This window comes from Actinomadura sp. 9N407, assembly GCF_044326315.1.
GTDB lineage: Bacteria > Actinomycetota > Actinomycetes > Streptosporangiales > Streptosporangiaceae > Spirillospora.
This window is the reverse complement of sequence record NZ_JBIRAW010000007.1, coordinates 171,785-287,127: the sequence shown is the minus strand read 5'-3', so window position 1 is coordinate 287,127 and position 115,343 is coordinate 171,785. Positions and strand designations below refer to the sequence as shown.

Genomic DNA, 115,343 nt, shown 5'->3' with positions numbered 1-115,343 from the left:
GACCGGCTGATCGGGTCCCCGCCCGGGTACGTGGGGCACGAGGCGGGCGGCGAGCTGACCAACGCGGTGCGCGAGGACCCGTTCCGGGTGATGCTGTTCGACGAGATCGAGAAGGCCCATCCGCGGATCCTGGACAAGTTCCTCCAGATCCTGGAGGACGGCCGGCTGACCGACGGCCGGGGCAACACCGTGCACTTCTCCGAGTCGATCCTGATCTTCACCTCGAACCTGGGGATGTACGTGCAGGGCCGCGACATCACGGCCCGTTCCGACGTGGCCTCGCCGCCCGCGCCGCGGATCCAGAACATCACGCCCGGGATGACGTACGAGGAGGTCGAGCACCGGATCAAGGGGGCGGTGGCCGGCCACTTCAACGAGGTGCTCAACCGGCCCGAGCTGCTCAACCGGTTCGGCGACAACATCGTGGTCTTCGACTTCATCGGCGCCGAGGCGGCCAACAAGATCTTCGATCTGCAGTTCGCCAACATCTGCCGCCGGGTCACCGAGGAGCACCGGCTCGGCCTGGCGGTCAAGGGCGAGGCCCTCGGCACGCTGCGTGAATGGTGCACGACCGAGCTGGACAAGGGCGGCCGGGGCATCGGGATGGCGCTGGAGTCGTGCTTCGTGAACCCGCTGGCCCGCGCGATGTTCGACCGCGAGCTCGTACCGGACGACCGGATCACCGTGACCGGCATCCGGCGCGAGGGCGGCATCGTTCATCTGGACCTGCAGTGACCGGGCTGCTGCTCGCCAAGGCCCACTATCCGGTGACCACTCTCGGCCCCGGGATCCGCGCGGGCATCTGGACACAGGGCTGCACGCTGGCCTGCGACGGCTGCCTGTCCCGCGACACCTGGGACGCGGATCCGGCCAAGGAGGTACCGGTCGAAACCGTGCTCGGATGGCTGGCCAGCCTGCCCGGGCCGGTGGAGGGCGTGACGATCTCCGGCGGCGAACCGTTCCAGCAGCCCGCGGCGCTGGCGGCGCTCGTCGGTGGTATCCGCAGGTGGCGGGACGAGTCACACCATGAGACGATTCCATTGGACATAATGGTCTACAGCGGATATGCCTATTCCCGGCTCTCGCGCTCCGCCGAGGCGCGCGAGATCCTGGAGTCGTGTGACGCCGTCATCACCGGGCCGTACGTCGATCGGCAGAACCCGGGGGGGCGACACGCCCAGAGTGGCTCTCTACTCTGGAGGGGGTCGGCCAACCAGCGCGTCGTACCGCTGTCCCCGCTGGGGGAAGCACGGTACGGAGCCCTGAACGGCGTCGGCCGGATCAACGAAGAACAGGATGCAGGGCCCCGAGTCCAGGTGTCCGTGGACGAAGGGCCGGAGGGAAGGCGGGTGTACTACATCGGGATCCCGCGGAGAGGTGACATGGATCACCTCAGGTCAACGCTGGAGCGCGCTGGGGTACGAGCGGGGGATGTGTCATGGCGACCTTGAATTGCCCGGTCTGTGATGAGCCTTTCCAGCAGGGCGATCTGCTCTGCCTGAGCTGTGGGGCCAATCTCGCGCGCGCCGGGGGCGGCCGCCGGCAGGGTCCGGCGTACGACGACCAGCAGCCCCCGCGGATTCCACCGCCTCCCGGCCCCCAGCAGGGGTACGGGCAGCAGCCCTATGGGCAGGACCCGTACGGCCAGGGCCAAGGCCAGGCGCCGGGTCAGGGCCAGGGGCAGGGGCAGGACCCCTACGGCCAGAGCCCGCAGCACCAGCCGCCGGCCCCTCACCAGCAGGGCCAGCACCAGCCGCAGGGCCAGCAGCAACCGCCTTATGGGGAGTCCCCGTACGGTGGCGGCGACGCCCAGTTCGGCAACTCCCCCTACCAGAAGGGCCAGCAGCAGGGCCAGCCGCAGCAGCAGAGCCCGCAGCAGCCTGGGCAGCCCGTTCCCGGTCCGCCGCAGCCTCAGCAGGGCGGCCAGCACGAGCAGTACGGCCCGCCCCAGCCGCAGTACGGCGAGCCTCAGCAGCAGGGCCCGCCCCCTGTCCCGAACGACCCGTGGGGCGCGCCCCAGCAGGGTCAGCAAGGACAGCAGCAGGGCCAGGGCCAGCCGCCTCAGGACCAGAACCAGTGGGGTGCTCCCCCGCCGCCGTCCCCCGACCAGTGGGGTCCGCCCCCGCAGCAGCAGGGACAGCAGGGCGGCCAGCACCAGGCGGCGCCCCAGCAGCATCAGGGCGGCCAGCACGGTCAGCCGCAACAGGACCAGTGGGGCGCTCCCCAGCCGCCTTCACCTGACCAGTGGGGCCCGCCCCAGCAGCAGGGCGGCCAGCATGCCCCGGCCGACCCGTACGCGCCGTCCCCGCAGCACCAGTCACCGCAGCACCAGGCCCCGCAGCACCAGTCACCTCAGCAAGGAGGCCTCCAGCCTCCGCCGCACGGGCGCGAGGCGACGCTGCTGCCGCAGGACCAGCAGCAGGGGCCGCCCCGTCCGGGCGGCGACACGGCGTTCATGTGCCCCTACTGCGAGGCGGTGCTGTCCAACCCGGGCGCCGCGCAGTGCGACTCCTGCCTGCGGCCCCTGCCGCAGCAGGGCACGCCCGTACTGCGGATGCAGTTCCCCTCGGGCGAGCTCAAGGTCTCGGTCGGCCAGCACCTGGTGCTGGGCCGCGACGCCGGCCAGTCGCCGGTGGCGGGCTCGTTCACGCAGTACGACAACGTGTCACGGCGCCACTCGACCGTGTGGCTGGACCCGTCCGGTACGGCCTGGGTCCGGGACGAGGGTTCCACCAACGGGACGTTCGTCAACGGCGAGCGCCTCCCGCGCGGTGTGGAGGCCCCCCTCCGCGACGGCGACCAGCTCCGCCTGGCCGCCGACGTGACCGGGACCATACAGCTGAAGTAGCGAATGAACGCGTGAGTGAACGACTGAGGGCCGCTCCGATCGGGGCGGCCCTCAGTCGTTCGTCCTCAGTCTTGCGCCATCAGGCATTCGTCACCAGGGCTCAAGAGCCCGGGAAGCCCCTTAGCCGGCTCGCTTGGCGCGGGCGCGGGTGCGCTCGCGCTCCTTGGAGTCCAGGACGACCTTGCGGAGCCGTACGGCGGTCGGGGTGACCTCGACGCACTCGTCCTCGCGGACGAACTCCAGGGCCTCCTCCAGCGTCAGCAGGCGCGGCGGGGTCAGCGTCTCGGTGGTCTCGGCCGTGGAGGAGCGGATGTTGGTCTTCTGCTTCTCCTTGCAGATGTTCACGTCCATGTCGTCGGCGCGGGAGTTCTCCCCGACGATCATGCCCTGGTACACCTGCGTGGTCGGGCCGACGAAGAAGGTGCCGCGCTCCTGCAGGTTGGTGATCGCGTACGCGGTGGCGGCGCCGGTGCGGTCGGCGACCAGGGAACCGGACGGCCGGGTGCGCAGCTCGCCGAACCAGGGCTCGTAGCTCTCGAAGACGTGGTGCGCCATGCCGGTGCCGCGGGTCTCGGTGAGGAACTCGGTACGGAACCCGATCAGCCCGCGGGCCGGGACCAGGAACTCCATCCGGATCCAGCCGGTGCCGTGGTTGGTCATGTGCTCCATCCGGCCCTTGCGGACCGCCATGAGCTGGGTGACCGCGCCGAGGTGCTCCTCGGGGATGTCGATGGTGAGGCGCTCGACGGGCTCGTGCTTCTTGCCGTCGATCTCGCGGGCGACGACCTGCGGCTTGCCGACGGTCAGCTCGTAGCCCTCGCGGCGCATGTTCTCGACCAGGATGGCGAGGGCGAGCTCGCCTCGGCCCTGCACCTCCCAGGTGTCGGGGCGCTCGGTGGGCAGCACGCGGATCGAGACGTTGCCGACCAGTTCGCGCTCCAGCCGGTCCTTGACCAGCCGGGCGGTGACCTTGGTGCCCTTCTCGCGGCCGGACAGCGGGCTGGTGTTGGTGCCCACGGTCATCGAGATGGCCGGCTCGTCCACGGTGATCAGCGGCAGCGGGCGCGGGTCGTCGGGGTCGGCGAGGGTCTCGCCGATGGTGATCTCCGGGATGCCGGCCAGCGCGATGATGTCGCCGGGGCCGGCCGCCTCCGCGGGCTTGCGGGTGAGCGCCTCGGTCATCATCAGCTCGCTGATGCGGACCCGCTCGATGGTGCCGTCCCGCTTGCACCAGGCGACCTGCTGGCCCTTCTTGATGATCCCCGAGTGCACCCGGCACAGCGCGATCCGGCCCAGGTAGCTGGAGGCGTCCAGGTTGGTGACGTGCGCCTGGAGCGGGGCGTCCGGGTCGTACGCGGGGGCCGGGATGGTGTTCTTGATCACCTCGAACAGCGGCTCGAGGTCCTCGCTGTCGGGCATCTCGCCGTTGCCGGGCTTGGCGAGCGAGGCGCGGCCGGCGCGGCCGGAGGCGTAGACGATCGGGAAGTCGATCTGCTCCTCTTCGGCCTCGAGGTCCATGAAGAGCTCGTACGTCTCGTCCACGACCTCGTCGATCCGGGCGTCCGGGCGGTCGGTCTTGTTGACGACCAGGATCACCGGCAGCCGGGCGGTCAGCGCTTTGCGCAGCACGAACCGGGTCTGCGGCAGCGGGCCCTCGCTGGCGTCCACCAGCAGGACGACGCCGTCGACCATGGACAGCCCGCGCTCGACCTCGCCACCGAAGTCGGCGTGGCCGGGGGTGTCGATGATGTTGATCGTCATCCCGGCGTGCCGGACGGCGGTGTTCTTGGCCAGGATCGTGATGCCCTTCTCACGCTCCAGATCGCCGGAGTCCATGACGCGGTCGTCCACGTCCTGGTTTTCGCGGAACGCCCCGGACTGCCAGAGCATGGCGTCGACGAGCGTCGTCTTCCCGTGGTCGACGTGGGCGACGATGGCGACGTTCCGGAGGTCGTCTCGCGTGGAGATGGGCATGCGGTCTCGCCTTGGGGTGAGAGTGTGGGGTTCGCCGCAGAGGTGCGACCGTCCTTATTCTACTTGGCCGAACGCCTCCCCCCGACGGGACGGCCGTCACAGCTGCCACAAATATGGCTATTTGGCCAACTTTGCCCGTTGTTTGTAGTCTCCCCACATCCGGTCGTTCGCAGTCCCGCCCCCCGGGACGACGTCCGGACACCGCCGAATCCCCCACGGGGAACCGGGGACCCAGGCCTCCTGGGGTGAATCGGCGCACATTCGGTGTGCGCCGTAGGGCGTCTCCTGGCCCGAACCCGTCAGCTAACCCGGTAGGCGGCTTAGGAGAGGAGTTCACCGGTTTGACACCGGCCACTGAACGGCGCGGCTTCGCCGTGCCCGCCCTCACCGCTGCCACGATCGTCGCCATCGGCGCCTTCGCCCCCATCGCCGCCCAGGCCGCCACACAGCCGGCCCACGCGCCCGCGTCCGGTACGGCCGTACGGGCCGCCGCGGCCAATCCCCCGAAGCCGACCGAGAGCGAGCTGCGCAAGCAGCTGGACGCCCTCAACACCGAGGCCGAGAAGCTGACCGAGGCGTATAACAAGACCCGGGTGGACATGCGCGCGGCCCAGAAGGCCGAGCGGACCGCCGCCCAGACCGCCGCCACGCTGGAGGCCCAGGTCGCTCCCGCCCGCGCTGAGCTGGGACGGCTCGCCGCCGCCAACTACATGGCCGGCGGCGACGACATGCTGTACGGGGCGGGCGACACCAACGGACTGTCCGCCTCGGCCTACCTGACCCAGAGCCGGGCCGCGACCGTGAACCGGCTCCAGGCGCAGATCGACCAGGCGAACCAGGCGCAGGTCGCCGCAAAGGCCAAGACCGCGCAGGTCCAGCGGGCCGCCACCCAGGCCGAGACCGCCCGCCAGGCGGCCAAGTCCAAGGTCGGCGAGGTCACCCGCCGGCTGGACAAGCTGACCACCACAAAGGTCAAGGACCCCAAGTCCGGGCTCACCGCGTCCGTGAAGGGTTCCGGCCTGCCCGCCAAGATGGCGCGCAAGGCGCTCACCAAGATCGGCAGCCCGTACGTGTGGGCCGCCGCGGGCCCCAGCAGCTTCGACTGCTCGGGACTGGTCGTCTGGGCGTACGACAAGGTCGGCAAGGGCGGGCTGCCCCACTACACCGGTGCCCTCTACGAGCAGGGCAGCAAGGTCGGAAAGGGCGCGCTGCGCTCCGGCGACCTCGTCTACTTCGGCGGCAGCCTGCACCACATGGGCATCTACCTGAGCGACGGCAAGTACCTGCACGCTCCGCAGACCGGCGATGTGGTGAAGATCTCAAAGATGTCCGACCGCTCCGACTACGCCGGCGCCAACCGGATCTCCTGAGCCGGCGGGCGCTCAGCCGCTCACATACGGCTGGACGGCCTCCACGATGGGCAGGTCACCGGGGAGCCACTCGACGTCGTACAGCTCCCCGGGGGCCAGCCAGCGCAGGGCGAGGTGCTCCAGCGCGCGCGCTTCGCCCTCGACGATCCGGGCGGTCCACACCCGCAGCACGCCGCCCAGGCTCAGCGGCCAGTCGCCGCCGATCCGCACGTCCAGCGCGATCTTGACGCCCAGCTCCTCGTGACACTCGCGGACCAGGGCGTCCTCGTCCGACTCGCCCGGATCGACCTTGCCGCCCGGGAACTCCCAGCCACCGGCCAGCGCGGGCGGCTCCGCCCGCTGCGCGGCCAGCAGCCGTCCCCCGGCGATGATCGCCGCGCCCACCACTACGTTGATCGTGACCAGCCCCTCTCTGCCCGGCATCATGCCGGAACGGCGCCGCCCGCGCTCAGGAGGCCGCGCTCCGTGCCGAGCCGTGAGCCGAGTCCTGAGGCGAGTCCTGAGGCGAGTCCTGAGGCGAGTCCTGAGGCCGGTCGCCGCCCTGGGCGGAACCGGCCGCGACGACCGTGACCGCGTCCTCGACGATCCGTTCCAGATGACCGCCGTGCGCGCCGCGCCAGTAGACCTGGCCGCAGTCGGCGCAGCGGCCGTACACGTCGTAGCTGCGGCGCGTCCCGTCCGCCAGCTCCCGCTCGACCTCCTCCTTGTCGACCGGGGCCAGCACGCCGTTGCAGGCGGTGCAGCGGGTCCACGGCCGCAGCTCGGGAACGAAGCGTTCCAGCAGGTCGCGCAGCTGATCGTCGGGACGGGACCCGCGCACGTACGCACCGAACCACAGCGCCCGGCGGCGCAGCAGGCCGCGGTCCTGCGTCAGCAGCACCCGGCCCTCCTCGTTCGCCTGGACGACGAGCGCGGGGTCGTCCATGTCGTTGTGGTAGGCGGTGTCCAGGCCGAGCAGGCGCATCCGGCGGGCCAGCGTGCCCAAGTGCACGTCGAGCAGGAACCGGGGCGCGAGCCGGCCGGGTTCGAGCGGTACGGACTGCGGCCGCGCCACGGCCTCCACCCGTACCTCCTCGCCCGCGGCGGGCTGGTGGCCCGGCTCGACCGGCGTCCCGTTCACCAGCAGCCGGCCGGCCTCGGGCAGCGGCACGCCCAGGGACTCCACGATGTGCCCCAGCGTCGACGTCCCGTCGTGGGCCACCTCCTGCCGCTCGCGCCTCCGCGCGACGGGCAGGAACATCAGCAGTTCTTCGGCGATCAGAATCGTTATCACGGGCTCCACGCGGCCAGCATGCCACGCTGGGCCGCACTGTCGATCGGATTAAGTGCGGCCGCGGACGCCCTGCCCGAGCTGCCGTCGATCACTGGCAGGCGCCCACGTCCGCTGGGTTGCGGTCTCAGGGGGCGGACTGGGGCTGGGCGGCCAGCTCGGCGACCTTGCGCTTCATGTCCGGACGGGCGAGCGGACGGGTCGTGCCGATCCAGTCCGAGCGCTTGTACGACTTGACCCCGATGTTCGGCGAGCAGGTCGAGCAGCTCGCCACGATCATCTTGCCCTTGCCGATGACCATGCCGACATGGCCGGGGTTGTTCGATGACGTCCCCGGGCCCGAGTTGAAGAAGACCAGGTCGCCGGGCTGCTCCTTGCCCTTGTCGATCTTCACGCCGTACGGCCACTGCTCGAAGGTGGTCCGCGGGATGCTGAGCCCGACCGTACGGTACGCGCCCTGCAGGAGGCTTGAGCAGTCCCAGGCGTCGGGGCCGTTGGCGCCGAAGACGTAGCGCTTGCCGCGCTGTGCCATGGCGAAGGCGATGATGCGCTGGACGAGCTCGTCGGCGTTGGCGGGCAGCTGGTTGTCGTCGCACTCGACGCCGTTGGACTGCACGACCGAGAAGTCGCCGCCCACATAGCGCTTGGCCCAGTCGAGGACGAGGTTCACGTAGTCCCACGAGTGGTTGTACATGAACAGGGCGGTGCGCATCCGGTCCGGAGCGCCGTTGTGCTTGAGGTAGCGGGCCGCGGACGGGATGGCGTCGTCGGGGTCGTAGCGGTCCTTGTCGCCGTCCTTGTCACCGTCGACGGCGAAGGACTTGAACGTGGCCTCCAGGAACTGCATCGGCCCGCCGGCGCCCGCGTAGTTCTCGCCGCTCTGCACGCCGGGAAGCCGGGACGTCCCGTGGCTGGTCTCGACCTTGCCGATCCCGGCCAGCACGTTCCAGGGGATGCCGTACTCCTTGCCCGCCTTCTTGTAGAGGGCCAGGTAGTCGGCGGGAATCGCACCGGCGTCCTGGGCCTCGGCGGGCTGCGCCCCGGCCTCCGAGGTGTCGACGCACGCCGAGCCCGCGCCTCCCCCACCGAACATGAACTGGCTGGCACCGAACAGCACCGGAACGAACATCAGCGCGACGAAGAGCATCGCGGCCGACCCCAGCGCCGCCGCGAGCAGCAGGCCGCGGCGGCTCATCCCGTATCACCGGCCTGACCGGCCTCGGCCGGCGCGAACGCGTACACCCGCAGCGATCCGCCGTCGCGCGCCACCGTGACCGCGTACTGCCGGCTGTCCTGCGCCTGCTTGCCCCCCTTGGTGATCTGCTGCTTACCGGTGACGAGGAAGATGACCGAGTTGTCCTCGATGTCGCGGACCCGGTCGAGCGTGGCCGTACCCGTCGCCACCGTCTGCTGCCGCCGGCGTTCCTCCAGCAGCCCCGGCGCCGCCGCGCCGCGCTCCAGTTCGCCGCGCAACTGCTCGGTGACCATTCCGGCCAGCCGGTCACCGTAGACCTTGGGGTCCTCGTCGAAGCGGTACGTCCCGTACGCGGCCGTGAACCGCTGGGCCAGATCGGCCGCCGTGGCGAACTCCTGCCGCGAGAAGGGCAGCAGGCGGTAGAGGTCGAAATCGCCGGCCGTGACCGTACCGGATATCCCCGGCGGCGGCGACGCGGGCCCCGTGGGACCCGCCGTCACGGTCGGCGGCGTGCTCCCGGCGCCGCCGTCGCCCTGGTCGTCGGGCGCGGCCACGGTCAGGTAGACGCCGACGACGGCCAGGACCACGACCAGGCCGGCGAACATGAGCTTGCGCTGGCGGTCGGTCAGGTTCATCTAGTCGTCCCGCTCCGCATCACCGTCGGCGGGACGCAGCCAGAACGGGATCGGGGGCTCGTGGCTCCCGTCGCGGCGGCCCCACAGCGGAGGAGGCTGCTGCCTCCCGCCCGCACCGGCGCCTCCGCTCGGAGCCGCACCGGACGCGCCCGTACGAGGCTTCGGCACGTTCGAGGCCGGATCGGACTTGCCGCCCCCGGCCGGAGCGCCACCGCCCCGTCCCCGGGACGGCGCCGAACCACCATTGCCGCCGCCGCTGTTGCCACTGCCGCCGCCGGCCCGGCCACGTCCACGGCCGGACGAGGAGGACGATCCACCGGACGACCGGCCACTCCCGCTCCCACCGAACCAGCCACCCCCGGACGAGCCGCCGCCCCCGGAGCCGTTGCCGCCCCCGGACGCGCCGCCGCCAGAGCCACTACCCCCGGAGCTGCTACCGCCTGAACCGCTACCGCCTGAACCGGCCGTACCGGACGAGCCGCCACCGTTCGCGACCCCGCCGCCGACAGGACGGGACGCCCACGACGTGGGACGTGCCGTCCCCCCGCCCGTACCGGCGGCCTTGCCACCGGTACCGGAGGACCCGCCACGGGCAGCCGCGCCTGCCAGCGCGCCGCCACCGCTCGTACCGCCGCCACCACCACCGGCCGCGCCGGGCCGGGCCGCCGCAGCCGCACCGCCATCGGCACGGGCGTCACCGAGCGCACCGGCGCGCGAAGGAAGGTTGAGCGGGGGCGCGCCGCGCCGCGACCGTTCCTGGGCCGCTGCCGCCAGGCCTCCACCACGTGGCTTGGCCGCGAGTACCGGAGCGGCATCCGGCGACGGGCCCTCGCCCGCCCCGGCGACACCGCTGCGCCGGTCGAGCGTCGTGCCGCCCGCCGTGACGCCGTCGCCGCCCGCGACCGCCGTGCCGGGCTCGCCCGTACCGTCGGACTTGCCGAAGCGCGCCAGCCGGTAGCCCGAGGCCCCCGGCACGACCGCGCCCGCGACCGCCGTGGTGTTCTTGCGCGCCTCCCTGACCGACTTGTCGAGCTGGGCCTCGCTCTTCTCGCGCGAGCCCACCGCCGAGTAGCCGACCGCCGAGAACAGATGCTGGAACGGCTTGCGATAGATGAACGCGGCACCCGTCACCAGCGCGATCAGCAGGATCTGCAGGCCCCACGGCAGCGTCTCGCCGAGGATGAGCCCGTACGCCCACAACAGCAGCGACAGCACGCCGATCAGCGCCGCCTGTTTCAGCAGCATCGACAGCAGCAGTTCAAGCCACCGGATGGCGATCACCCGGCCGATGCCGGGATGGATCCCGATGCCGAGGAAGATCGGCCCGGCCACCAGCAGCAGCAGGAAGGCGATCTTCACCACGATCAGCGCGATCGCGATCACCAGGATGAGCAGCCCCGCCACCAGCGCGGCGAACAGCCCGCCGAAGGCCACCGCCAGCCGGCTGGTCCAGTTCTTGCCCTGGAACAGCGGATAGACCCCGGCGTGCTCCTCCTTGACGTTGCCGGCCACCGCCTTGTACGCGTCGGCCTTCTTGGCCAGGTCCACCTTCTGGCCGCCGTGCGTCTCCGGCAGATCGACCGCCTGCGACCACAGCAGTTTGTCGGCGTTGTCCTTGACCACCTTGGCGTTCGGATCGGTCGTGCCGAACTGCCCCATCAGCCACGGCTTGCAGACCAGCGCCACCCACAGCCCGTTGGCGTTACGGGTGGTGGCGTCCACGTTCGCCGCGTTCACCGGATCGGCCCGGCCCTCCGGTGGAGGGATACAGGACGTCCCCTTCGAATCGCTCTGCGGCAGCGCGGCGTTGAACGCGGCGCTGGTCGCCTCCGACACCTTGGTGCCCAGCGTGGTGAAGTCGGCGGGCCGCGCCACCAGCCAGATCAGCGCCACCATCGCCGCGACCATCCAGATCACGCCCTCGGTGACCTTGCTGGCCCGCTTGCGCACCAGGCCCCACCAGGCCAGCCACATCGCGCCGAGGATGACCACCCACGACCAGTAGCGCGCGTTGAACGTCTTGCCGATATCGGTGATGACACCGTCGACGGTGTCCTTGAGCCAGCCCAGCAGCGACTCCGACGCGGCGGCCTGATAGACGCTGATCGTCGTCCGGTCGATCGCCCGTACCAGCGTGAACGTGGTGTTCGCGAGCGCGTTGCCCATCATGGCCATCGCGTCCGCGCAACCCATGTCGACCGCGTACCAGTGCTGCCCGGCCGTCCCGTACCGGTCGTAGTAGGTGAGCTGCTCGACCGGCGTCTTCTGCAGCTTCTCGCTCGGATAGTCGGGCGGCTTGATCATGCCGTCGGTGCCCGTCCCGTACGCCTCGGGCGCCGGACTGTCCGCGGGCCGGCAGGCGTCCCCCACGCTGGGCAGCGGGATCGAAGCGACCGCCGGGGACATCGGGCTGAGCAGGAACAGGGACATGAGGATCAGCAGGACCGCCGAACGGCGGGTCCTCGGCTTGGCGACGCGCATGCCTCTCCGGCGGGAGCGCCGCAGCACCTTGGGGTCGAGACCTTCTGCCGGGGAGCGCTGCAGACGGCGCGCGGTCGCGCGGCCCAGTGGACGATCCGGCATGCGGGGACGGCTCATCGACTGACCTCTCCTGTTCACCCAACTCCACCTTGCCCCTGAGTGGCTTCGGCCCCCGAGGTCGCGAGTTCGGCCGAGCCCGGGTGGGACCGGGTCGGGTTGGTGTCCAGCCAGCGCCGCAGCTCCTCGGAGATCAGGTCGACACCGATCCGGCCGGCCCGCCCGTCCAGATCGCGGAAGATGCACTCGCCGTTGCCGAGGTTGCGCAGGACGGCCTTGTGCTCGTCGGACGTCTCCACCCCCAGCAGGGACATCACGTTGCCGACCTCGACGCGTTCGGAGGAACGGAACGAGAACACCGACGACAGGCAGTTGGTCACCTGCTCGTTCAGGAGGTCCCCGGCGTTCTGCGACACCAGGATCAGCGCGGTGTTGCGGGAACGGCCCATCCTCGACACTTCCGGGATCAGCTTGGCGCCCTCCGGTGTCGACGTGATCGCCCACGCCTCGTCCAGGAAGATCGCCTTGGGCAGCCGCCGGTCGATGCCGTGCATCAGCCTCCGGGCGAACTGGGAGACCAGGTACATCAGCGCGACCGACAGGCGCTGCTCGTACGAGTAGTCCTCCCGGGAGATGGCCACGTCGGGCAGCGTCAGGCCGCCCAGCGTGAACACGGTCGTCCAGCCGGCGGTGTCGATGCGCTCGCCGCCGGACGGGTCGAAGCACAACCGCGCCAGCCGCATCTCCGACATCGAGCGGAGCACCGCGCCGAGGTTCTTGGACGCCGGGTCCTCGGAGGCCTCCAGATGGTCCACGACGCGGCCGAGCGAGGGGCGCTCGGCGTTGGCCACCGCGCCGACCGCCTGGATCATCGCGGACTCGCGCTCCTCCGACATCCGCGGCAGCAGCAGCCGCAGCGTCTCGGTGGCCATCGTCTTCTTGGCCGCCAGATCGTCGCCGAACGAGAACGGGTCGAGCAGGCCCGGCGCCGCCGAGCCCAGCGGCAGGATCCGCGCCTTCCTGCCGCGCCCGCGCAGCAGCTCGACCAGCGCCTCGGCGTCACCCTTGGGGTCGATCGCCGCGATCGTCACGCCGCGCAGCGCCATCTGATAGATCAGCAGCAGCGCGAGTGTGGTCTTGCCGCCGCCCGGCTCGCCGGTGATGGCCACCGCGGTCGGACGGTTGCGCGCGGCGGCGACCAGCGGGTCGAAGTGCACGATGGAACGGGCCCGGCCGAGCGTCTCGCCGATGTACGGGCCGATCCAGCCCTCGCCGTTGTCGTCGGTACGGTCACCGAGGTCCACGGTCGCCACCGGCATCCCGCCCGCGATCGTCCGCAGCGGCTGCCGCTGCGCGTACGCGTTGAGCCGGAGCCGGTCGCCGGGCAGCGTCTCCATGAACAGCGAGAACTGGTCACCGGTCGAGTTCACCACGTCGATGCCGATGTCGCGGTAGTGCTCGACCACCGCGTCCACCCGCTGGGCCAGCAGTTCCTCGGTGGGCGCCGACACGATCAGGCGGTGCCACCCGTACACGAACGGCAGGCGCTCCTTGGTGATGCCGTGCTCCAGCATCCGCGCGGCGTCGATCTGCTCGGCCAGCGCGATCGGTGCCTCCGCGCCGGCCTCCCGAATGTGCTGGTCCATGTCGCGCGCGTGCGCGAGCTTGCGCGAGACGTCCTTGGACGCCTTCGCCGGCGGGATCAGCTTCATCCGCGAGCTGATCTCGACGGGGAACGGCAGCGCGTCGGCGTAGTGGAACCAGGGCTCCCCGTCCGGGAACGGCATCATGTCCGGGAACCGGGCGAACGACAGGTACGCCACGTACGACTGCGCGGTCACCCCCGGCCCCACCCCGTTGAAGTTGGGCTGCTCGACCCGCAGGTAGGACCGGCCGTTGTGGATCGCGCCCTCGATCAGCGCCTCGATCTCACCCTTGCCCCAGGTACGGCGCGGCACCGCCGACGGCGGCGGATCCGCCAGCGACGCGGTCACCGCGTGCTGGAACATCCACGCCACCTCGGTGGACGCCGCGTGCCGCGCGTACAGGGCGGACCCGCCCAACGCCCGCCCGACGCGCTCGGCCTGATCGGTCCAGCGCGAGATCTCCTTCTTGTCGATGGCGTCGTCGTTGATGCCGAGGACCTGCTCGCTGCGCTTGTAGAAGCCGAGCCACTGCGCCAGCACCCCACCGGAGAACTGCGCGCCCACCCCGCGCGGCCCGAGCCGTACGCCGAGGTAGACCTCCTTGGTCCAGAAGTCCTTGGCCCACACATGGGCGTAGGTCTCCTCCAGGTACTCGCGCCAGCCCGAGCCGCCGTCGGAGGTCTTGTCCAGTGCCAGCGCCCAGTCGGCCGCCGGGTACGTCCGGTGCGCGATCCGCAGATGGATCTCCGCGTCCTGCATCCGGATCCCGGCCAGCGCGATCGTGATGTTGGTCGCCAGCGCCTCGCGTTCTTCGCCGGTGGTGAACTCGTACGACACCGTCGGCAACCGGAAGTACGCCCACGCCGCGTTGTCGGTGAGCAGCACCCGGTCGTCGAAGTACCGCACACCCAGCCGCGTCGCCCGCACCTTCGACGCCCTGCTCATTGCTTCGCTCCGCTCAGCGGCTCACGGCCGTCCATGCGCACCGGCTTCCCTCGTCGCTCTGGTCGCAAGCTCCCGCCGCTCACGGGGCTCATCGCGTGGCCTCCTGCTCCTGCTCCTGCTGAAGCTCCTGGTAACGCTCGGGCACTACGGCGAACCCGCCGGCGACCACGCCGGCGAGGGCGAGATAGGCGCGCCGTGTGGGGGCGCGCAGGGATCTGAGTTCGTTGCGCGGGGCGCGATCCATGCTCAAATGATCGTCCCACGGGATCCGTACCAGCGCCCGGCAACGGCCGCGAGCGACGGACTCGGCCTGCTCCACATCGTCCATGCTGCGGCGGCTCACCCCGTTGATGACGGTCACCGCGCGCGAGCGCAGCTCGCCGTAGCCGTGGCCGTCCAGCCACTCGAACGTCATCGCCACCGCGCGCGGTGCGTCCGCGCTGGCAGGTGCGACGAGCACGATCTGGTCGGCGTACGGAAGCACCCGCGCCACCACGGCCGCGGCCGCGTCCAGCAGCGTGACCGAGTAGAAGCGGTCGATCGTACGGATCGCCAGCGCGTAGTCACGGTCGTCCAGGGCCTGCAGCGGGTTCTTGCCGGCCGCGACGACCTCCAGGCCCGACTTGGCCTGCGAGGTGTAGCGGCGCATCGCCGTCAGGCTGTTGACCTGGTCGGCGCGCGTGATGAGACCGGTCAGCGTCTCGTTGGTCTCGCTGCGCGTGCGCCGCGCCAGCGCCCCCGGCCCGGGGTTGACGTCGACCGCGACGACCGGCTCCCCGTTGTGCTGGGCGAAAGTGTGCCCCAGCATCAGCGCGGTCACGGTCTGCCCCGCTCCCCCCGTGCAGCCGAGCACCACGATGTGCCGGGTGCCCTGGAACGGCTGCTGCAGGCGCTGCTGGTACTCGGCGTCGGCCTCGCCATGGCCGCCGCCGACGGCATGGATGAGCCTGCGCAGCCCGCCCCCGCCGGTCTCGTGCTCGGGGTCGGGCGGCGTGATCGCCGGCTCGGACGGCGGCGCCGCCGGAGGTGGCGGCAGCGGACGCGGCCGGATCGGCGACGCGGGCCCCGACCGTACCTCGCGCGCAGGGGCGGGAGGCGGCTCCTCCTGTACGGCCCCGCGGGGCGGCCCGGACATCGGCATCGTCCCCGCATGGCCCGCCGCAGGCCGTTCGGGCTCCGCGGGACGGGGCGGCTCCGGCGCGTCCGCCTCCGCCGACTGGTCGGAACGCGGCGCCGGCACGGCCGGCCAGACGAGCGCATCGGTGGTCGCGGAACGCAACGGCTTGGACAGCTCCTTCGACCACGGCTTGGGCGGCTCCCGCCTCGGCGGCTCCTCCGGCTCGGTACGGTCCTGCCCCGGCGCGGCCCCGAAGGCACCCGGAACCATCGGAATATCAGGCCTCGTCGGCGTCGCCGGACGGACCTCAGGCCGGGCGGCCCGCGGGATGTCAGGCCGCGGCACCGGCGCCGCCTGCCGCTGCGGGATATCCGGCCGGGTGGCAGAATCCGGCACGGCCTGCCCGCGCTCCTGGACCCCGGCTCCCGTCTCGCCTTCGGCAGCGGATTCCCGTTCGGGTGCGGCCTTCGCAACGGCACTCGACGGGGCTCCGGCGGAAGCAGCCGCAGGCTCGGCCTCGGAGGCTCGAACGGTCTGGGGCTGCGGCTCGATGGACGGCACCGTCTCAGGGCCGGCCGGTGTGGTGCTCGCATTGGCGCGTCCGGAGGCGGGCTCCGGAACGGCCTCGCGCGGCGATTCGCCGGTGGCGGGCGCGACTTCGGAAGCGGGGAAGGGGTCGGCGGCCGGGACGGGGTCGGCGGCCGGCTTGCGCGCGCCGTCCGGAGTCGGCACGGCCTCGGGACCGGCAGCCGGGGTGGCGGGTTCGACGGTGGAGTCGGGAACGCTCTCGGAGGGCGTTTCGGCAGCGGGTTCCGAGGCTGCGGGTTCCGAGGCGGCGGGCTCGGGGGTCTTCCAGAATTCGGGGGCGCTGCCGGGGCGGCGGATGCCGGAGGCGAAGGCGCGCTTGCCCGAGGTGCCGAGCTCGAGTCGAGGGGTGGCGGGAGGGTGTTCGAGGTCGGCCGTGGGCGGGAGGGCCTCTTCTTCGTGGCTGATGTCGCGGGTGGGGCGGCGCCAGGGCTTTGCGGGGGCCGCGGGCTCGGCGGGGGCTCCGGCGACGCGGACGTCGTCTTCGGTGCCCAGGGTCCCCCATGCGCGCGGGACGGCGTGCTCGGCGAGGGGACGGGGCGCGGACGCCGTGGCGGGGGTGGGTGCCAGCGCCGCGGTAGGGGTGAAGGCCGGAGTCGCGGCGGGGGTCTCTTCGACGTGCTGACTCTTGCGCGACCTGCGACGGGTCTTGAGGGCGGCGCGTTCGGGGGCGGCGACGGGCGCGGGGGCCTGGGGGCGGCGCCAGACGCGGGCCACGACGATGACCTCGCGGGGTTCGCGGATGGGGGTCAGGCGGCACCACGTACGAGGCTCGGAGAGGTAACGGCTCTGCGAGAGGAGCAGCTCGGTGAGGCGCTTGCCCTCGATCACGGGGCGGGTGGCCAGCCAGGTGAGGACGCCGGGCGGGACGATGTAGAGAACGTGCCAAGGGGACTCGAACGGGATGCCGACGATCTTCAGCAGCAGGATCCACGGGACGAACACGCCGGCGAACACGCCGATCTGGACCAGTGGCAGCGGCATCGGGAGCCGCAGGTCGTACAGCTTGTACAGCCTCTTCTCGATGCGCCAGATGTTCGTGTACGTGGGTAGATCCACGCCCCTGCTCCCCTAACTGTGCGCGCACAGTGACGCCGGTCCTCGGTGTTCGCCGAGGTCAGGTCAAGTCGACTCCCAGGGCCTTGGCGATCGCCTTGGCCGTGACCTCGATGATGTTGGGGACGTAGAAGACCACCCCGATTCCGACGGCGAGCAGGATGAACTGGACGAACCGCGTGATCTCGCGGGTGAAGAGAAAGAAAATCGCCACGATGGAGACGATCACGAGGAAGAGCGGGCCGAAGATCTGGCGCAGCCAGTCGGCGAGGTCGTCTGTCTTCAGCTCGTCGCCCGGCGCGGCCAGGACCTCGAACGGGATCGACGCCATCATCTCGTGCAGCATCGACTGATTACCTTCCTGGGTCGGCGGTTGGTCTGGGGGCCCGCGTGCGGTGACGCGCTGTGCCCGTCATGACGCACCCGGCTCGGTGGTACCGCGGATGTCCTTCACGAACCAGGTCGTGTCCTTCTTCACCATCGCCAGCTCGTAGGTCTGCTCCAGCTCTCCACCGGCGGCCAGGCCGGGGACCTGCCAGGCGACGGTCGCGGTGACCGTGCGCTCGCCCGCCTCGCCGGTGGGGGCGATGACCTCCCTGACCTGAACGAACGTGACGGAGTCGGACAGCCCCGTGATGGGTGCGCCGGTGGAGAACCGTGACAATGTGGCCTGCTCGTTGCGAGCGTACGCCTGGAAGAAGGTGCCGAGTACCGGCGCCAGCTCGCTCTCCAGCGCGGCGTCGCGCTCCTGGACGCCCTGCTGCGGAAGCGTCGCCTTGGCGGGCGGCGGGAGCAGGGCGGGGCGGGCGGAGATGACCAGGGCGCCCTTGTCCGCGTAGACGGGGACGGCGAGGCGGAACCATTTGTCCTGGCTGCGGGCCAGGACGGTGACGACGGCGTTGTTGGCGTCGCGGGCGTCGACTCCGGCGACCTGGACGGACTGCACCTGCGAGCGGCCGACGCCGTTCCAGCCGAACTGGCCGTCGGCGCCGTCGGGGATGAAGGTGCGCAGCTGTGCCTCGCGGGCGGCCGCGGTCTTCTGGTCGTAGTTCAGGTAGACGCTGGCGAACTGCAGCGCGTACGCGCCGGCGGCACTCGAGGGGAAGCCGGGGCCCTTCTGGGCGGTGGTGCCGCCGGTGGCCGGGGTCTCGTCCGCGGTGAAGCGCTGGAACGGGGCGCGGATGCCGTTGACGAGGATGACGATGACGAGGGCCCACAGGACGGCGCGGCCGAGCCAGACCCACCACCGGCCACCGGAACCGCCCCAGCGGCCGCCGCGCGGGCGGTCGCCGCCGGCGGGCCGGTCCGCGCCGTTCGCCCGCCACGGATCGGCGGCCGTCGGAGCGCGCTCCTCGACCACAGCGGTCTCACGGCCGTGTCCCACGGCCGACCTGCGAGCCATCCTGCCTCCGCTCGCGCCTCGCCCCCGGTCGGCGCGGTCATCTGTGCAACGGATCGTGTACGGGTGCGGCCTTGCGAACCCATCTCGGGCCCAGCGTAACCACGAGGGTCAATTGTTCCAGCGCATCGGGGCGAAACACAGCCCCGGCGCGCGGTTGTGGATAAGGCGATCCAGTTCGGTCGTGCCGGGCTGGATTGCCAAACGGTGACGATCCCCTATCCGAGACTCCGAACGACGTGCGAAAGCGGGTTCCGGACAAGCGCCCCGATTCAGGTGGGTACTTGGTCACCACATGGCGCGGCGGAGCGCAATCTCTTCCCATTGAATCCGACATCGTGTCGAATTCGCGACAAATCACCGTGCATCGGGTCGACCCGCGAGCCAGGAGAACGTGGCCCGCGCGCTGCCCATCAGTGTCAGGCGCTCACTGTCAGGCGCTCACTGTCAGGCGCCGTCCGTCAAACGGTCTGCCAGGCGCCTGACACTGAAGCCGTCCCGTCAGGCACCGTCCGTCAGGCACCGTCCGTCAGACGTTGAAGCGGAACTCCACCACGTCGCCGTCGCGCATGATGTACTCCTTGCCCTCCATGCGCACCTTGCCGGCGGTACGGGCGGCGGCCATCGTGCCCTCGGCGGTCAGGTCGTCGTACGAGACGATCTCGGCCTTGATGAAGCCGCGCTGGAAGTCGGTGTGGATGACCCCGGCGGCCTCGGGGGCGGTGGCGCCCTTGGGGATCGTCCAGGCGCGGGCCTCCTTGGGCCCGGCGGTGAGGTACGTCTGCAGCCCGAGGGTGTCGAAGCCGATCCGGACCAGCTGCGACAGCCCGGACTCGTCCTGGCCCATGCTCTGCAGCAGTTCCAGGGCCTCCCCGTCGGGGAGCTCGATCAGCTCGGCCTCGATCTTGGCGTCCAGGAAGATCGCCTCGGCGGGGGCGACCATGTCGCGCAGCCGGGACCGCAGGGCCTCGTCGGTGAGCTCTTCCTCGTCGAGGTTGAACACGTACAGGAACGGCTTGGCGGTCAGCAGGTGCAGCTCGCGCAGCCGGGCCAGGTCGATCCCGGCGCGGTCGGCGCCCGCGAACAGCGTGGTGCCGTCGTCCAGCAGCTTGCGCGCGGCGGTGACCGCGTCCAGGACCGCGAGCTGGTCCTTGTCCTTCTTGGTCCGGGTCTCCTTCTCCAGCCGCGGCAGCGCCTTGTCGATCGTCTGGAGGTCGGCCAGGATCAGCTCGGTGTTGATCGTCTCGATGTCGCGCAGCGGGTCGGTGTCGCCGTCGACATGGGTCACGTCGGGGTCGTGGAAGGCCCGGATGACCTGGCAGATCGCGTTGGTCTCGCGGATGTTGGCGAGGAACTTGTTGCCCAGTCCCTGCCCTTCCGAGGCGCCCTTGACGATCCCGGCGATGTCCAGGAACTCCATCGTGGCGGGAAGGATCTTCTGCGAATCGAAGATCTCCGCCAGCCGGTCCAGCCGCGGATCGGGGACGCCGACGACGCCGACGTTGGGCTCGATGGTCGCGAACGGGTAGTTCGCGGCCAGCGCGTCGTTCTTGGTCAGCGCGTTGAACAGCGTGGACTTGCCGACGTTGGGCAGACCGACGATTCCGATGGAGAGGCTCACGGCGCACAAGTTTATGGGCCCCGCGGACCTCCGCGGACGACGGCCGGGTGAACACCCGCCCCGGCGCTCAGGCTTCGGCGCCGCGCAGGAACTCGGCGATGTGCCGGAACGCCGCCTTTCCCTCCGGTACGTAGTCGGAGAAGACGGTGAACACGTGCATCATGCCGTCCCACTCCTGGTAGACCGCCTGGACGCCGGCGGCCCGCGCGCGTTCGGCCACGTCGCGGGTCTCGTCCCGGAGGATCTCCGACCCGCTGGCCACGAACAGCATCGGCGGCAGCCCGGTCAGGTCGCCGCGGCGGGGCGAGAGGAGCGGGTCGTTCTCGGTCAGGTCGGCGCAGAAGCGGCGGCCGAGCCAGGCGAGCTTGCGCGCCGGGATGACCGACTCGCTGCGCGCGTTGAGCCGGTGCGAGTCGGACTCGCAGCGGAGGTCGACCCACGGCGACAGGCAGACGGCGGCCGCGGGCAGGCCGGTGCCGCGCTCCTTGAGCGCCAGCAGCAGGGCCAGGGCGAGGTGCCCGCCCGCCGAGTCGCCGCCGACGACGATGTCGCCCGGCGCGTACCCGCTACGCAGGAGGAAGTCATACGCGCCCAGGGCGTCTTCCAGCGCGTCGGAGGGCGTGTGGTCGGGGACGAGCCGGTAGTCCAGGGCCAGTACGGGACGTCCCGTGGCCGCCGACAGCCGCCAGTTGGACGGGCGGTAGAGGCGCGCGCTGCCGAAGAAGTACCCGCCGCCGTGCAGGTAGAGGAAGACCTTGCGCTCGTCGGGGGCACCGGCCCGGACCCACTCGGCCGTGCACGTACCGAGGTCCTCCTGTGCGATGGAGACACCGCGCGGCACCGTCTGGACGCGGCTGAACAGGTCGTTGGCCCGCTGGAAGCGGCGCAGTCCGTCATCGGTGTCCGGCAGGGAGCCCCAGAAGGTCATCAGGACGCTCCGGACGATCTTGCCCGCGATCCGCGCCTGCGGGCTCGGCGGGCCGCCGGGTTCGAGGGCGAGCGCGTTCAGCACCCGCCGTTCCGCCGCCGTACGGGCCACGGGGCTGAGGGCGGGGGGCTCGGTCCTGGTCGTCATGGCGTCCTCCTCGCTACGGGCGGGCTCGCCAGGGGCGGGCTCGCTGCAGGCGGCCTTGCTACGGGCGGGCGGCTCGACGGCGCCGGGGTTGCACCGTTCTCAGGGACATACCTCTCAGGGATATGCCGTTTTTGGGGATATGAGGATGTAAGTGAACACTGAGTCTAATGTCCGGTGCGATGGCTGTCCCGGCGCGTCGCACCGGTAAGGCCCGTTCGCGCTGTCACGATGAACGGATGGATCTCGCGCTGCTCGCCGGTCTGGCCCTGGGGGCCGTGCTCGGCGCGGTGGTCGGGTTCGCGCTCGCCACCGGCCGGCAGGGCGACCTGATCGCCCGGGCCAGGGCCGCCGAGGAGAAGCTCGCCTACGCCGAGGACCGGATGGCCGAGCACTTCGAGAACCTCTCGGCCAAGGCTCTGGACTCCAGCAACCAGCGGTTCCTGGAGCTGGCCGACGCCCGGTTCAAGACCGCGGGCGCCGAGGCGGCGGGCGAGCTGGAACGCCGCAAGCAGGCCGTCGAGCACCTGGTCGGCCCGCTGCGCGAGACGCTCGCCAAGGTCGAGGAGCAGCTCCGCGAGGTCGAGACCGGCCGCCGCGAGTCGCACGCCATGCTGGCCAAGCAGGTCGAGTTCGTCCGGCAGAGCTCGGAGCAGCTGCGCGGCGAGACCCATGCGCTCGTCCGGGCGCTGCAACGTCCCGAGGCACGGGGCCGCTGGGGCGAGCTGCAGCTGCGCCGGGTCGTCGAGCTGGCCGGGATGAGCCCGCACTGCGACTTCGACGAGCAGGCTACCGCCGTCACCGAGAACGGGACCGTACGCCCCGACATGGTCGTCCGGCTCGCCGGGGGCAAGAACATCATCGTCGACTCCAAGGTCTCGCTCGCCGCGTACCTGGACGCCGCGGAGACCGGTGATCCGGTACGGCTGGAAGCGCACGCCCGGCACCTGCGCGACCATGTCGAACGGCTCGCGGCCAAGTCGTACTGGCAGGCCTTCAGCCCGGCACCGGAGTTCGTGGTGCTGTTCATCCCCGGCGAGGCGTTCCTGGCACCCGCGCTGGACCACGACCCCGGCCTGCTGGAGTACGCGATGCGCCGCCGGGTGCACATCGCGACCCCGACGACGCTGATCACGATGCTGCGCACCGCCTCGTACGCCTGGCAGCAGGCCGCACTGTCGCGCAACGCCCGCGCGGTGTTCGACCTGGGCAAGGAGCTGTACGAGCGGCTGGGCACGATGGGCCGGCACGTCGACGAGCTGGGCCGTTCGCTGACCAACTCCGTGAAGTCCTACAACCGGACGGTGGGCTCGCTGGAGACGCGGGTCCTGGTCAGCGCCCGCAAGCTGAACGAACTGGGAGTGGTGGACGGCCCCCTGGAGGGCCCCGAGCCGGTCGAGGAGAGCCCGCGCTCGCTGTCGGCGGCCGAGCTGACCGAGGACGGGCCGTCCGACGACGGGCCCGCCGAGCACGGGCCGGTCGAGCACGGGCTGTCCGAGCACGGGCCGGCCGAAGACGAGCCGACCGGCGAACCGGTAAGTTTCGGCGGACACACCATTCCCGACCAGAACGACCGGCGGGAGAGGTGGTCATGAGTACGACGACGATTCGCGAGGCTCCCTCGGGCTCCTCGCCGGAGGCTGGGGGTCGAGTGCGAGGTCATCGGGGCCGCGCCGCCGCCCGCTCCGGACCGGCGATCACCCTCACCGGGCGCGGCGGGGTCGTCGTGCTGTTCGCCGTGGGCCTGCTCGGCGCGCTGCCGGCGCGCTGGTTCGACGCGCCGCTGCTGGCCGGGGCCGGCTTCGCGATCGGCTGCGTGCTCGCCGCGCTGGCCACCCGCCCGGCCGACCTGCTGACGCTGGCGGTCAGCCCGCCGGCGGTCTTCCTGGTCATCACCCTGATCGCGGAGACCGTGACCGCGATCGGCGAGCCCTCGATGCTGCGCGGCGCGGCCCTCGGGGTGCTGGCCTCGCTGGCCTCCACCGCGCCCTGGCTGTTCGGCGGGACGGTGCTGGTGCTGGCGATCACCGTTCCGCGCGGGCTTCCGGCCAACATCCGGGAGCTGCGCGGCAGGCTCGCGGGCAGCCGCCTGTTCGAGACCGAGGAGAACGAGAACCCGGTCCGCTGGGAGGAACCGCCCGCGACGCCCCGTTCCCACCGCGCCGTGAAGGCCCAGCCCGAACGCAGCGAAGACCCGTCCTGAGCCCGGCCCGCGCCTGACGGAGCCCGCCCCTGATTCCGGGCCGACCCGACCTGACTCCGGGCCCGCGCCTGGACGGCGAAGCCGACCGAGCCGCTGCTCGGGTCAGCCGACGGGCGTGATGCGCAGGTTCCTGCGGAGCTCGTGCGGGAGGGCGAAGCGCATGCTCTCCGCGACGGACTCGACCTCTTCGACATCGCCGTAACCGCGCTCGGCCAGCCAGGCCAGGACGCCCTGGACCAGCTCGTCCGGTACGGAGGCGCCGCTGGTGACGCCGACCGTGGTGACGCCCTCCAGCCAGGCCTCGTCGATGTGCTCGGCGTAGTCGACCAGGTAGGACGCGCTCGCTCCGTGCTCCAGGGCGACCTCGACCAGGCGGACGGAGTTGGAGGAGTTGGTCGAGCCGACCACGATCACCAGGTCGGCCTCGGCGGCGATGTCCTTGACCGCGACCTGGCGGTTCTGGGTGGCGTAGCAGATGTCGTCCGAGGGCGGGTCCATCAGATTGGGGAACCGCTCCCGCAGCTTCTCGACGGTCGCGATCGTCTCGTCCACCGACAGCGTGGTCTGCGACAGCCACGCGACGCGCTCGGGGTCGCGCACCTTGACGTTGGCCACGTCGTCCGGGCCGTCGACCAGGTGGATGTGGTCGGGGGCCTCGCCGGTGGTGCCGACGACCTCCTCATGCCCCTCGTGCCCGATCAGCAGGATGTCGTAGTCGTCCTTGGCGAACCGGACGGCCTCCTTGTGGACCTTGGTCACCAGGGGGCAGGTGGCGTCGATCGTGCGCAGGCTCAGGCCCTCGGCCTCCGCGTGCACCGAAGGGGCGACGCCGTGCGCGGAGAAGACCACGATGGCACCCTCGGGTACCTCCTCGGTCTCCTCCACGAAGATCGCGCCGCGCTCCTCCAGGGTCTTCACGACGTGCACGTTGTGGACGATCTGCTTGCGCACGTAGATGGGCGCCCCGTACTTCTCCAGGGCGATCTCGACCGCCTCCACGGCCCGGTCCACGCCCGCGCAGTAACCACGCGGCTTGGCGAGCAGGACACGGCGCTGGCTGTTGGACGTCATGCGTCCATCGTACGAGCCGTACCAGGCGTCCCGCACGGCACGAGGGCGGGTGCGGGGGCCAGATGTGACTGACCGCACGGGCTGTTGACCAGAAATCCAGTAACCCGGGGTGCCCGCCGCCGAGGCCATGCGGCAGAGTGATAGCGACAGCAGAGTGGTAGCGACAGACGGTGCCTGACGAGCGGGACAGCAGGGAGATGGAGACGATGACGAAATCGCCGCGCCGCCTCAAGGAGCAGGTCCGGGACTCGGTGGGCGAACAGGTCCGCGACATCCCGCTGCACGCGGTCCGGCTTGCCATGTTCGGCGTGGGCAGGGCACTGTTGCTGAGCGACCGGGTCACCAAGGACTACAAGGAGATCACCGAGGGTGCCGGGGTCAAGCCCGTGATCGGGCGGTTCCGTGACGACGTCCAGCACACCGCGGGCAAGGTCGTCGGGCATGTGGTGGAACGGGTCCGCGGCGGCGAGCCCGAGCCGGAGCCGGAGCCCGAGCGCGCGTCCACCCGTACCCGCGCCGTGGCCACCGCCCCCGCCAAGCCGAGCCCCGCCGCCAAGCCGGGGCCTGCCGCCGCCAAGGCCGCCCCGAAGGCCGGCGAGGAGATCTCGGTCGGCAAGCCCAAGCCCCCGGCCGAGGCGAAGCCCGCCCCCAAGCCGCAGGCCGAGGCGAAGCCCGCACCCAAGCCCCAGCCCAAGCCCGCGGCGGAGCCCGCCAAGCCGGCCGAGCCCGCCGCGGAGGAGGCTCCGTTCGAGCCAAAGCCCGAGGTCAAGCCCGCGGCGCCGGCCGAGGCCGAGAAGGTGGCCGCGGAGCTCCCGGTGCCGAACTACGACGCCGCCACGCTGCCGCAGTTGCGCGCCCGGCTGCGCGGGCTGTCATCGGACCAGGTGAAGCTGCTGCGCGAGTACGAGCGCAAGCACGCCGCCCGCGAGGACGTCCTGCGCATGTACGAGAACAGGATCGCCAAGCTCAACGGCCTCAGCTGACGAGCAAGAAGAACGGCCCCCGGGTTCTCCCGGGGGCCGTTCTGCGTTGTCAGTGTTGTCAGTGACCTCAACCACCGCGCGAGCGCGTTACCTGGCCGGTGAGGCAAAGCCGGAGGCGAGCCTCACCGGCCAGATCGCGAAGCGATGCCGCGCTCGCACAAGGCACGGTCACGGTGCGAGCCGCCAGGCGAGGACCGTGGGCCGGGGCTTATGAACACAGCCGCCAGGCGAGAACCGTGGGCCGGGACTTATGAACACGGCCGGTCCGGCGGCGCGAAGAGGGTGTCCAGCGCGGGCAGCGCGGCGGCGAGCGCCGCGCGCTGGTCCTCGCTGAGGTCCGCGAGCCGGCCGGCGAGAAAGGCGATCCGGCGCTCCCGGGTGTCCAGCAGCCGGGTCCGGCCGAGCCGGGTGAGCTCGACCGTGACCACGCGGGCGTCGGCGTGATCGCGGCCCCGGATCACCAGGCCGTCCCGCTCGAGCCGGTTGACCTGGGCGGTCATGGTCGGCAGCCGGACGCCGTGCTCGGCGGCCAGTGCGGTCATCCGCAGCGGGCCGGCCTCCAGCGAGCCGAGCACCGAACCCTGCTGGCTGGTGATCGGGTGGTCGGCGCTGACCTGGCGGAGCAGCAGCACGACCTTGCGGAGCCGGTGGTTGAGCTGCCGGGCGAGTTCCCGGCCTGGGTCGTCGCCCGTGCTAGGACCCGTGTTGTCGCTCGTGTCGCCGGTGCTGGGATCGGGAGCTTTCACCGTCGTCACCTCTCTCGGTTACTTAGCCAGGCTAACTTGGTCGGGCTGCCCCCACCGTGAGCCTTGTCACTGCACTGTCGCGGCACTGCACTGCTGCGGCACCGCACGGCACGACACCGCACTGCCCTGTCACGGCACGTAGGCTGGCGTGCCATGGCGATGGAGACCACGGCGGAGTCCCCGGTTCCGGTACGTACCGTGCTGCAGGCGGTGGGCGGCTGGATCGGGAAGCTGGGCCGCATCTGGGTCGAGGGGCAGATCACCGATCTCAACATCAGGGGCGGTACCTGCTACCTGACCCTGCGCGATCCGGTGGCCAACATGTCGGTACGGGTCGTCGGCCCGCGCGCGGTGATCGAGGCCGCGGGCCCGGCCGTGACCGACGGCGCCCGTGTGGTGGTGCACGCCAAGCCCGACTTCTGGATCAACCGCGGCTCCTTCTCGCTCAGCGCGATCGAGGTCCGGCCGGTCGGCGTGGGCGAGCTGCTGGCCCGGCTGGAGCGGCTCAAGCAGGTGCTGGCCGCCGAGGGCCTGTTCCGGCCCGAGCGCAAGCGGCCGCTGCCGTTCCTGCCCGGCAAGGTCGGGGTGATCACCGGCCGTGACTCCGACGCCGAGCACGACGTGCTGCAGAACGGGCGGCGGCGCTGGCCCGCCGTGGCGTTCCGGGTCGAGAACACCGCCGTTCAGGGCTCGTACGCCGTCGGCGAGGTGATGGAGGCGCTGCGCCGGCTGGACTCGGACCCGGAGATCGAAGTGATCATCATCGCCCGCGGCGGCGGCTCGATGGAGGACCTGCTGCCGTTCTCCGACGAGGCCCTGGTCCGGGCGGTCTCGGCGGCCCGTACCCCGGTCGTCAGTGCGATCGGCCACGAGCAGGACGCTCCGCTGCTCGATCTGGTCGCCGACGTGCGGGCGTCCACCCCGACCGACGCGGCCAAGAAGGTCGTACCGGACGTACGGGAGCAGCTCCAGCTCGTCCGGCAGCTGCGCGACCGGGGCCGGCGGGTGCTGGCGGGCGGCGTCGAACGGGAGCTGGCCTGGCTGAAGTCGGTCCGCTCGCGGCCTGCCCTGGCCGATCCGGTCCGCGAGATCGAACGGCAGTCCGAGCAGGTCATGGCGCTGCGCGACCGGGCCCGCCGATGCCTGTCGGGCGCGCTCGACCGATCCGGCGACGAGCTGTCGCACACCCGGGCCCGTCTGCTGGCCCTGTCCCCCGCCTCGACGCTGGAACGCGGGTACGCGATCGTCCAGCGCGAGGACGAGTCGGTCGTACGGGACGCGGCGGGCACCGCCAAGAGCGATCGGCTCCTGGTCCGGCTCGCGGACGGGCGGCTCGCCGTGACCGTGGACGAGATCACCGATTCCGGTACCGCCGGGTCGTAGGGTTGCCGTGTGACCGAAGCCAAGGCGACCGAAGCCAAATCCGAAGTGCCCGGCGAACCGATGTCGTACGAGCGAGCCCGCGACGAGCTGACCGAGGTCGTCAAGCGGCTGGAGACCGGCGGGCTCACCCTGGAGGAGTCCCTCGGCCTGTGGGAGCGCGGCGAGAAGCTGGCCACGATCTGCGAGGACTGGCTGGAGGGCGCGCGCGCCCGGCTCGCCGCCGCGATGGCCAGGCCCGGCAACGGCGACGAGGGCGGCCCCGCCCCGTTCTAGGACGACGGGTTCGGGAGGCCGGGGTTCCAGGGGCGGCTTTAGGAGGTCGGCCGGATCGGCTTGGCCGGCCCGCCCTTCTCCTGCGGCCGCAGCGCGCCCGCCAGCACGGCCAGCTCGTCGAACGACGCGGTGCCGGTCACGACCAGCGTCGGTCCCTCCGGCAGCGTGCGGACCAGCGAGTACGCCTTCTTGTCCTTGCGGTGGTGCTGGGTCCACGCGACCCCGTTCACCTGCCGGGTCCCGATCGACTTCTTGATGTTGGTCATCCGGGGGATGTAGGCCGAGGGCTTCTCGTTGCTCTGCTCCAGCGCCGCGTACTCGTCGGACGGCGTCACGAAGCCCAGATGCCACGCGACCGGCCCGCCCGTACCGAGCCCGTGCATGCGTGAGCTGGTCGCCCGCCATCCCGCAGGCAGCCCCTCAGGGGCGTACACGGTGTACGGGGCGTCACTGCTCATCGCCCACAGCTGCGTGCCGTAGTCGACGGTCGGCAGGACCTCCTCGTCACTGCGCGGCGTGATCAGATAGATCATCCCCACCAGCGCCAGGCAGGCGGCCATCGCCAGCGTGAAGCCGCCCAGCCCGGAGGTCAGCCGCTTGTAGACCCCGGGACTGACGTGCACCGTCCCGCGCCCGCCATCGGCGGGCCCGCGCTCGGGCGCGTCCTCGGTCTGGGTGGACGGGGTGGTGGTCTCGTCGGTCACCCCTCCAGGATCCCGCACGGTCAGGAATGCTCCGAACCGGGGCGCCTGATCGTGCTGATGATGGCCATGATGTCGTCGGCCCGCCGGCGCGCGGCCGCCACATCGTCGCCCGCCGAGACCTCCGACACCGCCCCGGCCATCGCCCCGGTCAGCACCGTGACCAGCGCCTCGTCCACGCCGCCGTCGGCGGTGTGGAACAGCGCGGCGTTGCGCCGGGCCCACTTGCCGAGCCGCTGCCGCATCACCCGGTCGAAACCGGGCGGCCCGTCGCCGGAGATGAAGAGCCGCGCCACGTACCGTTCGGCCAGGCAGCCGTTGAGGTACGCGCGAGCGCCCGCGACGAACAGCCGCATCGGGTCCTTCTCGCCGGCCTCCCGCGCGGCGTTGATCGCCTCGCGGGTGCGCTCCTGCTGGCGGCCCTGCCACTCGTCGAACAGCGTGAGGTAGAGGTCGGCCTTGCCGTTGAAGTGGTGGTAGAGGCTGCCGACGCTGGCGCCCGCCTTGGCGACGATGTCGGTCACCGCCGCCTGGGCGAAGCCCGACTCGCAGAACACCTCACCGGCGGCCGCGAGCAAGGCGCCGCGCGTCGCCGCCCCCCGGTCAGAGGTCCGGACGGAAGCCCCGCTCGCGGAGGGGTCCCCCGCCGCACCCCCTTGGCCGCTCGCGGGCGGCGGGCTCCCGTCCGCGGTCAGGCCGCCGGTCGAGAGATCGATGTCGCTGCTCATGGAAGCTGAGATTACGCCCTCTCGCGCCGGGGAAACGATCCCTTACGCGGGCGGATACCAAATCGGGTCCACGCCCGGAGGCCCGGACCCGGCGCGGACCGCTGGTCTGGTCCAATTTGTGGCGCGGCACCGACCCCCGGACAATTCGTGTCACCAACTGACCGAAAGGGCTGCCTCGCATGTCCGATGACACTATCCTTTCCCCGCTCGCCACCGAGCCCGCCGCTCCGGACCGCAACCTGGCCCTCGAGCTGGTCAGGGTCACCGAGGCGGCCGCGATGGCGGCGGCCCGCTGGGTCGGCCGAGGCGACAAGAACGGCGCCGACGGCGCAGCGGTCAACGCCATGCGCCAGCTGATCAACACGGTGTCCATGAAGGGTGTCGTGGTCATCGGCGAGGGCGAGAAGGACAACGCCCCCATGCTCTTCAACGGCGAGGAGGTCGGGGACGGCAGCGGGGCGGAGTGCGACGTGGCGGTCGACCCGATCGACGGCACCCGGCTCACCGCCCTCGGCATGAACAACGCCATCGCCGTCCTCGCGGTGGCGCCCCGCGGCTCGATGTACGACCCGTCCGCGGTGTTCTACATGGAGAAGCTCGTCACCGGGCCCGAGGCGGCCGACGTGGTCGACATCGAGCGCCCGACCGCCGACAACATCCGCGCGATCGCCAAGGCCAAGGGCTCCTCCGCGTCCGACGTCACCGTGGTCATCCTGGACCGCCCCCGGCACGAGGGCATGGTCAAGGAGGTCCGCGAGACCGGCGCCCGGGTGAAACTGATCACCGACGGCGACGTCGCCGGCGCGATCATGGCCGCCCGCGACGGCACCGGCACCGACCTGCTGCTGGGCATCGGCGGTACCCCGGAGGGCATCATCGCCGCCTGCGCGATCAAGGCGCTGGGCGGCGTGATCCAGGGCCGGCTGTGGCCCCAGGACGACGCCGAGAAGCAGCGCGCGATCGACGCCGGCCACGACCTGGGCCGCGTGCTCACCACCGACGACCTCGTCACCTCCGACGACGTCTTCTTCGCCGCCACCGGCATCACCGACGGCGAACTGGTCGGCGGGGTCCGGTACGGCCGCGACTCGGCGTTCACCCACTCGCTCGTCACGCGCTCCCGCAGCGGCACCATCCGTACCGTCGCCAGCGAACACCGCCTCAACAAGCTGAGGGCCTACAGCACCATCAACTTCGACTCTGCTAGCTAGGGGGCCACCCCCCTAACCCCCGGGCGGACCGTTCGCGCCTCCCTTCGCTCGCTGCGCTCGCGAAGGGGGGCGCGCTCGGTTCCGGTGGTGGGCTCCCGCCCCCCACACGGATCCGAGCGCGCCCCGGAGCGAGCGCCAGCGAGCGCAGGGGGCGAACGGTCCGCCTGGGGGTCTGGGGGTGGTCCCCCAGGCAAATACTGTAAATACCCCTAGCGGCCTCGGCGGGCTCTCATGCGGTCGCGGAAGGAGCGTTTGGGGGCTCTGGCCTTGATGGAGCCGCAGATCAGGGTGCCGCCGATCTCGATGGTGGGGCCCTGGTCGGCTGGGCGGGTGCGGAGTTCGCGGGTGCTGAGGATGGTGCGGCCCGTCACGTTGACCTGGACGCCCTCGGGGACGATCAGGCGGATCCGGCCGCCGATGACCAGGGAGTCGAGGACGATGTGGCGGCGCTGCAGCACGGCATCGCGCAGGTCGAGTTCGACCGTGCCGAACAGGGCCAGCACCGGGAGCTTGACCGGGACGACCCAGCGGCCCTCGCGGCGCATCCGGCCGAAGAAGGCCGAGATGGGGCGGTCGTCCACCAGGATCGGCTGGGACTCCTCGGGGCTGAGGTCGCCGGTGATACCGGTCAGCTCGCCCAGGGTGCGGGACTCGTAGGCGCGGGTCGTCCGTTCGGAGTGCTCTTCCATGGTGATCCGGCCGTCGGCGAGGGCCTCGCCTAGAACGCTGACCACGCGCTCTCGGTCGGCGTCGGAGGCCCGCAGGTCGCGTACGCGCGTCGCCTGCTCGGCGGGGCGCCGGATGGGCGTGTCCACGCTCCCAGAGTAGCGGCCCGGAGGGCGAAATCCGTTGGGGAATGTTCCCTCTCATGCTTACTGTGGCGGGTATGACGGTTCAGCGCCACGCGATCGTGGCCGGGGAGGGGACCGGCGGTGCGGGGCCCGCCATCGCCCTGCGCAAGGTGGTCAAGCGGTTCGGTGACTTCACGGCCGTCGACGGGCTCGATCTCGAGGTACAGGCGGGCAGTTGCCTGGGGCTGCTGGGGCCGAACGGCGCGGGCAAGTCCACGACGATGAAGCTGCTCACCGCGCAGGCCATCGCGGACGAGGGGTCGATCGAGGTGCTCGGCTTCGCCGTTCCCCGTGACTCCAAGCGCGCGCGGGCCGCGATGGGGGTCGTACCGCAGCAGGACAACCTCGACGAGGAGCTGACCGCGCGGGAGAACCTGGAGGTGTTCGCGCATCTCTACCGGGTGCCCCGGGAGCGCCGCCGGGCGGCCGTCGACGACGCGCTGGAGCTGGCGCATCTCACCGGGCGGCAGCGGACCAAGGTCGACGATCTTTCGGGCGGGATGCGCCGCCGGCTGCTGATCGCCCGCGGTCTGGTGCACCGGCCCGCCCTGGTGCTGCTGGACGAGCCGACCGTGGGCCTGGACCCGCAGGTACGGGCGGAGCTGTGGGGGCTGATCGACGGGCTGCGGGCGGGCGGCACCACCGTGCTGATGTCGACGCACTACATCGAGGAGGCCCAGCGGCTGGCCGACGAGTGCGCGCTGATGTCGCACGGCCGGGTGGTCGCGCGCGGCGGTCCCGCCGAGCTGATCGCCGAGCACGCCGGAGACCAGGTCGTGGAGCACTACGGCCCGCCCGACCGGCTGGCCGAGGTCGAACGGCTCACGCGCGCCGCGGGCCTGCCCACGCGGCGTACCGGCACCTCGGTGTCGGTGCTGAAGGCCGAGCACATCCCGCCGTCGCTGAACGAGGAACTGGGGCCCGACGGGGTACGCCGCGCGGCCAACCTGGAGGACGTCTTCGTCCTGCTCACCGGGGAGGGGGTCGAATGACGGCACCGGCGCCGCTGCGGCGCTTCGAGCTGGCCCCCGTACGGGGGATCTGGCGACACGAGCTGGCGCTGTTCAAGCGCTACTGGGGCTCGCAGTCGTTCGCCTCCATGGTGGAGCCGACCTTCATGCTGCTGGCCTTCGGGTACGGCTTCGGGTCGATGGTGGCCGCGGTCGGCGACTACCGGTACCTGGACTTCGTGGCCACCGGGGTGGTCGGGATCGCGGCGCTGTTCACCTCGGTCTTCCCGGGGATGTTCAACGGCTACATCCGCCGCGTGTTCCAGCACACCTATGACGCGATGCTGGCCGCGCCCGTCGACGTCCATGAGCTGGTCACCGGTGAGGCGCTGTGGATCGCGGCCAAGTCGGGGGTCTATGCCTGCACGCCCCTGGTGGTGGCGCTGTTCTTCGGCCTGGACCCGTCGTTCGGGATGCTGCTGGTACCGCTGATCGTGTTCATCACGGCGCTGGGCTTCGGCCTTTTCGGGATGTGGACCTCATCGGTCGTCCCGTCGATCAACTCGTTCGACTACGTGATCACCGGTGTGGTCACTCCGCTGTTCCTGATCGCCGGCACGTTCTTCCCGGTCGACGCGCTCCCCGGCTGGGCCCAGAACGCCGCGCTGTTCAATCCCCTTTTCCACACCGTCGAGCTGGTCAGGCACGCCGTGTTCGGGCTGGAACCATTGGTTGATTTGGGTCATTTGGGCGCTTTGATCCTTTTTGCGGCGCTGATGTGGCTCATCGCCGTCCGGGGAATGCGCCGCCGCCTGATCGACTGACGGGACGCCGGTCTCCCGGCGTCCCGTCCCTTTCGTCAGCGTCCGTCAGGCATCTTCCAGGGCCGTTACTGCCCGTTCGCCTGCCGCTTGGGCTTCCTCGGGGGTCATGTCCTCCAGAGCGCGGGCTACCGCCGTCAGGGCGGCGTCGCTTGCCGCGCGAGCGGTGAGCGAGTGCTCATGGGCACGTTCCAGGTCGCCGAGCCCCACACAGTCGAACGCCACCTGCGCGTCATGGGCCGCCATCTTCAGCTGCCGCGCGGCCTCTTCCAGACTCATGCGTCCCTCCTTCACCGGGGATCGTGTAACTACCCTTGGGCACGTTGGGTAACCACTTCTCCCAGGAGACGAGCGGCTTCGGCGAGGCGGGTCTCGCTGGTACGCGCGTATCCGAGGACGAGTGCGGGCAGTGCCTTGGGGCCGCGTTCCCGGGACCACATGGGCGTGGCCCCCGCGACCGCTACGCCGGCCTGTGCGGCGGCGGCCACGACCGCGCTCTCGTCGCATCCCCTGGGGAGTTCCACGTAGAGGTGGATGCCCGCTGAGACGCCACGTATGGCGGCGCCCGGCACATGCTCCTGCAAGGCCCTCACGAGCGCGTCGCGGCGCGTACGGTACTGGCGGCGCATCAGGCGTAGGTGCCTGTCGTAGCCGCCGCTGTGGATGAAGTGGGCCAGTGCGTGCTGCTCCAGCACGGGCGAGCCCAGGTCCGTGTGCGCGCGGTGCGTACGGAGCCATTCGGCCAGATCCGGCGGGCATACGGCCCAGCCCAGGCGCAGTGCGGGGGCGAGCGCCTTGCTGACCGAGCCGAGCAGGACCACGCGCCCGGGGTCGATGCCCTGGAGGCAGCCCACCGGGTCGCGGTCGTAGCGGAACTCGGCGTCGTAGTCGTCCTCGATGACCAGCCCGTCGGCGGCGCGTGCCCAGGCGATCAGCTCGGCCCGCCGGTGCGGGGACAGGACCACGCCGGTCGGGTACTGGTGCGCGGGCGTGACCAGGACGGCGCGCGCCTCGGTACGGGACAGCGCGTCCACGTTCAGGCCGTACCGGTCGACGGGGACGCGGATCAGCCGGATGCCGGTGGACTCCAGCATCGGCCGCTGGCGCACGCTGGTGGGGTTCTCGACCGCCAGCGTGCGGTGGCCGGCCGCCAGGAGCGCGCGGACGACGGTCGACATCCCGTGGGCGACCCCGCCCATGACGACGACCTGGTCGGGGTCGGTGTACGCGGCGCGGACGCGGCCGAGATAGGCCGACAGCTCGGCGCGCAGGACCGGGGCACCCTTGTAGTCGGGATAGGACAGTTCCTCGTTCGGCAAGGCGCGCAGCGAGGCGCGGACGGCCGCGGCCCAGCGTTCGCGCGGGAACGCCCCCAGGTCGGGGGTGCCCGGCCACAGGTCGTACGCGATGCCCTGCCGGGTCTGGCCTCCGTGTGGCTCGCCCGGCCCGGCGGGCGGGTCCTGGGGCATGCCCTGGGGCGTTGGGACGGGTGGAGGGCCGTCCGGCCGGGCCAGCCGCGCCACGCGGGTACCGTCGCCGCGCCGGGCGATCAGGAAGCCCTCGGCGATGAGCTGCTCGTACGCCGTGACCACGACGCCGCGGGAGACCTCGAGGTCGCGGGCCAGATCGCGGCTGGAGGGGAGCCTGGTCCCGGCGGCGAGCCGGCCGGAGCGGATCGCGCCGCGGAAGCCGGCGGCGATCTGGGCGGCCAGCCGTCCGGCGGAACGGTCGAGGGGCAGATGAAGGTCGGTCACATCACCTTCAGCGCCAGAAGGGCGACCGGACGTCACGCCCCATCGATTGGTCCGGTATCCATTGCTCCGATTGGCCCTGTATCCAGGACCAAGAGCGCCCTAGCGTCCCATGCCATGAGTGAGACCACCAGTCCCCGGGGCCTGATCGGCGCCGGCTCCGCCATGTTCCTCGTCGGCACGCTGACCGCCGTCTCCGCGACGATCGCCGACTACCCGGTCTTCGGCGGGCAGGCCATGCGCTACGCGGTGGCCGCCCTGATCCTGTTCGGGGCCGTCTGGATCACCGGCCGCGGCCGGGCCGCGCCGCGCCCCACGGCGCGCGAACTGCTCCTGCTGGCCCTGCTCGCCGGGACCGGGCTCGCCGCGTTCAACGTCTGCATCGTCGCCGCGACCAAGGACACCAGCCCGGCCACGATCGGGACCGTGATCGCGACGGTGCCGGTGGCCCTGGCGCTGGCCGGGCCGCTGCTGGAACGCCGCAGGCCGGCCCCGGCCGTGGTGCTGTCGGCCTGCGTGGTGACGGCCGGCGCGGCGCTGGCCAACGGGTTCGGCAGCGGTACGGCGCGCGGCCTGCTGCTGGCGCTGGGCGCCCTGGTGGGCGAGGTGTGCTTCTCGCTGCTGGCGGTGCCGCTGCTGCCCCGGCTGGGCGCGCTGCGTGTGTCGGCCTACTCCGCGGCGCTGGCCGCGCCGATGCTCCTGGCCGTGGGACTGGTGGCTGACGGCCGGGGGGTGCTGCGAGCACCGACCGGGGTCGAACTGGCCGGGTTCGTCTACCTGGCGGTCATCGTGACGACGGTCGCGTTCTTCCTCTGGTACGACGCGATCGGCCGGCTGGGATCGGACCGGGCCGGGCTGTTCGCGGGCCTGATCCCGATCAGCGCCGTGATCACGACCGTGGCGCTCGGGCTGGGCGAGCCCGCCCCCGCCGATCTGGCCGGCGCCGTCCTGGTCGGCGCCGGGGTCGTCGTCGGGCTGCGTCCTCCCCGGGCTCTGCGTCCCCGCCGCGTTCCGGAGCCAGAGCCGGAGCCAGGGCGCCGGAGCCGGCGGCGGCGGAGCCGAGGGGGACGGCAACCGCGGCCCGGGCAGGTCGTACTGTGTAAGCGGCCAAAATGTGTAGGCGGCCCCATCCCAGTCCCGAATGCGGGGGTCGTCCCCCCGCATGCGACCCGAATGCGCGCGCGAGGATCTTCGATGCCTGAGTTCTCCCACACCGACCAGCTGCCCCTCGGCCCCGACGACACCGAGTACCGGCTGCTCACCTCCGAGGGCGTGTCCACGTTCGACGCGGGCGGGCGCACCTTCCTGCAGGTCGAGCCGGAGGCGCTGCGGCTGCTCACCGAGACCGCGATGCGCGACATCTCGCACCTGCTGCGGCCCGCGCACCTGCGCCAGCTGCGCCGGATCCTGGACGACCCGGAGGCGTCGCCGAACGACCGGTTCGTCGCGCTGGACCTGCTGAAGAACGCCGGCATCGCGTCCGGCGGCGTGCTCCCGATGTGCCAGGACACCGGCACCGCGATCATCATGGGCAAGCGCGGCCAGCACGTGCTCACCGACGGCAGCGACGAGGAGCACCTCTCGCGGGGCGTGTACGACGCGTACACCAAGCTCAACCTGCGCTACTCGCAGATGGCGCCGGTGACGATGTGGGACGAGAAGAACACCGGCACGAACCTGCCCGCCCAGATCGAGCTGTACGCGGCGCCGGGCGAGGCCTACAAGTTCCTGTTCATGGCCAAGGGCGGCGGCAGCGCGAACAAGTCGTTCCTGTTCCAGGAGACCAAGGCCGTCCTGAACCCCAAGCGGATGCTGACGTTCCTCGAGGAGAAGATCCGCTCGCTGGGTACCGCCGCGTGCCCGCCGTACCACCTGGCCATCGTGGTGGGCGGCACGTCCGCCGAGTATGCGATGAAGACCGCCAAGTACGCCTCCGCGCACTACCTCGACACGATCCCCACCGAAGGGTCGCCGCTGGGGCACGGGTTCCGGGACGTGGAGCTGGAGCAGCAGGTCTTCGAGCTCACCCAGAAGCTGGGCATCGGGGCGCAGTTCGGCGGCAAGTACTTCTGCCACGACGTCCGGGTGATCCGGCTGCCGCGGCACGGCGCGTCCTGCCCGGTGGCGATCGCGGTGTCGTGCAGCGCCGACCGGCAGGCGCTCGCCAAGATCACGGCCGAGGGCGTGTTCCTGGAGCGGCTGGAGACCGACCCGGCCGGCTACCTGCCGGAGACCACCGACGAGCACCTGGACGGCGAGGTCGTCCGGATCGATCTCAACCGGCCGATGGACGAGATCCGTGCCGAGCTGGGCCGCTACCCGGTGAAGACCCGGCTGTCGCTGTCGGGCCCGCTGGTGGTGGCGCGCGACATCGCGCACGCCAAGATCAAGGAGCGGCTGGACGCGGGCGAGGCGATGCCGCGGTACCTGCGCGACCACGCCGTGTACTACGCGGGTCCGGCCAAGACCCCGGAGGGGTACGCGTCGGGATCGTTCGGCCCGACCACCGCCGGCCGGATGGACTCCTACGTCGAGCAGTTCCAGGCGGCCGGCGGCTCGATGGTGATGCTGGCCAAGGGAAACCGATCGCAGCAGGTCACCGACGCGTGCAAGGCGCACGGCGGCTTCTACCTCGGCTCGATCGGCGGCCCCGCCGCACGGCTCGCGCAGGACTGCATCAAGAAGGTCGAGGTCCTGGAATACGCCGAGCTGGGGATGGAGGCGGTGTGGCGGATCGAGGTCGAAAACTTCCCCGCGTTCGTCGTCGTGGACGACAAGGGCAACGATTTCTTCGCCGATTCCACCGGTCCGGTGCTGAGCATCGGCCGTAGGTGACCGGTGGGTAGTTTTGCCGTATTGGCCCCGAATCCAACTTAGTCGCGAAGTCTCCCCAATGACCGCGTGGCCACTCCGGTATCTTTTCCGCCATGTCTCAGTCAGAGCGCCTCGTGCTCGCGACGCGCTACCGGCTGGTCTCGGAAATAGGTCAGGGTGCCAACGGCACCGTGTGGAGAGGGCATGACGATCTCCTCGATCGCGCTGTAGCGATCAAGGAGCTGCGGCTGCCCGGCGACCTGTCCGAGGACGACCGGGTGGTCTTCTATCGCCGCACCCTGCGCGAGGCGCGGGCGCCGGCCCAGCTGCGCACCCCCTCGATCGTCGAGGTCTACGACGTGGTGATCGAGCAGGGCCGGCCCTGGATCGTGATGGAGCTGATCGAGGCGCCCAACCTCGAGGAGCTGGTCGAGCGGTCCGGGCCGCTGCCGCCCGAGCAGGTGGGACACATCGGCCGGCAGCTGCTGGAGGCGCTCGCCGCCGCCCACAAGGCCGGCATCGTGCACCGCGATCTCAAGCCCAGCAACGTGCTGCTGGACGGCGACCGGGTCGTGCTGACCGATTTCGGGCTGGCCTTCTCGTCCGGGTCGGCCAGCCTGACCAGATCAGGCCATTTCATGGGATCGCCCGCATACGTGGCGCCCGAGGTCGCGGCCGGGGAGAAGGCGACCCCGCGCTCGGACCTGTGGTCGCTGGGCGCCACCCTGTACGCGGCGCTGGAAGGCCGGCCGCCGTTCGAGCGCGAGAACGTGATGGCCACGCTCAGCGCGCTGGCCAACGAGTCGCCGCCCACACCGCAGAACGCCGGGGCACTCGGCCCGGTGATCGCCGGGCTGCTGGAGAAGAACCCCACCCGCAGGCTCAGCCACGCCCGCGCGGTGGACCGGCTCGAACGGGCGCTGACCGGGCCCCGGGCCGGCCGCCGGCCGCCGACACCGCGGCTGCGGATGATGGCGGTGATCGCGCTGATCGGCGCCACCGTGGCGTCCTGCGGGATCGGCGCCACCGCGCTGATCGTCGGCATGATGAAGGAGAGCCCCGGGCCCTCCCCCACGTCCCCGGCCGGGGCCTCGCAAGGAGGCGCGGGCCAGGCGGTCGCGCCACCCGGCGCCGGCTCCAGCACGCTGGTCGTGCGGGCCCGTACCGGCCCCTGCAAGATCTTCGTCTCGGTGCCGGGTCCCGCCCTGCACGTGCTCGCGGACGAGATCCTCGCCAAGGGCGACGCCCGGCAGTACGACCAGCCGAGCCTCACCGCCGTCGTCCACGACGCCGGGGCCTGCGAGGTCTGGCTGAACGGCCGGCAGCAGCCGGCCGGCGGGCCGGGCGAGCGCAAGTCGTACACCGTCCAGAAGAGCGCGGTCCAGCAGAGCACCACCGGAGGCTGACCACCGGGAATGATCGAGTCGCTGCCGGAGCTGTCGCGAGGGCAGGGATAGATTCGTTTCCGGAGGTGGCTTCCCATGACCGAGGTCGAGCGCGAGTACCGGGTCGAGCACGAGTACCGGGTCGAGCACGATTCGATGGGCGAGGTGCGGGTCCCGGCGACGGCGAAGTGGCGCGCGCAGACGCAGCGGGCGGTCGAGAACTTCCCGATCTCGGGACGGCCGCTGGAGGCCGTGCACATCGCCGCGCTCGGCCATGTCAAGGCGGCCGCCGCCACGGTGAACGCCGAGCTCGGCGTGCTGGACGCGGGCCTGGCCGTGGCGATCAGCTCGGCGGCGCACGAGGTCGCCGCGGGCCGATGGAACGACCAGTTCCCGATCGACGTGTTCCAGACCGGCTCCGGGACCTCCTCGAACATGAACGCCAACGAGGTCATCGCCACGCTCGCGGAAGAGCGGCTGGGCCGTCCGGTGCATCCCAACGACCACGTGAACGCCTCACAGTCGTCCAACGACGTGTTCCCGTCCTCCATCCACATCGCGGCCACCGGAGCCGTCACGGGCGACCTCATCCCCGCGCTGCGCCATCTGGAGGGCGCGCTCGCGGCCAAGGCGGACGAGTTCGCGACCGTGGTCAAGTCGGGGCGGACGCATCTGATGGACGCCACGCCGGTGACGCTGGGCCAGGAGTTCGGTGGTTACGCCGCCCAGGTCCGGTACGGGGTGGAGCGGCTGGAGGCGGTGCTCCCCCGGCTCGCCGAGCTGCCGCTGGGCGGCACCGCGGTCGGTACCGGCATCAACACCCCGCCGGGCTTCGCCGCCCGCGTCATCGCCGAGATCGCGCGCGCCACCGGGCTGCCGCTGACCGAGGCGCGCGACCACTTCGAGGCGCAGGGCGCCCGGGACGGGCTGGTCGAGGCGAGCGGGGCACTGCGCACGATCGCGGTCGGCCTCACCAAGATCGCGAACGATCTGCGCTGGATGGGCTCGGGCCCGCGCGCCGGACTGGCCGAGATCCGGCTGCCCGATCTGCAGCCCGGCTCGTCGATCATGCCGGGCAAGGTGAACCCGGTGATCCCCGAGGCGGTCGCCCAGGTGGCCGCGCAGGTCATCGGCAACGATGCCGCGATCGCGTTCGGCGGTGCCTCCGGCAGCTTCGAGCTCAACGTGATGCTGCCGATGCTGGCCCGCAACACGCTGGAGTCGATCACCCTGCTGTCGAACGTGTCGCGGCTGCTGGCCGACCGGTGCGTCGCCGGCATCGAGGCCGACGAGGAGCGGATGCGCGAGTACGCCGAGTCGTCCCCCTCGATCGTGACCCCGCTGAACCGCTACATCGGGTACGAGGAGGCGGCCAAGGTCGCCAAGCAGGCCCTGAACGAGCGCAGGACGATCCGCGAGGTCGTCCTGGAACGCGGCCACGTCGACGAGGGCCGGCTCACCGTGGAGCAGCTCGACGCGGCCCTGGACGTCCTGTCGATGACCCGTCCCGCCGCGCCCTGACCGGTCCTGGGCGCCCTGAGGACGGCTGAGGCGCCAGGAGACGCTGAGGGCGGCCGGCTAGTACCAGCCGACGTCCTGCGAGTGTCCCCAGGCCTTGCAGGGGGTGCCGTAGCGGTTGTCGATGTAGCCGAGCCCCCAGCGGATCTGGGTCTTGTAGTTGGTCTTCCAGTCGGCGCCCTCGCTGGCCATCTTGGAGCCCGGCAGGGCCTGCGGGATGCCGTACGCGCCCGAGCTGGGGTTGGCCGCCTTGTAGTTCCAGTGGCTTTCCTTGTTCCACAGCTTCTGCAGGCAGCCGAACTGGGTGCCGGGGTCGTCCATGACCGACTTGGCGTACGCCTGGGCCACGCCCGCCGGGACGGGGTTGCCCTCCGTCGGGGTCCCGCCACCGCCGCCCTCGTCCTTCTTCGGCGTCTTCTTCGGAATGGGGCTGCCCTTCGGCAGCAGCACCGGACGCTTCTCCGGTGCCTGCCTGGCCGCCCGGTTGGCCCGGTCGGTCGCCTGCTCGCGGCGCTGCTGCTGGAACACCTGCGGGTCGATGGGGGGCGCCGCCTGGGCGGCGTCGGCCGGAGCGGAGGACACCGTGGCCTTGCCGTCGCCTCCGGTCAGCGCCAGCGCGGTGGCCGCACCGCCGCCGACCACGACGGCCGCACCCGCGGCAACGGCGGCGATCTTCATGCCGGTGCGCTTGCCCGCGCGTCCGCCCACTTCGCCGGGACGCCGGCCGGAACGGTGCGGGTGACCGCTCGCGAGCTCCTCGCCCCGGACCGCGCCCATGGTGGCGGTATCGCCACCGGCGTCCTGGCCGTAGGGGGGAGCGGCGAACGGGGAACCTGCCACCTTCACGTCGTCCTCACGCGAGACGCCGTAAGCGCCCAGTGGCTCCTGCCCCAGTGGCTCCTGGCCCTGTGGCGCTGGAGCCAGTGGCGCTTGACCCAAGGGCTCCTGGCCGAGTGGCTCCTGGCCGTAGGACTCCTGGCCGTAGGACTCCTGGCCGTAGGACTCTTGGCCCAAGGGGTCGTGGGGGGCAAAGCTCTGTCGTTCGTCTCGCCTAGGGGACCCGGAACGGTCTCCGTACAAGGCGGTCCTTCCGACGGTCATGCGCGCATGGGCACGCGCATGAGCTGTTTTCACCTCCCCGGACCGCCGCCTCGGCCTCGCGAAAACAGGGGGTGCGAGGAGAGGCACACCGCTCGGGGGGTGCTTACGGGGACACACAATGCCTGAGTCGCGGGCATGCTCTGCAACCGAAACGAGATGAATGCTAGGGATGGGGCGCTTGTCAACCAGCGCGAAGAACTCCGGAAACGGCGATGCGAGCTGGGATTCCTCGCCCTCGGCCAGGGAGATGTGACCTTCATCACAGTTACACGGAGTGATGTTTAGTGATCACTTGCTGTGATCGATCCGGCACGGATCCGGACCCGCGCGGGAACGGGCCGGGATCGGCCCCGGAACGGGCGGCTGGCGGGCCGGGAACGGGCCGGGCCCCGGCGAGTTCGCCGGGGCCCGGAACCGCTGTCAGGGACGTGTCAGCCGCCCACATCACCGAGCATGTCGGTCACCAGGGCCGCGATCTGGGACCGTTCCGAACGGGTCAGCGTGACGTGCGCGAACAGCGGATGCCCCTTGAGCCGTTCGACGACCGCCGCGACCCCGTCATGCCGCCCGACCCGCAGGTTGTCGCGCTGCGCGACGTCGTGGGTCAGCACGACGCGCGAGCCGGCACCGATCCGCGACAGCACGGTGAGCAGCACGCCGCGCTCCAGCGACTGCGCCTCGTCGACGATCACGAACGCGTCGTGCAGCGAGCGGCCCCGGATGTGGGTCAGCGGCAGGACCTCCAACATGCCACGGTCCAAAACCTCCTCGATGACCTCCGGGGTCGTCACGGCCGAGAGGGTGTCGTAGACGGCCTGGCCCCACGGCGACATCTTCTCGTTCTCGCTGCCGGGCAGGTAGCCGAGCTCCTGGCCGCCGACCGCGTACAGCGGGCGGAAGACCACCACCTTGCGGTGCCTGCGGCGCTCCAGCACGGCCTCCAGGCCGGCGCACAGCGCCAGCGCCGACTTGCCGGTGCCGGCACGGCCGCCCAGCGAGACGATGCCGACGTCCTCGTCCATCAGCAGGTCCAGCGCGATCCGCTGCTCGGCCGACCGGCCGCGCAGCCCGAAGACCTCGCGGTCGCCGCGGACGAGCCGTACGGACTTGTCGGGCTGGACCCGGCCGAGCGCGGAGCCGCGCTCGGACAGCAGCCGCAGCCCGGTGTGGCACGGCAGGTCCCGTGCCTCCTCCAGGTCGGCCTGCCCCGACTCGTACAGCTCCTCCACCCGGCCGCCGGAGATCTCCAGCTCGCGCATCCCGGTCCAGCCGGACTCGACGACCGCCAGCTCGGCCCGGTACTCCTCGGCCGCCAGCCCGACGGCCGACGCCTTCACCCGCATCGGCAGGTCCTTGGAGACCAGCACGACGTCGCGGCCCTCGCGGGCCAGCCAGCCGGCCACCGACAGGATCCGGGTGTCGTTGTCACCCAGCCGGAAGCCGTCGGGCAGCACGCTCGGGTCGGAGTGGTTGAGCTCCACCCGCAGGGTCCCGCCCTGGTCGCCCAGCGGCAGCGCCTCGTCCAGCCGGCCGTTCTCCAGGCGGAGGTCGTCCAGCGTGCGCAGCGCCTGGCGGGCGAAGTAGCCGAGCTCCGGGTGGTGCCGCTTGGCCTCGAGCTCGGAGATGACGACGATGGGAAGTACGACCTCGTGCTCGGCGAACCGGGTCATCGCCCCCGGGTCGGCGAGCAGGACGCTGGTGTCGAGGACGTACGTGCGCCGAACCGGGACGGAGTCCGTCCCGGTGGGGATCCCGGTGCCGGGACGGCGCGCGGAGGTTGTGGCCACTCGATCTCCCTGAGAAGAGGGGAACTATCGGTGGCGCCACAGTCCGCCCCCGTACGGCCAGGGAGGCCCTGGCCCGGGGCGGTGGTCGGCGACGGCCTCGGCAGGGGCGACCGCCCCTGGAGAGGTGACGGCCGGCCCTTAGGAACCGAAGCGCCTGTGCCGCGCGGCGTACGAGCGGACCGCCCGCAGGAAGTCGACCTTGCGGAAGTCCGGCCAGTGGACCTCGCAGAAGTAGAACTCCGAGTGGGCGCTCTGCCAGAGCATGAACCCCGAGAGACGCTGCTCCCCTGAAGTGCGGATGACCAGGTCGGGGTCCGGCTGACCGCGCGTGTAGAGATGCTCCGCGATGTGCTCCACGTCGAGGCCCTCGGCGAGTTCCTCGATGCTGGTGCCTTTTGCCGCCTGCTCGATGAGCAGAGAGCGCACCGCATCAGCGATCTCACGTCTACCTCCATACCCAACGGCGACGTTCACAATCAGGCCGGGGGCGTCGGATGTGGCCTCTTGGGCATCTTTCAGGACGCGTGCGGTCTTGTCGGGCAGCAGGTCGAGCGCTCCGACCGGTTTGACGTGCCAGCCGTCGGCGGCGAGCTTGCTGACGGTGTTCTCGATGATCTGCAGCAGCGGCTCGAGCTCGCGGGCCGGGCGGGTGAGGTTGTCGGTGGACAGCAGCCACAGCGTGACCACCTCGACGCCGGCCTCGGTGCTCCACTGCAGCAGCTCGAAGATCTTCGCGGCGCCGCTCTGGTGGCCCCGGTTGACGTCGGTCAGCCCCATCGAGCGGGCCCAGCGCCGGTTGCCGTCCAGGATGACGCCGACATGCCGGGGGATGATGTCGGTGGCCAGCGAGGACTCGACCCGCCGCTCGTACATCCGGTAGACGGCGTCCCTGATCGCGCCGTACGGGCCGCTGCGGCGGATCGCGGAGCTCAGTTTCTCCTTCGGCCCCGAGCCGTGCTCTTTTGGCTCGGACCCGTTCTCCTTCGGCCCCGAGCCGTCGGCTCCGGTACCGGAATTCCCTCGCACCCCGTCTCCCCGTTCGCCCTGGACGTCGCTGCCGGCTCGGTCACCTCGCCGACCCCCGTCACCTCGCCGAACCCCCATGCGGGTTTCCCTTCGCGCGGCCGTCCCCCGTACAGGACGATGCCCAATTATGACCTCGGGGCGATATATATCGCACCGAATCAGCCATAACGCGCCCCTCGCATGAACACGGCACGTGAACACGGCCCACGAACGCGGCGCATGAACACGGGAGCGAGCCCGGGGAAGGCGGCGGCGGTCCGATCACCGCGGTATGGAGGTTAGCCGACGGCGCGACCTCGCTGGTCGCGATGGCCCGCTCCGGCCCGTTCGGCCTCGGCGAGCAGGTCACGCAGGAATCGGGCCAGCTCAGCGGAGGTGAGCACGGCGCGTACGCCCCGTCCGCCGGCGCCCCAGGCCTCGATGACCGCGCGCCTGGCCCGCCGCCACCGTCCGTACGGGGAGCCCTGCGGGCCGACCCAGACCGAGGACGTGCGCAGGGTGCACCGCAGCTCGCCGGTACTGGCCACGTCGCCGCGGTCGCGGTAGCGGAACGCGAAAAGCTCGGTCTCCCTGTCGATCCCCTTGTCGGTCCCCTTGTCGATTCCCCTGTCGGTCCCGGACGCCTTGGCCGGGAACCGGTCGTCGGGGTCCGGCCAGCGCGCGGCCTGCGGGGAGTCCTCCGCGCGGGCCGCCGCCACCTGCTCGGCGAGGGCTGCCAGGACGTGCCCGCAGCGCTCCCCCACCGCGCCGAACGAGTCGCCGTCGCGGCGCAGCTCCAGGGTGACCTCGTACGGGGTGCCGCCGCGATCCAGCGACGCGACGGGCAGCACCGCCAGCGATGAACCGTCCAGACAGCGAAGTCCGCCCATGACCGCAACCCCCCGACCGCGTCCGTGTCCCTGCCCGCGTCCCGTGCCCGCCCCCTCTTCCTGGCACATTAGGCCAGGTCATTACCATGATCACACCTTGCCACCGTTGTGATCACGTAAGGAAGCGGCGGGCCGGGCCGGAGCACCGACCCGGGGCGCCGGGCAGGATCACTGGCCGGATCGCTGGGCCGGGCCAGGGGAACGGTCAGGCGCTGGGGCCGGCGGCGCGGGCGCGCTCGACGTACTCCAGGGCGTCGCGCAGCTCGGCCAGCCACTCGTCGGTGTTCTTGCCGACCAGCCGCACGCACCAGGCCAGCGCGTCGCTGCGGCTGCGCGCGACGCCCGCCTCGACCAGGGTGTCCAGTACGCGGCGCTCGGGCTGGCGCAGCCGGGTCATGACCGGCACCGACAGCGTCGTGAACATCTCCCGCTGGTCGCCGCAGGCGGCGCCCCAGGAGACCTTGTGGCCGAACCGGTGCTCGGCCTCCCTGGCGATGGCGATGCGCTGGTCACGGGTGTCCTCGCGGAACCGGTTGATATGGCCGGCCAGTACTCCCGCGCGCTCGGTCTCGCTCACCCCGCCGGCCGCGGCCGGCTCGGGCAGCCGGCCGACCACGCTGACCTCTTCCCGGTCCAGGACGATCTCGGGCGCGCCCTCGAACCAGCCCTCCGGCAGCCGCCCGGAGAACCAGCCCCGCAACTCCTCGGCCGCTTCGCTCGTAGTCATGTAATCAAAATTACACCGCATTCCCTCCAGGGTCGAGAGGGCACGCAGGCCCGGATCCCGGCGCAGGACCGGGTCCCGGCGCAGGGGCGGAGCCCCGGCATGCTGCCGACATCTTGACACTCACACTCTTTTGAGAGTTACTGTCATTTAGTAGAAGCATTCAACAGGGGGTGACTCTCGATGGCGAGCCATGCCAAGTCGAGCCACGAACACACGAAGCACGAATCCACAGGCCCTGGACACACGGGCTCTGGACACACCGGCCCGGGACACACTGGCCATGAACACACTGGCCATGAACACACGGGCCATGCCCGCCGGTGGTGGGGACTGGGCGCGCTTTCGCTCAGCCTGCTGGCGCTGGGCTTCGACCTGACGATCCTGAACGTGGCGCTGCCCACGCTCTCGGCGGAGCTGAACGCGAGCACCAGCGCGCTCCAGTGGATCGTGGACTCCTACGTGCTGGTCTTCGCGGCGCTGCTGCTCCCGGCCGGGCTGCTGGGTGACCGGTTCGGCCGCAAGCGGCTGCTGCTGCTCGGCCTGGCGATCTTCGCCGCGGCCTCGCTGGCCGGGGCACTGGCCACCGGCGCCGGCGGGGTGATCGCGGCCCGGCTCTTGATGGGCGTCGGGGCGGCGATCGTGCTGCCGCTGTCCATGTCGATGCTGCCCGCGATCTTCCCGCCGGAGGAGCGCACCCGCGCGGTGGCGGTCTGGACGGCCTCGATGGCGCTCGGCCTGCCGCTCGGCCCGCTGCTGGGCGGCTGGCTGCTGGAGCACTTCTGGTGGGGCTCGATCTTCCTGGTCAACGTCCCGCCGGCGGTGATCGGCGCGATCGCGATCGCGCTGCTGCTGCCCGAGTCGCGCGACCCCGCCGCGCCCCGGGTCGACTGGGCCGGCTCGCTGCTGTCGATGGCCGGTCTGGTGGCACTGGTGTACGGGGTCATCGAGGGACCGGCGCGGGGCTGGACGGACCCGCTCACGCTGGCGGCCGTCCTGGGCGGGCTGCTCCTGCTGACCGCGTTCGTCCGGTGGGAACTCCGGGCCCGGGAGCCGATCATGGACGTGGGGCTGTTCCGGGACCGGACGTTCCTGTGGGCCCTGATCGCCGGTACGACCGGCTCGCTGGTCATGGCGGGCGCGCTGTTCGTCCTCCCGCAGTTCCTCCAGGTCGTGCAGGGCCACGGCGTCTTCGGTACCGGGCTGCGGCTGATCCCGATGCTGCTCGGCCTGATGGTCGGCGGGCTGGTCACCGAGCGGCTGACGGGCCGTACCGGGGCCAAGCCGATCATGGTCGCCGGGCTGCTGGTGCTGGCGGCCGGTCTCGGCGCCGGCGCGCTCACCGACGCCGCGCTCACCGACGCCACCCTCGCCAACGCCACCGGGACCGACCCGTACAGCACCTTCTCGTTCACGGCCTACCCGTACACCGCGTTCTGGCTGAGCGTGACCGGCGTGGGCATCGGGCTAACCATGGTGCCCGCGATGGACACCGTGCTGTCCCGGTTGCCCGACGACCAGGCGGGGCGCGGTTCGGGGCTGGTGCAGGCGCTGCGGCAGACCGGCGCGGCGCTGGGGATCGCCGGGCTGGGCAGCCTGGTCGCCTCGGTCTACCGCGACCGGCTCGACCTCGCCGGCCTCCCCGCGCCCGCCGCCGAGACCGCCCGTGACTCGGTCGCCGGAGCGGCCGAGCTCGCCGATCGGCTGGGCGACCCCGCGCTGCTGGCCTCGGCCCGGGACGCCTACGTCCAGGGGATGAACGCGTCACTGGCCGTCTGCGCGCTCGCCACCGTGATCGTGGCGGTGCTGGTGGCCGCCTTCCAGCCGGGTCGCGGCGCGGACGGCGGCGCGGGACGTGCGGAGCCGCCCGCCGATGCCCGAGAATCGAAGAATGAGCACGCCGCCTCCTGAGCTGTCCCTGGACCGCTTCGCCGACCGCCTGCAGGGGCTGCCGCTGCGGGAGCGCAAGAAGCTGCGGACCCGGAGGGCGATCCAGGACCACGCCCTCCGGCTCTTCACCGAGCACGGCTACGACGCGACCACCGTGGAGCAGATCAGCGCGGCGGCGGAGATCTCGCCCAGTACGTTCTTCCGCTACTTCCCCACCAAGGAAGACGTCGTCATCGAGGACGAGTACGACCCGATCCTCGCCGAGATGTTCCGCGCCCAGCCGCCGGAACTGACCCCGATCGAGGCGCTGCGGGCCGTGTTCCGGGACATCTTCCCGTTCGTGTTCGAGAACGAGCAGGCGACGATGTTCTCCCGGACCCGGATGATGATCGAGGTCCCGGCGCTGCGCGCCCGGATGTTCGACTCGATGCGCACGGGCACGCTCGCCGTGGTCGGCGAGATCGTCGCCGAGCGGGTCGGCCTCGACCCGGGCGACGCGCGGATCCAGGCGTTCTCATGGGCGGTGATGGGCGTGCTCCAGTCGGCGCTGTACGCCTGGCTGGACAGCGACGGCGCCGTGGACCTGCCGGCGCTCGTCGACCAGAACCTGGAGTTCCTGGCCGCCGGACTCCCGCTCTGAGCCGTCCGTGTCGGCCTTCTGTGTCGGCCGGTCGTGTCGGCCGTCTGGGACGCCGTCTGTGTCGTTCGTGCCGGGCCCTTCATATCTGGACTACCGGTCGTAGCGGTCCAGAGTCCGCCGGGCTCAGCCGGCGATGCGGTTGGAGTGGCCCGGGTTGACCCGGACGGCGCCCTTCATGTTGCGCGTGTAGACGTTCTGGACCTGGACGACGGTGCCCCGGCGCGGTGCGGCGATCATCTTGCCGTTGCCGATGTAGAGCGCGATGTGCGAGATGTAGCCGGGCGCCGTCGGGTCGTTCGCCCAGATCAGCATGTCGCCCGGCCGGGCCTTGCCGTACGGGATCACCCAGCCGGCCCGGGCCTGGTCGGCGGCCACCCGGGGCAGCCTGATCCCGGCCTTGGCGAACGCGTACTGCATCAGCCCGGAGCAGTCGTAGCCGCCCTCGGCCTCGGACTCGCCGCCCCACACGTACGGGAAACCGAGCCGCGTCTGGGCGGCGCGGATCACGGTCTGCACCTGCTGGGCGGTCATCACCTTGCCCTGCGCGGTGGGGACCTTGCCGGGCTCGGGGTAGTCGATCTTGGGGTTGACCTCGACCGCCTTGGCGCCCTTGGGCAGCATCTTGCGGATGTGCTTGAGGTAGCCGGTGACCTTCTTCTTCGGCACGCTGACCAGCATCGCGTTGCCCGTCGGCACGCCCAGCGTCCGCGCGGTCGCCCGGGAGATCACCGCGTCGACGTCGCCGATGCCCATCGTGGCGTACGCGCCGACCCGCGTCTGCGCCTGCCGCTGCTGCCCGCCCACCGGCACCTGGCTGCCGAGTTGGACGCCGCCGTCACTACCCATCGTGAACGAGATGGCCACATCGCCCGCGGCCACGTTGCGCCACAGCGAGTCGGACTGGGCGGTCGGCTTGGGGGTGAAGTTGCGGAACGTGGACGGCTCGACGCCGAGCATGCCCACTCGCTTGCCGGCGACGACGGCCTGCACCGCGTCGACGACCTCTGCGCCCGCCACGCCCTTGGTGCGGCGGACCTTGTCGACCGTGCCGGCCGGCAGCGCCGTGGGCGCCGCGATCAGGATGTGTGGGTCGAGCCGCTTGCCCAGCGGCGCGACGGCCGTGGGCGAGAGCCGGGTGCTGCCGGAGGTGGCGACGAACTTCTGGTGCTCGGCATTGGTCCTGGTGTCGGGACCGCCCTGCCCGTGCGCGACCAGCACCGCCCCGTTGGCGGCCAGCGTCGTCAGCACCGAAACGCCGATGATCGTCGGAAGAACCCGGCGGTCCGGCTTGCGCACGGCAACACTCCCTCACAGCGTGGCCTGGCGGCCCCCACGACTCTTGCCTCTGCTAGCCCTGCGGTTCTTGCTCGCCCTGCGGTCTTGCTAGCCCTGCGGTTCTTGCTCGCCCTGCGGTCTTGCTGGCCCTGCGGTTCTCTCGCCTGCGGTTCTCTCGCCTGCGGTCCTGATCACTCTGAGGCACGGGTGCGGTCACCGTCCAGATACCCGGTCCACCGCCGGCCACCCCGGCAGGATGTCCGAGCTTCACAGGCCCTGCCTCAGCTACTCATCGACATGCCTACTCATTGGTAACACCACTTATTGGTAACACTGAGGGAAGGGGAGAGCAAGGTCACAGTGCCATAAAACGGACCGGCACACCAACCAACGCACCCATCAACCCACCAACGCACACGCCAAGCGATCCGGTCAGATCCGCAGCTCATGACCGAGATCACGAGCGGTCGTCACGGGCAGCCGGCAGCTGAACCCGCGGCACACGTACGCCGCCGGGGCCCCATCGACCAGCCCGCGTCCCTCAAGGAGAGGTACCTCCGTGGCCCCCGGCTCGCCGATGCTCACCACCGCGCCCGGCGTGACCGCCATCAGGGCCGTCCGGTGCAGCGTGCGGGTCCGCTCGTCCTCGCGCGGGCCGAGTACCGCGATCTCCACCGGCCCGGTCGCGAACGCCTCCGCCACCGCCAGCCCCCAGCCCGCGAACCTGGCGTGCTGGTCGGCCAGCAGCCCGGCGGGCGCCAGCGCCGTCCCGGCCGCCTCGCGGTGGCGGGGCGAGCCGGTCAGCGCCGCGTACGACAGCAGCGCGCCCGCCGCCGCGAACTGCCCGGACGGGGTCGCGTTGTCGGTCGGGTCCTGCGGCCTGCGGAAGAGCCGCTCGGCATCGTCGGCGGTGTCGAAGAAGCCGCCCGCACCATCGGCGAACCGGTCCAGCACCGTGTCCAGGAGCAGGCCCGCCTGCCGTACGTACGCCGGGTCCCCCGTGACCCCGTGCAGGGCGAGCAGGCCCTCCGCAACGTCGGCGTAGTCCTCGAGAACGCCCGAGTTGGCCGCTGCCACGCCCTCGCGCGACGTCCGTACGAGACGGCCGTCGTCGCTCATGTGCAGCCGGATGACGAGTCCGGCCACCTCGGACGCGGCGGAGACCAGGTCCGGCCGGTCCAGCAAGGCCCCGCACTCGGCGAGCGCCGCGACGGCCAGGCCGTTCCAGGCGGCCACCACCTTGTCGTCCCGGGCCGGCGGGATGCGCTGCTGCCTCGCCTCTAGCAACGCCGTGCGGATCCGCTCGTAGCGCTCCAGGTCCTCGGGGTCGCGCAAGAGTTGCAGCACCGATGAGCCGTGCTCGAACGTCCCGGTCACCTCGAACAGGGTCTCCGCGTACGCGCCGTCCTCCTCGCCGAGGACCTCGCGCAACTGTTCCGGCGTCCAGACGTAGAACTTGCCCTCCACGCCCTCACTGTCGGCATCGAGCGCCGACGCGAGACCTCCTTGGGGCGTGGTGAGGTCGCGCAGCATCCAGTCACACGTCTCGAGCGCGATCCGCCGCGCGAACGGGTTGCCCGTGAGCCGCCACCAGTGGGCGTAGACCCGTGCGAGGAGCGCGTTGTCGTACAGCATCTTCTCGAAATGCGGTACCACCCAGGCGTCGTCCACCGAGTAGCGGGCGAATCCACCGCCCAACTGGTCGTACATACCGCCGCGCGCCATCGCCTCAAGGGTGTGCCCGGCCATCGCGAGCGCTTCGGCGTCCTGTGTACGGGCGTGGTGCCGCAGCAGGAACTCCAGCGCCATGGACGGCGGGAACTTGGGCGCGCCACCGAAACCGCCGCGTGCGGTGTCGTACGAGCGCGCGAGCACCTGCACCGCTGCCGCCAGCTTCTCTTCGCTGGGCGGTTCCGTTCCGCCGCTCGCCAGAGGCCCGCGCGACGTCAGAGCCTGCACGACCTGCTGGCCCTGCCCCACCACTTCGTCGCGCTGCTCGTTCCATGCCTTGCTCACGGCCTGGAGCAGCGCCTGGAACTGGGGCCGGGGAAAGTACGTCCCGCAGTAGAACGGGTGCCCTTCAGGCGTCATCAGCACCGTCATGGGCCAGCCGCCCTGGCCGGTCATGGCCTGGGTGGCCTCCATGTAGACGGCGTCGACGTCGGGCCGTTCCTCCCGGTCGACCTTCACGTTCACGAACATCGAGTTCATCAGCGCGGCGGTCGCCTCGTCCTCGAACGACTCGTGCGCCATCACATGGCACCAGTGGCAAGCGGCATATCCGACCGAAAGAAGTATCGGGACATCCCGGCGTTTCGCCTCGGCGAACGCCTCGTCCGACCACTCCCACCAGTCCACCGGGTTGCCGGCGTGCTGGAGCAGGTACGGGCTCGTCGCGTCCTTCAGGCGGTTCATGCGAACGATCCTGCCCCATCGGGGCGGCGCCTCACTCGTTCAGGGCGGCGCCTCACTCGTTCAGAGCCGCGACGGCGGTCTCGATGGTGCGGTGGAACGTGGGGTAGGCGTAGATCATGTCGCGCAGGACCGCGACGGGGACCTCGGCATGGACGGCGACGGCCAGCGCTCCGAGGATCTCGCCGCCGTACGGGCCCGCCGCGGTGGCGCCGATGAGAATGCCCTGCTCCGTCTGCTCGACCAGCTTGATGAAGCCCTCGTTCCCGGCCTTGTGGATCCAGCCGCGCGCCGACTCCGGGATCGGCGCGTAGCCCGTACGGACGGGAAGGTTCTGGTCGCGGGCCTGGGCCTCGGTGAGGCCGACCGCGCCGATCTCGGGATCGGTGAACGTGACCCTCGGAACGGCGCGGTAGGCGGCCTGCGGGCCCGCCTCGCCGAGGATGTCCCGGACGGCGATCGCGCTCTGGTACATCGACATGTGGGTGAACTGACCCTTGCCCGTCACGTCCCCGATCGCCCAGAGGCCGTCGGCGGCGAGCATGTCGCCGTCGACCGGGATCGTCTTGGCGCCCTCGTCGAGCCCTGCCGCCCCGATGCCGAGGCCGGCGAGATCGCTGTGCCTGCCGGTCGCCACCAGGAGCCGCTCGCCGGTGAGCCGCTCGCCGCCGCCGCCGGAACCGTCACCGCCACCGCCGCCGAGTTCGAGGGTGAACGCGTCGTCGTGGTGCCGAACGCCGGTCACCTTGGCCCTGGTCCGTACCGTGATGCCCTCGTTCCGGAACACCTTGGCGATCAGCTCGGACGACTCGGGCTCATCGGACGAGAGCAGCCGGTCGGCCATCTCCACGATCGTGACCTCGGTGCCGAAGCGGGCGAAGGACTGCGCCATCTCGACACCGACCACGCCGCCGCCCAGCACCAGCAGGGAGCCGGGTGCCCGCTCGGCGCGGACGGCCTCGCGGTTGGTCCAGAACGGCGTCCCGGCCAGCCCGTCGATCGGCGGCTCGGACGGCTCCGTACCGATGTTGACCAGGATGCCGCGCCGGGCCCGGAACGTCCGGCCGGCGGCGGTGACCTCGCGCGGAGCGGTGATCCTGCCCCGGCCGCGGACCAGCGTCACGCCCTTGCCGGTGAGCCGATCGGCGGCGGTCTTGTCGTTCCAGCCGTCGGTGGCCTCGTCGCGGATCCGGGCCGCCACCGGCGACCAGTCCGGCCGTACGGAGGAGTCCCCGGCCATCCCCGGGATGCGGCGGCCCTCGGCCAGCAGGTCGGCGGCACGCAGCATCATCTTCGTCGGGACGCAGGCGTAGTACGGGCACTCGCCGCCGACCAGCCGGGCCTCCACGCCGACCACCGCCAGCCCGGCCTCCGCGAGGCGCCCGGCGGCGTCCTCTCCCCCCGGGCCCAGCCCGATGACGACGACATCGACTTCTTCAGCCATGCCCCACTCCTGCCCCGGCGGACCCCGTTCTCACCCCGCACCCCCAGACGCGAACTCCTCGTTGACTCGTGGCGAGTTCGCCCCTGGCGTTGCCCGTGGAGGCGAACTCGCCACGAGTCAACGTCAGGCGGTTCCTCAGGCAGGCGGGCGCCGCCGTGACGGCATCGCGATCCGGTCCAGGTCGTGGGCCACGACGATGTCGCCGGTGAACGCGGCGGCGGCCTGCCGCAGGAAGCGCGGCTCGTCCTCGGCCCGGTAGCGCTCGGAGAAGTGGGTGAGCACCAGCAGCCGCGCGCCGCCGGCCGCCGCGATCGCCGCCGCCTCCCGGGCCGTCAGATGCTTGCGCTCGCGGGCCAGGTCCGCCTCCTCGTCGAGGTACGTGGACTCGATGATCAGCATGTCCACGTCCCGGGCGAGCTCGTACGCGGCGTCGCACACGCCGGTGTCCATCACGAGCGCGACCTTCTGGCCGGGCCGCTGGACGGAACACTCCTCCAGCGTGACGGTCCGGCCGTCCGGCGCCGTGACCCGGCCCTCTTCCTGGAGCCGCCGTACGAGCGGGCCCCGTACGCCGCTAGCGGCCAGCTCGGCGGGCAGCATCGTGACGCCGTCGGGCTCCTCCAGCCGGTAGCCGTACGCCTCCTCGGTGTGGTCCAGCCGCAGGGCGGACAGGCTGAACGGCGCGCCGCCGGTGTCCAGCCGCATGCCCGGGCCGGACACGGGCTGCTCCCTGATCACGTCGGTGTCGCGGAACGCCGTCGCGTGCCGCAGCCGCCGCCAGTACTCGGCCCCGGAGGCGGGGTACACCGCGTTCACCTCGTGCTCGACGCCGTCGCGGGCGATTCGCTGCACGATGCCGGGCACGCCGAGGCAGTGGTCACCATGCAGGTGCGTGACGCAGACCCAGTGCAGGTCGGACGCGGTGACGCCGGCGAACGCCATTTGCCGCTGGGTGCCCTCGCCAGGGTCGAACAGCAGGCCATGCCCGTCCCAGCGGAGCAGGTAGCCGTTGTGGTTACGGGTCTTGGTGGGCACCGCGCTGGCGGAGCCGAGCACGAGCAGATCGCGGACGGACATCACCCCATGGTGCCGATGAACGGCCGAATAAGCGCCTGATTATGCTGGCGGGCGTTCAGTGATCCACTGAGCAGTGTCCTCGAGGGCAATGTCCTCAAGGGCAGTGTCCTCAAGGGCAGTGCCCTCAAGGGCAACGCCCCCGAGCAGTGCCCCTTTAAGCGATCCCCCAGGAGGCCCCGTGGTAGGCAAGCGAGACAGGATCCGGATGTCCGACGAGGAGGTGACCGCCTACCTCGCAGGCGCGTCCAAGGTCCAGGTCGCCACGCTGGGCAAGGACGGTGCCCCGCACCTGGTGACGATGTTCTACGCGCTGCTGGACGGGAAGATCGCGTTCTCCACGTACCGCAGCTCGCAGAAGGTCCTGAACCTGCGCCGCGACCCCACCATGACCTGCCTGGTCGAGGACGGCACCGAGTACAGCGAGCTGCGCGGGGTGTCGCTGTACGGCAAGGGCCGGATCGTCGAGGACCCGGACGTGCGGCTGAAGGTCGGGGCCGTGGTCGGTTCCCGGCTCGCGGGACTGCCCGTACCGGAGATGGGCGCGCCCCTCGACCCGGCCTTCGCCGAGGGGCTGGAGCAGTCGATGGCCAAGCGGGTCATCATCGTGATGGAGCCCGACCACGTCGTCAGCTGGGACCACGGCAAAGCGTGAAACCGGCAGGCCTGTTGAAGACCGGCAGGCCCGGTCGAAGGCCCGCAGGCCTGAAGGTCAGCCGGAGTCCTTGGCGCCCTTCGCGTCGCCCACCGGCCCGGCGGCCTCGGCCTTCTCTGCCCCGGCCTTGTCAGCACTGGCCTTCTCGGGCTCGGGGTCGCCGGAACGGGCCGCCTGCGCGCGTTCCCACTCCTGCTGCTTGAGGTCGGCCTCGCTGGGCGCCTGGATGTTCTTCATCCGCTTGTTCATCGAGCGGACCAGGAAGACCGTGGCGACCGCCAGCGCGATGAAGACCCCGAAGCCGAGGAAGCCGGGGGTCACCGTGTCGTCGTTGAGCGGAATGGCGAGTGGGAGCACCGCGAACACACCTTCTCGCACTACGAACACACCTTCTCCCTGATACCGGCGAACAGATCGTCCTCCGGCAACTCGGTGTCGACCAGGGACCTGGCCAAATGGTAGTCCTCGGTCGGCCATGCCTCGCGCTGGACGTCCATCGGGCACACGAACCAGAACCCGTTGGGGTCGATCTGGGTGGCGTGGGCGAGCAGCGCCCGGTCGCGGGTCTCGAAGTGGTCGGCGCACGGGACGCGGGTGGTCACCGCCCACGGCTGCGCGGACTCGTCGTCGAACCGCTTGATCCAGTCCTTGTACGGGGACTCGGCGCCGACCCGCTCCATGGCGCCGTGCAGCGCCAGGATCCGCTCCTTGTTGAACGTCATGTGGTAGTAGAGCTTGAGCGGCTGCCAGGGCTCCCCGGAGTCCGGGTAGCGGTCCGGGTCGCCCGCGGCCTCGAACGCCTCCACCGACACCTCGTGGGTCTTCACGTGGTCGGGGTGCGGGTAGCCGCCCTTCTCGTCGTAGGTCAGGATCACGTGCGGGCGGAAGTCGCGGACGGCCCGTACGAGCGGCTCCGAGGCGACCTCCAGCGGCTGCACCGCGAAGGAGTCCTCGGGCAGCGGCGGCAGCGGGTCGCCCTCGGGGAAGCCGGAGTCGACGAACCCCAGCCAGCGCTGCTCGACACCGAGGATCTCGCGGGCACGGGCCATCTCGGCCTCGCGGACCTTGCCGATGTCGGCCTTGACCTCGGGGCGGTCCATCGCGGGGTTGAGGATGGAGCCCCGCTCACCGCCGGTGCACGTGACGACGAGGACCTCCACGCCCTCGGACACGTACCGTGCCATCGTGGCCGCGCCCTTGCTCGACTCGTCGTCGGGGTGGGCGTGCACGGCCATCAGCCGCAGCCGCCCGGCGGAACCGCAGGACGGGTCGAGCGTCACATGATCGATGGGCTCGGACACCTGGGGAACTCCCTACTCGGCAACTACTACGCTCGGTAACTACTACTCGGTAACTACTACTCGGTCACTACTACGGTGAAAAACAGGACGAACCGTGCAGGAGGCACCCCGGTGCGAGGCCCGCCACCCGACGGAAGAGAATTGTCCCTGACAACGTCCGCTGCCCGCACGGAGATTCCCGCCATGTCCACGAGCGTCACACCAGGTAAGCCGGCGACAGGTGCCCCGGCGACGGCCGAGTGGCCCCGGGCCTCGTCCGGCGGTGGGTCCGATGACGGCTCCCGCGGTCCCGGCGGACCCGGCGGCGGCGAGGAATCCTCGGGCGGAGCCCCGGCGCGGCGCCGCGGCAAGCTCGGCTACATCGTGATCGGACTGCTGGTGGCCGTCTCGGCGGGCGGCTGGTCGGTGATCATGGGGCATGCCAACAACACCCCCGGGATCGCCTCCCAGACGATCACCTACCAGGTGCTGAACGACTCCGCGGTCCAGGTGCATTACGCGGTCGCCAAGTCCGCGGACGACGTGGTCACGTGCACGGTCGACGCCTTCGACGAGAAGTTCGCGATCGTCGCCACGTCCAAGATCACCGTTCCGGCCGGAACGAAGAAGCTCACCCGGACCGACACGCTTCGTACCACGAAGCGGGCCACCGGAGCGCGCGTGAAGGACTGCCGCAAAGTCTGAATGGCCCGGTGAAAGCCGGACCGCTTTTGGCGGGTTGCGTGCGCCGTGTTCAGGGAACCTTTACCCGCACACACCGGATAGGCTAGAGGTTTCACCAGGCCGCACTTCATGTCGATGTGTCGCTGCTCCCGACCGGGAGAGCGAGATCGCAACATGTGGATGAGGAGTACCCGTGACCGAGACCCGCGCTGACAACGTCACCTGGCTGACCCAGGAGGCGTACGACCGGCTCAAGGCTGAGCTGGACCATCTGTCGGGCCCGGGCCGCATCGAGATCGCTCAGAAGATCGAGGCGGCGCGGGAGGAGGGTGACCTGCGCGAGAACGGCGGCTACCACGCGGCCAAGGAGGAGCAGGGCAAGATCGAGGGACGCATCCTCCAGTTGCAGAGCATCCTTGAGAACGCGCGCGTCGGTGAGGCCCCCCGCACCGAAGGGGTCGTCGGTCCCGGAATGACCGTCACGATCTCCTTCGAGGGCGACGACGAGGAGGTGACGTTCCTGCTCGCCTCCCGCGAGGAGAGCGGCGCGCCGATCGACGTCTACTCCCCCAAGTCCCCGCTGGGCGCGGCGATCAACGGCAAGAAGGTCGGCGAGAAGGCCACCTACTCGCTGCCCAACGGCCGCAGCATGACCGTGGAGATCCTGGACGCCACGCCCTACGGTTCTGCGTAGCCCTTGGCGTCGGGCCTGGGGGCCCTCCTTCGGCGGGCTACGCGGCGATCGCCGCATCGCTTCGTCTCGCCTTGACGGCTCGCTTCGCGATCAGATTCTCGCTCCGCTCGGATCTGGCTTCGCACGCGATCGCAACGCTTTGGCTTCGTGGCCACCTCAGCCGACCGGCTGAGGTGGCCACGCGTCTTATCCGGCCTCTCGTCCGGCCTCGCGGGCGGCGGCGGCCACCAGCGGGAGCGTCCGCTGCCGTACCTGGGTGACCAGCGAGATCACCGAGGACGCCCGCTCCACCCCGCGCACATCGACGATCATGTCGATCACCCGCTGCAGGTCCTGGTTGCTGCGGGCCACCACCCGGCAGAGCATGTCGCCGCCGCCGGTGATCGTGTGCGCCTCGATCACCTCGGGGACCCCGGCCAGCCGCTCGGCCACCGGATCGTGCCCGCCGGGCTGCCGGATCTGCAGGGTCACGAACGCGGTCACCGCATAGCCCAGCGCGGCCGGATCGATCTCCGGCCCGAAGCCGCGGATCACGCCCTGCCGTACCAGCCGGTCCAGCCGCGCCTGGACGGTGCCGCGGGCCACCCCGAGCCGCCGGGACGCCTCCAGCACACCGATCCGCGGCTCCGCGGCGAACAGCGCGATCACCCGACCGTCCAGCTCGTCGATCATCGGTTCTCGCTCTCACTCACGCGCACTCCCTCACGTGCACTCCAGCACGCATTGCTCCGTGGTCGTCATGTACAGGTCCGCGTTCATCATGTACAGCATGGTCATCATGTACATGTCGTCGCATCGTCCCGGTCGGACACTGTACATATTGTGCAGTGATCCGAAGCTGCCTTGCGCACTCTGTCTCTGATTTCAGAGATTAGGTGCATGGATGATTTTCCGGTCAAGGGCATGGACGCCGTCGTCTTCGCCGTCGGCAACGCCAAGCAGGCGGCGCACTACTACTCCACCGCGTTCGGGATGCGCCGGGTGGCCTATCGCGGGCCGGAGAACGGCAGCCCGGACGAGGCGGTGCACGTGCTGGAGTCCGGCGGTGCCCGGTTCGTCTTCCGCGGCCCCGTACGGGCGGGCACCGACCTCGGCCGGCACGTCGCCGAACACGGGGACGGAGTGGTCGACCTGGCCATCGAGGTCCCCGACGCCGAGGCGGCCTACCGGCACGCGCTGGCCAACGGCGCGACGGGGATCGAGGAGCCGAAGGTCCTGGAGGACGAGCACGGCAAGGTCGTGGTCGCCGCCATCGCCACGTACGGCGAGACCCGGCACTCGCTGGTCGACCGTTCCAACTACAACGGCCCTTACCTGCCGGGATTCACTCCGGCGGCACCCATCGTGGAGCCGGCCGGGAGGAACTTCCAGGCCATCGACCACTGCGTGGGCAACGTCGAGCGAATGGACGAGTGGGCCGGGTTCTACCACCGGGTGATGGGCTTCACCGACATGGCCGAGTTCATCGGGGACGACATCGCCACCGAGTACTCGGCGCTGATGTCCAAGGTGGTCGCGGACGGTACCCGCAAGGTCAAGTTCCCGCTGAACGAGCCGGCCGAGAGCCGCAAGAAGTCCCAGATCGAGGAGTACCTGGAGTTCTACGGCGGGCCCGGCGTCCAGCACATCGCGCTCGCCACCAACGACATCCTGGCCTCGGTGGACCGGATGCGGGCCGCCGGTGTGGAGTTCCTCGCGACGCCCGACTCGTACTACGAGGACCCGGAGCTGCGCGAGCGGATCGGCGAGGTACGGGTCCCGGTCGAGGAGCTGCAGAAGCGCAAGGTGCTGGTGGACCGGGACGAGGACGGCTACCTGCTGCAGATCTTCACCAAGCCCGTCCAGGACCGGCCGACCGTGTTCTTCGAGCTGATCGAGCGGCACGGCTCGCTGGGCTTCGGCAAGGGCAACTTCAAGGCGCTGTTCGAGGCGATCGAGCGGGAGCAGGACCTGCGCGGCAACCTCTGAGCCGACCCTGACCCGTCCCGCACGGGAACTCTGGTCCGTCCCTGTTCCCCGTCCCTTTCTCCCATCCCTTTCTCCCGTCCGTATGTCCCTTGTGCTCCCGTCCATATGTCCCGGTCTCCCGTCCATATCGGGAACGGGGTCCTAGTGTCGAGTTGCCCAGCCTCCCCCGCGCCGGGCAGGCTGGGCACCGTGCACACGGCCGGAAGTACGCCCAGTCCCCCTCGCGCTCCCCGTCGCGGCGGCCCCAGCCTCGCCCGCCGCGGCGTCGCCGGGCTGTCCGCCCTCGCCGTAGCGGGCACGCTGACGGCCTGCCAGATCAACCTCCCCAACGACGCCGCGCCGCCGGACACGCCGCTCCCGACGGCCAACGGACCGGCCGGAAAGGCCAGCATCGGCGACCCGTACGTCCCGGGCAACGGCAACGGCGGCTACGACGTCCAGCACTACGGCCTGCGGCTGACGATCACGCCGGGCGGGTCCAAGGAGCTGGACGGCACCGCCGACATCACCGCCGTGGCGACGGAGCGGCTGACCGCGTTCAACCTGGACCTGACCGAGCTGGACGTGTCCCAGGTGAAGGTGAACGGGACGGTGACGCCGCACCGCCGCGAGGACGAGGAACTGGTCGTCAATCCGGCCAAACCGCTGGCCAAGGGCGCCAAGTTCACCGTCTCGGTGAAGTACGCGGGCACCCCGGAGCCGGTCCAGGACCCGGTCCTCGGCCGGTACGGGTGGATCCGTACCCCCGACGGCGTCTTCGTGGCCTGCCAGCCCAGCGGGGCGCACACCTGGTTCCCCGGCAACGACCACCCCAGCGACAAGGCCACCTTCGACTTCACCGTCACGGTCCCGCAGGGGCTGACGGCCATCGCCAACGGCGAGCCGGGCAGCACGATCCCCGGCTCGGGTACCCCCGACGGCGGTACGGTCCCGCCGAACGACGCTCCGCCCGGCACCGAGACGAGCGGGCCCGCGGTAGTGCCCGCTTCCAACCACGGGACTTCCAACAACGGGACCGCGCAGAAGAAGGCCGCGCAGACGACCACCACGTGGCGCGTCAAGCAGCCGATGTCGACCTACCTCGCCTCGGTGTCGGTCGGACGGTTCCAGGTCAAGACCGGCAAGACGCCCGGCGGCATCACCAACATCACCGCCGTCGACCCGTCGGTCGGCGGGATGCAGCTGGAGGCGTTCTACGCCAAGAACTCCGAGATCACCGACGAGTTCGTGAAGATGTTCGGGCCCTACCCGTTCGACTCCACCGGCGGGACGGTCGACAACGCCCAGGTCAACTTCGCGCTGGAGACCCAGACCCGGCCGGTGTACGGGGGGTTCGGGGCTTCGGAGTCGATCGTCGCGCACGAGCTGGCGCACCAGTGGTTCGGTGACAGCGTCGGTGTGACCCGCTGGCAGGACATCTGGCTGAACGAGGGCTTCGCCACGTACTCCGAGTGGATGTGGAACGAGAAGTCCGGCGACCAGTCGGTCAAGGAGCAGTTCGACTCCGCCTACCAGGAGAACAGCCGGGAGCTGTGGGACGTGCCGCCCGGCAACCCGGGGCGGGCGAACATGTTCGGGCGGACGGTGTACGACCGGGGCGCGATGACGCTGCACGCGCTGCGCACCAAGGTGGGCGACGCCAAGTTCTTCGAGATCCTCAAGACGTGGACCAAGGAGCACAAGCACGGCAGCGCCACCACGCAGCAGTTCATCGACACCTCCGAGCGCGTGTCCGGCCAGCAGCTCGACGACTTCTTCAAGGCCTGGGTGTACGAGCGGGGCCGTCCCAAGATGTAGGTGAAAGCCTGGTCAGGGATGGGCAAAGCCCCGGCAGGTCGGCGCCGTGCCCGGGCCGGGGCGGTCCAGGGTGTGCCGGGTGAACCGGCCCTACCTGATCCTGGCTCCGGCCCTCGCCGTGGCCGCCCTGACCGCCGCCACCATGCCCACTTCGGCTTCTGTGTCTACGGCTAGCGCTGTGTCCACAGACGCATCGCCGTGGCCGCCGCCGGGCGGCAAGACCGTGCCCGCCGGCGGGTTCGTGCCGGGTGCGGCGGGTGCGGGCGACCCGTACTTCCCCAAGGCCGGGAACGGCGGCTACGACGTCGGCCACTACGACATCCGGCTGCGGTACGAGCCGCGCGGCCGGAAGATCTCGGGGACGACCCGGATCACCGCGACCGCCACCCAGAACCTGTCCAGGTTCGATCTCGACTTCGTCGGCAACCGGGTCCGCAAGATCACCGTCGACGGCGTGAACGCCAGGTACGAGCGGGCCGGGCAGGAGCTGATCGTCACGCCGGCCGCGGGCATCCCGAGCGGTACGAGGTTCACCGTCGCGGTCGCCTACGACGGGTCGCCGCCCCACGGGAAGAACGCGAGCCTCGGCAGGACCGGCTGGATCCGCACTCCCGACGGCGCGGTCACGCTGTCCCAGCCGCAGGGCTCGGCCACCTGGTTCCCGCTGAACGACCACCCCAGCGACAAGGCCACCCACACGTACACGATCACCGTCCCCAAGGGCCTCACCGTCGTCGCCAACGGAGAGCCGTCCGGCGAGCTGCGCCGGACGCACAGAGCGCTCACGAACCACAGGGCCCACCACAACCACACGCCCCACCAGAACCACATGCCCCACCAGAACCACAGGGCCCACCAGAACCACGAGGCCCCTCAGGCCACCCGCACTTACCGGTGGCGGTCCCGGCACCCCATGGCGAGCTACCTGGCGATGGTGGCGATCGGGAAGTTCCGGGTCATGGACGGCGCGTCCCCGAAAGGCGTCCGTACGATCACCGCCGTCGACTCGTCCCTCAAGCAGAACCGGTCGTGGCTGCAGAAGACCACCGGCACGGTGACCGACTGGGGCACCCGCACGTTCGGTCCGTACCCGTTCGACTCCACCGGCGGCGTCGTCGACAACGTCAAGGTCGGGTACGCGCTGGAGACCCAGACCCGTCCGGTGTACCCGCACCAGGCCGACACCGCGCTGCTCGTCCACGAGCTGGCGCACCAGTGGTTCGGTGACAGCGTCGGGCTGAAGCGCTGGAAGGACATCTGGCTGAACGAGGGGTTCGCGACGTACGCGGAATGGCTCTACACCGAGCAGCACCGCGGCGCGACGGCCAAGCAGATGTTCGCCAAGGCGTACAAGCACTCCGCCGGTTCGGCGGTGTGGAAGCGGCGGACGGGCGCGCCGGGGCGCAAGGGGATGTTCGACTACTTCGCCATCTACACGCGCGGCGCGATGACCCTGCACGCGCTGCGCACCGCCGTGGGAGACCCCACGTTCTTCCGGATCCTGCGTACCTGGGTCGCCGCGCACGCGCACGGCCACGCCACCACGGACGACTTCATCAAGCACGCGGAACGGGTCTCCGAACGGCCGCTGCGCCCCGTCTTCAAGGAGTGGCTCTACAAGTCCGGAAAGCCCGGCAAGCCGAAGCGCGTGCCCCGTCCCGCCCCCAAACAGCCTTGACGCTGCCGTCGGCCCGTCCTCAACCGGCCTTCGCCTGGCCGAATCGCAATCGAATCGCGCTTGATCAGCCGTCGTCCGGCTGCGATTTTGGGGCGATGACGAAGACCCCCCGAGTAATCGCCGCGGTGGCGCTGACCGCCACCGCGGGACTCCTGGTTTCGGCGGCGCCCGCGGGGGCGACCGCCGTCCGCTACACGCCGGGCGCGCCCGGAGCGGGCGACCCGTACTTCCCCGACATGGGCAACGGCGGCTACGACGTCTCGCACTACGACGTCGGGTTGAAGTACGACCCGGCCACCAAGGGCATCCAGGCCGTCACCGCCATCAAGGCGCGCGCCACCCAGAACCTGTCCCGGTTCAACCTGGACTTCCTGGGCCCGCTGAAGATCTCGGCACTGCGGGTGAACGGGGCCAAGGCCGCCTACAAGCGGACCGGCGCCCAGGAGCTGGAGATCACGCCGCCCAAGGGCCTGCGCGAGAACCGCAAATTCACGGTCACGGTCGCCTACTCCGGCGTACCGCACACGATCAACGACGACGCGCTGGGCACCTCGGGCTGGATCCCGACGGCCGACGGCGCCGTCATGCTGAACCAGCCGTTCGGCGCGGCCACGGTCTACCCGGTCAACGACCATCCGACCGACAAGGCCACCTACAGCTTCACGCTGACCGCGCCCAAGGATCTCACCACGCTGGCCGGCGGCGACTTCGCCGGCAAGGCCACCAAGGGCGGCTGGACGGTCTCGCACTGGCGGATGCGGCAGCCGATGGCCAGCGAGCTGAGCATGATCGCGATCGGCAGGTACGACGTGATCAGCAGCACGGCCAAGGGCGTCCCGAACATCACCGCCACCGACCAGGGCCTGGGCATCACCGCCGCGCAAGGCCAGGACTTCCACCGGCAGACCGCGGACATCCAGGACTTCCTCGCCGCCAACTTCGGCAAGTACCCGTTCAGCTCCACCGGCGGCATCGTGGCGAAGGCGGGCGTCGGGTACGCGCTGGAGACCCAGGGCCGTCCGATGTACGACCTGGCCCGCCGCCCGGGAACGATCCCGCGGCCCGGCCTGATCGCGCACGAGCTGGCCCACCAGTGGTTCGGTGACAGCGTGACGCCGGAGCGCTGGGCCGACATCTGGCTGAACGAGGGCTTCGCCACGTACTCCGAGTGGATGCTGGCCGAGAAGCAGGACGGCAAGCCCGTCCAGGAGAGCTTCGACGAGGTCTACGCGACGCCCGCCGACGACGACCTGTGGAAGCCGAAGACCGCCGACCCCGGCCGCGACAACATCTTCCACGGCACCGTCTACGACCGCGGCGCGATGACCCTGCACGCCCTGCGCAAGGCCATCGGCGAGAAGGACTTCGCCAAGCTCCTCAAGGCCTGGCACACGGCCAACCGGGACGGCAACGCCTCGTCCCAGGACTTCATCCGCTTCTCGGAGAAGCTCTCCGGCGAGCAGTTGGACGCCCTGTTCCAGAAGTGGGTCTACACCTCAGGAAAGCCGTCGCTGTAGTTCTCATCGCGTCGTAGTTCTCATTGCGTCGCCCTTGGCGTCAGGCCTTGGCGGCCTTGGCGGCCTTCCTTCGCGGGCGTCGCGGCGATCGCTGCGCGAACAGCCCAGCCCGTCCGCTCAGCCCCGAACGGACTCCAGGCGTCGCGATCGCGTCCGAAGGCAGGTTCGAGCGAGGCGAGAACCTGATCGCGGAGCGAGCCGGCAAGGCGAGTTCGGAGCGATGCAGCGATCGCCGCTTTGCCTGCGATGGAAGGCCGTCAAGGCCTGACGCCAAAGGCAAAGCAATCAACTCAGCGTGTAGCCCTTGGCGCGGAGGCGGCCGAGCACTTCTTCACTGTGCTCGGCCCCCCGCGTCTCCAGGTGCATCAGTACCTCGGCCTCTTCGACGTGCAGCCGCGCGGCCACTCGCTCGTGCATCACGTCCAGGACGTTCACGCCCAGCTCGGCCAGCTCGCTCAGCAGCGTGACCAGAGCGCCGGGACGGTCGTTGAGGCGGCAGCGTACGACCAGGTAGCGCCCGGCCCCGGCCAGCCCGTGCCGCAGCACCTTGGCCAGCAGCACCGGGTCGATGTTGCCGCCCGAAAGGATCACCACCACCGGCGTGCGGACCGCGTACGAGTGCTCCAGCAGCGCCGCCACCCCGGCCGCGCCGGCGGGTTCGACCACCTGCTTGCCCCGTTCCAGGAGCAGCAGCAGCGCCTGCGAGATCGACTCCTCGGTGACCGTGACAACGGCGTCCAGCAGCGCGGTGACCAGGCTGTACGTGAGGTCGCCCGGCCGGCCCACGGAGATCCCGTCGGCCATCGTCGGCTGCACGTCCACCCGTACGGGCCGTCCGGCCGCCAGTGACGGCGGGAAGGCCGCGGCCTTCTTGGCCTGAGCCCCGACGACCTTGATGTCGGGATTGCCGGCGCCCTTGAGGGCCACGGCCACGCCCGACATCAGCCCGCCGCCGCCGACCGCGCCGACGACCGTACGGACGTCCGGGCAGTCCTCCAGGATCTCCAGGCCGATCGTGCCCTGCCCGGCTACCACGTCGGGGTGGTCGAACGGGTGGATCAGCACGGCCCCCTCTTTGCCGCCCTCCCCTTTCTCGGAGTACTCCTGGGCCGCCACGAGGCAGTCGTCGACGCTCGGGCCGGGGAACACCACCTCGGCGCCGTACGCGCGGGTCGCGGCCACCTTGGGCAGGGGCGCGCCCTGCGGCATGAAGACGGTGGCCTTGCAGCCGAGCATGGACGCGGCCAGCGCGACGCCCTGGGCGTGGTTGCCGGCGCTCGCCGCGACGACGCCACGCGCGCGCTCCTCGTCGCTGAGCCGCGCGATCCGCACGTACGCGCCGCGGATCTTGAACGAGCCGGTGCGCTGGAGGTTCTCGCACTTGAGGTACACCGGACCCCCGATGGCCTCGGAGAGGACCCGGGAATGCATCAGGGGAGTGGGGACGGCCACCTCGCGCAACAGCTCACGGGCGGCATGGATGTCGTCGACGGTGACGCGGGCCATCCTCAGATCATTTCACGGGTTCCAGTACCTGTTCCCCTCGTGGAGCAGCGCGGCGGCACCGATCAGGCCCGAGGTCTGGCCGAGGGTGGCGGGGACGACCTGGACGCGCCGCGCGAACTCCATCCGCGCGTGCGCCCGCAGCGCCTCCTCCAGGGGGTCGAACAGCAACGCCCCCGCCTGGGACACCCCGCCGCCGATCGCGACGATCTCCAGGTCGCACAGGTGCGTGGCGGACGCGATGGCGATACCGAGGGCACGTCCGGCGCGGCGCATCGCGGCGGTCGCGACCGGGTGGCCCTGCCGGGCGTCCTCGGCGAGATCGGCACCGGTGGCGTCGCCGCCCTGGTCCTGCCGCCAGCCCTGCGCGCGGGCCCAGGCGGCAAGGCCCGGTCCGCGTGCGATGGCCTCCAGGCAGCCGCGCCCCCCGCATTCGCAGGGCGGCCCCTGGGGTTCGACGATGACGTGCCCGATGTGCCCGGCATTGCCGCTGGCGCCGTCCACGAGTCGTCCGCCGAGCACCAGTCCCCCGCCGACGCCGGTGGACACGACCATGCCGAGCACGTTGTCCCGGCCCTGTCCCGCGCCCTGCCAGTGCTCACCGATGGCCACGCAGACGGCGTCGTTGTGGACCCGTACGGGCAGCCCGGGGTAGCGCTCGCGCAACCGGTCGCGGAGCGGGAACCCGCGCCACGCGGGGATGTTGAGGGGCGACACCTCGGCGGCGGGCCAGGTCATCGGTCCACCGCAGCCGACACCGACGCCCGCGATCTCCGAGCCCTGCTCCGTCACCCTGCCTTGCTCCGTAACCCCGCCCTGCGCCGTCACCCTGCCTTGCTCCGTCACCCTGTCGAGCAGCGACTCCAGCGCGCGCCAGAGGTCCTCGGCGTCCTGGCCGGGCCGGGCGGGGGTGGCGATCCGGTCGTACGCGGCGATCCGCCCGTCCGGTTCGACCACGGCCGCGGCGAGCTTGGTGCCCCCGATGTCGATCGCCAGCACCGGCGCCCTGGTCATGGAACGTCGTCGGGGTCGAGGCCGTTCAGGTCATCGCCGTCCAGGTCATCGCCGTCCAAGCCTCCGCCGTCCAGGCCTCCGCCGTGCGGGCCGAAGGCGAGGATGGAGGCGGTGAAGCCGTGTACGTGGTTACGGCCGGCCACCGGGCCGATCTCGCCCGCCGCGAAGAACCCGCCGATGCCCGCCGGGCCGAACGCGCCGTTCAGGATCCGGGCGTCATGGTCGGAGTCGTCGAACATCGCCCGGCCGCGCCCGTTGCAGGAGAACAGCAGCGCGCCCTCCACCGGCGCCAGGTCGAACCGTTCCAGCAGCGCGGACAGGTCCTCCTCGGCCGCCCCGGCGTCGCGGACCTGGAACCGGACCGTACGGCCGACCTCGATCACGTCGCCGACCGCCAGCGCCCCGGTGTCGGTGTCGGCGCCGACCACGCCGCGGACCAGGAAGTCGCCGCGCTCGTGCTCGTCGGCGTACTCGTCCATGGCGACGCCGATCAGCAGCCCGCGCCCGGCCAGCTCCTGCTCCTCCTCCGGTAGCCCGAGCACGATGTGCTCCAGCTTCTCCAGCGCGGGCGTACCGGCCAGCTCGTACAGGAGGTTCTCCTCGGCCCTGGTCACCACCATGTCGGGCCCGACCGGGCGGGCGCCCTGGCTGACCACGGTCGCGGCGACGAGCGAGCCGCCGAGCACCACCCCGACCGCGCCGGAGTCGAAGACCTCGCCGTCGACGAACAGCCGTGTACCGCCCTGGCCGGGCCCGCCCGCCATCCCGCCGACCAGCGGCAGCCCCGGCAGCGCGTCCACCGACCGTTCCACGAACGCGTCCACGGGGAACGAGTACGGGTCGGCCAGCAGCATGCCCACCACGTCGTCGTCGCGGCCCTCCGGCATCCCGACCACGATCAGCCGGTCCTCGGTCTTGAGCGTCTCCAGCCGGAACGCCTCCAGCCGTGCGCCGGGCAGCACCGCCGCCCAGGCGCTCACCGCCGTGGCCTCCTCCACCCCGTGGCCGCCGCCGATCACGCCGTCGGCGCTGCAGCCCACCACGACGCGGGCACCGGCGATCTCCATCGCCACCCGGCCCGCCTCCTCGACCGCCTCGGGATCCTCCGAGGAGACGAAGACGCAGACCAGGTCGGGCTGCGCGCTGAGCGGGGCCAGCGCCTTCTCGATGGCCGTACGGGCGGCACTGGTCAGATCGGGGCCCAGGGCCAGGCCGTCACCGAACCGCGTCATGGGCGGCGCCTCCCTCGTACGGTTCGCGGAGTCCTGAGTCGTGCGGTTCGCGGGGTCGTGCGGTTCGCGGAGTCGTTCACGCCCCCAGTCTTCCCTCTCCCCCCACCCGGACCCAAACAGCGCGCTGTGCCAGTCTCGCGCCATGCCGGTCTCACCATGCCGGTCTCACCATGCCGGTCTCACCATGCCAGTCTCGCCGTGCCGGTCCCGCCGTGCCGGTCCCGGGCATGCCGGGTCCTGCAAGGGCGGCCAGAGAATCCCCCCGCAAGGGTGCGATTCTCCGGAACGGCGACGTAATGTCGATCGCGTGCGTCCTACCGAACCTCGTGAGAGCACCCTGCGTGAAAAAACACTGGGCGGGCTGCGCACCAGTGGACACATCCAGCGCTCGGTCAAGGCCGAGATCCGTCACAACCTGCTCAGCCGGCTGAAAACCGGCGAGCCCCGCTTCCCCGGCATCGTCGGGTTCGAGGACACGGTGCTGCCCCATCTGGAGCGCGCCCTGCTCGCGGGCCACGACCTGGTGCTGCTGGGCGAGCGCGGGCAGGGCAAGACGCGGCTGATCCGTACCCTCGTCGGGCTGCTGGACGAGTGGACCCCGGTCGTCGCGGGCTGCGAGATCAACGACCATCCGTACGCGCCGGTCTGCGTCCGCTGCCGGCGGCTGGCCGCCGAGACGGGCGACGAGCTGCCGGTGGCCTGGCTGCACCGGGACGAGCGGTACGGCGAGAAGCTGGCCACCCCCGACACCAGCGTCGGGGACCTGATCGGCGACGTCGACCCGGTCAAGGTCGCCGAGGGCCGTACCCTGGGCGACCCCGAGACCGTGCACTTCGGGCTGGTGCCGCGCACCAACCGCGGCATCTTCTCCATCAACGAGCTGCCCGACCTGGCCGAACGGATCCAGGTGGCGCTGCTCAACGTGCTGGAGGAGCGCGACGTCCAGGTGCGCGGCTACGCGCTGCGGCTGCCGCTCGACCTGCTGCTGGTCGCCAGCGCCAACCCCGAGGACTACACCAACCGTGGCCGGATCATCACCCCGCTGAAGGACCGCTTCGGCGCCGAGATCCGGACCCACTACCCGCTGGAGCTGGACACCGAGCTGGCCCTGATCCGCCAGGAGGCGGAGCTGGCCGACCTGGACGGGGTGCCCGCGGAGGTACCCGCCCACCTGATCGAGATCATCGCCCGGTTCACCCGGCTGGTCCGCGAGTCGGCCGCGGTCGACACCCGTTCCGGCGTGTCGGCGCGGTTCGCGCTGGCGGGCACCGAGACGGTCGCGGCGGGCGCGGTACGGCGCGCCGCGCTGGCCGGCGAGGAGCGCGCGGTGGCGCGGGTCTGCGACCTGCCCTCCGTGGTGCCATCGCTGATGGGCAAGGTCGAGTTCGAGGTCAGCGAGGAGGGCCGCGAGCAGGAGGTCCTGGAGCATCTGCTGCGCCGGGCCACCGCCGAGACCTACCGGCACACGCTGGGCCCGGCCGACCTGACCGGGCTGCTGGACAAGTTCGACTCCGGCGAGATGGTGGAGTCGGGCGAGCTGGTGACGGCGGCCGAGCTGCTGCGCCGGATCGGCCCGGTGCCCGGGCTGGCCAAGATCATGGAACGGCTGGACATGACCGGGGAGTCCCCCGGCCAGGCCGCCGCCGCGCTGGAGTTCGCCCTGGAGGGGCTCTTCCTGTCCCGCCGCCTCTCCAAGGACGTCCCCCCGGGCAAGGCCGACGGCACCGCCACGTACCGCACCTGAACCGCACGACACCTACACACGCACGGCACCTACACACCACGGCACCTACACATGCACGACACCTACACGCACGACACCTACACGCACGACACCTACACGCACCTCACCTGTCACGTACCGCACCTGAGTTGGGAGCGCGATGAGCCGCTACCGGTACGGCGCCTACGAGGACGGGCCCGACCCGCTCGCCCCGCCCTACGACGTCCGGGACGCCCTGGACGCGATGGGCGACTCGGTCCTTGAGGGCACCCGTCCGGACGAGGCCCTGCGCGATCTGCTGCGCCGGGGCCTGCCCGGCGCGGACGGCCGGCGCGGGCTGGACGACATCCTCCGGCAGGTCCGGGAGCGCCGCCGCGAGCTGCGCGACCGGGGCCGCCTGGACGGCACGCTCGAGCAGGCGCGCGCACTGCTCGACACCGCGATCGGGCAGGAGCGCGCCGAGCTGTTCCCCGATCCGAGCGACGACGCCCGGCTGCGCGAGGCCGAGCTGGACACGCTGCCCGCCGACACCGCGCAGGCGATCCGGCGACTGTCGGACTACCAGTGGCGCTCGGACGCGGCGCGCGAGACGTTCGAGCGGCTGAAGGACCTGCTGCGGCACGATGTCCTGGACGCCCAGTTCCAGGGCATGAAGCAGGCCCTGGAGGGCCAGGACCCGCAGGCCATGGAACGGGTCAAGGACATGATGGCCGCGCTCAACGAGATGCTGGAGAAGGACGCGCGCGGCGAGCACACCCAGGAGGACTTCGACCGGTTCATGGAGGAGCACGGGGAGTTCTTCCCCGACCAGCCCCAGAACCTGGAGGAGCTGGTCGACTCGCTGGCCCGCCGCGCCGCCGCGATGGACCGGCTGATGGCCTCCCTCAGCCCGGAACAGCAGGCCGAGCTGGCCGCGCTCATGGACCAGGCCATGCAGGACGCGGGCCTGGCCATGGAGATGTCCCGGCTGAACGACGCGCTCCGTACCCGCCGTCCCGACCTCGGCTGGGGCGCCCCCGAGCGCATGACCGGCGACCAGCCGCTCGGCATGGGCGACGCCACCACGGCACTGGCCGAGCTCGCCGACCTGGCCGAGCTCGAAGCGGCGCTCGGGCAGGACTATCCCGGCGCCCGCCTCGACGACATCGACGAGGAGGCGGTACGGCGCGCGCTGGGCCGCCGGGCCGTCGACGACCTCGGCGCGCTGCGCCGGATCGAGCAGGAGCTGGAGCGGCAGGGCTACCTGCAGCGTAAGAAGGGCGCCCTCGAACTGACGCCCAAGGCCGTCCGCCGCCTGGGCGACACCGCGCTGCGCCGGGTGTTCTCCCAGCTCACCGCGGGCCGGCAGGGCGACCACGACCAGCGCGACGCCGGCCAGGCGGGCGAGCTGACCGGTTCGAGCCGGGAGTGGCGGTTCGGCGACGAGCAGCCGCTCGACGTGGTCCGTACGGTGAGCAACGCGATCCGCCGCAACGTCATGGACGCGAACCCGGCGGTGTTCTCAGCAGGTTCAGTGTCGCCGGCCGGTCTGACCGTCCCCCCGGCACGCACCACCCCTACGGCACGTACCATCCCCACGCCACCCACCAGTGGCAGGCGTCCGGGCGCCGTGAAGCTGAGCGTGGACGACTTCGAGGTCCACGAGACCGAGCGGCGCAGCGCCGCCGCCGTCTGCCTGCTGGTCGACCTGTCGTACTCGATGGTGCTGCGCGGTACCTGGGCGGCGGCCAAGCAGACCACGCTGGCCCTGCACTCGCTGGTCACCAGCCAGTTCCCGCAGGACGCGATCCAGATCATCGGGTTCTCCAACTACGCCAGGACCCTGCATCCGACCGAGATGGCCGGGCTCGACTGGGACATGGTGCAGGGCACCAACCTGCACCACGCGCTGATGATCGCCGGCCGCCATCTGGACCGCCATCCCGACTTCGAGCCGATCGTGCTGGTGGTCACCGACGGCGAGCCGACCGCCCACCTGCAGTCCAACGGCCGCTCGCTGTTCGACTACCCGCCCTCGCCCGACACGCTGGTGCTGACGCTGGCCGAGGTCGACAAGATGACCCGGCGCGGCGCCGGCATGAACTTCTTCATGCTGGCCGAGGACCGGCGGCTGGTGTCGTTCGTGGAAGAGGTCGCCCGCCGCAACGGCGGCCGCGTCTTCGCACCCGATGCCGAACGCCTCGGGCAGTACGTGGTCAGCGACTACCTGCGAGTCCGGCGCGGCCGCCGCTGACCCTGGGCCGTCGCTGGCTCAGGGCCACCGCCGACTCAGCGCGTCCGCTGCTTTGGGCCGCCGCCGGCTGAGGGCGCCGCCGGCTGAAGGCCTCGCTGACTTGGGGCGTTCGGCGGGTTAGTGTCGGCCTCATGTCGACCACCGACCGCCTGCTGCTCCTCCTGCACATCGGTTTCGCGATCTTCACGCTGGGACCGCTGACCGCCGCGACCATGGCCACCCCGCGCTACATCCGCAAACGCGACACCGACGTGGTGCGCTACCTCAACCGCGCCACCAGGATCTACGGCTTCGGAACGCTCGGTGTCCTCGTCGTCGGGCTGATCATGGCGAGCGACCGGTTCGACGAGTTCTGGCTGTCGGCCTCGATGACGCTGTTCGCCGTCGCGCTCGTCCTGCTGTTCCTCATCGAGCGCGACCAGCGCAAGTCCGCGAACCTGCTGGCCGCGGCCGCGGCCGACCGTACGGAACCGGCCGCGGAAGCCGCAGGAGACGACGCGACCAAGACGGCCACCGGGCAGGAGACCGAGATCGCCCAGGTGGAACGCGGCCGGATCGCCGCGTTCTCCGGCGTGGTGGCACTCCTGTGGCTGGTGATCCTGGTCCTGATGGTCTGGAACGGCTGATGGTCTGGAACGGCTGACAGGTCTGGGCAGGCCTGGAACGGCCGACTCAGCCTGTCCGGGCCTTCAGCCACTTGAGGAGAGCCGGGTAGGTGCCGGGGTCGTTCAGGAGCGCACCGGCGTGCCCGGCGCCGGGGACGAGCTTCACGGTCGCCGGTACGCCCGCCTCGCGCAGCCCTCCGGCCAGGGCGGTGCTGTGCGTCACGGGGACGAGGCTTTCCTCGGCGGCGTGCATGAGCAGCATGGGCGCGTCGCCGGGGCCGGCGTGGGAGCCGGCACCGATGTCCTCCACCTGCTGCGTGCAGACGGGGTCGGCCTCGTCCGGTAGGCAGCCGAGGAGCTTGAGCACCGCGCGCCGCAGGTTTCGCTGGCTGCCCGTCGCGTCCACCTTGAGCCCGTCCTGGTACGCCAGGTAGGGATCGTTCGCGGGCGACAGGCCGATGACGCCCCGTACCCGCTCGGAGCCCTGGCCGTAGGTGCCGAGCTGGCTCGCCAGGAGCCCGCCGGCCGACGAGCCGACCGCCACGATGCGGTTCGGGTCGATGTTCCACTTGGCGGCGTTGCGCTTGATGAAGTCCAGGGACGCCATGGCGTCGTCGCGCTGCGCCGGCCAGGCGGCTTGCTGGGCCAGCCGGTAGTTGGGGGCGAAGACGGTGTAGCCCTGGTTGGTGAGGCGCCGCGCGAAGTACTTCCACGAGGACTTGTCACCCTTGACCCAGGACCCGCCGTGGAAGACCAGAATCGCCGGACCGGGCGCCTGTTGCTGAGCCTGCTGCCCCTGCCGGCCGTCTTGCTGGCCGCCTTGCCGGCCCTGCTGCGTCCCGGCGCCTGGACGCCAGTACGCGTCGAGGCGCTGGCGCGCGTGCCGGCCGTAGGCGTACGTGGAGACCCTGGGCGGCTTGGGCGTCACCATGACCGCGCTGGCGGACGCGACGACGTCGGCGCCGCCGTTCGCGCCCGCTTGCTGGTCACCGGACGACGGCGGCACGCTCGGCGACCGCGATCCGGACTGCGGCGGCTGCTGCGAGGACGGTGATCCCGAAGGCGTCGATCCCGGCGATGAACCGGGCGCCTGGGACGGCACCGTCGGGGACGGCCCCGGCGTGGTCGCCTGGGCCGGAACGGCTACGGCAGAGATACACGTCGCGGCGAACGCCGCCCCGCACACCAGTACTTTGCGCACTCCGGGCCCTTCTTGGCGAGACCTGCTTGGCGAGACCTGCTTGGCGAAACCCGTCCGGCCGAACCCGCGACCGAACCTGGCTTGACCAAAACCTGGCGGGCCACATCATAGAGCTTTGATCAGCTCTGTACTGAAGCGCCGCCTTAAATCCCCCCAAAGCACCCGGTGCCGCATCCGTCCCCGGCCCGTCCTTCACCCCCGGCGACCTCGGCGAACACACCGCAGGGGCCCCGAGGACGCGTCCAAGATCACAAAATGGCGGCGGCCAGCGCCCGGTCCAGATCGCGCAGCAGATCGTCGGCGTCCTCGATGCCGACCGACAGCCGGACCAGGTCCGCCGGGACCTCCAGCGGGGAGCCGGCGACCGAGGCGTGCGTCATCCGCCCGGGGTGCTCGATCAGCGACTCCACGCCGCCCAGCGACTCCCCCAGCGTGAACAGCTTGGTGTTCTCGCAGACCCGTACCGCCGCCTCCTCCGAGGCCATCCGGAACGACACCATCCCGCCGAAGGCGCGCATCTGCTTGGCCGCGGTCTCGTGGCCGGGGTGCTCGGGCAGCCCCGGGTAGAGGACCTGGCGCACGTCCTTGTGGCGGGTGAGCATGTCCACGACGGCGGTGGCGTTGGTGCAGTGGCGGTCCATCCGCACCCCGAGCGTCTTGATCCCGCGCATCGTGAGCCAGGCGTCGAACGGTCCCGCGATCGCGCCCATGGCGTTCTGGTGGAACGCCAGCCGCTCCCCCAGCTCGGTGGACGAGGTGATCAGCGCCCCGCCGACCACGTCGGAGTGGCCGCCGATGTACTTGGTGGTCGAGTGCACGACCACGTCGGCGCCCAGAGCCAGCGGGCGCTGGAGGTAGGGCGAGGCGAACGTGTTGTCGACCACCAGCAGCGCCCCCGCGTCGCGGGCCACTCCCGCCAGCGCCTCGATGTCGGCGATGCCCAGCAGCGGGTTGGTCGGCGTCTCCACCCAAATGATCTTGGTGTTCGGGCGGACCGCGGCCCGTACCGCCGCCACGTCGCCCAGCGGCACCGGGTCGTACGCCAGCCCCCACGGCTCGGCGACCTTCGCGAACAGCCGGTACGTGCCGCCGTACGCGTCACCCGGGATGATCACGTGGTCGCCGGGCCGGCACAGCGCACGCAGCAGCGCGTCCTCGGCCGCGAGGCCGGAGGCGAACGCGAGCCCGCGCACCCCCGCCTCCACTTCGGCGAGGCATACCTCCAGTGCGGTACGCGTCGGATTGGCCGAACGGGAGTACTCGTACCCCCCGCGCAAGCCGCCGACGCCGTCCTGCTTATAGGTGGAGACCTGGTAGATCGGGGGTACGACCGCGCCCGTGGCCGGGTCCGGTTCCTGCCCCGCGTGGATCGCCAGGGTGTCGAATCCTTGGTGAACGTCCTTGTTCACGTACTTGTCCATAAGCACGAGGCTACCCACCGCCCGCCCTCCTGAAGGATGAGGTGATCCCCCGCAGGTATCACCCGCTATTTCGACTCACCGGGTGACCCCAACGAGGGATCCGATCTCTACCGTTTGATGGGTATCGAGAACGTCTCTGTTCTCCCGACTTTGCAATCCCTTGACTGAAGGAAGTCGCATGTTCGCACGGCTGGCGCGCGTCGTCGTGAGGCACCCGTGGTGGACGATCGTGGCCTGGATCGTCGCCGCGGTCGTCATCATCGCGTTCTCACCCAAGCTCACCACCGAGTCCGATCAGGGCGACTTCCTGCCCTCGTCGTACGAATCCGTCCAGGCGATGGCGATCGCCGAGAAGGCGTTCCCGCAGCAGGAGGACGCCTCCTCCCTCATCGTGGTCAAACGGTCCGACGGGCAGCCGCTGACGGCCGCCGACACCGCCAAGGTCGGGCAGGCCGCCCAGACCATGAGCGCGAGCAAGCCGCCCTCGGTGCTGGGCTTCCTGGCCAGCCCCGACACGGTCGCGCCCAACAAGGCCGTCCAGGTCGTCATGGTGCCGATGAAGGGCACCTCCGTGGACGACCAGACCAAGCAGAGCGACGCGGTCAAGGAGATACGCAAGGATCTGCCAGGGCTGCTGGAGGGTTCCGGCCTGGAGGCCAAGGTCGGCGGTGACGTGGCCGCCTTCGTGGACAACGAGGAATCGTTCAACCAGTCGTTCGAGATCGTCGGCATCGCCACCTTCGTGCTGATCATCGGGCTGATCCTGCTGATCTTCCGGGCCCCGATCGCGGCGCTCCTGCCGATCGTCGTGATCATGGTGACCATGCAGGTCGCGATGGGGTTGATCGGGCTGGCCTCGGAGGTCTTCGGCTTCGCCGGCGACCAGAGCCTGTCCACGATCATCCTGATCGTGTTGTTCGGCATCGGCGCCGACTACTACCTGTTCCTGATGTTCAGGTACCGCGAACGGCTGCGGGCCGGCGAGGACAAGAAGACCGCGATGATCAGTGCGGTGGAGCGGGTCGGCGAGGTCATCTCGTCCGCCGCCGCCGCCATCGCGGTCACGTTCCTGGTGCTGCTGCTGGCCACCTTCGGCGTGTTCAGCGCCTGGGGACCGGCGCTCGCCATCGCCGTCGTGGTGATGGGCATCACCTCGCTCACCCTGTTCCCGGCGCTGGTGTCGCTGCTGGGCACCGCCGTGTTCTGGCCGTCCAAGGCCTGGAAGAAGCAGCCCAAGGGCACCGTGTCGGCCAAGATCGGCGGCTTCGTCGGCAAGCGCCCGGCGATCGCCGCGCTGGTCTCCGGCGGGATCCTGGTCATCCTGGCCGCGGGCGCGCTCGGCTTCAAGGCCGACTACGACTTCGCGGGCGGCTTCCCGCAGGACACCGAGTCCGCGCAGGCCACCAAGGAGATGCAGAAGGGCTTCCCGCCCGGCCTGACCACCCCGGTCCAGGTGTTCCTCAAGAACGAGAGCGGGCAGCCGCTCGCCCAGCCGCAGCTCGCCGAGTTCGGCGAGAAGGCCAAGACGCTCCCGGGCGTCGGCCAGGCGCGGCCGGCCGTACCCGCCACCGACAAGTCCGTGGCACGGGTCGACCTGCTGCTGAAGACGAACCCGATGTCCAACGAGTCGATCAGCTTGGTCAAGGACAAGCTGACACCGGCGGTGCACGAGGCGGCACCCGAAGGCGTCCGGGCCTATGTCGGCGGCCAGACCGCGATCTTCGCCGACATCAACACGGTCAACAACCGCGACCTGTCGGTCATCCTGCCGGTGGCGGCGGTACTGATCGCGCTCATCCTGGCCCTGCTGCTGCGGTCGATCGTGGCGCCGATCTACCTGGTGATCTCGGTGCTGCTGGGCTTCGCCGCGACGCTCGGCTCCGCGGTGTACGTCTTCCAGGGGGCGATGGGCGAGCCCGGGGTGACGTTCCAGCTACCGATCATCCTGTATCTGTTCGTGCTGGCGATCGGGACCGACTACAACATCCTGATGACCGCACGATTGCGCGAGGAGGCCAAGGAGGGCCACGAACCGCGCAAGGCGGCCGCGCTGGCCGTCGAGCACGGCGGCCCGACGGTCGCCGCGGCCGGGCTGATCCTGGCCGGCACGTTCTCGGTCATGATCCTGGCCCCCGTCGCGATGCTGCAGCAGATGGGCTTCGCGGTCGCGATCGGCATCGCACTGTCGGCCTTCGTGATGTCGACGTTCCTGGTGCCGGGCATCACCGCGATGCTGGGCCACAAGGCCTGGTGGCCGGGGCACGGCGACGAGCCCCAGAAGCCCGCCGGACCCGACCTTCTCAAGAACGAGCGGGAGCCCTCGGAGGTCCGTTCCTGAACGTCCGCTCCGGGTGATCCCGGGACGGCCGAAGACGTCGGGTTGCGGGGCCGCGGTCAGCAAAGCCGCCCACACGACCGCGGTCCGCAGCCCGACTCCCCATAGATGAAGCGCCGGAGGCCCAAGGCCTCCGGCGCTTCGCATTCCCCTGGTCCCGTCACGTCCTGTTCCGGGCTCTTCCGCCTGCCGGGAACCGCCGGTGAAGGATGCACACCCACCGGCGGCCCGCCACAACTCAACGCCGTACGCTCACGGCCGGTCGAGCCGCCCCTGCTTGATCTGCTGAACCAGCATTCCGAACGCCGCCTCACTCACCGAGAGCCGACCCCCGTCCGGATCCTTCGAATCCCGCACACCCACGGCCCCGGCCAACCCGGCCACCTCGACACACGCCTCATCGGTCGAACTGCCGCTCCGCGAACTCTTACGCCAACCAGCCGTCATGAGAATCCCTCCATGAGCTCCTTGATCCGGATGCGTGAGGCGTCTTCACTCAACGCCTTTGCCCCGATTAGCTCGAAATCTACGGCCAGATCGCGTACCTCCGCTGGATCCTCGACCAGACGGCCTCCGTGCTGGGCACCGACGTAGGCGATCTCCCGAGACTCCAGGCTCATGATCTGGAACGGGCCGTTCAGTCCCAGATGCCATGCAGCCGACCTGGGGATGATCCGGATGATCACGTTGGGCTTCTCACTCAGGTCCAAGAGGTGCTGGAGTTGAGCCCTCATCACCTCCGGGCCACCCACAGGACGGTCTAGCGCGTCCTCGTCCAGCAGGACCACGAGCAGCGGCGGATTCTTCCCGTTGAAGACCGCTTCCTGGCGCTCCGTACGCGCCTGAACAGCGGGTTCGATGTCCTTCACCCGAGCTCCGACGAGGAAGACCCGGGCATAGTCCTCGGTCTGCAGGAGAACCGGCACGACCTGCCCCTGATAGACCCGAATGACGCTGGCCTGGAACTCGTACTGCACGTACTGCTTGAACCAGTCAGGATCATGCGCCGAACGGGCGAACCACAGGAGCCGCTGGAAGTGGCCGCCGGTGTCCCACTCCTCATCAAGCAGCCTGGCCTGCTTCATGTCGATCCGCGCGCGCCCGGCTTCCAGGTTCGCAACGTGCGAGCGTACACACCCGATGATCTTGCCGACCTGAGTGCCCGTAAGCCCGCGCTTCGTCCGATAAAAGCGCAGGTCATGGGCCAACCACGCGTAGAGCGAGGACATGGGGTCGAGGTCATCGGCAGCAGACATGGAACGCCTCCCAAAGTTTGGGATGTTCACGAATACGCCGCAGTTTATCCAAGAAAGGCGATGCTGGACTGGAGAAACAGGGAGAAACGAAAGGGCATGTGCATGATGACGAAAAGTCCAGATTGCCTGCTTATTTCCATGCTTGCATCCGCAGCAGCGGCGGGTCTCGCGAGAACACTCACAAACGCCCGCCTGCACAAATGGGGCTACTCGCATATTTCGGACGATGCATTCCTCATCGCGTCCGAATTGATCAACAATGCCGTGGCGGCGTCACCCGGCCGGCAGATCACGTACCAGCTCAGCCAGGACATGGACCAAGTCGTCCTCGCGGTCTGGGACCCCAGCAACCGTGTCCCGGTCGGCAGGCCACCCACCGAGCTGACGCTCGACACACTCGATCTGGCTCCAGAACGCTGGGACGACAACGGGGGCTGGGGTCTGCCCATCGTGGTGGCGCTCGCCGTTCAGTCCGGCTACACGCTCGATCCCAACGGCGGCAAGTGGGTCTGGGCCCGCCTCAAGCCCTGAGGAAATCCCCACGTCAACATCTCGCGTTCACGACCCTTGCGACAGGCCGCCCCTTGACCCGTACAAGGTGCCGGGGACCTCGCAGCCGCGTACGGCGCATGTCGGGTCCAAGGGTTTCCAGTACTCGGCGTTGTGCCGGGGAGGCGAACCGGCCGGCTGCGCAACCTGCCCCTGCACGGCTTCACCGCCAACCGACCCCGGCTCGAACTCGTCGCACTCGCGATCGACCCGACCGCCCTATGAAAGATCGAGGCTAAGGTGTCCCGCATGCCACAGGACATCCGATTAATCCACGGCGGTATATTCCTGCTCCTCTTCGGTTGGATGACCTGGACTTTCGTTTCCGGTCCGGAGTTCGAATACAAAGAGGATAGCTACGGCGCGTCGGCGTTCACCGTGCGCTGCGAGCCGATGCTGTGGGGCTGGGGCATCAGCTGGTCCGGTACCCCGTCCGCTCGCGAGATCGGCGATCGGGACCGTCCCGGGTACGACATCGTCGACGGCGAATTGCCAGCGTCCGGCAGCGAGACCGACCCCCCGACCAGCGTGAACCAAGCGAGGCAGGCTGAGGAGCGCCGGTCGATCCTGGACGATCTGGAACGGTTCTGCGATCACGGTCGCACCGGACAGGCCGGAATGATCGGGCTGGCTGCGGTTCCCGCCTCGATGTTCGGCATGTCGGCCATCATCGGCCGCCGCCGGAGGCCGGAATGAGGAAGGGGCGCGCTGCTGGCCCCGGGCGTTCATCAGGCGGCAGGGAGATCATCCAGCGGCTTCTGGCGAGCCCGGCTCCATATCCGTTGTCCATAGGTCTGTCGTCACCGGTAACTGATCCTTCGGTTGCCGGACAGGCGAACAGGAAGTTGACCTATCGTGAGAGTGATTGCGTCTGATGATGCCGGCAGGTCCGTCCCGTTGGGGCGACCCACCCGCAGTAGAACCACCGGCAGTAGAACCACCGGCCGTTGAACCACCTATCGGGGAACCATCCGCCGTTGAGTCGCCTGCCGCCTGCCTGTCGGCATTGATCTTTTCCCACGGGGATGGACGTGGCCGCCTTGACCAGTGGCCTTTCGGTGGCAGTAGCCGGTAGACGAACCGTCCGTCCCGGCCCTTTTGTATATCCATCTGGTCTGGGTTGGTGTGCTTCCAGCGGTTGTGCCAGCCGCAGGTCAGTGCGAGCCGGTCCACGTCCGTTCGGCCGCTGTCCAGGGCCCAGCCGTCGACATGGTCGATCTCGCACAGGGTGCCGGGGACTTCGCAGCCGCGTACGGCGCATGTGGGGTACAGGGCTTCCAGTACTCGGCGTTGTGCCGGGGAGGCGAACCGGGCACGGCGTCCCAGGTACAGGGGGATACCGCCGGGTCCGAGCAGCAAGGGTGACACTCCGGCGGCCAGCGCGATCCGCCGAGCCTGTTCGGCGGGGATCGGGGTGCCATCGGGCAGCCTGGCCGACGGGCGGGCACGCGTTGTTGCGCGCCCTGCGGCGGGTGTCGGGCGGTGAGCCGGTCCGCCCGGGCCCGGGCCCGGGGTCGGTGCCGGGGCTTGGAACGGGATAGGGGCTGCGGCTTGGGCTTGGGCTGGGAGCGGGATCGGGGGGCTGTCGGGCGGCCGCGATGGGACTGGGCCGCCGGTGAGGGTCTCAAGGTCGATGATGAGGGTGACTTTGGTGGCGCGGTGGCCGCCGGACAGAACGCTGGACAGAGCGGCGGCCGTTCGTTCGGACAGGTCGCGCGGGTCTTCGGGGCCGGTGGGCTTGGCCAGCGGGGCCAGGGTGCCATCGAACACGGCCGCATCCTCGGGATTAAGCCAGCCTTGGAGGTGGCGGCCACCGTCCAGCGAACGGGTGGAGGCGATCCAGGAGCGCTCGTAGCCGCGTGCGGCATCGGCTGGGGGCTCGTCCGTGCCGTCGCGTTCGGCGATCACATCACGGATGCGGGAGCCGAACGCGGCGACCTTGCCGGCGGAGAAGCCGTCGTCGGCCATCTCCAGCAGCAACTTCTCGGCCCTGGCGCAGTCATCGTCATCCAGCCGGGCCACCGACCCGGTGATGGCGACGGCGTGGCCAAAGGACAGGGATCCGTCCGCCAGGCGTTCGGCGACCTCGGGGAGCCGGAACCACTGGCGCGCCATCAGGACACGTTCCTTGGCGCGGGCATCGCGCATCCCCAGCCGCGACCGCAGCCACGCCTGCACCGACGGCAGCCCCCAGCGCCGTACCTCGCCCGCCCGATCCACCACGCCGATCAGCCGGGCCAGCACCCCCTCCTGCACATCACCAGCCCGGATCAGCGTCTCGGCCCAATCCATGCACACGGCCGGCGACCCGGGCACCTCACGGCCGGCGAGTTCGAACGCGATCACCGAGAACGCCTCCACCAGTTCTTGGGTGGACAGCGCACTCGGATCCACTGCACTCGAACGCATGATCTAATATTACGCACTGTACATGTATGATCACAAGGAGTTCCTGCGCGGTTTTTCGGGTGTCTTGAGGATCACGTCATCAGGGGCGAAGTGGACGTGGCTTCAGGACGGGTGAGAGTGCCGATGGTCCCCATGCCGGTTTCCGCTGGTCGAGGAGAGTCACCCGGGCAAGTTCGCGTGCGGCCAGTCGGCCAGTAGGTGTTCCAGGCAGTGCGCAGCGGCCTCGGGGTCCTTGGTGGTGAGCACAGATTCAACCTGGGCGGCGTGGTACGGATTGCCCGCCTCCACCACGTAGCCGTGCTCGCGGCTGCGAACGATGAAGGCCGGAGCGATGTGGCCGCCATCAGACCCGGTCCGCCAGAAGTCGGCCCTGTCGCCCAGGCAGAACCGGCTGTGGGAGGTGAAGGGGAACAGCCTCCGCAGGCTCGTGCGCCGAACCGCACGTGCCAAGGCGCCGAAGTCGGGCATCTCCCAGGTCCGGGCGGAAACATAGACGTCCGCAGAGTCCGTGGATGCCTCGAAGTCCTCCCACGCCGCCGCTGGATCGCCTGCCATGTCGCCCATCGTCTCGCGCACCCCTCGTCCTGGAAAGGCACAGGCGACTTGGAAAGACGCGAGAGAGATGTTCGATGGCGACCGCCTAGAACGGTCGCTCGCCACCGTCGGCTGTACACGGAGGGCGGGAACACGGCTTACACCGCCGACACCGTTGCTCAATCCCATCGACAGCCGTGCAACCGTGCTGCTTCGCTCAGACCGGTGGATAAAGCGTTCCTGCTTCTCGCACGGTCACGATCAGCGGGTGTCGGCCTGACCGTCGTGTCGATGGTCGTGGAGGGTGACGCGCCCAGGCCCTTCGGCCGCTGCGCAGTAGGGCCCGTGCACCTCGATGCCGTCGAGGTCGGCAGGGAGCGCGGTGTTGGCCGGGAGGGTCCGCTCATCGAGCGTGAAGGAGATGCGGATGCCACTTCCCGAGGGCGGCTCGTACCGCTCCGGCGTGCTACTCGGGCGGAGGCCGGTGAGTTCTTGGCGGAAGCCCAGGTTGTCGCGCCACACGTCCACGGTGGTCGTTTCGCAGAGGGTCGCGATCGCTGCCAGGAGCCACCACTCGGAGCCGATCAGGGAGCCGAAGTAGCCGAGGGGTGGCGAGTCCGTCCACGTGTGCTGCTGGTCGATCGTCACCTGGAAGCGGAGATCGCCGAGGATTTCGATCGCGGCTGACAGCGAGTGCTCCTCGGCGACTCGTGTCGCCGGGTGCAGCGCGTGCCGGGCCGCAGCGGACAGGAGCATCGTCGGCAGCTTCGGGTCGTCCAGTCCGACGCCGAAGTACATGCCGGGCCGCTTTCGTACGGCCGCGTCGAAGTCGAGCACGGTGATGCCGGCCGCGCTGTAGGCATGCTCCATCACGCGCTACACGCTATCCATCCATCCGCGAAGTCCATCCACCTGCGAACAGGTCGTTCCACACTCCCGGAAGTGGGAACGACCCCAGCGGGTGGTCAACGCCACCAGCGAACACCGGCGACGTCGTTCCTGGCGCGGCGTTCCATGACGGCGCCCGTCGTCCAGGGCGGATACGACGAAAGCCCCGGCCGGAGCCGGGGCCTTCCTCGTTAGGCGGCCGTCGGTGGTTTCAGTTGTCGTCAGCCCCTGGCCAGGAAGGCCAGCAGGTCTTGGCGGGTGACGATCCCGGTCGGCTTGCCGTCCACCAGGACGACCGCCGCGTCCCTGCCCTCCAGCTCGGACATCATCCGCGATACGGGCTCGCCCGAACCGACGACCGGTAGGGCCGGGCTCATGTGCTTTTCCAGTGGCTCGTCCGGCCCTGCCTGGTCGGCGTACAGCGCGTGGAGCAGGACTCGTTCGTCCACTGCTCCGATCACCTCTCCGGCCATCACGTCGGGGTGGCCCGCTCCGGGAGAGACCACCGGCATCTGCGAGACCCCGAACTCCTTGAGCACCTTCACCGCCTCCCCCACCGTCTCGGTGGGGTGCATGTGGACGAAGCTCGGGATGCCGTCCGTCTGCACTTCGGCCTTCTGGGTCAGTACGTCTCCCACCGTCGGCTCCGTGGTGGACCGGTCCTCGCTGAACCCATGCTGACCCATCCACTCATCGCTGAAGATCTTCGAGAGGTAGCCGCGGCCGCCGTCCGGCAGCAGGACCACGATCACCGCGTCCGGCTCGGACCTGGCGGCCAGCCGCAGCGCCGCGACCACCGCCATCCCGCACGAGCCGCCGACCAGCAGCGCCTCCTCGCGCGCCAGCCGGCGGGTCATCTGGAACGAGTCCTTGTCGGAGACCGCGATGACCTCGTCGCAGATGTCGCGGTCGTAGGTCTCCGGCCAGATGTCCTCGCCGACCCCTTCGGTGAGGTACGGCCGGCCGCTGCCGCCCGAGTAGACCGAGCCCTCGGGGTCGGCGCCGACGATCTTGACCCGGCCGTCCGAGACCTCTTTGAGGTAGCGGCCGGCACCGCTGATCGTCCCGCCGGTGCCGATGCCCGCCACGAAGTGGGTGATCCGGCCCTCGGTCTGCTCCCAGACCTCCGGCCCGGTCGTCTCGTAGTGCGAGCGCGGGTTGTTCTCGTTGCGGTACTGGTCGGGCTTCCACGCCTCCGGGATCTCCGCCGCCAGCCGGTCGGAGACCGAGTAGTACGAGTCGGGATGGTCGGGCGACACCGCGGTCGGGCAGACCACGACCTCGGCCCCGTACGCCCGCAGCACGTCGATCTTGTCCTTGGCGACCTTGTCCGGGCAGACGAAGACGCACTTGTAGCCGCGCTCCTGGGCGACGATGGCCAGCCCCACCCCGGTATTGCCGGAGGTCGGCTCGACGATCGTGCCGCCCGGGCGCAGCGCACCCGACTTCTCCGCGGCGTCGATCATCCGGACCGCGATGCGGTCCTTCACCGAGCCGCCGGGATTGAAGTACTCCACCTTGGCCAGGACCTGCGGTCCCAGGCCGCCGGTGACCTTGCGCAGTCGAACGAGCGGGGTGTCACCCATCAGCTCGACCAGCGAATCGTGTACGCGCACCGCGACGTCCTTGTCGGTTCAGTGTGTTGGATCGGTTGAGTGTGGATCGGTTCAGCGTGGATCGGTTCAGTGTGTGTAAATCGGTTCAGGGTGTGGCATCCGCGCTCAACCGCCGCCTCAGGCGTGTGTCCTGCGGTGAAGGGGATGCGGGTTCGGATAGATTCCCGTTCCCGACGGTAGCCCAGATGGGCCGCTCCGGGCATCTAACCCTTAGGCGGGGTCGGACCCCGGGGACGACGGAGGGTCAGCGAGGATGCTGAGGGCGTTCACGGCACGGCGGATCGCGACGGCCGCGGCGTACGGCGGCGGAGGGCTCACGGCGGTGGGCGGGCTGACATTCGGGCTGATCATGATGGAGGCCCGGATGGCCAGGAGGCTGATCCTCGCCACCCCCAACGGCGATCCGCCGGTGGCCGACGGCCTGTACGGCGGCCGGCTGCCCGGCGAGCCGCTGTCGTTCGTCGTGCTCGGCGACTCCACCGCGGCCGGGCTGGGCGTGCACACCGCCGAGGAGACCCCGGCCGCGCTGCTGGCCGCCGGGCTGTCCTCGATCGCGGGACGGCCCGTACGGCTGACCAATCTGGGCCGCTCAGGCTCACGTTCGGCGGCGCTGGAGGACCAGGTCACGCGGGCCCTGGCGGTGGTGCCGTCGATCGCCGTGATCATGGTCGGCGCCAACGACGTGACCGGCCGGGTGCCTGCGGGCGAGTCGGTCCGCCATCTGGCCGCGGCCGCCGAGCGGCTGCTGGCGGCCGGTTGCGAGGTGGTGGTGGGCACCTGCCCCGACCTGGGCTCGGTCAAGCCGCTGATGCAGCCGCTGCGCTGGTTCGCGCGGCGGGCCAGCCGGCAGCTCGCCGCCGCGCAGACCATCGTCGCGGTCGAACGCGGCGCGCGGTCGGTGTCGATCGGCGACCTGCTGGGCCGCGAGTTCGCCGCCGACCCCCGGGAGATGTTCAGCGCGGACCGTTACCATCCGTCGTCGAGAGGTTACGCCGCGGCGGCCGCGGCGGTGCTACCGTCGATGGCGGCCGCGCTGGGGCTGGAGCCGGAGGAGCACGACGTCCTGCCCGGTCCCCGGTACGGCCAGGGGGTTCTGCCCGTCTATCTCGCGGCCGCCGAGGCCGCCGAGGAGCCGGGCACCGAGGTCGCCGGCGCTCGGGTCGCCGGGCGCGAGCGCGGTCCCCGGGGCCGCTGGGCGACCCTGCTGCGGCGCCGCCAGGTCGGCGCGGCGGCAGAGCCCGGCGAGGGTCCCACCGCGGTGGCACCGGGCGCCGCGTAGCACCGCACGCCCAGTAGCACTGCACACCCGGTAACTCCGGACTCCCAGTAGCACCGCACGCCCGCCCGCTCGCCCGGTCTCGCACGCAGGCACGCACTCACGATCACCTAGCGCACGTCCCGTACGGCGCTGCACCTCCCAGGGGGAACGTCCATGCTCCAGCACGCTCACCGGCGACTACATTCCGCGATCGGAACGCCACCCATTGTCGCCGGGGCGCTGCTCCTGGCCGCCTCGGGCTGCTCCGGGGGGCCCGGCGGCGGCGAGGAGGCCGAGGCGGCGCAGCCGTGGTCCAGTACCGAGGTCAACGCGGTGAGCCGCCCGATCGCGGGGGCGGGCGTGGCCGCGGTGACCGGGCTGCGTCCCGACGGCAGGCTGGAGACCAGCGTGTACGACCTGGCCGAGGGCAAGCGGCTCTGGGCGCAGCCCGCGACGATGGCGGGACGGCTGTCGGGGATGGGCGTCCAGCCACCGGCGGTGACGGGAGCCCTTGGCGGCGGGCTCGTGACGGCGCTGGAGCCGCGCAAGCCGGGGAACCAGTCCGGAAAGACCTCCGGGAACTGGAACGCCACGCTCGTCGCGCGCGACTCCCGTACCGGTACGGAGAAGTGGACTCGGCCGGTCCACTCGACGTTCGGCCCTGTCGAGTGCGGCCCGAGCGTGTGCCTGTCGGAGTTCACGGCGACCGAGAAGGCGAGGTTCGTCGCGCTCGACCCGGCCACCGGCAAGGCGCGGTGGCAGACGCCCGGAGTGGCCGAGGTCCAGCACGCCGACGGCTCGAAGGTCGTGCTGTTCCGGATGTCCGACCGGCCCGCCCTGGAAGCGCGCGATCTGCGTACCGGAAGAACATTGTGGAACTTCCCAGTCGAACGGGCCGTCGGCACCGGCGTGAACCTGTCAGGCGGCTGGGCGTTCGGTGCGCTGGACGCCGAGAATGCCCAGAACGGCATGCTCATCGGCTATCTGGCTCCGTACCAGGCGCGCAAGGGCGGGCCGATGTCGCCGTACGGCTTCTTCGGCGTGCGGTTGTCGGACGGCAAGCAGGTCTGGGCTCGCAAGCGGCTGCTCCGGGTCTACCCCAGCGCCAATCCGGCCGTCGCACTGGTCGCCCGGGCCATCCCCACGTCCGGGTACGGCGGCTTCGAGCGGCTCGATCCGCGTACCGGCCGTACGACCGGCAAGCTGGGCGCGGACAAGGCGCCCAAGTCGGTGTGGTGGATGTCGTTCCCCGACGACCTCGGCGAGCTGGGCTTCGTCACCCAGGGCAAGCCGGGCGCCGCCTACGACCTGCGGAGCGGCGCCAAGGTCACCGACAAGGCGCTGCGGACCTGGTCGTTCTGCACGATGAAGCCGTCCGAGCTGAAGATCACCGGCCTGCGCGGCTTCTACCCGGTCGCGCCGCTGTGCGCCTACGAGGTGGCCACCGGCAAGAAGGCGGCCTCGCCCGGCACGCCGCCCGCCTGGTACACCGGCGTGTCCGACGGCTGGCGGGTATGGCGGGACGAGCGGGGCGCCCTGCACGGGGTCAAGGACACCAAGGGCAACGGCAGCGACATCAAGGGCAGCGGCACCAGGGGCAACGGCACCAAGGGCAATATTCCCGGCATGTACGGAACGTGACCACGGCGCCGATTGTGAGTGCACACAGTAAGGGAGCGCTTATCGCGTCCTCTACCCGCAAGGGCCCGGGGCGGCGTGTACGGACCCCCAGAGCAACAGCTAGATTGCGTAGGTGACCGGAGAGTAACCCGACGCCGGGACGGGATCACCCGCCCGGACTGATCGGACATATCGCCGAGACAGGTCACCCAGACAGGAGATCCGTACCATGGCCGAGGCAGTCATCGTCGCCACCGCGCGCTCGCCGATCGGACGCGCGTTCAAGGGTTCGCTGAAGGACCTGCGCGCCGACGATCTCACCGCACAGATGATCACGGCCGCGATGGCCAAGGTCCCGCAGCTCGACCCGAGCCAGATCGACGATCTGCTGCTCGGCTGCGGCCTGCCCGGCGGCGAGCAGGGGTACAACATGGCCCGGGTGGTGTCGGTACTGCTCGGCTGGGACAGCGTGCCCGGGGCGACCGTCACCCGCTACTGCTCGTCCTCGCTGCAGACGACCCGGATGGGCCTGCACGCGATCAAGGCGGGCGAGGCCGACGTCATCGTGTCGGCCGGCGTGGAGACCGTCAGCCGGTTCGCCAAGGGCAGCAGCGACGGCCTGCCCGACACCCAGAACCCGCTGTTCGGCGACGCGGCGGCCCGTACCGCCAAGCTCGCCGAAGGCGGCGGCACCTGGCAGGACCCGCGCGAGAACGGCGCGCTGCCCGACATCTACATCGCGATGGGCCAGACGGCCGAGAACGTCGCGCAGATCCGCGGCGTCTCCCGCCAGGCGCAGGACGAGTTCGGCGTCCGCTCGCAGAACCTCGCCGAGAAGGCGCTCGACAACGGGTTCTGGGAGAAGGACATCACCCCGGTCACGCTGCCGGACGGCACCGTGGTGAGCAAGGACGACGGCCCGCGTCCGGGCACCAAGTACGAGAAGGTGTCGCAGCTGCAGCCGGTGTTCCGGCCCGACGGCACGGTCACCGCGGGCAACTGCTGCCCGCTCAACGACGGTGCCGCCGCGGTCGTCATCATGAGCGACACCAAGGCGGCCGAGCTGGGCATCACCCCGCTGGCCCGGATCGTGTCCACCGGCGTCACCGGCCTGTCCCCCGAGATCATGGGGCTGGGCCCGGTCGAGGCGTCCCGCAAGGCGCTGGCCAGGGCCGGGATGACGATCGACGACATCGACCTGGTCGAGATCAACGAGGCGTTCGCCGCCCAGGTGCTGCCCTCGGCCGAGGACCTCGGCATCGACCTCGACAAGCTCAACGTCAACGGCGGCGCCATCGCGGTCGGCCACCCGTTCGGCATGACCGGTGCGCGCATCACCTCGACCCTGCTCAACGGGCTGGCCTTCCACGACAAGCAGTTCGGTCTGGAGACCATGTGCGTCGGTGGCGGCCAGGGCATGGCGATGGTCCTGGAGCGCCTCAGCTGAAAGTGAGTGGCCCGGTCGCCGCCGAGGAAGGAGGCCGACCGGACCGCGAGCGAGCGGCTGAGCGCGACCATGGGCACTGTGCGCCTCAGCTGAGCGCGACCAGGGCACTGTGCGGCTGAGCCGGCGCCTCGGCTCACGCCTCGCTTGAACGGCTTCTCGGGTGGCCCGGACGATCTTCGTCCGGGCCACCTGCGTGTTCCAGGCGATCGTCACGTTACGGATGCTGAACGTAACGTCATGGATAGGTCCCCGTTAGGGCCTTGTCACATCCGGGGTCGTGTTGCAGAGTCGGCAGGAAGAGCCCCGCGACCTGGAGGTGCCAATTGTCACTGAACCACTCGCCGGAGACGCACACGAAGTTGATAGCCCGCATCCCGCAAGTCACAGGACGTGACATCCCCGAGTGGTTCAACACCATCGAGAACGGTCCGAGCTTCGTCCGATGCGACGAGCGGAGCAACTGGCTCGCCGACGAGCACGGCCTCTCGCATGGCTACGCCGCGGCCCTGGTGCGCGAGCACGAACGCGCCCGGCGCGCCCGGCACTACTGAAGAGCGACCTACACCGCCCAGGGAACGCCCCTGGAACCCCCCGGCATGTTGCAGGGCGCGGCCGGCCAACGGATCGCCCCGACGCCGTCCCGCCGAGCGGCACGGCAATGGCGCGGAGCCCGTCCCGCAACAGATCAACCCCCTGCCGCTCGTACCGGCAGGGGGTTGATCGCTTGTTGGGGAAGTCGCTTGTCGGGCGGTCGCCGCTTGCTGGGAAGCCGACGCCTGCTGGGCGAACCGGCGCGGGACGCTAGTCGCGCCCGCCGCTGAAGTACGACAGGAAGCGGAGCAGCTCCAGGTAGATCCAGACCAGGCTCAGCACCAGGCCGAACGCGCAGTACCAGGCGAACTTCTCCGGGGCGCCCTGCTGGACGCCCTTCTCGATCGAGTCGAAGTCCAGCAGCAGGAAGAAGCAGCCGACCAGGATCGCCACGACGCTGAACACGTACGCCATCGGGTTGCCCGGGTCGCGGATGCCGATGCCGTCGCCCGAGCCGAACAGCTGCACGACCAGGTTGACCAGCATCAGGCCGATCAGCGCGAGCCCGGCGGCGATCACGAACTTGGTGAACTTCGGCGTGACCCGGATGATCCGCAGCGAGTAGACGGCCAGCATGGCGCCGAAGGCGAGCGCGGTGCCGACGACCGCCTGGAAGACCACGCCGTGGTAGAGGTCGTTGTAGATGTTGCTGATGATGCCGACCAGCACGCCGTAGACGGCGGCGAAGGCCAGCACCATCGGGGCGTTGGCCTTACGGCCGAACGTGATGAACGCCCAGATGCCGATCTGCATGACGAGCGCCACGACCAGCACCGGGACGGCCATGTCGTCCGGGACCAGGGCCCAGGAGAGGGCGGCGGTGACGATCAGCGTGGCCAGCGTGAGGAACCCGCGCACCACGACATCGTCGATGGTCATCGTCCGGGTGGCCGGCGGCGCATAGGAGGGGGCGTTGTACATGTCCTGCAACTGCTCGGCCGGTGGCGTGCTGTTGCCGCCGCCCTGCCGTCCGAACGCGTTGCCCCGGAAGGCGGGGTTTCTGCTCTCCATGGGTTGCCTCCACTGTGGCTTTCTGATCAGTGTAGACGGGCGAGGGTACGCGGAGGTTCCTGAACCGTGACGGGACGGTATCGACCGGCCTGTCCGGAACGATGCAATGACCGGCACGTGCAGTGCCAGCAGGTGCGGTGCCAGCAGGTGCGGTTGCCAGCAGGTGCGGTTGCCAGCAGGTGCGGTTGCCAGCAGGTGCAGCGCCGACACGTGCGGTGCCAGCAGGTGCAGTGCTCGCACGTGCAGCCGCCGGCATGTGCCGGTCGGCGTGTGCGACTACCGGTGTGTGACTACCGGCGTGTGCGGCGGCCGGCGCCCCCGCTACGGGCGCCGGCCGGCGCGATGGTGCCCCCGGTCGGACTCGAACCGACACATTGGCTCTTTTAGGGAGCCTGCCTCTGCCATTGGGCTACAGGGGCGGCGTAATCATACCTAAACCCATTGCACGGAACGCCATGCGATATTCGACCGAGACCGCATTTCTGCCGAATCGGGCCCAGGAGACGGGCCAGAGATAGGCCACATCCGGCCCCGGTCCACCCGCCCAGGTCAGCGCACGGTGTGATATTTCCCGTTCCGGCGGCGGACTACCGTAAAACGCGCGGTCGATGGTGGCGGACGGCGTCTCTCGTGGCGCCGCCCGTTCTCGTGGCGCTGCCGGATCTCGTGGCGCTGGTAGATCTCGTGGCGCTGGTAGAAGATCTCATGGCGCTGGTGGATCTCATGGGGTGAATCCTTGGACGGCGCGTCCCTCGACCAGGGTCGTCCCGGCCCGGCCGTCGCGGTCGCGGCGGATCGCGTGGATCTCCTGCACGCCGATCCGGCCGCTCTCGCAGGCCAGCGCCGACGCCGCCAGGTACAGGAGCCAGACGCGGGCGCGGCCGGGCCCGGCCAGTTCGGCGCACTCGGTCCAGTGCCGTTCCAGGTTGGCGGCCCAGGCGCGCAGGGTACGGGCGTGGTGCTCGCGCCGGGCGCTCATGCCGCGGATCTCCAGCCCGGCGTCCTCCAGCGCGGTCACCAGCTCGCCCAGCGGGACGAGCTCGCCGTCCTCGGGGAACATGTAGCTGGTGGTGAACGTGCGCCGGACGTGGTGCGGCCCGGGACGCCGTATCGGCTGCTGCAGGAGCAGGCGCCCGCCCGGGGCCAGCAGCTCGTACAGGCGCGGGATGGCACGGTCGAGCGATTCCACTCCGGCCAGGCCCACGATCGCGTCGTACGGGCCGCCGCCCGCCGCGTCCAGGTCCCAGCCGCGGATCTCCACCCGGTCGGTCAGGCCCGCCTCGGCCGTCCGCGCGGCGAGGTGTTCGGCCTGGTCGGCGGTACGGGCCAGGGCCACGACGCGGGCGCCGTGCCGCTCGGCGAGGTGGCGGGCGAGCGCGCCCCAGCCGGCGTTGATGTCCAGGATCCGCGTGCCGGGGACGGGCCCGAGCCGTTCCGCCACGGCGGCCAGGCCGGTTCCCTGGGCTTCGTCGAGATCGATGGCCTCGTCCCAGAGGCCGCCGGCGTGCGCCATCGTGGGCCCGAGCATCCGGGCGAAGAACGCGGTGGACTCCTGCAGCGGACCGGGATGGTCGCCGCGGCGGCCGGGCGGGAACTCTTCGGGCGGCGGCCGGGGCTCGGGGCCGACGGCACCGAGCATCACCGCGGTACGGACGATCTCGCGCTTGTCGTCGCTGCTCAGCCGGATCGGCCGGTCACCGCTGCGCATCACCCGCTGGACGGCGCCGAGCGCGGCGAACACGTCGCCCTCGATGTCGAGCTCGCCGGCCACGTACGCGCGGGCCAGTCCCATCTCGCCCGGCTTCCACAGCAGCCGGCGCAGCGCCCGGCGGTGCCGCAGCACGAACTCGGGCGCGCCGGCCGGGCCGACCACGCTGCCGTCCCAGGCCCGGACCCGGATCGGCAGCTCGGCCGCGGCGGCCTGGACGTCCCGTTCCTCACCCAGCATGATCTTGGTGAGCAATGGTGCCAGCCGGGAGGCGACGCCGTCATGCGCCGGCATCGGCACCTCCCTTCCGGCCGCGGTCACCCGGGCTGCCGCCGGCCGGCCGCGAGCTCGAACTCCTGGTGCGGCGATTCCATCTCGCCGAGCGAGACGATCTCGCGCCGGAAGAACAGGGCGAGCGTCCAGTCCGCGGTGATCCGCATCTTCCGGTTGACCGTCGGCATCCGGGACAGATGGTACGTGCGGTGCATCAGCCAGGCGAGAATCCCGCGGAGCTTGATGCCGTAGACGTTGGCCACACCCTTGTGCAGGCCGAGTCCGGCCACCGAGCCGACGTACTTGTGGACGTACGGCTTGCGGGCCTTGCCCCGGTGGTCGGCGACGATGTTGTCGGCGAGCCGCTTGGCCTGGCGGACGGCGTGCTGGGCGTTGGGCGCGCAGTAGTCGCCCTCGGAGGTGAGGTCGGGCACGGCGGCGTTGTCGCCCGCCGCGTACACCCGGTCGAGTCCCTCGACGGTCAGCTCGGCGGTCGCCTTGACCTGGCCCTTGTCGGTGAGCGGCAGATCGCCCTCGCCGACCATCGGGTGGGCCTTGACACCGGCCGTCCACACCAGCGTGGCGGCGTCGAACTCCTCGCCGTCGCTCAGCACGATGCGCCCGTGCTCGGCCGACTTCAGCAACGTGTTCAGCTTCAGGTCGATGCCGCGGCGGCGCAGCGCCTCGGCCGTCCAGCGGCCCATCTCGGGCCCGACCTCGGGCAAGATCCGGTCGGTGCCCTCGACCATGACCCAGCGCATGTCCGTACCGTCGATGTTCGGGTACCACTTGACCGCGTCCTGGGCCATGTCCTCCAGCTCGGCCAGCGCCTCCACACCCGCGAATCCGGCGCCGACGAACACGAAGGTCAGCGCCTTGCGGCGGGCCCTGGCGTCGGCGGCCGCATCGGCGGACGGGCCGCTGCCGACGGCGGTGAGGGACGCGGCGATGTCGAGCTGCCGGATCACATGGTTGCGAAGGAAGATCGCTTCCTCCACGGTCTTGAAGCCGATCCCGCACTCGGCCAGGCCGGGGATCGGCAGGGTACGGGAGATCGAGCCCGCCGCCACCACGAGATGGTCGTAGCCGACCTCCTGGACGCCGCCCGCCCCTTCGGCCCCGGCCGGGCAGAACTGGATCCGGTTCCGCTCGGTCTCGATGCGGGTGACGTGCCCGTTCAGGACCTGGCAGCGGCGCAGCACGCGCCGCAGCGGGGCCACGACGTGCCGGGGCTCCAGGTTCCCCGCGGCGGCCTCGGGCAGGAACGGCTGGTACGTCATGTACGACTGGGGCTCGATGACGGTGACGACCACCTCGCCCCGTCTCAGCTCGCTGCGCAGTCTCTTCTGCAGGCGCAACGCGGTGTACATGCCGACGTAACCACCACCGACGATCACGATGCGCGTGGCGGTGGGCGCGGGCTTGGCGTGGGCGGGCTCAGTATGTTCCGAGGTCCCCGTGTGGTCCGAGGTCTCTGCAGAGTTCGATGAGCGTACGGCAGACATGTCAGCAGACATGTCAGTTGCGGTACCCGCTCAGGCAGCCGGATCACCCCAAGGGACATTCCATTAAAAACCGCTTGTATCAGGCGAACTACCCCGACCCTGGGCGCATCTCACTGGATGTATCGGTGGAACGGCGGCGGGACAGGGCCATACGGGGGCGGCCCTGTCCCGCTGTGCTTATTGCAAAGCCCTTGGCGTCGGGCGTGGACGCCCTCCTTCGGCGGGCTTTGCGGCGATCGCCGGCATCGCTCCGAACTCGCCTGGCGGCTCGCTTCGCGATCAGGTTCTCGCTTCGCTCGAACCTGGGCTTCGCACGCGATCGCAACGGTTGAGGTCTGCTGCGGGTTGGGCAAAAGCCTCGCCTAGGTTTCCTAAGGGTTGCAGCGGTTTCCGAAGGGCCGGGCTTCAGTCGCGACGGCCTCAGAGGCCGGCTTTTTCTCGGGCTCGGGTGAAGAGGGTGTCCAGCATCTCTTCCGTGACCCTGCCGGTGAACGTGTTCTGCTGGCTGGGGTGGTAGCAGCCCAGCATCGCAACCTTCTCGCCCTCGGGTGAGGTGATCTCGGCCTCCGAGCCGTGCCCGAACGCCGGGCGCGGCCGCGGTACGGCGTATCCCGCCTGCTTCAGTGCAGGCCAGGCTGCCTGCCAGGCGAAGCCGCCCAGGGTGACGACGCAGCGGACCGTCGGTGCTACGAACGCCATCTCGTGCGCCATCCAGGGCAGGCAGGTCGTGCGCTCGCCGGGCGTCGGCTTGTTGACGGGCGGGGCGCACCGTACGGCGGCCGCCATCCGGGTGCCGATGAGGCGCTGCCCGTCCCCGGCCCGGACGCTCGTCGGCTGCGCTGCCAGCCCCACCCGGTACAGCGAGGCGAACAGCCAGTCGCCGGAACGGTCACCGGTGAAGATCCGGCCGGTGCGGTTGCCGCCGTGCGCCGCCGGGGCCAGCCCGACGATCATGATCCGGGGCCGGTCGTCGCCCCAGCCCGCGATCGGCCGTCCCCAGTACTCCTCGGCGGCGAACGCGCGGCGCCGTTCGACCGCCACCCGCTCGCGCCACTCCACCAGCCGGTCGCAGGCCCGGCAGACCGACTGGCGGGCGCACAGCTCGGCCAGGTCAGGTGCCTTCGCGGCCAGCTCCACCACGTCCTGCGGCCCGTGCGCGACGGGCGTGCCGGGGGCTGCGGGGTCTTCGGGCCAGCCCGTTCCGGGAGGCACGAACGGGGCTCTCCCGGCGGGCCCCGGCTGCGAGGTCGTCATGACCCCCGATCCTCGCACGGGCCCGGGCTGCCGTATGTGGTCAGGTCGGCGGGCCGATTCTGGAGGTCGTACGCGCCGGTCGCTCGGTACGATGCGGATCGCCGGTCGGGGGGACGCGGAAAGGTAACGGGGCGTTCGGCACGCGATGCGAAGCGGAGGCACGCCTTGTCGCAGCCAGGCTGGTACCCCGACCCCCAGGGCGGCGGAAGCCTGCGCTGGTGGAACGGACAGCACTGGACCGAGCACCTCAACCCGCAGCCGCCCGTCCCCGCCCGGCGCCGGGCGCAGCGGCAGGGCGCCGCCCAGGAGCCCGATCCGCGGCCCGCCATGCCCGCGCAGGCCCCCACGCCGCCGCAGCCGGCCGTCCAGGACGCGAGCTGGGGCGTCCAGCATGCGGTCCAGCCGGTGGACGCGACCGTACGGGGGCTGCTGCTGCACGCCGACGAGCACGTGATCGCGTACGGCGCCACCTCGCTGGCGTGGGCGCACGTGGAGTGGACGGCCTATTGGGCGGCGGGTACGGCACCGGAATACGGGTCAGAGCACAGGCCGCCGTACGGGGCGGGGTCCGGGATCCAGTGGATCTTTCAGGCCGGGCGCCACCCGTTCCACGGCGGACCCCGGGTCGAGGTGATCGTCGAGGATCCGGGCGTGACCGTGCACGGCCCGGCCGCGTCCGGCCGGCCGGACGGTGCGGCCGAGCGGGTCTGGCAGCGGCTGGTGGAGCTGGGCCGGACCCGGGCCGAGCCCCGGCTGGTCGAGGAGCTGGTCAAGCGGGTCCTGGCCGGGGAGTCGATCGACGTGGCGCAGGGGCTGACCGTGCATCCCGGCGGCGTCCGGGGCGACCGGGTCTCGCTGAGCTGGTCGGCGATCTCCGATGCGGTGATCAAGGAGGGCCGGGTGTGGATCCGGCAGTCCACCAACGTGGCGCCGGTCCTGTACGTACCGCAGCAGAACCCCAACGCGGTACTGATCCCCGCGCTGCTGACAGCGCTGAAGGCACGCCACTAGCGACCGCGAATCGCTAGACCTGGGACCAGGCGATCCCGTCGAGGATGTCGTGCTCGCTGACGACCACCGCGCCGAACCCGTACTCGCGCATGATCCGGTCGAGGATGAGCGCGCCGGTACCGATCACGTCCACCCGGCCCGGGTGCATGACGCCGATCGCGGCCCGCTCGGCCCGCGTCGCGTGCAGCAGGTCACGGGTCACCTCGTGTACCTGACCGGCGGTGATCCGCGACAGGTGGATCCTGGCCGGGTCGTACTCCGGCAGGCCGAGCGCGATCCCGGCGACCGTGGTGACCGAGCCGGCCAGCCCCACCAGCGTGCGCGCCTCGTCCACCGGGACGGTCTCGCGGACGTGGGCCAGCGCGGTGTCGATGTCGGCCACCGCCGAGGTGATCATCTCCGGGGACGGCGGGTCGGCGTCGCGCAGGTGGCGCTCGGTCAGCCGGACGCATCCGATGTCGACCGACCGGGCGGCCTCGGCCGCCGAGCTGCCCAGCACGAACTCGGTGGAGCCGCCGCCGATGTCGACGACCAGGTAGGGCCGGGCCGGACGCAGCGCGGCCAGCTCGCGGGTGGCGCCGCTGAACGACAGCGCGGCCTCCTCGTCGCCCGTGATCACTTCGGGTACCACCCCGAAGATCTCCACCACGCCCGCCACGAAGTCGGCCCGGTTCGCGGCGTCCCGGGTCGCGCTGGTCGCCACCACCCGCGTCTTCTCCGCGCCGTGCCGGTCGATCAGGGCGGCGTAGGCCCGCATCGCGGCGAACGTACGGTCCAGGGCCTCGGGCGCCAGGCGGCCGGTCTCGTCCACGCCCTGGCCGAGCCGGACGATCTCCATCCGGCGCTCGACGTCGGTCAGCGTCCCGGCGTCGTCATCGGGGGCGAGATCGGTGCCGGGGCCGGTGCCGATGTCGGCGATCAGCAGGCGGACGGAGTTGGTCCCGCAGTCGATGGCGGCGACGCGCGTCATCGAGCCTCCTCGGGGGCGGAGCGCTGGTCGTGATCGTCGGGGTCGGGGTCGACAGGGTCTGGGTCAACAGGGTCTGGGTCAACAGGGTCTGCATCGACGGGGTCTGGGCCGGGGGTGACACCAGGATCGTTGGTGACACAGGGGCCGTTGCGCCACCACTCGGGCAGCGCGTCCAGGGCTTCGCGGCCGAACGGGTTGGCGCCGGGGACCGCCAGCTCGTGCGCGACCAGGGCGTGCAGGCACTTGACGCGTTCCGGCATGCCGCCCGCGCTCTGAGTGCCTTCGGGAAGCGTCTCCACGCCTTCCTCACGAGCCGCCTGGTCGCGGCGGTTCAGATAGTCCTCGTGCGCGGCCGTGTAGGCGGCCTGCAGCTCGGGGTCGGCGGCCAGCCGCTCCTGCATCGTACGCATCCTGCCGTCGCCCTCCAGCGTGCCGATGGCCGAGGCGGCCTTGGGGCAGGTGAGGTAGAACAGCGTCGGGAACGGGGTCCCGTCGGGCAGCCGCGGCGCGGTCTCGATCACGGCGGGCGAACCGCACGGGCAGCGGTACGCCACCTGCCGCAGGCCGCGCGGCCGCCGGCCCAGCTGGGCCGCGATCGCGGTCTCATCGGTTTCGTCGATCATGTATGTCCCCACCCGTGGACGACCACGGGTCATGTCAGCTGGATGACCACAAGCGTTGTCGGTCGGATGGCCACAAGTCCGGCGCGATGACCGCGAGCGGTGTCAGCGCGATCGGTCGGCGGCCTCCACCGACCGCCAGAGCGTCTCGTACCAGGGCGGCTTGCTCCCGGTGCCGTCCCGCTGCGGCCGCTGCTCATCGCCCCCGCCACCATCGAGGACGATGTAGCACTTCACTCCCGGCTCGCAGTAATGCAGCCTTCGTGTCGCCTCACGCTTAATGTACGACTCTTCGCCCAGTTGCTGCTTGCGTTGGGTGAGTTCGTCGACCCGCTTTCGCGCCACCCGCTCCTGCTGCTTGAGCTCGGCGATCTGCTGGCGCTGCGCCACGTACTCCCGTACGGGATAGGCCAGGCTCAGCGCGATCGCGCAGACCACGACCGCCAGGATCGCGGCACGGCTGGTCAGCGCGGGATTACCGCGGCGTGCACCCTCTCCCGGGGAGTCGTCGCGCGCTCCCCGGGAGCCGGTACGGTCCTCATCGCCCTGCGCCAAGGCGGGCCCCCTCGTCGGTCGGCGTCACGGCCGCGGATCCGGAAGGTCAGCCCGCCCCGCCGAAGCGCGGGAAGGCGCCGGCACCGGCGTAGCGCGCCGAGTCGCCGAGCACCTGCTCGATCCGCAGCAGCTGGTTGTACTTGGCCACCCGGTCGCTGCGCGCCGGGGCACCGGTCTTGATCTGGCCGCAGTTGGTCGCCACCGCCAGGTCGGCGATCGTGGTGTCCTCGGTCTCGCCGGACCGGTGGCTCATCATGCAGCGGAAGCCGTTGGTCTGCGCCAGCGTGACGGCGTCCAGGGTCTCGGTGAGCGTGCCGATCTGGTTGACCTTGACCAGCAGCGAGTTCGCGACGCCGCCGTCGATGCCGCGGGCCAGCCGCTCGGGGTTGGTGACGAACAGGTCGTCGCCGACCAGCTGCACCCGGCCGCCGACGGCGTCGGTCAGGGACTTCCAGCCGTCCCAGTCCTCCTCGTCGAGCGGGTCCTCGATGGAGACCAGCGGGTACGCGTCCAGCAGTTCGGCGTAGTAGGCGGCCATCTCGTCGGCCGACTTCTTGGCGCCCTCGAACGCGTACACGCCGTCGGAGTGGAACTCGCTGGCCGCCACGTCCATCGCCAGCGCGATGTCGCGGCCGGGGGTGAAGCCGGCCTTGCGGATCGCCTCCATGATGAGGTCGAGTGCGGCGCGGTTGCTGGGCAGGTCGGGGGCGAAGCCGCCCTCGTCGCCGAGCCCGGTGCCCAGCTCCTTGCCCTTGAGCACGGACTTGAGCGCGTGGTACGTCTCGGCGCCCCAGCGCAGCGCGTCGGAGAAGGTCGGCGCGCCGATCGGCGCGATCATGAACTCCTGGACGTCGACGTTGCTGTCGGCGTGCGCGCCACCGTTGAGGATGTTGAGCATCGGCACCGGCAGCACGTGCGCGTTGGGACCGCCCACGTACCGGAACAGCGGCAGCCCGGACGAGTCGGCGGCGGCCTTGGCCACGGCCAGGCTCACGCCGAGGATGGCATTGGCGCCCAGCTCGGACTTGTCCGGCGTGCCGTCCAGGTCCAGCAGCAGCTGGTCGATCAGGCGCTGCTCGGTGGCCGGGTAGCCGACCAGGCGCTCGTCGATGGTGTCGTTGACGGCCTTGACCGCCTTGCGCACCCCCTTGCCGCCGTAGCGCTCGCCACCGTCGCGCAGCTCGACGGCCTCGAACCGGCCGGTGGAGGCGCCGCTGGGCACCGCGGCATGCGCCTCGGTCCCGTCGGCGAGCAGGACCTCGACCTCGACGGTCGGGTTGCCGCGGGAGTCAAGGATCTCCCGGGCGAGGACGGCCTCGATCGACGACACGGGCATCTCCCTGTTGGTTCTCGATGGCTGGTGCGGGTCCCGAGCCTATCCGCGCCGTCCCCGGCCCGCCCAACCGGCACGCCCTCGAACCACCCAAAGGGGACAGTCACCTCTCCCCTCCGAGGCGCCGGCTTGACGCGGCCGCGGTCTGGTTGTCTACTTACCCCACCAATCATACTTGCTTAGTAGGAAATACTGGTGGTGAACCCCTCGTGCGAAGACTCGTCCTGCTCGCCCTGGTCGGTCTGGGCGCCCAGCTCGTCGACGGCAGTCTCGGCATGGCCTACGGCGTCACCTCGACCACGCTGCTGCTGGCCATCGGTACCAACCCCGCGGCCGCCTCGGCCACCGTCCATCTAGCCGAGATCGGCACCACGCTGGTCTCCGGAGCCTCGCACTGGCGGTTCGGCAACGTCGACTGGAAGGTCGTCCTCAAGATCGGCATACCGGGCGCGATCGGCGCGTTCGCCGGGGCCACGTTCCTGTCGGGGCTGTCCACCGAGACCGCCGCCCCGCTGATGTCGATCATCCTGCTGGCCCTCGGCGTCTACATCCTGGTCAGGTTCACCGTGCGCGGGCTGCGCACCGACCGGCTGGGCCAGCCGCTGCGCAAGCGGTTCCTCGGCCCGCTGGGCCTGGTCGCCGGCTTCGTGGACTCCACCGGCGGCGGCGGATGGGGACCCGTCGGGACGCCCGCCATCCTGGCCAGCGGCCGGCTGGAGCCGCGCAAGACGATCGGCTCGATCGACACCAGCGAGTTCCTGGTGTCGGTCGCCGCCAGCGTCGGCTTCCTGATCGGCATCGGCTCCGAGGGCATCGACTTCGCCTGGGTCGCCGCCCTGCTGATCGGCGGCGTGATCGCCGCCCCGATCGCGGCCTGGCTCGTCCGGCACATCCCGCCCCGGGTGCTCGGCAGCGCGGTCGGCGGGATCATCATCCTCACCAACGCCCGCACGCTGCTCAGGAGCGACTGGATCGACGCGTCCGACGGCGTACGGTACGCGGTCTACGCCGTCATCTACGCGGTGTGGGCCGCCGCCCTGGCCTACTCCATCAAGCAGCACCGCGCAGAAGCGAGCCCCGCCGCCGAGCCTGCCGTCGCCAAGGCCCCGAGCACCGAGCCCCCGGCCACCGAGGAGGCCGCCACCCCGGCCCCCTGACGACGATGTGGCGCGTAAGGAGGCGATGTGGCGTAGGAGACGATGTGGCGTACGGGTGCGAATCGCCTTGCCACACGGGGTGTTGGCCTGGGGCCGGGGTCCGGTTTACCTGAGCCGGGGAACGCCTGTGCGGTGCGAGCACGCGATCCCACGGCCCCAGAGCCGCCCACCCGCTTGTGGGCGCGGCGGCGAGCGCCCTTCTCGCCGTCCATCCGGACGCGCATCACCGCTTGGGCCACACTGCTGTCCGGGCTGATCGCGACCATGGCGTTCGTGTTGCTCCTGGTGCTCGTGCGCCGCGAGGACATCTCCAACGTCCGGGTCGTGCTGGCCAACGCTGGCGGCCGGGTGGTGTTCGTCGCCCAGGAAGGGCGGCTGTCCCCGCGGGCGGTCGGGCCTGAGCTGATCCAGGTCGTGAACGCCGAGGGCCGGGTGGTCTCGGCCAGCGAGGGCATGGCCGGATATCCGCGGGTGAAGTTCCCCGCGCCCGCTCCGTCGGAGGGACGCAGGCACGGGCGGAGCTGCCACATCCAGGCACCGGGTGGGCCGTGCTTCATCGTGATCGCCTTCGCGCTCGGAACCGGCAACGATCGGCGGGTGGTCTACACGCTCGCACCCGAACCCGGGCTGGTCCCCCATCCGCAACTGGCGGCGCTGATGGCGGCCAGCGTTCCGGTCCTGGCGGGGCTGACAGGGTACGGGGTCTGGCGCGCGGCCGGCCGGATGATGGACCCCGTCGACGCGATCCGCGCCGAACTCGACGAGATCACCGCCACCGACCTGCAGCGCCGCGTACCGGTCCCCGAGCACCGCGACGAGGTGGCCCGGCTCGCCAAGAGCGTGAACGCCACGCTGGACCGCCTGGAGGGCGCGGTGGCCCGGCTGCGCGGCTATGTCGCCGACGTCTCGCACGAGCTGCGCAGTCCGCTGACCGGCCTGCGGATGGAGTTGGAGCTCGCACTGTCGGACCCCGACGCGTCCGACCCGTACGAGACGCTGGAGGCCGTACTGGCCAACACCGAGCGGCTGCACGCCGTACTGGACGACCTGCTCGCCATCGCCCGGCTGGAGGCGAACCCCAACTTCGCCCGGGAACCGGTCGACCTGCAGATGCTGGCCGACCAGGAGGTGCTGCGCCGGCCCCGGCGGTCCCGTTTCGCGGTGACCGACGGCGACCCCGTGATCGTGAACGGCGGCCGCTCGGAACTGGGCCGGCTCATCACCAGCCTCCTCGACAACGCCGACCGGCACGCCGCGACCTCGGTGACCATCACCGTACGCGCCGAGCCGGACGGAACGGCCGTCGTAGAGGTGATCGACGACGGCCCCGGCATCGCCGCCGCCGACCGCGAGCGCGTCTTCGAGCGCTTCACCCGCCTCGACGAGGGCCGCCACCGCGACGCCGGCGGCACCGGACTCGGCCTGGCGGTCTCCCGCGACATCGCCACCGCCCACGGCGGCACACTGATCCTGGCCGAACGCACCGACGACCAGCCCGGCGCCCGCTTCGTCCTACGACTCCCCCCAGGATGACCGACTTCAAGCCCACCCCACCCACGCACGTGACCACCCCACGCCTGGCGGCAAGGTGAGGAGGCCCCTAGCCTGCGCCCAGGGGGCAAGGGGGCGGAGCCCCCAGGTGTTGGGGGCCAGGGGGCGGAGCCCCCGGTGGGGGTGCAGGGGGCGAAGCCCCCTGCTGTGGGGCGGGCGCCCCCGGAGCGAGCCCCCGGCGAGCGCAGGGGGTGCGCGCCCCACCCTCGGGGGGCGTGGGGGGTCGTCCCCCCACAGAGCTACAGCCGGATTACTGTTTTGCCGCTGGATGTTCCTGTGCGGCTCCGGGTCAGGGCGGCGGGAGCCTCCTTCAGGGGGATCTCCTCCTCCACTTCGATCCGCATGTCGCCCGCCTCGACCAGTTCGACGGCGCGTTGGAGCAGGTCCGTGGTGGGCGTGTAGTCGAGGTTGACGCCGCGGATCTCCTGGGCCTCCAGCGCGTCGGGGTTCACCGCCCAGACCGTGCTGACGTAGACGCCGCCGGGACGCAGCAGCGCGGCCAGGCGTTCGGCGGCCGTACGGTCGCTGACCAGGTCGATGATCGCGTCGACTCCGTCGCGGCGGACGGCGCGTACCTGTTCGCGCAGGTCTCCGCGGCCGTGGTCGATGGTTTCGGCCGCGCCCAGTTCGCGCATCGCGGCGGCCGAGTTCGGGCGGGCGGTGGCGATCACGGTGGCGCCGCGGCTCGCGGCGAGCCGTACGGCGGGCCGGCCGACGCCTCCGGTGGCGCCGACGATGAGGACGCTCTTGCCGTCCTCGACACCGGCCTGCCCGACACCGGCCTCCTCGACCACCTTCAGCGCGGTCATGCCCGCGGTCGGCAGTGCGGCGGCCTTGGTGTAGAGCATGCCCTCGGGTATCGGGATCACGGCGTCGTCCTCGGTGGCGATCGCGTACTCGGCGTACGTCCCCACCCCGCGCGACACCCCGAAGAACCGGCCGAAGACCTGCTCGCCGACGCCGAACCGGGCGTCCGGGCCCGCCGCGTCGACCACGCCCGCGCCGTCCACGCCCAGGACGAGCGGGAACGTGTACGGGACGGAGTCCTTGAGCGCCCCGTCGGCGATCTTCCAGTCCAGCGGGTTGAGCCCGGCCGCGATGATCTTGACGCGGGACTGGGCCGGGCCCGGTTCCGGATCCGGCAGGTTCATCGCCGCCGGAGTGGCGCCGATCTCATTGATGGCGATGGTGCGCATGACGACTTCCCCCTGGGGAACGATCTACCCGACCGGCGGCCCGTCACACAAACCCGCCGGTCAGCCCCGCGTGTCAGGCAGTCCTGCCGGTCAACCCTGCCGATCAACACCGCCGGTCAACCCTGCCGATCAGCCTGCCGATCAACACTGCCGGTCAGCCCTGCCGGTCAGTCCGGGCCCGTGCCTGGACGGGGCGTGATCGTCGGCAGCGGGGTGCCCGGCGGATCCGGTTCGGGCGGGCGCGGCAGTTCGTCGTCCGGGTCACTGCCGTCGCGGTCACCGTCGCCCTTGCTGGGGCGGAGGGTGACGCTGATGCCCGGCTCGGCCTGGCCGGGCCCCGGCGACATCTCCGCCACGGTGCCTTCCACGAATTCGTCGGAGGTGACGGCACTTCCGACGTACGGCCGGAAGCCGGCGGCGCGCAGTTTCGCGATGGCGTCCCGGACGTCCATTCCCCGTACGTCGGGCAGTTCGGTCTTGTCCTCGCCCGATCCCTTGCTGAAGTAGTGCGACGGCGGGCGGTGGAACGACGTCGCCGCGCGTCCCGACAGCGCGCCGAGCATGCTCTCCTGCCAGATGGGCGCGGGGATCGTCGCGCCGAACACCGACCCGTAGCAGCGGCCGTCCATGCACAGGCTGGTCATCGGGTGCTTGTAGCCGCCGCGCGGGTCGCCGACCCAGACGGCGGCGGCCAGGTCGGGGGTGTATCCGGCGAACCAGGCGGCCGAGAAGTTGTCGACGGTCCCGGTCTTGCCGGCGGCCGGGCGGCCGAGCCCCATCCCCCGCGCGGTGCCCTTGGTGAGCACTCCGCGCAGGACGTGGTTGACCGCGTCCGCCACGCCCTTGTCGATCGCCTGCTCGCAGCGGGCGCGGGGCACCTTCAGCTTCTTGCCGGTGGAGTCGGTGATCTGCTTGATGGCGATCGGCTCGCAGTAGCGCCCGCGCGCGCCGAACGCGGCGTACGCGGCGGCCAGCCGCAGCGGCGACACCTGGTTGAACCCGAGCGTGAACGAGGGGAACTGCTCCATCGGCTTGCCGTTGGCCTGCCGCATCCCGAGCCGTTCGGCCATCTTGACCGTGTCGCACAGCCCGACCTCGCGTTCCAGTGCGAGGAAGAACGTGTTGACCGAGTGTTGCGTACCGGTGACCAGGCTGAACATCCGGCCGCCCTCGCCGTCGGCGGAGTTGCGCAGGCTGTCGGTGCTGTTGACCGGCCGGCCCTTGCAGTCGCGGAAGCCGGTCGGGGTGAACCGCCGCGGCGCCATCAGCCGGTCGCCGAACGCCATGTCCTCCTCCAGCGCGGCGGCCAGTGTGAAGGCCTTGAACGTCGACCCGGCCTGCATCCCGATGCTGGACCCGTGGCTGGCGTCGGCGGCGAAGTTGATCCAGGTCTTGCCGCGCTCGCGGTCCGAGCCCAGCTTGCGGTCGACGACCATGCCCTTGATCTCGCCGGTACCGGGTTCGACCAGCGCTTCGGCGGCGGCCTTGCCCGCGGAGTTCTTGCGCGGTACGTGCCGGTCGACCGCGCGCTGGGCGGCCTTCTGCGTCTTGCGGTCCAGCGTCGTACGGATCGTGAGGCCGCCCCGCTTGAGCAGCCGCCGCCGTTCCTCGGCCGTCTCGCCGAACACCGGGTTGGTGAGGATCTCGCGCTGGACGTAGTCGCAGAAGAACGGGGCGACGCTGGAGACGCAGCCGTTGACGGTCTTGGTGACGTCCAGTCCGAGCGGCCGCCGCTTGGCCGCGTCCGCCTGGTCCTGGGGCAGCCAGCCCAGTTCGGCCATCCGGTCGAGCACCACGTCGCGGCGCTCGCGTGCCGCCTCCGGGCGCTGTACGGGGTCGTAGGCGTGCGGGAGCCGGATCACTCCGGCGAGCAGCGCCGCCTCCGGCAGCGTGAGGCGGGCGGCGGGCTTGTCGAAGTAGTGCCGGGCGGCGGCCTCGATCCCGTACGCGCCACCGCCGAAGTAGGCGATGTTGAGGTAGCGGGTGAGGATCTCGTCCTTGGAGAAGCGGCGTTCCATCGCCACCGCGTACCGCAGTTCGCGGATCTTGCGCGCGGCGGTGACCTCCTTGGCCGCGACCTGCTCCTCCTCCGTCTCGGCCTGGGTGAACAGCAGGTTCTTCACGTACTGCTGGGTGATCCCCGAGCCGCCCTGGGTGACCTCGCCGGAGTCCAGATTGCTGACCAGGGCGCGCAGCGTGCCCTGCGAGTCGAGGGCGCCGTGCTCGTAGAACCGGCTGTCCTCGATCGCCAGCACGGCCTTGCGGACGTCCGGTGCGATCTGGTCGAGCCGGACGTTCACCCGGTTCTCGAAGAAGAACGTGGCGAGGACGGAGCCGTCGTCCGCCAGGATCCGGGACCGCTGCGGGACGCCCGCCGTGTTCAGATCGTCGGGATCGCGCTGGAACCAGTGGGCCGTGTCGCGCGCGCCGACCCCGGTCGTACAGGCCACCGGCAGCATGAGCAGCGCCACCAGGATTCCGGCCAGGAGCCCGTACCCGCCCAGCTCGCGGATCGCTCGGACCCGGTCGGACCCGGTGACGGGCCCGGCCTCGGCCGGACGCCAGAGCCCCGCCTCGTGGTCCTCCTGAGCCTCAGCGAGCACGCGCTCAGAGTAGACAAGCCGCACCCCGCCGACCACCCTTAGGGCGATCTTTCGGGCGAACTCACCCGCTCGGGACGCTCTGCTCCCTCTCCCAGGCCTGGACACGATCCCGGAATACCCGGGAGACCGCCCGCAATTCCGCCTCGGGATCACGGCCTTCGTCGCGGGCCTGCCGGACGAGTTCGAACAGCCGCTCCCCCACGCCGCCGCCCGCCGGGAACAGCTCGTCGGGGACCTCGAGCCGGCCCGCCCGCCGCTGCAGTTGCGCCGCCAGCGACAGCGCGGGCTGCGCGATCGGCACGCCGTCGAGCGCCGACGCCTCGCCGCCGTCCTTGTCCGCCCGCTCGGCCGCCTTGATCTCTTCCCAGTTGGCGTTGACCTCGTCGGCCCCCGACACCGCGACGTCGGCGAACACGTGCGGATGCCGCCGGACCAGCTTGTCGACGATCCCGGCCGCCACGTCGTCGATCGTGAACGCGGTCTCGTCCTCGCGCTCGGCCGCCACCACCGAATGGAACGCGACCTGCATCAGCACGTCGCCCAGTTCCTCGCGCAGCGCGCCGTAGTCGCCCTCCTCGACGGTCTCGGCGACCTCGTACGACTCCTCCAGCAGGTAGCGCACCAGCGACTCATGGGTCTGCTGGGCGTCCCACGGGCATTCGCGGCGCAGCGTGTCCATCACCGCGACCAGATCCAGCAGCCGCGCGCCCGGCAGGTCGTACGAGCCGTGCAGGACCTCGATGTCCACCGGGTCCTCGACCGCGATCTGCCCGATCTCCCGCATCAGCCGCTCGTCACCGTCCGGGGCCGCCAGCCACACGACCCGTTCACCGCGCGCGGCGTCCACCAGCTCCCGCGCGACCGGCTCGGTCACCTCGACGACCACGCCCGCGTCCAGGACGTACGGCAGCAGCGGGTGATCCTGGCTCCCGGCCAGCACCCGCCCGGCCGAACGCAGCGTCTCCCACCCCCGCCAGGTCAGCAGCCCGGGGGCGACCCGGTGCGTGGTGGCGAGCAGGACCAGCCCCGGCTTGGCCTTCTGGGCTATTTTGGCGAGCTGGGCGGTCTTGGCGGCGTTGGCGGCGCCCTTGCGGGACGGCTTGGCACTCATGGATCAGCGGATTCCCGACTCCGTGGCGGACAGGGTGTACTTCACGGGGGTGATGGCGATCTTGGCGGGCTCGAACGAGCCGAACCGCGGGTTGACCCGGATCTTCATGCCCTCGGCCGTCTCGACGAACTGCCGCGCCGTCTGCCGCTGTGCCCCGGCGTTCTGCTCGGCGGCACGGGGATCGGGGGACGCCCCGTACTTCTGCGCCACCAGCGTCTCCACGCCGATGACCTTGGCCAGGTCGCGGGCGTGCCGGGCGGGCAGGCCGCGGGACCGTACCAGCGAGTCGGCGCCGCCGCGCTGCTCGAGCGCGGCCACGATCTGGTCGATCTGGCCCTGCGACACCGTGACGCCGTTGCGGCGGGCCACCTCGTCGCCGATCCGGAAGTACACCAGCATGTCGAGGGCGTCGCGCAGGTCGGACTCGGTGAGCGGCTCGGAGCCGTTCCGCTGGTCCTGCATGCGCGGGTCCGAGCGCAACTGATTGGCGACCGGGTCGGCGCGGAACTCCCGCTGCCAGTCCGTGACCGCCGTGTCGAGCGTGGAGACGGCGATGCGGTCGTCGCCGACGAGGGCGGCGGCGCCCATCTTCAGCGGCCCGCCGCCGCAGCCGGCCAGCGCGACGGCCGCCACCAGCGCGGCGGCCGCGGCCTTGATCGTTCTACCGGACACAGGTCCCCATCTCGTCGTTCGGCTCCTCAGCATTGCCGCCCCGCAACATCGAATTCACCTGCAGGAGCGTGCATGAAGTGAGCCGCCAGCCTAGGCCTTGGTCGGCGACTCCAGGAACAGAGCGTCCACCAGGTCGGTGGCCCATTTGAGCAGCTCCTGGTCGCGCAGCGGACGACCGCCGAGGGGCGCCGTCTTGGGCGCGGGGATCAGGAGCGTCTTCACGTTCTGCTTCAGCACGTTCTTGGGGTAGAGGCGCTGCAGCCGCACCTGGCGGGAGTCGGGCAGGTCCACCGGCGCGAACTTGATGAAGTTGCCCTGAACGGTCACGTCCGTGAGCCCCGCCTTGCGGGCCCGCGCCCGGAAGCGCGCGACCTCCAGCAGGTTGAGGACCGGTACGGGCAGCGGGCCGAAGCGGTCCTTCAGCTCGTCGTGCACCGCGCCGATCTCGTCGTCGGAGGTGATCGCGGCGATCCGCCGGTACGCGTCGAGGCGGAGCCGCTCGCCCGGGACGTACTCGTGCGGCAGGTGCGCGTCGACCGGGAGCTCGACCCGGGTGTCGGGCATCTCGGTGACCGTCCCGCCCTCCTTCAGCTCCCGTACGGCCTCGCCGACCATCCGGACGTAGAGGTCGAAGCCCACGCCGGCGACATGGCCCGACTGCTCGGCGCCCAGGATGTTGCCGGCGCCGCGGATCTCCAGGTCCTTCATCGCCACGTACATGCCCGCGCCCATCTCGGTGTGCTGGGCGAGGGTGGACAGCCGCTCGTGCGCGGTCTCGGTGAGCGGCACCTCGGGCGGGTACAGGAAGTAGGCGTACGCGCGTTCCCGGCCGCGGCCGACCCGGCCGCGCAGCTGGTGCAGCTGGGAGAGCCCGTACATGTCGGCGCGGTCCACGATCAGCGTGTTGGCGTTGGGGACGTCCAGGCCCGACTCGACGATCGTGGTGGCGACCAGGACGTCGTAGTTCTTCTCCCAGAAGTCGACCATGACCTTCTCGAGCTGCTGCTCGTTCATCTGGCCGTGCGCGACGGCGATCCGCGCCTCGGGGACGAGCTGCTGCAGGTTGGCCGCGACCTTGTTGATCGAGCGGACCCGGTTGTGCACGAAGAACACCTGGCCCTCGCGCAGCAGCTCGCGCCGGACCGCCGCGGCGATCTGCTTCTCCTCGTACGGGCCGACGAACGTGAGGATCGGGTGCCGCTCCTCGGGCGGGGTGAGGATGGTCGACATCTCGCGGATGCCGGTCAGTCCCATCTCCAGGGTGCGCGGGATCGGGGTGGCCGACATCGCCAGCACGTCCACCTGGGTACGGAGCCGCTTGAGCTCCTCCTTGTGCTCGACGCCGAAGCGCTGCTCCTCGTCGATGATCACCAGGCCGAGGTTCTTGAACCGGGTCTGCGCGGACAGGATCCGGTGCGTGCCCACGACCACGTCCACGGCGCCGTCGGCGAGCCCGCGCAGGGTCTCGTCGATCTCCTTGTCGGCCTGGAACCGGCTGATCGGCTTGACCACCACGGGGAACGCGCCGAACCGTTCGGAGAACGTGGACATGTGCTGCTGGACGAGCAGGGTCGTCGGCACCAGCACCGCGACCTGCTTGCCGTCCTGGACGGACTTGAACGCGGCGCGGACCGCGATCTCGGTCTTGCCGTAGCCGACGTCGCCGCAGATCAGCCGGTCCATCGGGATCGGCCGCTCCATGTCCTCCTTGACCTCGTCGATGGCGGCGAGCTGGTCGGGCGTCTCCACGTACGGGAACGCGTCCTCCAGCTCCCGCTGCCACGGGGTGTCCTGGCCGAACGCGTGGCCGGGGCTCGCCATCCGGGCCGAGTAGAGCCGGATCAGCTCGCCGGCGATCTGCTTGACCGCCTTGCGCGCCCGGGACTTGGCCTTCTGCCAGTCGGCGCCGCCGAGCCGGTGCAGGCTCGGGGCCTCGCCGCCCACGTACCGGGTCAGCTCCTCGAGCTGGTCGGTCGGGACGAACAGCTTGTCGCCCTTGGCGTACTCGAGGATCAGGTACTCGCGGGTGGCGCCCTGGATCTTGCGGCTGACCATCTCCACGTACCGGCCGACGCCGTGCTGCTCGTGCACGACGTAGTCACCGGCGTGCAGTTGCAGCGGGTCGACGCCGCCGCGCCGCCGCGACGGCATGCGGCGCATGTCCTTGGTGGACGACTTCTGCCCGGACAGGTCGGACTCGGTCAGGACGGCGAGCTTGATGCTCTCCCAGACGAAGCCGTGGTCGAGCAGTCCCGTGGAGACGTTGACGAGCGCCGGCCTGGGCGGCTCGGCGAGGTCGGTGAGGGTGGCGCCGAGGCCTTCCTCTCCCACCAGCTGTACGAGCCGTTCTGCGGGGCCGTGGCCGGGCGTGACCAGGGCGACCCGCCAGCCGCCGTCGATCCAGCGCTTGAGGTCGCCGATGACGCGCGCGGTGTCGCCGCGGTACGCCTCGGCCGTCTGCACCCCCAGGTTGACCGCTCCCCCTGTGTCCTCCACGGAGGACGGGTCGTCCAGGGGGGACGATCCGTCTGAATCCCCCGTGCTGAGAGGGTTGAGCGCGGTGACCGTCCAGCGGGTCAGGCCCAGCTCGCCGGTGTGCTCGCGGACCTCCTCCAGGGAACGGAACGCGGCGGCTCCCAGGTCGATCGGAGCGGCGCCACCGGCGGCGGCGTTGACCCAGCTCGCCTCAAGGAACTCCTGGCTCGTACGGACCAGCTCGACCGAGCGGGTCCGGATCCGTTCCGGCTCGCAGACCAGCAGCGCCGAACCCTCCGGCAGCAGGTCGGTCAGCAGCTCCATGTCCTCGGCGAGGACGGGCGAGAACGCCTCCATGCCCTCGACGGTGTCGCCGTCGGCGATCCGGGTGAGGATCTCCTCCAGCGACGGGTGCTCGGCGGCCAGCAGCCGGGCGCGCTCGCGGACGGCCTCGGTCAGCGGCAGCTCGCGGCACGGCGGGGCCCACAGTCCGTCCTGGGCGATCTCCAGCGAGCGCTGGTCGGCGGCCTTGAAATAGCGGATCTCCTCGACCGTGTCGCCCCAGAACTCGACCCGGAGCGGGTGCTCCTCGGTCGGCGGGAACACGTCCAGGATGCCGCCGCGCACGGCGATCTCGCCGCGCTTCTCGACCAGGTCGACGCGGTGGTACCCGGCCTCGACCAGGCTCCGGACGGCCTCGTCGAGATCGGCGTCCTCGCCGCCGCGCAGCCGGACCGGCTCCAGGTCGGCCAGGCCGGACACGATCGGCTGCAGGATCGCCCGTACGGGGGTGACCACGACCTCGAGCCGGCCGGACTTCTCCGGCCCGCTGGCGCTCTCCCCCGCCCCGGGATGCACAAGCTCCGACTGCACGAGCTCCGACTGCACGAGCTCGGGATGCACGAGGCGGCGCAGTACCGCCAGGCGCTGGCCGACCGTGTCCGCGCGCGGCGACAGCTTCTCGTGCGGCAGCGTCTCCCACGCCGGGAAGTGCGCCACCCGGCCCGCGTCGAGCAGGCTGGTCAGGGCCGACGTCAGGTCCTCGGCCTCGCGGCCGGTGGCGGTCACCGCCAGGACGACGCCGTCCCCGATCCTCCGGGTCAGGGCCGAGGCCAGGATCGGCCACAGCGACGGCGGCGCCACCAGGTCGTGGTCGACGCGCGCCCGCTTGAGCGCGCGCTCCAGTCCAGGGTCGGTGCACGCAAGATCAACAAGTCCGCTAAGGGTCATTCTCTGCCCGCTACTCCCCGCCGGGCGGGCGCCCGCGCGTCGCGGGGCAGCCCGAAGAACCGGGCGAACCTCCGCAGGCCCCGGTATCGCCTACCACCCTACGCGCCCGCGCGCACCTTCCGCAGACGGGCTCCGGATGGGCCACAGGCGGGATGGCGGGCGAGATGGCAGGGCGGGATGGCAGAGAGGGACAGGTCGCGCCATTCCGGTATAGTGAGACAAAGTTGTCTCATATGAGGCATGGATGACTCAGATGATCAAGCAGCCAGTGGGCGAACCGGTGGGCGAACCGGTGGACAGGAACTCGGATGACCAAGGAAGACGCGATCCTCGCGGCCGCCACCCGGCGGCTGAACGAGGATCCGACTGTCTCGATGGCGCAGCTGGCGGAGGCGATCGGGGTCAGCCGGGCGACGCTGCACCGGCATTTCGCCACTCGTGAGGCCCTGCTGCACAAGGTGGCCCTGCGCGCCGTCGCCGCCTGGGAAGGCATCCACCACGACATCGGCCTGGAAAGTGCCACCTCGTCCGGTGACCCCGACGTGCTCGCCACCGCCCTGCGGGGCCTGCTGCGCGGCTACATCGACGCGATCGACGAGTACGGCTTCGCCCTGACCGACCACTTCATCTACGGCCTGCCCGACGTGGCCGCGTGGTCGGGACGCCTGGAGGAACTCGAGATCGGCTTCATCGCCGCCGCCCAGCGGGCCGGGGTCCTGCGTCCCGGCCTGCCGCCGCGCTGGGTCAGCGACGCCCTGTACGGGCTGCTGATCGGGGCCCGCGAAGGCCTGCGGCGAGGCGACTTCGCCCGCCGTGACGCGGCGGACCTGCTGCTGACCACCTTCATGCGGGGCGCCGGCCCCGATACCGGCCACGATCACGATCCTGAGAAGAGCGGAACATGACGATCGCCAAGCCGGGCCCCGACGCCGCCGCGGCGCCGCCGCCCGCGCATCCGCGCCGCTGGGCCGGGCTCGCCGTGCTGTCGGCGAGCCTGCTGCTCATCACCATGGACATCACCATCCTGAACGTGGCGCTGCCCGCGATGTCCACCGAACTGCGGCCGGACTCCGTACAGCTGCTGTGGATCGTGGACGTCTACGCCCTCGTGGTGTCGGGGCTGCTGGTCACCGTGGCCGCGCTCGGCGACCGCTGGGGCCGCCGCCGGATGCTGCTGGCGGGCTTCACCGTCTTCGGGCTGGCCTCGGCCGGGGTCCTCCTCGCCGACTCACCGGGGGAGGTCATCGCGGTACGGGCGCTGCTCGGCGTCGGCGGCGCGATGATCATGCCGTCCACCCTCTCCATGATCCGCCACCTGTTCACCGAGCCGCGCGAGCGGGCCACCGCGCTGGGCGTGTGGGCGACCACCGCGGCGGCCGGCGCCGCGATCGGCCCGATCGTCGGCGGCGCGCTGCTGGAGGCGTTCAGCTGGCACTCGGCCTTCCTGGTCAACGTGCCGGTGATGGTCGTGGCGATCATCGCCGGGATCGTCCTGCTGCCGGAGTCGCGCTCGCACCGCCCCGGCCGCTGGGACGCGCTGGGAACGGTCCTGTCCATCGTCGGCATGATCACGCTCGTCTACGCCATCAAGCACTTCGGCAAGGACGGCCTCGCCGCCCCCGACGCGATCGCCGCCGCCGTGATCGCCGCCGTGACCCTGACCTCCTTCGTCGTCCGGTGCCTGCGCATCCCGTACCCGATCCTGGAGATCCGGCTGTTCCGCCGCCCCGCGTTCTCCTCCGGCGCGATCGCGGCGCTCAGCACCAGCCTCGCCGCCGCCGCGATGCTCCTGCTGCTCGCCCAGTGGATGCAGCTCGTCCAGGGGTACGGAACGCTGGAGACCGGCGTCCGGCTGCTCCCCCTGGCCATCGGCGCGGCACTGGTGTCCCCCGCGGCACCCGCCCTGGCCGGGCTGATCGGCACCCGTACCGTCCTGGCCGGTGGCCTCGCGGTCAGCGGCAGCGGTTTCCTGGTGATGGCCCTGGGGCCGGAGCCGATGTCGTACGTCACGGTCGCGGTGTCCCTGTTCTTGGTCGGCGCCGGGATGGGCTCGCTCGCGATCGCGTCCGCCGTGATCATGGCGGGCGCGCCGCCGGAGAAGTCCGGCAGCGCCGCGGCCGTGGACGAGACGAGCTTCGAGCTGGGCTCCGCGCTCGGCGTCGCGATCCTGGGCAGCGTGGCCGCCGCCGCCTACCGCGCCGACGTGTCGTTCGCCTGGCTCGCCGAACGGGGCGTCACCGGCCCCGCCGCCGACGCCGCGCGCGAGTCGATCGCCGGTGCCATGGAGGTCGCCGCCCAGACCGGCCAGACCGGCCTCGTCGAACGGGCCCAGGCCGCGTTCACCACGTCCCTGGAGGGAGCGAGCCTGGCCGGCGGCGTCCTGATGATCGCCACCGCCCTCCTGGTCTGGTGGCTGGCCCCGCGCGATCTGGACGTCTCCGCCGTCCAGCACTGAGCCCGTCCAGCACGGGTCGGGCGGCACGGGGGCCGGGCGGCGC

At 70.9% G+C, this 115,343-nt stretch carries 96 protein-coding genes, 1 tRNA gene, 1 pseudogene and 1 riboswitch (1 of these 99 cut by a window edge); of the genes and pseudogenes, 40 read left to right on the top strand and 58 right to left on the bottom strand.

Features of this window, described 5'->3' with window-relative positions:
- Positions 1-735: the end of an AAA family ATPase gene (locus ACH34Q_RS14040; RefSeq protein ID WP_395983309.1), read on the top strand. Its footprint begins 1,179 nt before the window's first position; only the last 735 of its 1,914 coding nucleotides appear in the window; the start codon falls outside the window, past its left edge; it ends in the stop codon at positions 733-735.
- Positions 732-1,451 (top strand): 4Fe-4S single cluster domain-containing protein, encoded by a 720-nt coding sequence (locus ACH34Q_RS14035; RefSeq protein WP_395983308.1) that lies wholly within the window; start codon positions 732-734, stop codon positions 1,449-1,451. Before ACH34Q_RS14040 ends, ACH34Q_RS14035 begins: the two co-directional genes overlap by 4 nt.
- Here ACH34Q_RS14035 and ACH34Q_RS14030 read toward each other — a convergent pair.
- A complete protein-coding gene (locus ACH34Q_RS14030) occupies positions 1,388-2,203 on the bottom strand; it encodes a hypothetical protein (protein WP_395983307.1) in 816 nt (271 codons plus the stop codon). The genes ACH34Q_RS14035 and ACH34Q_RS14030 overlap by 64 nt on opposite strands.
- Before the next feature lie 273 nt (positions 2,204-2,476).
- On the opposite strand from ACH34Q_RS14030, the gene ACH34Q_RS14025 reads away from it, so the two are divergent.
- Entirely contained in the window at positions 2,477-2,848 is a 372-nt protein-coding gene (locus ACH34Q_RS14025) for an FHA domain-containing protein (RefSeq protein WP_395983306.1), read from the top strand.
- Between the two features lie 120 nt (positions 2,849-2,968).
- Here the strand turns inward: ACH34Q_RS14025 and typA are convergent, their stop codons facing one another.
- Positions 2,969-4,822, bottom strand: coding sequence for a translational GTPase TypA (gene typA, locus ACH34Q_RS14020; protein WP_395983305.1), 1,854 nt, complete (start codon positions 4,820-4,822; stop codon positions 2,969-2,971).
- Positions 4,823-5,014: 192 nt separating this feature from the next.
- Positions 5,015-5,156: riboswitch (cyclic di-AMP (ydaO/yuaA leader) on the top strand.
- Positions 5,157-5,163: 7 nt separating this feature from the next.
- On the opposite strand from typA, the gene ACH34Q_RS14015 reads away from it, so the two are divergent.
- A complete protein-coding gene (locus ACH34Q_RS14015; RefSeq protein WP_395983303.1) occupies positions 5,164-6,192 on the top strand; it encodes an NlpC/P60 family protein in 1,029 nt (342 codons plus the stop codon).
- A gap of 12 nt (positions 6,193-6,204) precedes the next feature.
- Here the strand turns inward: ACH34Q_RS14015 and ACH34Q_RS14010 are convergent, their stop codons facing one another.
- From ACH34Q_RS14010 to ACH34Q_RS13960, 11 genes are all read right to left on the bottom strand, one after another.
- Positions 6,205-6,618 (bottom strand): (deoxy)nucleoside triphosphate pyrophosphohydrolase, encoded by a 414-nt coding sequence (locus tag ACH34Q_RS14010; protein ID WP_395983302.1) that lies wholly within the window; start codon positions 6,616-6,618, stop codon positions 6,205-6,207.
- Between the two features lie 22 nt (positions 6,619-6,640).
- Complete coding sequence (locus ACH34Q_RS14005; protein ID WP_395983373.1) at positions 6,641-7,465, bottom strand: Mut7-C RNAse domain-containing protein; 825 nt, start codon at positions 7,463-7,465, stop codon at positions 6,641-6,643.
- A gap of 124 nt (positions 7,466-7,589) precedes the next feature.
- Positions 7,590-8,657, bottom strand: coding sequence for an NlpC/P60 family protein (locus ACH34Q_RS14000; protein ID WP_395983301.1), 1,068 nt, complete (start codon positions 8,655-8,657; stop codon positions 7,590-7,592).
- On the bottom strand, positions 8,654-9,292 hold the full coding sequence (locus ACH34Q_RS13995) for a hypothetical protein (protein WP_395983300.1): 639 nt from the start codon (positions 9,290-9,292) through the stop codon (positions 8,654-8,656). Before ACH34Q_RS13995 ends, ACH34Q_RS14000 begins: the two co-directional genes overlap by 4 nt.
- Positions 9,293-11,875, bottom strand: a complete 2,583-nt coding sequence (locus tag ACH34Q_RS13990) for a type IV secretion system protein (RefSeq protein ID WP_395983299.1) — start codon at positions 11,873-11,875, stop codon at positions 9,293-9,295. It lies immediately after the preceding gene.
- Between the two features lie 32 nt (positions 11,876-11,907).
- Positions 11,908-14,421: an ATP-binding protein gene (locus tag ACH34Q_RS13985; protein ID WP_395983298.1), complete on the bottom strand. Its 2,514-nt coding sequence runs from the start codon at positions 14,419-14,421 to the stop codon at positions 11,908-11,910.
- 88 nt (positions 14,422-14,509) lie between these two features.
- Positions 14,510-17,182, bottom strand: coding sequence for a TcpE family conjugal transfer membrane protein (locus ACH34Q_RS13980; RefSeq protein ID WP_395983297.1), 2,673 nt, complete (start codon positions 17,180-17,182; stop codon positions 14,510-14,512).
- Positions 17,183-17,240: 58 nt separating this feature from the next.
- A complete protein-coding gene (locus ACH34Q_RS13975) occupies positions 17,241-17,525 on the bottom strand; it encodes a hypothetical protein (protein ID WP_395983296.1) in 285 nt (94 codons plus the stop codon).
- A 66-nt stretch (positions 17,526-17,591) separates the two neighbouring features.
- Positions 17,592-18,581 carry a conjugal transfer protein gene (locus ACH34Q_RS13970; protein ID WP_395983295.1) on the bottom strand — a complete coding sequence of 330 codons (990 nt, stop codon included), beginning with the start codon at positions 18,579-18,581 and terminating at the stop codon, positions 17,592-17,594.
- 526 nt (positions 18,582-19,107) lie between these two features.
- Positions 19,108-20,199, bottom strand: a complete 1,092-nt coding sequence (ychF, locus tag ACH34Q_RS13965; protein WP_395983294.1) for a redox-regulated ATPase YchF — start codon at positions 20,197-20,199, stop codon at positions 19,108-19,110.
- Between the two features lie 67 nt (positions 20,200-20,266).
- Entirely contained in the window at positions 20,267-21,274 is a 1,008-nt protein-coding gene (locus tag ACH34Q_RS13960; protein ID WP_395983293.1) for an alpha/beta hydrolase, read from the bottom strand.
- 236 nt (positions 21,275-21,510) lie between these two features.
- Between ACH34Q_RS13960 and ACH34Q_RS13955 the strand changes: the two genes are divergently transcribed.
- Positions 21,511-22,866 (top strand): DNA recombination protein RmuC, encoded by a 1,356-nt coding sequence (locus tag ACH34Q_RS13955; RefSeq protein ID WP_395983292.1) that lies wholly within the window; start codon positions 21,511-21,513, stop codon positions 22,864-22,866.
- Between the two features lie 56 nt (positions 22,867-22,922).
- Positions 22,923-23,474: a DUF6542 domain-containing protein gene (locus ACH34Q_RS13950; RefSeq protein ID WP_395983291.1), complete on the top strand. Its 552-nt coding sequence runs from the start codon at positions 22,923-22,925 to the stop codon at positions 23,472-23,474.
- A 102-nt stretch (positions 23,475-23,576) separates the two neighbouring features.
- On the opposite strand, the gene ACH34Q_RS13945 is transcribed toward ACH34Q_RS13950, so the two are convergent.
- Positions 23,577-24,545, bottom strand: a complete 969-nt coding sequence (locus ACH34Q_RS13945; RefSeq protein WP_395983290.1) for a 4-hydroxy-3-methylbut-2-enyl diphosphate reductase — start codon at positions 24,543-24,545, stop codon at positions 23,577-23,579.
- A 170-nt stretch (positions 24,546-24,715) separates the two neighbouring features.
- Here ACH34Q_RS13945 and ACH34Q_RS13940 point away from each other — a divergent pair, with 170 nt between their 5' ends.
- Entirely contained in the window at positions 24,716-25,528 is an 813-nt protein-coding gene (locus ACH34Q_RS13940) for a hypothetical protein (protein WP_395983289.1), read from the top strand.
- 248 nt (positions 25,529-25,776) lie between these two features.
- Here the strand turns inward: ACH34Q_RS13940 and ACH34Q_RS13935 are convergent, their stop codons facing one another.
- Positions 25,777-26,274: a MarR family winged helix-turn-helix transcriptional regulator gene (locus ACH34Q_RS13935; RefSeq protein ID WP_395983288.1), complete on the bottom strand. Its 498-nt coding sequence runs from the start codon at positions 26,272-26,274 to the stop codon at positions 25,777-25,779.
- A 153-nt stretch (positions 26,275-26,427) separates the two neighbouring features.
- On the opposite strand from ACH34Q_RS13935, the gene xseA reads away from it, so the two are divergent.
- Both xseA and ACH34Q_RS13925 read left to right on the top strand, forming a co-directional pair.
- Positions 26,428-27,657 (top strand): exodeoxyribonuclease VII large subunit, encoded by a 1,230-nt coding sequence (gene xseA / locus ACH34Q_RS13930; protein ID WP_395983287.1) that lies wholly within the window; start codon positions 26,428-26,430, stop codon positions 27,655-27,657.
- A 9-nt stretch (positions 27,658-27,666) separates the two neighbouring features.
- Positions 27,667-27,930 (top strand): exodeoxyribonuclease VII small subunit, encoded by a 264-nt coding sequence (locus ACH34Q_RS13925; protein ID WP_395983286.1) that lies wholly within the window; start codon positions 27,667-27,669, stop codon positions 27,928-27,930.
- 38 nt (positions 27,931-27,968) lie between these two features.
- On the opposite strand, the gene ACH34Q_RS13920 is transcribed toward ACH34Q_RS13925, so the two are convergent.
- The gene (locus tag ACH34Q_RS13920) at positions 27,969-28,634 is read right to left on the bottom strand and encodes a DUF4245 domain-containing protein (protein ID WP_395983285.1); all 666 of its coding nucleotides are present in this window, start codon (positions 28,632-28,634) and stop codon (positions 27,969-27,971) included.
- A 20-nt stretch (positions 28,635-28,654) separates the two neighbouring features.
- Positions 28,655-29,359 (bottom strand): TetR/AcrR family transcriptional regulator, encoded by a 705-nt coding sequence (locus ACH34Q_RS13915; protein WP_395983284.1) that lies wholly within the window; start codon positions 29,357-29,359, stop codon positions 28,655-28,657.
- A 179-nt stretch (positions 29,360-29,538) separates the two neighbouring features.
- Between ACH34Q_RS13915 and glpX the strand changes: the two genes are divergently transcribed.
- Positions 29,539-30,570 carry a class II fructose-bisphosphatase gene (glpX, locus tag ACH34Q_RS13910; RefSeq protein ID WP_395983283.1) on the top strand — a complete coding sequence of 344 codons (1,032 nt, stop codon included), beginning with the start codon at positions 29,539-29,541 and terminating at the stop codon, positions 30,568-30,570.
- A gap of 209 nt (positions 30,571-30,779) precedes the next feature.
- Here glpX and ACH34Q_RS13905 read toward each other — a convergent pair whose 3' ends face one another.
- On the bottom strand, positions 30,780-31,385 hold the full coding sequence (locus tag ACH34Q_RS13905) for a DUF1707 domain-containing protein (protein WP_395983282.1): 606 nt from the start codon (positions 31,383-31,385) through the stop codon (positions 30,780-30,782).
- Positions 31,386-31,456: 71 nt separating this feature from the next.
- Between ACH34Q_RS13905 and ACH34Q_RS13900 the strand changes: the two genes are divergently transcribed.
- Together ACH34Q_RS13900 and ACH34Q_RS13895 are read left to right on the top strand one after the other, a co-directional pair.
- A complete protein-coding gene (locus tag ACH34Q_RS13900; protein WP_395983281.1) occupies positions 31,457-32,413 on the top strand; it encodes an ABC transporter ATP-binding protein in 957 nt (318 codons plus the stop codon).
- Complete coding sequence (locus ACH34Q_RS13895; protein WP_395983280.1) at positions 32,410-33,195, top strand: ABC transporter permease; 786 nt, start codon at positions 32,410-32,412, stop codon at positions 33,193-33,195. Before ACH34Q_RS13900 ends, ACH34Q_RS13895 begins: the two co-directional genes overlap by 4 nt.
- Positions 33,196-33,240: 45 nt before the next feature.
- Here ACH34Q_RS13895 and ACH34Q_RS13890 read toward each other — a convergent pair whose 3' ends face one another.
- Positions 33,241-33,471 (bottom strand): hypothetical protein, encoded by a 231-nt coding sequence (locus ACH34Q_RS13890; RefSeq protein ID WP_395983279.1) that lies wholly within the window; start codon positions 33,469-33,471, stop codon positions 33,241-33,243.
- 29 nt (positions 33,472-33,500) lie between these two features.
- Positions 33,501-34,946: a PLP-dependent aminotransferase family protein gene (locus ACH34Q_RS13885; RefSeq protein WP_395983278.1), complete on the bottom strand. Its 1,446-nt coding sequence runs from the start codon at positions 34,944-34,946 to the stop codon at positions 33,501-33,503.
- Here ACH34Q_RS13885 and ACH34Q_RS13880 point away from each other — a divergent pair.
- The 4 genes and pseudogenes from ACH34Q_RS13880 to ACH34Q_RS13865 form a co-directional block, all read left to right on the top strand.
- Positions 34,932-35,855 (top strand): annotated as a pseudogene (locus ACH34Q_RS13880) (DMT family transporter); the annotation flags it as partial. The gene ACH34Q_RS13885 and the pseudogene ACH34Q_RS13880 sit on opposite strands and share 15 nt — an antisense overlap.
- Positions 35,856-36,137: 282 nt before the next feature.
- Positions 36,138-37,778, top strand: coding sequence for a fumarate hydratase (locus ACH34Q_RS13875; protein WP_395983372.1), 1,641 nt, complete (start codon positions 36,138-36,140; stop codon positions 37,776-37,778).
- A gap of 92 nt (positions 37,779-37,870) precedes the next feature.
- Positions 37,871-39,163 (top strand): serine/threonine-protein kinase, encoded by a 1,293-nt coding sequence (locus ACH34Q_RS13870; RefSeq protein ID WP_395983277.1) that lies wholly within the window; start codon positions 37,871-37,873, stop codon positions 39,161-39,163.
- A gap of 75 nt (positions 39,164-39,238) precedes the next feature.
- Entirely contained in the window at positions 39,239-40,663 is a 1,425-nt protein-coding gene (locus ACH34Q_RS13865; RefSeq protein ID WP_395983276.1) for a class II fumarate hydratase, read from the top strand.
- 57 nt (positions 40,664-40,720) lie between these two features.
- Here ACH34Q_RS13865 and ACH34Q_RS13860 read toward each other — a convergent pair whose 3' ends face one another.
- The 5 genes from ACH34Q_RS13860 to ACH34Q_RS13840 all read right to left on the bottom strand — a co-directional run bounded on the left by ACH34Q_RS13860 (position 40,721) and on the right by ACH34Q_RS13840 (position 46,170).
- A complete protein-coding gene (locus tag ACH34Q_RS13860) occupies positions 40,721-41,506 on the bottom strand; it encodes a lytic transglycosylase domain-containing protein (protein ID WP_395983275.1) in 786 nt (261 codons plus the stop codon).
- Positions 41,507-42,192: 686 nt separating this feature from the next.
- Entirely contained in the window at positions 42,193-43,512 is a 1,320-nt protein-coding gene (locus ACH34Q_RS13855) for a PhoH family protein (RefSeq protein WP_395983371.1), read from the bottom strand.
- A 174-nt stretch (positions 43,513-43,686) separates the two neighbouring features.
- Complete coding sequence (locus ACH34Q_RS13850; protein ID WP_395983370.1) at positions 43,687-44,442, bottom strand: isoprenyl transferase; 756 nt, start codon at positions 44,440-44,442, stop codon at positions 43,687-43,689.
- A 410-nt stretch (positions 44,443-44,852) separates the two neighbouring features.
- Complete coding sequence (locus ACH34Q_RS13845) at positions 44,853-45,443, bottom strand: hypothetical protein (protein WP_395983274.1); 591 nt, start codon at positions 45,441-45,443, stop codon at positions 44,853-44,855.
- A gap of 205 nt (positions 45,444-45,648) precedes the next feature.
- A complete protein-coding gene (locus ACH34Q_RS13840; protein ID WP_395983273.1) occupies positions 45,649-46,170 on the bottom strand; it encodes a hypothetical protein in 522 nt (173 codons plus the stop codon).
- A gap of 330 nt (positions 46,171-46,500) precedes the next feature.
- Between ACH34Q_RS13840 and ACH34Q_RS13835 the strand changes: the two genes are divergently transcribed.
- Both ACH34Q_RS13835 and ACH34Q_RS13830 read left to right on the top strand, forming a co-directional pair.
- On the top strand, positions 46,501-48,078 hold the full coding sequence (locus ACH34Q_RS13835; RefSeq protein ID WP_395983369.1) for a DHA2 family efflux MFS transporter permease subunit: 1,578 nt from the start codon (positions 46,501-46,503) through the stop codon (positions 48,076-48,078).
- Positions 48,059-48,697, top strand: coding sequence for a TetR family transcriptional regulator (locus tag ACH34Q_RS13830; protein ID WP_395983272.1), 639 nt, complete (start codon positions 48,059-48,061; stop codon positions 48,695-48,697). The genes ACH34Q_RS13835 and ACH34Q_RS13830 overlap by 20 nt, the downstream gene beginning before the upstream one ends.
- 123 nt (positions 48,698-48,820) lie before the next feature.
- Here ACH34Q_RS13830 and ACH34Q_RS13825 read toward each other — a convergent pair whose 3' ends face one another.
- From ACH34Q_RS13825 to ACH34Q_RS13810, 4 genes are all read right to left on the bottom strand, one after another.
- Entirely contained in the window at positions 48,821-49,993 is a 1,173-nt protein-coding gene (locus ACH34Q_RS13825; RefSeq protein ID WP_395983271.1) for a C40 family peptidase, read from the bottom strand.
- A 411-nt stretch (positions 49,994-50,404) separates the two neighbouring features.
- The gene (locus ACH34Q_RS13820) at positions 50,405-52,387 is read right to left on the bottom strand and encodes a thioredoxin domain-containing protein (protein ID WP_395983270.1); all 1,983 of its coding nucleotides are present in this window, start codon (positions 52,385-52,387) and stop codon (positions 50,405-50,407) included.
- Between the two features lie 52 nt (positions 52,388-52,439).
- Positions 52,440-53,828, bottom strand: a complete 1,389-nt coding sequence (locus ACH34Q_RS13815; protein ID WP_395983269.1) for a dihydrolipoyl dehydrogenase family protein — start codon at positions 53,826-53,828, stop codon at positions 52,440-52,442.
- A 135-nt stretch (positions 53,829-53,963) separates the two neighbouring features.
- Positions 53,964-54,905 (bottom strand): ribonuclease Z, encoded by a 942-nt coding sequence (locus tag ACH34Q_RS13810; RefSeq protein ID WP_395983268.1) that lies wholly within the window; start codon positions 54,903-54,905, stop codon positions 53,964-53,966.
- A 205-nt stretch (positions 54,906-55,110) separates the two neighbouring features.
- On the opposite strand from ACH34Q_RS13810, the gene ACH34Q_RS13805 reads away from it, so the two are divergent.
- Positions 55,111-55,557 carry a pyridoxamine 5'-phosphate oxidase family protein gene (locus tag ACH34Q_RS13805; RefSeq protein ID WP_395983267.1) on the top strand — a complete coding sequence of 149 codons (447 nt, stop codon included), beginning with the start codon at positions 55,111-55,113 and terminating at the stop codon, positions 55,555-55,557.
- 57 nt (positions 55,558-55,614) lie between these two features.
- Here ACH34Q_RS13805 and ACH34Q_RS13800 read toward each other — a convergent pair whose 3' ends face one another.
- Both ACH34Q_RS13800 and mca read right to left on the bottom strand, forming a co-directional pair.
- On the bottom strand, positions 55,615-55,914 hold the full coding sequence (locus ACH34Q_RS13800) for a hypothetical protein (RefSeq protein WP_395983266.1): 300 nt from the start codon (positions 55,912-55,914) through the stop codon (positions 55,615-55,617).
- A gap of 20 nt (positions 55,915-55,934) precedes the next feature.
- Entirely contained in the window at positions 55,935-56,792 is an 858-nt protein-coding gene (gene mca / locus ACH34Q_RS13795; protein WP_395983368.1) for a mycothiol conjugate amidase Mca, read from the bottom strand.
- Between the two features lie 249 nt (positions 56,793-57,041).
- Between mca and ACH34Q_RS13790 the strand changes: the two genes are divergently transcribed.
- Both ACH34Q_RS13790 and greA read left to right on the top strand, forming a co-directional pair.
- On the top strand, positions 57,042-57,542 hold the full coding sequence (locus ACH34Q_RS13790) for a DUF4307 domain-containing protein (RefSeq protein WP_395983265.1): 501 nt from the start codon (positions 57,042-57,044) through the stop codon (positions 57,540-57,542).
- A gap of 172 nt (positions 57,543-57,714) precedes the next feature.
- The gene (gene greA / locus ACH34Q_RS13785) at positions 57,715-58,215 is read left to right on the top strand and encodes a transcription elongation factor GreA (protein WP_395983264.1); all 501 of its coding nucleotides are present in this window, start codon (positions 57,715-57,717) and stop codon (positions 58,213-58,215) included.
- A gap of 186 nt (positions 58,216-58,401) precedes the next feature.
- Here greA and ACH34Q_RS13780 read toward each other — a convergent pair whose 3' ends face one another.
- Positions 58,402-58,887 (bottom strand): Lrp/AsnC family transcriptional regulator, encoded by a 486-nt coding sequence (locus ACH34Q_RS13780; protein WP_395983263.1) that lies wholly within the window; start codon positions 58,885-58,887, stop codon positions 58,402-58,404.
- Positions 58,888-59,094: 207 nt separating this feature from the next.
- On the opposite strand from ACH34Q_RS13780, the gene hppD reads away from it, so the two are divergent.
- The 4 genes from hppD (at position 59,095) to ACH34Q_RS13760 (ending at position 65,175) form a co-directional block, all read left to right on the top strand.
- Entirely contained in the window at positions 59,095-60,183 is a 1,089-nt protein-coding gene (gene hppD, locus ACH34Q_RS13775) for a 4-hydroxyphenylpyruvate dioxygenase (protein WP_395983262.1), read from the top strand.
- A gap of 189 nt (positions 60,184-60,372) precedes the next feature.
- A complete protein-coding gene (locus ACH34Q_RS13770) occupies positions 60,373-61,980 on the top strand; it encodes a M1 family metallopeptidase (RefSeq protein ID WP_395983261.1) in 1,608 nt (535 codons plus the stop codon).
- Positions 61,981-62,158: 178 nt separating this feature from the next.
- Entirely contained in the window at positions 62,159-63,658 is a 1,500-nt protein-coding gene (locus ACH34Q_RS13765) for a M1 family metallopeptidase (RefSeq protein ID WP_395983260.1), read from the top strand.
- A 95-nt stretch (positions 63,659-63,753) separates the two neighbouring features.
- On the top strand, positions 63,754-65,175 hold the full coding sequence (locus ACH34Q_RS13760; protein WP_395983259.1) for a M1 family metallopeptidase: 1,422 nt from the start codon (positions 63,754-63,756) through the stop codon (positions 65,173-65,175).
- Positions 65,176-65,460: 285 nt separating this feature from the next.
- Here ACH34Q_RS13760 and ilvA read toward each other — a convergent pair whose 3' ends face one another.
- From ilvA to ACH34Q_RS13745, 3 genes are read right to left on the bottom strand one after another with little or no spacing between them, the layout of a single operon-like run.
- Complete coding sequence (gene ilvA / locus ACH34Q_RS13755) at positions 65,461-66,681, bottom strand: threonine ammonia-lyase (RefSeq protein WP_395983258.1); 1,221 nt, start codon at positions 66,679-66,681, stop codon at positions 65,461-65,463.
- A gap of 12 nt (positions 66,682-66,693) precedes the next feature.
- A complete protein-coding gene (locus tag ACH34Q_RS13750; RefSeq protein WP_395983257.1) occupies positions 66,694-67,692 on the bottom strand; it encodes an ROK family protein in 999 nt (332 codons plus the stop codon).
- A complete protein-coding gene (locus tag ACH34Q_RS13745) occupies positions 67,689-68,924 on the bottom strand; it encodes an FIST N-terminal domain-containing protein (protein WP_395983256.1) in 1,236 nt (411 codons plus the stop codon). Before ACH34Q_RS13745 ends, ACH34Q_RS13750 begins: the two co-directional genes overlap by 4 nt.
- A gap of 307 nt (positions 68,925-69,231) precedes the next feature.
- Here ACH34Q_RS13745 and ACH34Q_RS13740 point away from each other — a divergent pair, with 307 nt between their 5' ends.
- The 3 genes from ACH34Q_RS13740 to ACH34Q_RS13730 all read left to right on the top strand — a co-directional run bounded on the left by ACH34Q_RS13740 (position 69,232) and on the right by ACH34Q_RS13730 (position 73,506).
- Positions 69,232-70,668, top strand: coding sequence for a magnesium chelatase (locus tag ACH34Q_RS13740; protein ID WP_395983255.1), 1,437 nt, complete (start codon positions 69,232-69,234; stop codon positions 70,666-70,668).
- A 139-nt stretch (positions 70,669-70,807) separates the two neighbouring features.
- Positions 70,808-72,880, top strand: coding sequence for a VWA domain-containing protein (locus tag ACH34Q_RS13735; protein WP_395983254.1), 2,073 nt, complete (start codon positions 70,808-70,810; stop codon positions 72,878-72,880).
- A gap of 131 nt (positions 72,881-73,011) precedes the next feature.
- Positions 73,012-73,506, top strand: coding sequence for a hypothetical protein (locus ACH34Q_RS13730; protein ID WP_395983253.1), 495 nt, complete (start codon positions 73,012-73,014; stop codon positions 73,504-73,506).
- 46 nt (positions 73,507-73,552) lie between these two features.
- On the opposite strand, the gene ACH34Q_RS13725 is transcribed toward ACH34Q_RS13730, so the two are convergent.
- From ACH34Q_RS13725 to ACH34Q_RS13715, 3 genes are all read right to left on the bottom strand, one after another.
- The gene (locus tag ACH34Q_RS13725) at positions 73,553-74,491 is read right to left on the bottom strand and encodes an alpha/beta hydrolase (RefSeq protein WP_395983252.1); all 939 of its coding nucleotides are present in this window, start codon (positions 74,489-74,491) and stop codon (positions 73,553-73,555) included.
- Entirely contained in the window at positions 74,472-74,669 is a 198-nt protein-coding gene (locus ACH34Q_RS13720) for a hypothetical protein (RefSeq protein ID WP_395983251.1), read from the bottom strand. The genes ACH34Q_RS13725 and ACH34Q_RS13720 overlap by 20 nt, the downstream gene beginning before the upstream one ends.
- A 265-nt stretch (positions 74,670-74,934) precedes the next feature.
- Positions 74,935-76,107, bottom strand: a complete 1,173-nt coding sequence (locus tag ACH34Q_RS13715) for a cystathionine gamma-synthase (protein WP_395983250.1) — start codon at positions 76,105-76,107, stop codon at positions 74,935-74,937.
- 178 nt (positions 76,108-76,285) lie between these two features.
- Here ACH34Q_RS13715 and ACH34Q_RS13710 point away from each other — a divergent pair, with 178 nt between their 5' ends.
- Positions 76,286-78,445, top strand: a complete 2,160-nt coding sequence (locus ACH34Q_RS13710) for an MMPL family transporter (RefSeq protein ID WP_395983249.1) — start codon at positions 76,286-76,288, stop codon at positions 78,443-78,445.
- Between the two features lie 249 nt (positions 78,446-78,694).
- Here ACH34Q_RS13710 and ACH34Q_RS13705 read toward each other — a convergent pair whose 3' ends face one another.
- Together ACH34Q_RS13705 and ACH34Q_RS13700 are read right to left on the bottom strand one after the other, a co-directional pair.
- Positions 78,695-78,889 carry a DUF397 domain-containing protein gene (locus ACH34Q_RS13705; protein ID WP_395983248.1) on the bottom strand — a complete coding sequence of 65 codons (195 nt, stop codon included), beginning with the start codon at positions 78,887-78,889 and terminating at the stop codon, positions 78,695-78,697.
- Complete coding sequence (locus tag ACH34Q_RS13700; RefSeq protein ID WP_395983247.1) at positions 78,886-79,698, bottom strand: helix-turn-helix domain-containing protein; 813 nt, start codon at positions 79,696-79,698, stop codon at positions 78,886-78,888. Before ACH34Q_RS13700 ends, ACH34Q_RS13705 begins: the two co-directional genes overlap by 4 nt.
- Positions 79,699-79,758: 60 nt before the next feature.
- On the opposite strand from ACH34Q_RS13700, the gene ACH34Q_RS13695 reads away from it, so the two are divergent.
- Positions 79,759-80,229 carry an ATP-binding protein gene (locus tag ACH34Q_RS13695; RefSeq protein WP_395983246.1) on the top strand — a complete coding sequence of 157 codons (471 nt, stop codon included), beginning with the start codon at positions 79,759-79,761 and terminating at the stop codon, positions 80,227-80,229.
- A gap of 267 nt (positions 80,230-80,496) precedes the next feature.
- Positions 80,497-80,943, top strand: a complete 447-nt coding sequence (locus ACH34Q_RS13690) for a hypothetical protein (protein ID WP_395983245.1) — start codon at positions 80,497-80,499, stop codon at positions 80,941-80,943.
- 48 nt (positions 80,944-80,991) lie between these two features.
- On the opposite strand, the gene ACH34Q_RS13685 is transcribed toward ACH34Q_RS13690, so the two are convergent.
- From ACH34Q_RS13685 to ACH34Q_RS13670, 4 genes are all read right to left on the bottom strand, one after another.
- Positions 80,992-82,641 carry a DUF222 domain-containing protein gene (locus tag ACH34Q_RS13685; protein ID WP_395983244.1) on the bottom strand — a complete coding sequence of 550 codons (1,650 nt, stop codon included), beginning with the start codon at positions 82,639-82,641 and terminating at the stop codon, positions 80,992-80,994.
- A 174-nt stretch (positions 82,642-82,815) separates the two neighbouring features.
- Positions 82,816-83,232: a hypothetical protein gene (locus ACH34Q_RS13680; protein ID WP_395983243.1), complete on the bottom strand. Its 417-nt coding sequence runs from the start codon at positions 83,230-83,232 to the stop codon at positions 82,816-82,818.
- A 219-nt stretch (positions 83,233-83,451) separates the two neighbouring features.
- Positions 83,452-84,063: a hypothetical protein gene (locus ACH34Q_RS13675; RefSeq protein WP_395983242.1), complete on the bottom strand. Its 612-nt coding sequence runs from the start codon at positions 84,061-84,063 to the stop codon at positions 83,452-83,454.
- A 236-nt stretch (positions 84,064-84,299) separates the two neighbouring features.
- Positions 84,300-85,694, bottom strand: a complete 1,395-nt coding sequence (locus ACH34Q_RS13670; RefSeq protein ID WP_395983241.1) for a cystathionine beta-synthase — start codon at positions 85,692-85,694, stop codon at positions 84,300-84,302.
- Between the two features lie 253 nt (positions 85,695-85,947).
- Between ACH34Q_RS13670 and ACH34Q_RS13665 the strand changes: the two genes are divergently transcribed.
- The 4 genes from ACH34Q_RS13665 to ACH34Q_RS13650 all read left to right on the top strand — a co-directional run bounded on the left by ACH34Q_RS13665 (position 85,948) and on the right by ACH34Q_RS13650 (position 90,570).
- Entirely contained in the window at positions 85,948-86,973 is a 1,026-nt protein-coding gene (locus ACH34Q_RS13665; protein WP_395983240.1) for an SGNH/GDSL hydrolase family protein, read from the top strand.
- A gap of 153 nt (positions 86,974-87,126) precedes the next feature.
- Complete coding sequence (locus ACH34Q_RS13660) at positions 87,127-88,593, top strand: PQQ-binding-like beta-propeller repeat protein (protein ID WP_395983239.1); 1,467 nt, start codon at positions 87,127-87,129, stop codon at positions 88,591-88,593.
- A gap of 208 nt (positions 88,594-88,801) precedes the next feature.
- The gene (locus tag ACH34Q_RS13655) at positions 88,802-90,019 is read left to right on the top strand and encodes an acetyl-CoA C-acetyltransferase (RefSeq protein WP_395983238.1); all 1,218 of its coding nucleotides are present in this window, start codon (positions 88,802-88,804) and stop codon (positions 90,017-90,019) included.
- Between the two features lie 323 nt (positions 90,020-90,342).
- On the top strand, positions 90,343-90,570 hold the full coding sequence (locus ACH34Q_RS13650; protein WP_395983237.1) for a DUF4287 domain-containing protein: 228 nt from the start codon (positions 90,343-90,345) through the stop codon (positions 90,568-90,570).
- Positions 90,571-90,820: 250 nt separating this feature from the next.
- Here ACH34Q_RS13650 and ACH34Q_RS13645 read toward each other — a convergent pair whose 3' ends face one another.
- The 5 genes from ACH34Q_RS13645 to ACH34Q_RS13625 all read right to left on the bottom strand — a co-directional run bounded on the left by ACH34Q_RS13645 (position 90,821) and on the right by ACH34Q_RS13625 (position 96,361).
- A complete protein-coding gene (locus ACH34Q_RS13645; RefSeq protein ID WP_395983236.1) occupies positions 90,821-91,621 on the bottom strand; it encodes a Bax inhibitor-1/YccA family protein in 801 nt (266 codons plus the stop codon).
- Between the two features lie 343 nt (positions 91,622-91,964).
- Positions 91,965-92,040 (bottom strand) — tRNA-Leu (locus ACH34Q_RS13640).
- Between the two features lie 302 nt (positions 92,041-92,342).
- Complete coding sequence (locus ACH34Q_RS13635) at positions 92,343-93,623, bottom strand: class I SAM-dependent methyltransferase (protein WP_395983235.1); 1,281 nt, start codon at positions 93,621-93,623, stop codon at positions 92,343-92,345.
- A gap of 23 nt (positions 93,624-93,646) precedes the next feature.
- Positions 93,647-94,972, bottom strand: coding sequence for an NAD(P)/FAD-dependent oxidoreductase (locus ACH34Q_RS13630; RefSeq protein ID WP_395983234.1), 1,326 nt, complete (start codon positions 94,970-94,972; stop codon positions 93,647-93,649).
- Between the two features lie 555 nt (positions 94,973-95,527).
- A complete protein-coding gene (locus ACH34Q_RS13625) occupies positions 95,528-96,361 on the bottom strand; it encodes a uracil-DNA glycosylase (protein WP_395983233.1) in 834 nt (277 codons plus the stop codon).
- A 165-nt stretch (positions 96,362-96,526) separates the two neighbouring features.
- Here ACH34Q_RS13625 and ACH34Q_RS13620 point away from each other — a divergent pair, with 165 nt between their 5' ends.
- Positions 96,527-97,372 carry a DUF2510 domain-containing protein gene (locus tag ACH34Q_RS13620; protein ID WP_395983232.1) on the top strand — a complete coding sequence of 282 codons (846 nt, stop codon included), beginning with the start codon at positions 96,527-96,529 and terminating at the stop codon, positions 97,370-97,372.
- A 13-nt stretch (positions 97,373-97,385) separates the two neighbouring features.
- Here ACH34Q_RS13620 and ACH34Q_RS13615 read toward each other — a convergent pair whose 3' ends face one another.
- From ACH34Q_RS13615 to eno, 4 genes are all read right to left on the bottom strand, one after another.
- Entirely contained in the window at positions 97,386-98,342 is a 957-nt protein-coding gene (locus ACH34Q_RS13615; protein WP_395983231.1) for an exopolyphosphatase, read from the bottom strand.
- On the bottom strand, positions 98,339-98,965 hold the full coding sequence (locus ACH34Q_RS13610; RefSeq protein WP_395983230.1) for a DUF501 domain-containing protein: 627 nt from the start codon (positions 98,963-98,965) through the stop codon (positions 98,339-98,341). Before ACH34Q_RS13610 ends, ACH34Q_RS13615 begins: the two co-directional genes overlap by 4 nt.
- A 102-nt stretch (positions 98,966-99,067) precedes the next feature.
- On the bottom strand, positions 99,068-99,517 hold the full coding sequence (locus tag ACH34Q_RS13605) for a septum formation initiator family protein (RefSeq protein WP_395983229.1): 450 nt from the start codon (positions 99,515-99,517) through the stop codon (positions 99,068-99,070).
- A 46-nt stretch (positions 99,518-99,563) separates the two neighbouring features.
- The gene (gene eno / locus ACH34Q_RS13600; RefSeq protein WP_395983228.1) at positions 99,564-100,847 is read right to left on the bottom strand and encodes a phosphopyruvate hydratase; all 1,284 of its coding nucleotides are present in this window, start codon (positions 100,845-100,847) and stop codon (positions 99,564-99,566) included.
- Positions 100,848-101,059: 212 nt separating this feature from the next.
- Between eno and ACH34Q_RS13595 the strand changes: the two genes are divergently transcribed.
- Both ACH34Q_RS13595 and ACH34Q_RS13590 read left to right on the top strand, forming a co-directional pair.
- Positions 101,060-102,007, top strand: a complete 948-nt coding sequence (locus tag ACH34Q_RS13595) for a sulfite exporter TauE/SafE family protein (RefSeq protein WP_395983227.1) — start codon at positions 101,060-101,062, stop codon at positions 102,005-102,007.
- 264 nt (positions 102,008-102,271) lie between these two features.
- A complete protein-coding gene (locus tag ACH34Q_RS13590; RefSeq protein ID WP_395983226.1) occupies positions 102,272-103,540 on the top strand; it encodes a sensor histidine kinase in 1,269 nt (422 codons plus the stop codon).
- A gap of 257 nt (positions 103,541-103,797) precedes the next feature.
- Here ACH34Q_RS13590 and ACH34Q_RS13585 read toward each other — a convergent pair whose 3' ends face one another.
- The 5 genes from ACH34Q_RS13585 to mfd all read right to left on the bottom strand — a co-directional run bounded on the left by ACH34Q_RS13585 (position 103,798) and on the right by mfd (position 112,845).
- Positions 103,798-104,754, bottom strand: a complete 957-nt coding sequence (locus ACH34Q_RS13585) for an NADP-dependent oxidoreductase (protein WP_395983225.1) — start codon at positions 104,752-104,754, stop codon at positions 103,798-103,800.
- A 167-nt stretch (positions 104,755-104,921) separates the two neighbouring features.
- A complete protein-coding gene (locus tag ACH34Q_RS13580; RefSeq protein WP_395983224.1) occupies positions 104,922-107,357 on the bottom strand; it encodes a penicillin-binding protein in 2,436 nt (811 codons plus the stop codon).
- A 61-nt stretch (positions 107,358-107,418) separates the two neighbouring features.
- Entirely contained in the window at positions 107,419-108,468 is a 1,050-nt protein-coding gene (locus ACH34Q_RS13575) for a MazG family protein (protein ID WP_395983223.1), read from the bottom strand.
- 3 nt (positions 108,469-108,471) lie between these two features.
- Positions 108,472-109,140, bottom strand: a complete 669-nt coding sequence (locus ACH34Q_RS13570) for a hypothetical protein (protein ID WP_395983222.1) — start codon at positions 109,138-109,140, stop codon at positions 108,472-108,474.
- A gap of 90 nt (positions 109,141-109,230) precedes the next feature.
- Positions 109,231-112,845, bottom strand: a complete 3,615-nt coding sequence (gene mfd, locus ACH34Q_RS13565) for a transcription-repair coupling factor (RefSeq protein ID WP_395983221.1) — start codon at positions 112,843-112,845, stop codon at positions 109,231-109,233.
- A 308-nt stretch (positions 112,846-113,153) separates the two neighbouring features.
- On the opposite strand from mfd, the gene ACH34Q_RS13560 reads away from it, so the two are divergent.
- Together ACH34Q_RS13560 and ACH34Q_RS13555 are read left to right on the top strand one after the other, a co-directional pair.
- A complete protein-coding gene (locus ACH34Q_RS13560) occupies positions 113,154-113,750 on the top strand; it encodes a TetR/AcrR family transcriptional regulator (RefSeq protein WP_395983220.1) in 597 nt (198 codons plus the stop codon).
- Positions 113,747-115,300: an MFS transporter gene (locus ACH34Q_RS13555; protein WP_395983219.1), complete on the top strand. Its 1,554-nt coding sequence runs from the start codon at positions 113,747-113,749 to the stop codon at positions 115,298-115,300. The genes ACH34Q_RS13560 and ACH34Q_RS13555 overlap by 4 nt, the downstream gene beginning before the upstream one ends.
- Positions 115,301-115,343: the final 43 nt, after the last annotated feature.

Excerpts from the sequence above, each read along its gene's own strand:
- typA (WP_395983305.1), bottom strand. The coding sequence starts at position 4,822 with ATGCCCATCTCCACGCGAGACGACCTCCGGAACGTCGCCATCGTCGCC.
- ACH34Q_RS14010 (WP_395983302.1), bottom strand. The coding sequence starts at position 6,618 with ATGATGCCGGGCAGAGAGGGGCTGGTCACGATCAACGTAGTGGTGGGC.
- ACH34Q_RS14000 (WP_395983301.1), bottom strand. The coding sequence starts at position 8,657 with ATGAGCCGCCGCGGCCTGCTGCTCGCGGCGGCGCTGGGGTCGGCCGCG.
- ACH34Q_RS13995 (WP_395983300.1), bottom strand. The coding sequence starts at position 9,292 with ATGAACCTGACCGACCGCCAGCGCAAGCTCATGTTCGCCGGCCTGGTC.
- ACH34Q_RS13990 (WP_395983299.1), bottom strand. The coding sequence starts at position 11,875 with ATGCCGGATCGTCCACTGGGCCGCGCGACCGCGCGCCGTCTGCAGCGC.
- ACH34Q_RS13985 (WP_395983298.1), bottom strand. The coding sequence starts at position 14,421 with ATGAGCAGGGCGTCGAAGGTGCGGGCGACGCGGCTGGGTGTGCGGTAC.
- ACH34Q_RS13975 (WP_395983296.1), bottom strand. The coding sequence starts at position 17,525 with ATGCTGCACGAGATGATGGCGTCGATCCCGTTCGAGGTCCTGGCCGCG.
- ACH34Q_RS13970 (WP_395983295.1), bottom strand. The coding sequence starts at position 18,581 with ATGGCTCGCAGGTCGGCCGTGGGACACGGCCGTGAGACCGCTGTGGTC.
- ACH34Q_RS13960 (WP_395983293.1), bottom strand. The coding sequence starts at position 21,274 with ATGACGACCAGGACCGAGCCCCCCGCCCTCAGCCCCGTGGCCCGTACG.
- ACH34Q_RS13955 (WP_395983292.1), top strand. The coding sequence starts at position 21,511 with ATGGATCTCGCGCTGCTCGCCGGTCTGGCCCTGGGGGCCGTGCTCGGC.
- ACH34Q_RS13945 (WP_395983290.1), bottom strand. The coding sequence starts at position 24,545 with ATGACGTCCAACAGCCAGCGCCGTGTCCTGCTCGCCAAGCCGCGTGGT.
- xseA (WP_395983287.1), top strand. The coding sequence starts at position 26,428 with ATGGCGATGGAGACCACGGCGGAGTCCCCGGTTCCGGTACGTACCGTG.
- ACH34Q_RS13915 (WP_395983284.1), bottom strand. The coding sequence starts at position 29,359 with ATGAGCAGCGACATCGATCTCTCGACCGGCGGCCTGACCGCGGACGGG.
- glpX (WP_395983283.1), top strand. The coding sequence starts at position 29,539 with ATGTCCGATGACACTATCCTTTCCCCGCTCGCCACCGAGCCCGCCGCT.
- ACH34Q_RS13900 (WP_395983281.1), top strand. The coding sequence starts at position 31,457 with ATGACGGTTCAGCGCCACGCGATCGTGGCCGGGGAGGGGACCGGCGGT.
- ACH34Q_RS13895 (WP_395983280.1), top strand. The coding sequence starts at position 32,410 with ATGACGGCACCGGCGCCGCTGCGGCGCTTCGAGCTGGCCCCCGTACGG.
- ACH34Q_RS13890 (WP_395983279.1), bottom strand. The coding sequence starts at position 33,471 with ATGAGTCTGGAAGAGGCCGCGCGGCAGCTGAAGATGGCGGCCCATGAC.
- ACH34Q_RS13875 (WP_395983372.1), top strand. The coding sequence starts at position 36,138 with ATGCCTGAGTTCTCCCACACCGACCAGCTGCCCCTCGGCCCCGACGAC.
- ACH34Q_RS13870 (WP_395983277.1), top strand. The coding sequence starts at position 37,871 with ATGTCTCAGTCAGAGCGCCTCGTGCTCGCGACGCGCTACCGGCTGGTC.
- ACH34Q_RS13865 (WP_395983276.1), top strand. The coding sequence starts at position 39,239 with ATGACCGAGGTCGAGCGCGAGTACCGGGTCGAGCACGAGTACCGGGTC.
- ACH34Q_RS13845 (WP_395983274.1), bottom strand. The coding sequence starts at position 45,443 with ATGGGCGGACTTCGCTGTCTGGACGGTTCATCGCTGGCGGTGCTGCCC.
- ACH34Q_RS13840 (WP_395983273.1), bottom strand. The coding sequence starts at position 46,170 with ATGACTACGAGCGAAGCGGCCGAGGAGTTGCGGGGCTGGTTCTCCGGG.
- ACH34Q_RS13830 (WP_395983272.1), top strand. The coding sequence starts at position 48,059 with ATGAGCACGCCGCCTCCTGAGCTGTCCCTGGACCGCTTCGCCGACCGC.
- ACH34Q_RS13820 (WP_395983270.1), bottom strand. The coding sequence starts at position 52,387 with ATGAACCGCCTGAAGGACGCGACGAGCCCGTACCTGCTCCAGCACGCC.
- ACH34Q_RS13815 (WP_395983269.1), bottom strand. The coding sequence starts at position 53,828 with ATGGCTGAAGAAGTCGATGTCGTCGTCATCGGGCTGGGCCCGGGGGGA.
- ACH34Q_RS13810 (WP_395983268.1), bottom strand. The coding sequence starts at position 54,905 with ATGTCCGTCCGCGATCTGCTCGTGCTCGGCTCCGCCAGCGCGGTGCCC.
- ACH34Q_RS13805 (WP_395983267.1), top strand. The coding sequence starts at position 55,111 with ATGTCCGACGAGGAGGTGACCGCCTACCTCGCAGGCGCGTCCAAGGTC.
- mca (WP_395983368.1), bottom strand. The coding sequence starts at position 56,792 with ATGGCCGTGCACGCCCACCCCGACGACGAGTCGAGCAAGGGCGCGGCC.
- ACH34Q_RS13790 (WP_395983265.1), top strand. The coding sequence starts at position 57,042 with ATGTCCACGAGCGTCACACCAGGTAAGCCGGCGACAGGTGCCCCGGCG.
- ACH34Q_RS13780 (WP_395983263.1), bottom strand. The coding sequence starts at position 58,887 with ATGATCGACGAGCTGGACGGTCGGGTGATCGCGCTGTTCGCCGCGGAG.
- hppD (WP_395983262.1), top strand. The coding sequence starts at position 59,095 with ATGGATGATTTTCCGGTCAAGGGCATGGACGCCGTCGTCTTCGCCGTC.
- ACH34Q_RS13760 (WP_395983259.1), top strand. The coding sequence starts at position 63,754 with ATGACGAAGACCCCCCGAGTAATCGCCGCGGTGGCGCTGACCGCCACC.
- ilvA (WP_395983258.1), bottom strand. The coding sequence starts at position 66,681 with ATGGCCCGCGTCACCGTCGACGACATCCATGCCGCCCGTGAGCTGTTG.
- ACH34Q_RS13750 (WP_395983257.1), bottom strand. The coding sequence starts at position 67,692 with ATGACCAGGGCGCCGGTGCTGGCGATCGACATCGGGGGCACCAAGCTC.
- ACH34Q_RS13745 (WP_395983256.1), bottom strand. The coding sequence starts at position 68,924 with ATGACGCGGTTCGGTGACGGCCTGGCCCTGGGCCCCGATCTGACCAGT.
- ACH34Q_RS13735 (WP_395983254.1), top strand. The coding sequence starts at position 70,808 with ATGAGCCGCTACCGGTACGGCGCCTACGAGGACGGGCCCGACCCGCTC.
- ACH34Q_RS13730 (WP_395983253.1), top strand. The coding sequence starts at position 73,012 with ATGTCGACCACCGACCGCCTGCTGCTCCTCCTGCACATCGGTTTCGCG.
- ACH34Q_RS13715 (WP_395983250.1), bottom strand. The coding sequence starts at position 76,107 with ATGGACAAGTACGTGAACAAGGACGTTCACCAAGGATTCGACACCCTG.
- ACH34Q_RS13710 (WP_395983249.1), top strand. The coding sequence starts at position 76,286 with ATGTTCGCACGGCTGGCGCGCGTCGTCGTGAGGCACCCGTGGTGGACG.
- ACH34Q_RS13705 (WP_395983248.1), bottom strand. The coding sequence starts at position 78,889 with ATGACGGCTGGTTGGCGTAAGAGTTCGCGGAGCGGCAGTTCGACCGAT.
- ACH34Q_RS13700 (WP_395983247.1), bottom strand. The coding sequence starts at position 79,698 with ATGTCTGCTGCCGATGACCTCGACCCCATGTCCTCGCTCTACGCGTGG.
- ACH34Q_RS13695 (WP_395983246.1), top strand. The coding sequence starts at position 79,759 with ATGCTGGACTGGAGAAACAGGGAGAAACGAAAGGGCATGTGCATGATG.
- ACH34Q_RS13690 (WP_395983245.1), top strand. The coding sequence starts at position 80,497 with ATGCCACAGGACATCCGATTAATCCACGGCGGTATATTCCTGCTCCTC.
- ACH34Q_RS13665 (WP_395983240.1), top strand. The coding sequence starts at position 85,948 with ATGCTGAGGGCGTTCACGGCACGGCGGATCGCGACGGCCGCGGCGTAC.
- ACH34Q_RS13660 (WP_395983239.1), top strand. The coding sequence starts at position 87,127 with ATGCTCCAGCACGCTCACCGGCGACTACATTCCGCGATCGGAACGCCA.
- ACH34Q_RS13655 (WP_395983238.1), top strand. The coding sequence starts at position 88,802 with ATGGCCGAGGCAGTCATCGTCGCCACCGCGCGCTCGCCGATCGGACGC.
- ACH34Q_RS13645 (WP_395983236.1), bottom strand. The coding sequence starts at position 91,621 with ATGGAGAGCAGAAACCCCGCCTTCCGGGGCAACGCGTTCGGACGGCAG.
- ACH34Q_RS13635 (WP_395983235.1), bottom strand. The coding sequence starts at position 93,623 with ATGCCGGCGCATGACGGCGTCGCCTCCCGGCTGGCACCATTGCTCACC.
- ACH34Q_RS13630 (WP_395983234.1), bottom strand. The coding sequence starts at position 94,972 with ATGTACACCGCGTTGCGCCTGCAGAAGAGACTGCGCAGCGAGCTGAGA.
- ACH34Q_RS13625 (WP_395983233.1), bottom strand. The coding sequence starts at position 96,361 with ATGACGACCTCGCAGCCGGGGCCCGCCGGGAGAGCCCCGTTCGTGCCT.
- ACH34Q_RS13615 (WP_395983231.1), bottom strand. The coding sequence starts at position 98,342 with ATGACGCGCGTCGCCGCCATCGACTGCGGGACCAACTCCGTCCGCCTG.
- ACH34Q_RS13610 (WP_395983230.1), bottom strand. The coding sequence starts at position 98,965 with ATGATCGACGAAACCGATGAGACCGCGATCGCGGCCCAGCTGGGCCGG.
- ACH34Q_RS13590 (WP_395983226.1), top strand. The coding sequence starts at position 102,272 with ATGGCGTTCGTGTTGCTCCTGGTGCTCGTGCGCCGCGAGGACATCTCC.
- ACH34Q_RS13585 (WP_395983225.1), bottom strand. The coding sequence starts at position 104,754 with ATGCGCACCATCGCCATCAATGAGATCGGCGCCACTCCGGCGGCGATG.
- ACH34Q_RS13575 (WP_395983223.1), bottom strand. The coding sequence starts at position 108,468 with ATGAGTGCCAAGCCGTCCCGCAAGGGCGCCGCCAACGCCGCCAAGACC.
- mfd (WP_395983221.1), bottom strand. The coding sequence starts at position 112,845 with ATGACCCTTAGCGGACTTGTTGATCTTGCGTGCACCGACCCTGGACTG.
- ACH34Q_RS13560 (WP_395983220.1), top strand. The coding sequence starts at position 113,154 with ATGACCAAGGAAGACGCGATCCTCGCGGCCGCCACCCGGCGGCTGAAC.
- ACH34Q_RS13555 (WP_395983219.1), top strand. The coding sequence starts at position 113,747 with ATGACGATCGCCAAGCCGGGCCCCGACGCCGCCGCGGCGCCGCCGCCC.